At 68.1% G+C, this 114,490-nt stretch carries 113 protein-coding genes, 5 tRNA genes, 1 other RNA gene and 1 pseudogene (1 of these 120 cut by a window edge); 57 read left to right on the top strand and 63 right to left on the bottom strand.

Annotation, left to right across the window (positions count from 1 at the left end; translation table 11 throughout):
* Together QE449_RS00005 and QE449_RS00010 are read left to right on the top strand one after the other, a co-directional pair.
* Positions 1-734, top strand: a 734-nt coding sequence (locus QE449_RS00005) for a sensor histidine kinase (RefSeq protein WP_307107963.1), incomplete at its 5' end; no start/stop codon positions are given.
* Positions 731-1,399: a response regulator gene (locus tag QE449_RS00010; protein WP_222638977.1), complete on the top strand. Its 669-nt coding sequence runs from the start codon at positions 731-733 to the stop codon at positions 1,397-1,399. The genes QE449_RS00005 and QE449_RS00010, both read left to right, overlap by 4 nt.
* Here QE449_RS00010 and QE449_RS00015 read toward each other — a convergent pair.
* The 4 genes from QE449_RS00015 to QE449_RS00030 form a co-directional block, all read right to left on the bottom strand.
* A complete protein-coding gene (locus QE449_RS00015; RefSeq protein WP_307107964.1) occupies positions 1,396-2,370 on the bottom strand; it encodes an IS481 family transposase in 975 nt (324 codons plus the stop codon). The two genes, QE449_RS00010 and QE449_RS00015, sit on opposite strands and share 4 nt — an antisense overlap.
* A 104-nt stretch (positions 2,371-2,474) precedes the next feature.
* Positions 2,475-3,086, bottom strand: coding sequence for a recombination mediator RecR (gene recR / locus QE449_RS00020; protein WP_027506637.1), 612 nt, complete (start codon positions 3,084-3,086; stop codon positions 2,475-2,477).
* A 16-nt stretch (positions 3,087-3,102) separates the two neighbouring features.
* The gene (locus QE449_RS00025) at positions 3,103-3,441 is read right to left on the bottom strand and encodes a YbaB/EbfC family nucleoid-associated protein (RefSeq protein ID WP_204869622.1); all 339 of its coding nucleotides are present in this window, start codon (positions 3,439-3,441) and stop codon (positions 3,103-3,105) included.
* A gap of 58 nt (positions 3,442-3,499) precedes the next feature.
* Positions 3,500-3,934: an SRPBCC family protein gene (locus tag QE449_RS00030; protein ID WP_027506635.1), complete on the bottom strand. Its 435-nt coding sequence runs from the start codon at positions 3,932-3,934 to the stop codon at positions 3,500-3,502.
* Positions 3,935-4,162: 228 nt separating this feature from the next.
* Between QE449_RS00030 and QE449_RS00035 the strand changes: the two genes are divergently transcribed.
* The 3 genes from QE449_RS00035 to fadD5 all read left to right on the top strand — a co-directional run bounded on the left by QE449_RS00035 (position 4,163) and on the right by fadD5 (position 8,514).
* Positions 4,163-5,575, top strand: a complete 1,413-nt coding sequence (locus QE449_RS00035; protein WP_222633435.1) for an FAD-binding oxidoreductase — start codon at positions 4,163-4,165, stop codon at positions 5,573-5,575.
* Positions 5,572-6,891 carry a class I SAM-dependent methyltransferase gene (locus QE449_RS00040; RefSeq protein WP_307107965.1) on the top strand — a complete coding sequence of 440 codons (1,320 nt, stop codon included), beginning with the start codon at positions 5,572-5,574 and terminating at the stop codon, positions 6,889-6,891. Before QE449_RS00035 ends, QE449_RS00040 begins: the two co-directional genes overlap by 4 nt.
* Before the next feature lie 87 nt (positions 6,892-6,978).
* Positions 6,979-8,514: a fatty-acid--CoA ligase FadD5 gene (gene fadD5 / locus QE449_RS00045; RefSeq protein WP_307107966.1), complete on the top strand. Its 1,536-nt coding sequence runs from the start codon at positions 6,979-6,981 to the stop codon at positions 8,512-8,514.
* On the opposite strand, the gene QE449_RS00050 is transcribed toward fadD5, so the two are convergent.
* On the bottom strand, positions 8,511-8,699 hold the full coding sequence (locus QE449_RS00050) for a hypothetical protein (protein ID WP_027506631.1): 189 nt from the start codon (positions 8,697-8,699) through the stop codon (positions 8,511-8,513). The genes fadD5 and QE449_RS00050 overlap by 4 nt on opposite strands.
* Before the next feature lie 108 nt (positions 8,700-8,807).
* On the opposite strand from QE449_RS00050, the gene QE449_RS00055 reads away from it, so the two are divergent.
* Positions 8,808-9,947, top strand: a complete 1,140-nt coding sequence (locus tag QE449_RS00055) for a lipase family protein (RefSeq protein ID WP_307107967.1) — start codon at positions 8,808-8,810, stop codon at positions 9,945-9,947.
* Between the two features lie 50 nt (positions 9,948-9,997).
* On the opposite strand, the gene QE449_RS00060 is transcribed toward QE449_RS00055, so the two are convergent.
* The 7 genes from QE449_RS00060 to ffs all read right to left on the bottom strand — a co-directional run bounded on the left by QE449_RS00060 (position 9,998) and on the right by ffs (position 18,893).
* Positions 9,998-12,148 (bottom strand): 3-hydroxyacyl-CoA dehydrogenase NAD-binding domain-containing protein, encoded by a 2,151-nt coding sequence (locus QE449_RS00060; RefSeq protein WP_027506629.1) that lies wholly within the window; start codon positions 12,146-12,148, stop codon positions 9,998-10,000.
* 8 nt (positions 12,149-12,156) lie between these two features.
* Complete coding sequence (locus tag QE449_RS00065; RefSeq protein ID WP_027506628.1) at positions 12,157-13,368, bottom strand: acetyl-CoA C-acetyltransferase; 1,212 nt, start codon at positions 13,366-13,368, stop codon at positions 12,157-12,159.
* Between the two features lie 176 nt (positions 13,369-13,544).
* Positions 13,545-15,788 (bottom strand): DNA polymerase III subunit gamma and tau, encoded by a 2,244-nt coding sequence (locus QE449_RS00070; protein WP_307107968.1) that lies wholly within the window; start codon positions 15,786-15,788, stop codon positions 13,545-13,547.
* Between the two features lie 46 nt (positions 15,789-15,834).
* Positions 15,835-16,419 carry an HhH-GPD-type base excision DNA repair protein gene (locus QE449_RS00075; RefSeq protein WP_027506627.1) on the bottom strand — a complete coding sequence of 195 codons (585 nt, stop codon included), beginning with the start codon at positions 16,417-16,419 and terminating at the stop codon, positions 15,835-15,837.
* Positions 16,420-16,431: 12 nt separating this feature from the next.
* Complete coding sequence (locus QE449_RS00080) at positions 16,432-17,337, bottom strand: hypothetical protein (RefSeq protein WP_307107969.1); 906 nt, start codon at positions 17,335-17,337, stop codon at positions 16,432-16,434.
* A 133-nt stretch (positions 17,338-17,470) separates the two neighbouring features.
* Positions 17,471-18,757, bottom strand: a complete 1,287-nt coding sequence (locus QE449_RS00085; protein WP_307107970.1) for an aminotransferase class I/II-fold pyridoxal phosphate-dependent enzyme — start codon at positions 18,755-18,757, stop codon at positions 17,471-17,473.
* A 41-nt stretch (positions 18,758-18,798) separates the two neighbouring features.
* An RNA gene (gene ffs / locus QE449_RS00090) (signal recognition particle sRNA small type) lies at positions 18,799-18,893 on the bottom strand.
* Positions 18,894-18,975: 82 nt separating this feature from the next.
* Between ffs and QE449_RS00095 the strand changes: the two genes are divergently transcribed.
* A tRNA-Ser gene (locus tag QE449_RS00095) sits at positions 18,976-19,060 on the top strand.
* Between the two features lie 43 nt (positions 19,061-19,103).
* On the opposite strand, the gene QE449_RS00100 is transcribed toward QE449_RS00095, so the two are convergent.
* Together QE449_RS00100 and QE449_RS00105 are read right to left on the bottom strand one after the other, a co-directional pair.
* A complete protein-coding gene (locus QE449_RS00100) occupies positions 19,104-19,238 on the bottom strand; it encodes a hypothetical protein (protein WP_268788599.1) in 135 nt (44 codons plus the stop codon).
* A gap of 50 nt (positions 19,239-19,288) precedes the next feature.
* Positions 19,289-20,197 (bottom strand): DUF2797 domain-containing protein, encoded by a 909-nt coding sequence (locus QE449_RS00105; protein WP_261770338.1) that lies wholly within the window; start codon positions 20,195-20,197, stop codon positions 19,289-19,291.
* Positions 20,198-20,230: 33 nt separating this feature from the next.
* On the opposite strand from QE449_RS00105, the gene QE449_RS00110 reads away from it, so the two are divergent.
* Together QE449_RS00110 and QE449_RS00115 are read left to right on the top strand one after the other, a co-directional pair.
* Positions 20,231-20,770 carry a hypothetical protein gene (locus QE449_RS00110; protein WP_307107971.1) on the top strand — a complete coding sequence of 180 codons (540 nt, stop codon included), beginning with the start codon at positions 20,231-20,233 and terminating at the stop codon, positions 20,768-20,770.
* A gap of 140 nt (positions 20,771-20,910) precedes the next feature.
* On the top strand, positions 20,911-21,813 hold the full coding sequence (locus QE449_RS00115) for an alpha/beta fold hydrolase (protein ID WP_027506623.1): 903 nt from the start codon (positions 20,911-20,913) through the stop codon (positions 21,811-21,813).
* A 60-nt stretch (positions 21,814-21,873) separates the two neighbouring features.
* On the opposite strand, the gene QE449_RS00120 is transcribed toward QE449_RS00115, so the two are convergent.
* Positions 21,874-23,259: an MFS transporter gene (locus QE449_RS00120; protein WP_027506622.1), complete on the bottom strand. Its 1,386-nt coding sequence runs from the start codon at positions 23,257-23,259 to the stop codon at positions 21,874-21,876.
* A gap of 128 nt (positions 23,260-23,387) precedes the next feature.
* On the opposite strand from QE449_RS00120, the gene QE449_RS00125 reads away from it, so the two are divergent.
* From QE449_RS00125 to QE449_RS00140, 4 genes are all read left to right on the top strand, one after another.
* Positions 23,388-24,341: a LysR family transcriptional regulator gene (locus tag QE449_RS00125; protein ID WP_307107972.1), complete on the top strand. Its 954-nt coding sequence runs from the start codon at positions 23,388-23,390 to the stop codon at positions 24,339-24,341.
* A complete protein-coding gene (gene gluQRS / locus QE449_RS00130; protein WP_307107973.1) occupies positions 24,338-25,228 on the top strand; it encodes a tRNA glutamyl-Q(34) synthetase GluQRS in 891 nt (296 codons plus the stop codon). The genes QE449_RS00125 and gluQRS overlap by 4 nt, the downstream gene beginning before the upstream one ends.
* 104 nt (positions 25,229-25,332) lie before the next feature.
* A complete protein-coding gene (locus tag QE449_RS00135) occupies positions 25,333-26,073 on the top strand; it encodes an RDD family protein (protein ID WP_307107974.1) in 741 nt (246 codons plus the stop codon).
* Between the two features lie 78 nt (positions 26,074-26,151).
* Positions 26,152-26,895: a queuosine precursor transporter gene (locus QE449_RS00140; RefSeq protein WP_027506618.1), complete on the top strand. Its 744-nt coding sequence runs from the start codon at positions 26,152-26,154 to the stop codon at positions 26,893-26,895.
* Between the two features lie 88 nt (positions 26,896-26,983).
* On the opposite strand, the gene tgt is transcribed toward QE449_RS00140, so the two are convergent.
* From tgt to QE449_RS00175, 7 genes are all read right to left on the bottom strand, one after another.
* A complete protein-coding gene (tgt, locus tag QE449_RS00145; protein ID WP_056443237.1) occupies positions 26,984-28,201 on the bottom strand; it encodes a tRNA guanosine(34) transglycosylase Tgt in 1,218 nt (405 codons plus the stop codon).
* Positions 28,198-30,132, bottom strand: coding sequence for an ABC transporter ATP-binding protein (locus QE449_RS00150; protein ID WP_222647538.1), 1,935 nt, complete (start codon positions 30,130-30,132; stop codon positions 28,198-28,200). Before QE449_RS00150 ends, tgt begins: the two co-directional genes overlap by 4 nt.
* Complete coding sequence (locus QE449_RS00155) at positions 30,129-31,862, bottom strand: ABC transporter ATP-binding protein (RefSeq protein ID WP_222641266.1); 1,734 nt, start codon at positions 31,860-31,862, stop codon at positions 30,129-30,131. The genes QE449_RS00150 and QE449_RS00155 overlap by 4 nt, the downstream gene beginning before the upstream one ends.
* A gap of 66 nt (positions 31,863-31,928) precedes the next feature.
* A complete protein-coding gene (locus QE449_RS00160) occupies positions 31,929-34,259 on the bottom strand; it encodes an MMPL family transporter (protein ID WP_307107975.1) in 2,331 nt (776 codons plus the stop codon).
* 56 nt (positions 34,260-34,315) lie between these two features.
* Positions 34,316-34,954 (bottom strand): TetR/AcrR family transcriptional regulator, encoded by a 639-nt coding sequence (locus QE449_RS00165; protein WP_051613574.1) that lies wholly within the window; start codon positions 34,952-34,954, stop codon positions 34,316-34,318.
* 93 nt (positions 34,955-35,047) lie between these two features.
* Positions 35,048-35,629, bottom strand: a complete 582-nt coding sequence (locus QE449_RS00170) for an antibiotic biosynthesis monooxygenase (RefSeq protein WP_027506614.1) — start codon at positions 35,627-35,629, stop codon at positions 35,048-35,050.
* A gap of 19 nt (positions 35,630-35,648) precedes the next feature.
* A complete protein-coding gene (locus tag QE449_RS00175; RefSeq protein ID WP_155957101.1) occupies positions 35,649-35,786 on the bottom strand; it encodes a hypothetical protein in 138 nt (45 codons plus the stop codon).
* Between the two features lie 351 nt (positions 35,787-36,137).
* Between QE449_RS00175 and QE449_RS00180 the strand changes: the two genes are divergently transcribed.
* Positions 36,138-37,199 carry an acyl-CoA desaturase gene (locus tag QE449_RS00180; RefSeq protein ID WP_027506613.1) on the top strand — a complete coding sequence of 354 codons (1,062 nt, stop codon included), beginning with the start codon at positions 36,138-36,140 and terminating at the stop codon, positions 37,197-37,199.
* A 35-nt stretch (positions 37,200-37,234) separates the two neighbouring features.
* Positions 37,235-38,218 carry a sterol desaturase family protein gene (locus QE449_RS00185; RefSeq protein WP_307107976.1) on the top strand — a complete coding sequence of 328 codons (984 nt, stop codon included), beginning with the start codon at positions 37,235-37,237 and terminating at the stop codon, positions 38,216-38,218.
* Here QE449_RS00185 and QE449_RS00190 read toward each other — a convergent pair.
* The 6 genes from QE449_RS00190 to QE449_RS00215 form a co-directional block, all read right to left on the bottom strand.
* On the bottom strand, positions 38,131-38,814 hold the full coding sequence (locus tag QE449_RS00190; RefSeq protein ID WP_222641258.1) for a YceI family protein: 684 nt from the start codon (positions 38,812-38,814) through the stop codon (positions 38,131-38,133). The genes QE449_RS00185 and QE449_RS00190 overlap by 88 nt on opposite strands.
* 72 nt (positions 38,815-38,886) lie before the next feature.
* Positions 38,887-39,903, bottom strand: coding sequence for an aldo/keto reductase (locus QE449_RS00195; RefSeq protein ID WP_307107977.1), 1,017 nt, complete (start codon positions 39,901-39,903; stop codon positions 38,887-38,889).
* A gap of 67 nt (positions 39,904-39,970) precedes the next feature.
* A tRNA-Ser gene (locus QE449_RS00200) sits at positions 39,971-40,061 on the bottom strand.
* Positions 40,062-40,130: 69 nt separating this feature from the next.
* The gene (locus QE449_RS00205) at positions 40,131-40,328 is read right to left on the bottom strand and encodes a CsbD family protein (RefSeq protein ID WP_222633433.1); all 198 of its coding nucleotides are present in this window, start codon (positions 40,326-40,328) and stop codon (positions 40,131-40,133) included.
* Between the two features lie 117 nt (positions 40,329-40,445).
* Positions 40,446-40,883, bottom strand: coding sequence for a nucleoside deaminase (locus tag QE449_RS00210; protein WP_027506609.1), 438 nt, complete (start codon positions 40,881-40,883; stop codon positions 40,446-40,448).
* A 32-nt stretch (positions 40,884-40,915) separates the two neighbouring features.
* A complete protein-coding gene (locus QE449_RS00215; protein ID WP_204869600.1) occupies positions 40,916-41,473 on the bottom strand; it encodes a tRNA adenosine deaminase-associated protein in 558 nt (185 codons plus the stop codon).
* A 121-nt stretch (positions 41,474-41,594) separates the two neighbouring features.
* Between QE449_RS00215 and QE449_RS00220 the strand changes: the two genes are divergently transcribed.
* On the top strand, positions 41,595-42,554 hold the full coding sequence (locus QE449_RS00220) for a prephenate dehydrogenase (RefSeq protein WP_307096718.1): 960 nt from the start codon (positions 41,595-41,597) through the stop codon (positions 42,552-42,554).
* Positions 42,555-42,566: 12 nt separating this feature from the next.
* Here QE449_RS00220 and QE449_RS00225 read toward each other — a convergent pair whose 3' ends face one another.
* Positions 42,567-43,175 carry a putative glycolipid-binding domain-containing protein gene (locus QE449_RS00225; RefSeq protein ID WP_269320107.1) on the bottom strand — a complete coding sequence of 203 codons (609 nt, stop codon included), beginning with the start codon at positions 43,173-43,175 and terminating at the stop codon, positions 42,567-42,569.
* A gap of 313 nt (positions 43,176-43,488) precedes the next feature.
* On the opposite strand from QE449_RS00225, the gene QE449_RS00230 reads away from it, so the two are divergent.
* Genes QE449_RS00230 through QE449_RS00240 form a run of 3 tightly spaced genes read left to right on the top strand, consistent with a single transcriptional unit; the run spans position 43,489 to position 45,883 of the window.
* The gene (locus tag QE449_RS00230) at positions 43,489-44,649 is read left to right on the top strand and encodes a DNA (cytosine-5-)-methyltransferase (protein ID WP_222633431.1); all 1,161 of its coding nucleotides are present in this window, start codon (positions 43,489-43,491) and stop codon (positions 44,647-44,649) included.
* Complete coding sequence (locus tag QE449_RS00235) at positions 44,649-45,458, top strand: hypothetical protein (RefSeq protein WP_222647533.1); 810 nt, start codon at positions 44,649-44,651, stop codon at positions 45,456-45,458. Before QE449_RS00230 ends, QE449_RS00235 begins: the two co-directional genes overlap by 1 nt.
* Positions 45,455-45,883, top strand: coding sequence for a very short patch repair endonuclease (locus QE449_RS00240; RefSeq protein WP_307107978.1), 429 nt, complete (start codon positions 45,455-45,457; stop codon positions 45,881-45,883). The genes QE449_RS00235 and QE449_RS00240 overlap by 4 nt, the downstream gene beginning before the upstream one ends.
* A gap of 2 nt (positions 45,884-45,885) precedes the next feature.
* On the opposite strand, the gene QE449_RS00245 is transcribed toward QE449_RS00240, so the two are convergent.
* The gene (locus tag QE449_RS00245) at positions 45,886-46,395 is read right to left on the bottom strand and encodes a hypothetical protein (protein WP_051613553.1); all 510 of its coding nucleotides are present in this window, start codon (positions 46,393-46,395) and stop codon (positions 45,886-45,888) included.
* 95 nt (positions 46,396-46,490) lie between these two features.
* Between QE449_RS00245 and QE449_RS00250 the strand changes: the two genes are divergently transcribed.
* The gene (locus tag QE449_RS00250; protein WP_307107979.1) at positions 46,491-47,633 is read left to right on the top strand and encodes an FAD-binding oxidoreductase; all 1,143 of its coding nucleotides are present in this window, start codon (positions 46,491-46,493) and stop codon (positions 47,631-47,633) included.
* An 11-nt stretch (positions 47,634-47,644) separates the two neighbouring features.
* Here QE449_RS00250 and corA read toward each other — a convergent pair whose 3' ends face one another.
* A complete protein-coding gene (gene corA / locus QE449_RS00255; RefSeq protein WP_056443220.1) occupies positions 47,645-48,661 on the bottom strand; it encodes a magnesium/cobalt transporter CorA in 1,017 nt (338 codons plus the stop codon).
* Between the two features lie 178 nt (positions 48,662-48,839).
* Here corA and QE449_RS00260 point away from each other — a divergent pair, with 178 nt between their 5' ends.
* The 3 genes from QE449_RS00260 to QE449_RS00270 all read left to right on the top strand — a co-directional run bounded on the left by QE449_RS00260 (position 48,840) and on the right by QE449_RS00270 (position 53,624).
* On the top strand, positions 48,840-49,937 hold the full coding sequence (locus QE449_RS00260) for a ferredoxin reductase (RefSeq protein ID WP_027506602.1): 1,098 nt from the start codon (positions 48,840-48,842) through the stop codon (positions 49,935-49,937).
* Positions 49,938-49,975: 38 nt separating this feature from the next.
* Positions 49,976-51,391 (top strand): acyl-CoA desaturase, encoded by a 1,416-nt coding sequence (locus QE449_RS00265; RefSeq protein ID WP_037186465.1) that lies wholly within the window; start codon positions 49,976-49,978, stop codon positions 51,389-51,391.
* A gap of 121 nt (positions 51,392-51,512) precedes the next feature.
* Entirely contained in the window at positions 51,513-53,624 is a 2,112-nt protein-coding gene (locus QE449_RS00270) for a bifunctional diguanylate cyclase/phosphodiesterase (RefSeq protein WP_307107980.1), read from the top strand.
* Positions 53,625-53,628: 4 nt separating this feature from the next.
* Here the strand turns inward: QE449_RS00270 and QE449_RS00275 are convergent, their stop codons facing one another.
* From QE449_RS00275 to QE449_RS00310, 8 genes and pseudogenes are all read right to left on the bottom strand, one after another.
* The gene (locus tag QE449_RS00275) at positions 53,629-53,892 is read right to left on the bottom strand and encodes a lipopolysaccharide assembly protein LapA domain-containing protein (protein ID WP_056443214.1); all 264 of its coding nucleotides are present in this window, start codon (positions 53,890-53,892) and stop codon (positions 53,629-53,631) included.
* 211 nt (positions 53,893-54,103) lie between these two features.
* Positions 54,104-54,274: a CsbD family protein gene (locus QE449_RS00280; RefSeq protein ID WP_027506598.1), complete on the bottom strand. Its 171-nt coding sequence runs from the start codon at positions 54,272-54,274 to the stop codon at positions 54,104-54,106.
* Positions 54,275-54,382: 108 nt separating this feature from the next.
* Positions 54,383-55,072, bottom strand: coding sequence for a ZIP family metal transporter (locus tag QE449_RS00285; RefSeq protein WP_027506597.1), 690 nt, complete (start codon positions 55,070-55,072; stop codon positions 54,383-54,385).
* A 67-nt stretch (positions 55,073-55,139) separates the two neighbouring features.
* Entirely contained in the window at positions 55,140-55,439 is a 300-nt protein-coding gene (locus tag QE449_RS00290) for a DUF202 domain-containing protein (protein ID WP_307107981.1), read from the bottom strand.
* Complete coding sequence (locus tag QE449_RS00295; protein WP_231476430.1) at positions 55,436-55,789, bottom strand: YidH family protein; 354 nt, start codon at positions 55,787-55,789, stop codon at positions 55,436-55,438. The genes QE449_RS00290 and QE449_RS00295 overlap by 4 nt, the downstream gene beginning before the upstream one ends.
* Before the next feature lie 45 nt (positions 55,790-55,834).
* On the bottom strand, positions 55,835-56,212 hold the full coding sequence (locus tag QE449_RS00300; RefSeq protein WP_307107982.1) for a DUF5313 family protein: 378 nt from the start codon (positions 56,210-56,212) through the stop codon (positions 55,835-55,837).
* A pseudogene (locus tag QE449_RS00305) lies at positions 56,209-56,680 on the bottom strand (MarR family winged helix-turn-helix transcriptional regulator). Before QE449_RS00305 ends, QE449_RS00300 begins: the two are co-directional and overlap by 4 nt.
* Before the next feature lie 523 nt (positions 56,681-57,203).
* Entirely contained in the window at positions 57,204-57,821 is a 618-nt protein-coding gene (locus tag QE449_RS00310; protein ID WP_307107983.1) for a hypothetical protein, read from the bottom strand.
* Positions 57,822-57,979: 158 nt separating this feature from the next.
* Here QE449_RS00310 and QE449_RS00315 point away from each other — a divergent pair, with 158 nt between their 5' ends.
* Together QE449_RS00315 and QE449_RS00320 are read left to right on the top strand one after the other, a co-directional pair.
* A complete protein-coding gene (locus QE449_RS00315) occupies positions 57,980-58,684 on the top strand; it encodes a response regulator transcription factor (RefSeq protein ID WP_056443205.1) in 705 nt (234 codons plus the stop codon).
* Positions 58,681-60,057 carry an ATP-binding protein gene (locus QE449_RS00320; protein ID WP_027506591.1) on the top strand — a complete coding sequence of 459 codons (1,377 nt, stop codon included), beginning with the start codon at positions 58,681-58,683 and terminating at the stop codon, positions 60,055-60,057. Before QE449_RS00315 ends, QE449_RS00320 begins: the two co-directional genes overlap by 4 nt.
* Here the strand turns inward: QE449_RS00320 and QE449_RS00325 are convergent.
* Positions 60,041-61,288: a multidrug effflux MFS transporter gene (locus QE449_RS00325; RefSeq protein WP_373428231.1), complete on the bottom strand. Its 1,248-nt coding sequence runs from the start codon at positions 61,286-61,288 to the stop codon at positions 60,041-60,043. The genes QE449_RS00320 and QE449_RS00325 overlap by 17 nt on opposite strands.
* 77 nt (positions 61,289-61,365) lie before the next feature.
* On the opposite strand from QE449_RS00325, the gene QE449_RS00330 reads away from it, so the two are divergent.
* The 4 genes from QE449_RS00330 (at position 61,366) to QE449_RS00345 (ending at position 63,971) form a co-directional block, all read left to right on the top strand.
* Positions 61,366-61,806, top strand: a complete 441-nt coding sequence (locus tag QE449_RS00330; protein WP_027506590.1) for a MarR family winged helix-turn-helix transcriptional regulator — start codon at positions 61,366-61,368, stop codon at positions 61,804-61,806.
* 37 nt (positions 61,807-61,843) lie between these two features.
* Entirely contained in the window at positions 61,844-62,383 is a 540-nt protein-coding gene (locus QE449_RS00335; protein WP_051613550.1) for a thioesterase family protein, read from the top strand.
* 66 nt (positions 62,384-62,449) lie between these two features.
* The gene (gene modA / locus QE449_RS00340; protein WP_222626248.1) at positions 62,450-63,208 is read left to right on the top strand and encodes a molybdate ABC transporter substrate-binding protein; all 759 of its coding nucleotides are present in this window, start codon (positions 62,450-62,452) and stop codon (positions 63,206-63,208) included.
* A gap of 10 nt (positions 63,209-63,218) precedes the next feature.
* Positions 63,219-63,971, top strand: coding sequence for an NADPH-dependent F420 reductase (locus tag QE449_RS00345; protein ID WP_307107984.1), 753 nt, complete (start codon positions 63,219-63,221; stop codon positions 63,969-63,971).
* Between the two features lie 6 nt (positions 63,972-63,977).
* On the opposite strand, the gene QE449_RS00350 is transcribed toward QE449_RS00345, so the two are convergent.
* From QE449_RS00350 to QE449_RS00360, 3 genes are read right to left on the bottom strand one after another with little or no spacing between them, the layout of a single operon-like run.
* Complete coding sequence (locus tag QE449_RS00350) at positions 63,978-64,553, bottom strand: DUF6518 family protein (RefSeq protein ID WP_307107985.1); 576 nt, start codon at positions 64,551-64,553, stop codon at positions 63,978-63,980.
* On the bottom strand, positions 64,538-65,335 hold the full coding sequence (locus QE449_RS00355; protein ID WP_027506586.1) for an enoyl-CoA hydratase-related protein: 798 nt from the start codon (positions 65,333-65,335) through the stop codon (positions 64,538-64,540). The genes QE449_RS00350 and QE449_RS00355 overlap by 16 nt, the downstream gene beginning before the upstream one ends.
* Entirely contained in the window at positions 65,332-66,885 is a 1,554-nt protein-coding gene (locus QE449_RS00360; protein ID WP_307107986.1) for an acetyl-CoA acetyltransferase, read from the bottom strand. Before QE449_RS00360 ends, QE449_RS00355 begins: the two co-directional genes overlap by 4 nt.
* A 44-nt stretch (positions 66,886-66,929) precedes the next feature.
* Here QE449_RS00360 and QE449_RS00365 point away from each other — a divergent pair, with 44 nt between their 5' ends.
* The gene (locus QE449_RS00365) at positions 66,930-67,541 is read left to right on the top strand and encodes a TetR/AcrR family transcriptional regulator (protein WP_056443188.1); all 612 of its coding nucleotides are present in this window, start codon (positions 66,930-66,932) and stop codon (positions 67,539-67,541) included.
* Here QE449_RS00365 and QE449_RS00370 read toward each other — a convergent pair.
* Complete coding sequence (locus QE449_RS00370) at positions 67,538-68,389, bottom strand: SDR family oxidoreductase (protein WP_222626243.1); 852 nt, start codon at positions 68,387-68,389, stop codon at positions 67,538-67,540. The genes QE449_RS00365 and QE449_RS00370 overlap by 4 nt on opposite strands.
* 85 nt (positions 68,390-68,474) lie before the next feature.
* Between QE449_RS00370 and QE449_RS00375 the strand changes: the two genes are divergently transcribed.
* Positions 68,475-69,368 (top strand): amidohydrolase family protein, encoded by an 894-nt coding sequence (locus QE449_RS00375; protein WP_307107987.1) that lies wholly within the window; start codon positions 68,475-68,477, stop codon positions 69,366-69,368.
* Here the strand turns inward: QE449_RS00375 and QE449_RS00380 are convergent.
* The gene (locus QE449_RS00380) at positions 69,346-69,756 is read right to left on the bottom strand and encodes a VOC family protein (RefSeq protein WP_027506581.1); all 411 of its coding nucleotides are present in this window, start codon (positions 69,754-69,756) and stop codon (positions 69,346-69,348) included. The genes QE449_RS00375 and QE449_RS00380 overlap by 23 nt on opposite strands.
* Positions 69,757-69,866: 110 nt before the next feature.
* Between QE449_RS00380 and QE449_RS00385 the strand changes: the two genes are divergently transcribed.
* Both QE449_RS00385 and QE449_RS00390 read left to right on the top strand, forming a co-directional pair.
* On the top strand, positions 69,867-70,859 hold the full coding sequence (locus QE449_RS00385; RefSeq protein ID WP_307107988.1) for a YafY family protein: 993 nt from the start codon (positions 69,867-69,869) through the stop codon (positions 70,857-70,859).
* Positions 70,856-71,710 carry an LLM class flavin-dependent oxidoreductase gene (locus QE449_RS00390; protein WP_307107989.1) on the top strand — a complete coding sequence of 285 codons (855 nt, stop codon included), beginning with the start codon at positions 70,856-70,858 and terminating at the stop codon, positions 71,708-71,710. The genes QE449_RS00385 and QE449_RS00390 overlap by 4 nt, the downstream gene beginning before the upstream one ends.
* Here QE449_RS00390 and QE449_RS00395 read toward each other — a convergent pair.
* Both QE449_RS00395 and QE449_RS00400 read right to left on the bottom strand, forming a co-directional pair.
* Positions 71,686-72,564 (bottom strand): alpha/beta fold hydrolase, encoded by an 879-nt coding sequence (locus QE449_RS00395; protein ID WP_037186456.1) that lies wholly within the window; start codon positions 72,562-72,564, stop codon positions 71,686-71,688. The genes QE449_RS00390 and QE449_RS00395 overlap by 25 nt on opposite strands.
* Positions 72,565-72,634: 70 nt before the next feature.
* A complete protein-coding gene (locus tag QE449_RS00400) occupies positions 72,635-73,891 on the bottom strand; it encodes a CdaR family transcriptional regulator (RefSeq protein WP_307107990.1) in 1,257 nt (418 codons plus the stop codon).
* Between the two features lie 135 nt (positions 73,892-74,026).
* Between QE449_RS00400 and QE449_RS00405 the strand changes: the two genes are divergently transcribed.
* Both QE449_RS00405 and QE449_RS00410 read left to right on the top strand, forming a co-directional pair.
* Positions 74,027-74,818, top strand: a complete 792-nt coding sequence (locus tag QE449_RS00405; protein WP_027506578.1) for an SDR family NAD(P)-dependent oxidoreductase — start codon at positions 74,027-74,029, stop codon at positions 74,816-74,818.
* A 76-nt stretch (positions 74,819-74,894) separates the two neighbouring features.
* Positions 74,895-75,527 (top strand): dihydrofolate reductase family protein, encoded by a 633-nt coding sequence (locus tag QE449_RS00410; RefSeq protein ID WP_307107991.1) that lies wholly within the window; start codon positions 74,895-74,897, stop codon positions 75,525-75,527.
* Positions 75,528-75,558: 31 nt separating this feature from the next.
* Here the strand turns inward: QE449_RS00410 and QE449_RS00415 are convergent, their stop codons facing one another.
* From QE449_RS00415 to QE449_RS00445, 7 genes are all read right to left on the bottom strand, one after another.
* Positions 75,559-76,932 (bottom strand): lipase family protein, encoded by a 1,374-nt coding sequence (locus tag QE449_RS00415; protein WP_222633274.1) that lies wholly within the window; start codon positions 76,930-76,932, stop codon positions 75,559-75,561.
* 144 nt (positions 76,933-77,076) lie between these two features.
* Positions 77,077-77,715, bottom strand: coding sequence for a TetR/AcrR family transcriptional regulator (locus QE449_RS00420; RefSeq protein WP_027506576.1), 639 nt, complete (start codon positions 77,713-77,715; stop codon positions 77,077-77,079).
* Positions 77,716-77,749: 34 nt separating this feature from the next.
* Positions 77,750-78,088 carry a DUF2834 domain-containing protein gene (locus QE449_RS00425; RefSeq protein ID WP_373428233.1) on the bottom strand — a complete coding sequence of 113 codons (339 nt, stop codon included), beginning with the start codon at positions 78,086-78,088 and terminating at the stop codon, positions 77,750-77,752.
* Positions 78,089-78,122: 34 nt separating this feature from the next.
* Positions 78,123-78,911 carry a crotonase/enoyl-CoA hydratase family protein gene (locus tag QE449_RS00430; protein ID WP_027506574.1) on the bottom strand — a complete coding sequence of 263 codons (789 nt, stop codon included), beginning with the start codon at positions 78,909-78,911 and terminating at the stop codon, positions 78,123-78,125.
* Positions 78,912-79,032: 121 nt separating this feature from the next.
* Positions 79,033-79,108 (bottom strand) — tRNA-Arg (locus tag QE449_RS00435).
* Positions 79,109-79,151: 43 nt separating this feature from the next.
* Positions 79,152-79,241: transfer RNA gene (locus QE449_RS00440), tRNA-Ser, on the bottom strand.
* 94 nt (positions 79,242-79,335) lie between these two features.
* Positions 79,336-80,049, bottom strand: a complete 714-nt coding sequence (locus tag QE449_RS00445) for a dienelactone hydrolase family protein (protein WP_027506573.1) — start codon at positions 80,047-80,049, stop codon at positions 79,336-79,338.
* Between the two features lie 92 nt (positions 80,050-80,141).
* Between QE449_RS00445 and hisC the strand changes: the two genes are divergently transcribed.
* The gene (gene hisC, locus QE449_RS00450) at positions 80,142-81,215 is read left to right on the top strand and encodes a histidinol-phosphate transaminase (protein ID WP_027506572.1); all 1,074 of its coding nucleotides are present in this window, start codon (positions 80,142-80,144) and stop codon (positions 81,213-81,215) included.
* Between the two features lie 250 nt (positions 81,216-81,465).
* Here the strand turns inward: hisC and QE449_RS00455 are convergent, their stop codons facing one another.
* Positions 81,466-82,482 (bottom strand): alpha/beta hydrolase family protein, encoded by a 1,017-nt coding sequence (locus QE449_RS00455; RefSeq protein WP_027506571.1) that lies wholly within the window; start codon positions 82,480-82,482, stop codon positions 81,466-81,468.
* 544 nt (positions 82,483-83,026) lie between these two features.
* Here QE449_RS00455 and QE449_RS00460 point away from each other — a divergent pair.
* Complete coding sequence (locus QE449_RS00460) at positions 83,027-84,283, top strand: CdaR family transcriptional regulator (protein ID WP_261776324.1); 1,257 nt, start codon at positions 83,027-83,029, stop codon at positions 84,281-84,283.
* 67 nt (positions 84,284-84,350) lie between these two features.
* Here QE449_RS00460 and QE449_RS00465 read toward each other — a convergent pair.
* The 3 genes from QE449_RS00465 to QE449_RS00475 all read right to left on the bottom strand — a co-directional run bounded on the left by QE449_RS00465 (position 84,351) and on the right by QE449_RS00475 (position 86,183).
* Positions 84,351-84,440, bottom strand: a tRNA-Ser gene (locus tag QE449_RS00465).
* Between the two features lie 10 nt (positions 84,441-84,450).
* Positions 84,451-84,957 (bottom strand): MarR family winged helix-turn-helix transcriptional regulator, encoded by a 507-nt coding sequence (locus tag QE449_RS00470; RefSeq protein ID WP_051613546.1) that lies wholly within the window; start codon positions 84,955-84,957, stop codon positions 84,451-84,453.
* A gap of 50 nt (positions 84,958-85,007) precedes the next feature.
* Positions 85,008-86,183, bottom strand: a complete 1,176-nt coding sequence (locus tag QE449_RS00475; protein WP_027506568.1) for an alpha-hydroxy-acid oxidizing protein — start codon at positions 86,181-86,183, stop codon at positions 85,008-85,010.
* Positions 86,184-86,262: 79 nt separating this feature from the next.
* On the opposite strand from QE449_RS00475, the gene mgrA reads away from it, so the two are divergent.
* The 3 genes from mgrA (at position 86,263) to QE449_RS00490 (ending at position 89,165) form a co-directional block, all read left to right on the top strand.
* Positions 86,263-87,309, top strand: coding sequence for an L-glyceraldehyde 3-phosphate reductase (mgrA, locus tag QE449_RS00480; protein ID WP_027506567.1), 1,047 nt, complete (start codon positions 86,263-86,265; stop codon positions 87,307-87,309).
* 63 nt (positions 87,310-87,372) lie between these two features.
* Entirely contained in the window at positions 87,373-88,341 is a 969-nt protein-coding gene (locus QE449_RS00485) for a daunorubicin resistance protein DrrA family ABC transporter ATP-binding protein (RefSeq protein ID WP_037186508.1), read from the top strand.
* Positions 88,338-89,165: an ABC transporter permease gene (locus tag QE449_RS00490; RefSeq protein ID WP_027506565.1), complete on the top strand. Its 828-nt coding sequence runs from the start codon at positions 88,338-88,340 to the stop codon at positions 89,163-89,165. Before QE449_RS00485 ends, QE449_RS00490 begins: the two co-directional genes overlap by 4 nt.
* On the opposite strand, the gene QE449_RS00495 is transcribed toward QE449_RS00490, so the two are convergent.
* The gene (locus QE449_RS00495) at positions 89,147-92,395 is read right to left on the bottom strand and encodes a BTAD domain-containing putative transcriptional regulator (RefSeq protein ID WP_037186505.1); all 3,249 of its coding nucleotides are present in this window, start codon (positions 92,393-92,395) and stop codon (positions 89,147-89,149) included. The two genes, QE449_RS00490 and QE449_RS00495, sit on opposite strands and share 19 nt — an antisense overlap.
* Positions 92,396-92,452: 57 nt before the next feature.
* Between QE449_RS00495 and QE449_RS00500 the strand changes: the two genes are divergently transcribed.
* Positions 92,453-93,442, top strand: coding sequence for an NAD(P)H-quinone oxidoreductase (locus tag QE449_RS00500; RefSeq protein ID WP_027506563.1), 990 nt, complete (start codon positions 92,453-92,455; stop codon positions 93,440-93,442).
* A 10-nt stretch (positions 93,443-93,452) separates the two neighbouring features.
* Here the strand turns inward: QE449_RS00500 and QE449_RS00505 are convergent, their stop codons facing one another.
* A complete protein-coding gene (locus QE449_RS00505; RefSeq protein WP_307107992.1) occupies positions 93,453-94,655 on the bottom strand; it encodes a cysteine desulfurase-like protein in 1,203 nt (400 codons plus the stop codon).
* 94 nt (positions 94,656-94,749) lie between these two features.
* Between QE449_RS00505 and QE449_RS00510 the strand changes: the two genes are divergently transcribed.
* The 5 genes from QE449_RS00510 to QE449_RS00530 are packed head-to-tail and all read left to right on the top strand — an operon-like array spanning position 94,750 to position 98,830.
* Positions 94,750-95,361: a bacterial proteasome activator family protein gene (locus tag QE449_RS00510; protein ID WP_051613544.1), complete on the top strand. Its 612-nt coding sequence runs from the start codon at positions 94,750-94,752 to the stop codon at positions 95,359-95,361.
* Positions 95,362-95,388: 27 nt separating this feature from the next.
* A complete protein-coding gene (locus QE449_RS00515; RefSeq protein ID WP_027506560.1) occupies positions 95,389-96,264 on the top strand; it encodes an ABC transporter permease in 876 nt (291 codons plus the stop codon).
* Between the two features lie 15 nt (positions 96,265-96,279).
* Complete coding sequence (locus tag QE449_RS00520) at positions 96,280-97,104, top strand: ABC transporter ATP-binding protein (protein ID WP_027506559.1); 825 nt, start codon at positions 96,280-96,282, stop codon at positions 97,102-97,104.
* The gene (locus tag QE449_RS00525; RefSeq protein ID WP_027506558.1) at positions 97,097-97,984 is read left to right on the top strand and encodes a glycosyltransferase; all 888 of its coding nucleotides are present in this window, start codon (positions 97,097-97,099) and stop codon (positions 97,982-97,984) included. Before QE449_RS00520 ends, QE449_RS00525 begins: the two co-directional genes overlap by 8 nt.
* Positions 97,985-98,023: 39 nt before the next feature.
* Positions 98,024-98,830 (top strand): class I SAM-dependent methyltransferase, encoded by an 807-nt coding sequence (locus QE449_RS00530; protein ID WP_027506557.1) that lies wholly within the window; start codon positions 98,024-98,026, stop codon positions 98,828-98,830.
* Here QE449_RS00530 and QE449_RS00535 read toward each other — a convergent pair.
* A complete protein-coding gene (locus QE449_RS00535; protein ID WP_051613543.1) occupies positions 98,823-100,697 on the bottom strand; it encodes a glycosyltransferase in 1,875 nt (624 codons plus the stop codon). The genes QE449_RS00530 and QE449_RS00535 overlap by 8 nt on opposite strands.
* Positions 100,698-100,850: 153 nt before the next feature.
* On the opposite strand from QE449_RS00535, the gene QE449_RS00540 reads away from it, so the two are divergent.
* From QE449_RS00540 to QE449_RS00560, 5 genes are read left to right on the top strand one after another with little or no spacing between them, the layout of a single operon-like run.
* On the top strand, positions 100,851-103,097 hold the full coding sequence (locus QE449_RS00540; protein WP_051613542.1) for a hypothetical protein: 2,247 nt from the start codon (positions 100,851-100,853) through the stop codon (positions 103,095-103,097).
* A gap of 38 nt (positions 103,098-103,135) precedes the next feature.
* Complete coding sequence (locus tag QE449_RS00545) at positions 103,136-104,161, top strand: glycosyltransferase (protein ID WP_027506554.1); 1,026 nt, start codon at positions 103,136-103,138, stop codon at positions 104,159-104,161.
* Positions 104,158-105,099 (top strand): NAD(P)-dependent oxidoreductase, encoded by a 942-nt coding sequence (locus tag QE449_RS00550; protein WP_027506553.1) that lies wholly within the window; start codon positions 104,158-104,160, stop codon positions 105,097-105,099. The genes QE449_RS00545 and QE449_RS00550 overlap by 4 nt, the downstream gene beginning before the upstream one ends.
* Before the next feature lie 60 nt (positions 105,100-105,159).
* A complete protein-coding gene (locus tag QE449_RS00555) occupies positions 105,160-105,633 on the top strand; it encodes a GtrA family protein (RefSeq protein WP_231476428.1) in 474 nt (157 codons plus the stop codon).
* Position 105,634: 1 nt separating this feature from the next.
* Positions 105,635-106,483 (top strand): glycosyltransferase, encoded by an 849-nt coding sequence (locus tag QE449_RS00560; protein ID WP_027506551.1) that lies wholly within the window; start codon positions 105,635-105,637, stop codon positions 106,481-106,483.
* Here the strand turns inward: QE449_RS00560 and rfbB are convergent, their stop codons facing one another.
* Positions 106,484-107,488 (bottom strand): dTDP-glucose 4,6-dehydratase, encoded by a 1,005-nt coding sequence (rfbB, locus tag QE449_RS00565; protein ID WP_307107993.1) that lies wholly within the window; start codon positions 107,486-107,488, stop codon positions 106,484-106,486.
* Between the two features lie 57 nt (positions 107,489-107,545).
* Here rfbB and rfbA point away from each other — a divergent pair, with 57 nt between their 5' ends.
* Both rfbA and QE449_RS00575 read left to right on the top strand, forming a co-directional pair.
* Positions 107,546-108,421, top strand: coding sequence for a glucose-1-phosphate thymidylyltransferase RfbA (rfbA, locus tag QE449_RS00570; protein ID WP_307107994.1), 876 nt, complete (start codon positions 107,546-107,548; stop codon positions 108,419-108,421).
* Complete coding sequence (locus QE449_RS00575; protein ID WP_056443125.1) at positions 108,418-108,975, top strand: dTDP-4-dehydrorhamnose 3,5-epimerase family protein; 558 nt, start codon at positions 108,418-108,420, stop codon at positions 108,973-108,975. Before rfbA ends, QE449_RS00575 begins: the two co-directional genes overlap by 4 nt.
* A gap of 52 nt (positions 108,976-109,027) precedes the next feature.
* On the opposite strand, the gene QE449_RS00580 is transcribed toward QE449_RS00575, so the two are convergent.
* Positions 109,028-109,489 carry a GtrA family protein gene (locus tag QE449_RS00580; protein WP_082544389.1) on the bottom strand — a complete coding sequence of 154 codons (462 nt, stop codon included), beginning with the start codon at positions 109,487-109,489 and terminating at the stop codon, positions 109,028-109,030.
* Positions 109,490-109,536: 47 nt separating this feature from the next.
* On the opposite strand from QE449_RS00580, the gene QE449_RS00585 reads away from it, so the two are divergent.
* The 4 genes in view from QE449_RS00585 to QE449_RS00600 are tightly spaced (at most 8 nt apart) and all read left to right on the top strand, a layout consistent with a single transcriptional unit that may run on beyond the window.
* Positions 109,537-110,943 carry an FAD-binding oxidoreductase gene (locus tag QE449_RS00585; protein WP_056443121.1) on the top strand — a complete coding sequence of 469 codons (1,407 nt, stop codon included), beginning with the start codon at positions 109,537-109,539 and terminating at the stop codon, positions 110,941-110,943.
* Positions 110,940-111,704 (top strand): decaprenylphospho-beta-D-erythro-pentofuranosid-2-ulose 2-reductase, encoded by a 765-nt coding sequence (locus tag QE449_RS00590; protein WP_307107995.1) that lies wholly within the window; start codon positions 110,940-110,942, stop codon positions 111,702-111,704. Before QE449_RS00585 ends, QE449_RS00590 begins: the two co-directional genes overlap by 4 nt.
* Positions 111,705-111,712: 8 nt before the next feature.
* Positions 111,713-113,602, top strand: a complete 1,890-nt coding sequence (locus tag QE449_RS00595) for a galactan 5-O-arabinofuranosyltransferase (RefSeq protein WP_307107996.1) — start codon at positions 111,713-111,715, stop codon at positions 113,600-113,602.
* On the top strand, positions 113,599-114,490 hold the 5' portion of the coding sequence (locus QE449_RS00600; RefSeq protein WP_307107997.1) for a 6-pyruvoyl-tetrahydropterin synthase-related protein. The gene runs 824 nt beyond the window's last position; the window shows 892 of its 1,716 coding nt (coding positions 1-892); its start codon is at positions 113,599-113,601; its stop codon lies off the right edge, out of view. The genes QE449_RS00595 and QE449_RS00600 overlap by 4 nt, the downstream gene beginning before the upstream one ends.

Below are 114,490 nucleotides of genomic sequence, written 5' to 3' on the forward strand. Positions count from 1 at the left end.
CGATCGAGGCGTCGGGACGGAAGGTGGCCACGGTGACCACGTTCCGTGACCGCACCGAACTGAGCGAGGTCCAGAGCAAACTCGACATCAGCCGCACCAGCTCGACGGCGCTGCGGGAGCACATCCACGAGTTCGACAACCAGCTGCACACCATCTCGGGACTGGTCCAGCTCGGTGAGTACGACGAGGTGGAGCGGTACGTCGACGGCATCACCGAGCATCGTGAGCGCCTCACGTCCACCGTGACCGACCGCATCGACGATCTCGGGGTCGCGGCGCTGCTCATCGCCAAGATCGGCGCCGCCGCGGCCCGCTCGGTGACCGTGGCGCTCGACGACGTCTCACATCTCCCGCGACTCGACGACGATGCCTCCCGAGACCTCTGCACCGTCGTCGGCAACCTCGTCGACAACGCTGTGGACGCAGTCCTCGAGAATCACGCAGTGGACGCGGTGGTGCGCGTCCGGATCGTCGCGGACGCGGACGCGGACGCGATCGAGGTCGAGGTGGCCGACAACGGCCCCGGCATCGGCACGGAGGATGCGGATCGCGTGTTCGAGCAGGGGTGGAGCACCAAGGGGACGTCGCTCGACGGGCACGGTTTCGGCCTCGCCCTCGTGCGTGTCGTGTGCCGCCGACGCGGCGGTGAGGTCGGCGTGAGTGACAGAGTCGAGGACGGTACGCGGTGGACGGTCTTCCGGGCCGTCACCGGATCCGGGGGGAGGACGCGATGACACTCAGGGTGCTGGTGGTGGACGACGACTTCATGGTCGCGCGGGTGCACACCGGTTTCGTCACCAAGGTGGCCGGATTCGAGGTGTGCGGGGTGGCGCACACGGCGCAGGAAGCGCTGGAGAAGGTGGAGCACACCCGTCCCGATCTGGTGCTGCTGGACGTCCATCTGCCCGGCGTCACCGGGCTCGATCTCATCGGCCCGTTCCGGGAGATCATCCCCGACCTCGACGTCCTGGTGATCACCAGCGAGCGCGAGGCCGAATCGGTGCGCAAGGCACTGCGCGCGGGCGCCGTGCACTACCTGATCAAGCCGTTCAAGTTCCAGGCACTGCAGGAGCGCCTCGAGCACTACCGTCGCACACGGGAGTCGCTGGCCGCGATCGACGAGGCGGAGCAGGACGCCGTCGACAAGGCGTTCGGCGTGCGCGGGACCGCGACGCGGCTCCCCAAGGGCCTGAGCGCCGAGACGCTGGCCATGGTCGAGCACCAACTGCGGGAGAATCCCGGCGAGACCTCGGCGAGCACGATGGCCGAGAGGACCGGGATGTCGCGGTCGAGCGCTCGCCGCTACCTGGAATACCTCAGCGACGTCGACCGGGTGACCGTCTCGCTCGACTACGGCAACGTGGGGCGACCCGAGCGCCTCTATCGGCTCGAGCGCTAGTTGTAGTTCCCGGGGACGTTGCGTACGGGGACGCGGTCGATAGGTGACTGGCCACCGATGCCGGTGTGGGGTCGGTGGTGATTGTAGGTGTGGATCCAGTCCTGGTAGGTCGCTGCGCGGGCTTCGTCGGACAAGTAGGTGTGGGCGTAGGCCCACTCGGCGGCGAGGGTGCGGTTGAACCGTTCGACTTTGCCGTTGGTCTGCGGCCGGTACGGGCGGGTCCGTTTGTGGACCACAGTTCCGAGCGCTTCGGCGAACAGTGTTGAGCGGTAACAGGATCCGTTGTCGGTGAGCACTCGGGTGACGGTGACGCCGTGCGCTGCGAAGTACGCTTGGGCGCGGGTCCAGAACGCTGCGGCGGTCTCTTTGCGTTCATCGGTGAGGATCTCGGAGTACGCGAGCCGGGAGTGGTCGTCGACGGCGTGGTGGACGTAGGAGTATCCGAGGCTCTGCTTCTTGTTGTGCCGGTTTCCGATCGTGCGGCCGAACTTGCGGTGCCCGCCGCCGTCGGGGATGCGGCCGAGTTTCTTGATGTCGACGTGCACCAGATCGCCGGGGGTGGGGTGTTCGTAGCGTTGCGCCCGCAGTCGGCGGACGGGTAGTCCGGTGTTCTGGTCCAGGTGCGACAGCAACGGCATCGCGTATCGGCGCAGTACTGCTTCGACGGTCGAGCGGGCCAGGTGCAGGTGGTAGGCGATGCGGTGAGGTCCCCACCGCCTGGTGAAGCGCAGGTTGATGATTCGGCGTTCGGTGCGCTGGTCGGTGCGGGTGGGACTGCGGTGTGGGCGGCTGGAGGCGTCGCCCATCGCCGCGGCACCGCCGGCGGCGTAACGCCGCGCCCACTTCGATGCGGTGGCGGGTGAGCACTGGAATCGTTCGGCGGCGCGGCGGACGGTCCAGCCGGTGTCGACGATGGTGCGTGCCAGGTCCAACCGTCCCCGAGGGGTGAGGTAGGCGTTAGCGTGTGTCATGAGGGCCTCTGGTGGTCGGGGTGTGTGTGGTAACCACACCGATACCGGAGGCCCTCCCTCATCGACTCACGCCACGCCGTTCACAACCTCAACAAGAACTACAGCTAGTTCATCACGTTGCGGCCGGACAGCGCACGGCCCAACGTGAGCTCGTCCGCGAACTCGAGGTCGCCGCCCATAGGCAGTCCGGAGGCCAGCCGGGTGACGGACAGGCCGGGGAAATCACGCATCATGCGCAGCAGGTAGGTGGCCGTCGCCTCCCCCTCGGTGTTGGGGTCGGTCGCGATGATCACCTCGGAGACGTCGACGCCGTCCTCCTGATTGCCGATGCGGGTGAGCAACTCCCGGATGCGCAGCTGATCGGGACCGACCCCGCTCAGCGGATCCAACGCGCCGCCCAGCACGTGGTATCTGCCCTTGAACTCGCGGGTGCGTTCGACGGCCTGCACGTCCTTGGGTTCCTCGACGACGCAGATTTTCGTCCGATCGCGGCGCGGGTCCGCACAGATGCGGCACAGTTCCTTGTCCGAGACGGTGCCGCAGACGATGCAGAACTGCACCCCGTCGCGGACGCGCTGCAACGCCTTCTGCAGGCGGTCGATCTCGGGCGCCTCGACCCCCAACAGATGAAAGGCGATGCGCTGCGCGCTCTTCGGTCCGACACCGGGGAGTTTGCCCAGCTCGTCGATCAGATCCTGGACCGGACCTTCGTACACGCTTCTCGACCCGGTTCTAGAAGCCGGGCAGGCCGGGGAGTCCGCCGCCGCCCAGGCCGGCGAGGGGACCGAGCTTCTGCGACGCGACCTCACCCGCGGCGCGGGACGCGTCGGCGATCGCACCGATGATCAGGTCCTGCAGGGTCTCGACGTCGTCGGGATCCACGACCTTGGGGTCGATGGTCAGACCGACCACCTCGCCGCTGCCCTTCACCGTCGCCACGACGAGACCGTTGCCGGCGCGACCGGTGACCTCCGTCGCGGCGATCTCCGCCTGGGCTGCCATCAACTGCTGCTGCATCTGCTGGGCCTGCTGCAGCAGCTGGGACATGTCGGGCTGTTCACCGGGTTGCACGGCGGGTGTCCTTCCGAAGTGGTGACGAGATCGTGTCGGTCGAGCGTAGCCGCGTGCCTCACTCCACCTGGCGCGAGAGGTTCTGCAGGAGCTGCGCCTGAATCTTCTTCAGTCCGAGGGGCGCGAACGTCTTCTCGAAGAAGCCGCCGACACCGCCGGCGCCCGTCCACTCCGTGGTGGTGGTGACCGACGACCCGCTACCGCTCGGGGCGACGAGGTACGTGGTCACCATCGACGAGTTGGCGTCCTTCTCCGTGACGGTCGCGCCGGACACCGACACGGTCGCGAGCACGTTCCGCGAGCGCTTCTCGGTCGCCTGCAGGACCCAGCGAGCGACGGTGCCGTCGCCCTGCCCACCCTCGACGACCGCGAAGTCGCGGTACTGCTCGGGCAGGATGCGCGGACGCACCGTCTCGTAGTCGGACAGTGCCGCGAGGACCTTGTCGGGAGCCGCACTGATGGTGAGGGAACTGCTCGCGCTGACCTTGGCCATGACGGGGAGAACTCCTGATGTCGGGGTGGGACGGACGGTGACATTCATTGTTTCACGTCCACGCCCGGGCGAATCGAGCGCAACGATCGTGTGAAGTTTCCTCGTCGGGAGGCACCTTCCATAGCGTTGCGAACAACCTCCGTATAGCGTTCTCGCGTGGCTCAGACAGTCGATGCGGCGCTCGGGGGAGCGCGGGAACCCGGCGGGGGCGGCAACCGTCCGCACGAGATCGGACAAGCGGGACATCGGGCGGGTGTGGAACGGCTTCTGGCCAGTTACCGTGCCATTCCCCGGGACGCGACCGTCCGCCTGGCGAAGAAGACCTCCAACCTCTTCCGGGCCAGGCCGAAGAACTCCGCCCCCGGACTCGACGTCTCCGGGTTGGGAGGCGTCATCTCGGTCGACCCCGACGCCATGACCGCCGACGTGCAGGGAATGTGCACCTACGAGGACCTCGTCGACGCCACCCTGGCGTACGGGCTCGCTCCCCTGGTGGTGCCGCAGCTCAAGACGATCACGCTCGGCGGCGCGGTCACCGGCCTCGGCATCGAGTCGACGTCGTTCCGCAGCGGCCTTCCGCACGAGTCCGTCCTCGAGATCGACATTCTCGCCGGATCGGGCGACGTCGTCACGGCCACTCCCGACAACGAGTACGGCGACCTCTTCCGAGGGTTCCCGAACTCCTACGGCACCCTCGGCTACTCGACACGGTTGCGCATCGAACTCGAGCCCGTCCTTCCCTACGTCGCCCTGCGCCACGTCCGGTTCCACGACCTCGAGTCGGTGCAGACGGTCATGGCGCGCATCGTCGCGGAGCGGGAGTACGAGGGTGACCGCGTCGACTACCTCGACGGGGTGGTGTTCTCCGGGACCGAGGCCTATCTGACCCTGGGCCGGCAGACCGACGAGCCGGGACCGGTGAGCGACTACACCGACTCGGCGATCTTCTACCGGTCCATCCAGCACGACGGCACCGCGCCGCGAACGGACCGCCTGACGGTGCGCGACTACCTGTGGCGGTGGGACACCGACTGGTTCTGGTGCTCGCGCGCCTTCGGTGCGCAGAACCCGCGTATCCGACGTCTCTGGCCGAAGAAGTACCTGCGCAGCAGCTTCTACTGGAAGCTGATCGCGCTCGACCAGAAGTACGACATCGCCGACCGTCTCGAGAAGCGCAAGGGCAACCCGATCCGCGAGCGCGTCGTGCAGGACATCGAGGTGCCGATCGAGAACACGGCCGCGTTCGTCTCGTGGTTCCTCGACGAGATCCCGATCGAGCCGTTGTGGCTGTGTCCCTTGCGACTTCGCGAGCCCGACGGGTACGCCGACGCGCAGGACTCCGACGCCGGAGTACGCGGATGGCCCCTCTATCCGCTCGAACCTCACCGCACCTACGTCAACGTCGGCTTCTGGTCGTCGGTGCCCGTGGTCCCCGGTGAACCCGACGGGGCAGCCAACCGTCGGATCGAGAAGAAGGTGACCGAGTTCGACGGTCACAAGTCCCTCTACTCGGACTCGTTCTACGACAGGGACGAGTTCGATGCCCTCTACGGCGGTGACGGTTACCGCCGACTCAAAGAGAAGTACGACCCCGATTCGCGGTTGTTGGATCTGTATTCGAAGGCGGTGCATCGTCGATGACGACATTCAAGGATCAACGGAACCCCGGCCTGTCCGGCGGTTCCCCCAAACTCTCCATCGCCGAGATTCTCGAGCAGTTCACCGAAGGTGATCTGCCCGTTCGGTTCTCGGCGTACGACGGCAGTACGGCCGGTGCCGAGGATTCCGAGTACGGGCTCAGGCTCACCTCACCCCGCGGCACCACCTACCTCGCGACCGCCCCCGGCGACCTGGGCATGGCTCGCGCCTACGTCTCGGGCGATCTGGAGATCGAGGGCGCCCACCCGGGTGACCCGTACGACGTGCTCCGGATGCTGGGCGACGACCTGCACTTCAGACGTCCGTCCGCGCGCGCACTGGCGACCGTCACCCGGTCTCTCGGATGGGAGTTGCTGCGTCCCATCGCTCCCCCGCCCCAGGAGTCCCTCCCACGTTGGCGTCGTATCGCCGAGGGGTTGCGGCACAGCAAGACTCGGGACGCCGAGAGCATCCACCACCACTACGACGTGTCGAACACGTTCTACGAGTGCGTGCTCGGCCCGTCGATGACCTACACCTGCGCCGCCTACCCGACCCCCGAGGCGTCGCTCGAGGAGGCGCAGGAGAACAAGTACCGCCTGGTGTTCGAGAAGCTGAACCTGAAGGCGGGCGACCGACTGCTCGACATCGGGTGTGGCTGGGGCTCGATGGTGCGCTACGCGGCCCGTCGCGGCGTCCACGTCATCGGCGCCACGCTCTCGCGCGAGCAGGCAGAGTGGGCGCAGAATGCCATCGACGCCGACGGTCTGAGCGATCTCGCGGAGGTGCGTCACAGCGACTACCGCGACATCGTCGAGGGCGACTTCGACGCCGTGTCGTCGATCGGCCTCACCGAGCACATCGGCGTCTCGAACTACCCGGCGTACTTCGAGTTCATCAAGGGAAAGCTGCGCCCGGGTGGCCGCGTCCTGAACCACTGCATCACCCGCCCGGACAACCGCTCGTCGGCGCGGGCCGGCGGCTTCATCGACCGCTACGTCTTCCCCGACGGCGAGCTGACGGGATCCGGCCGCATCATCACCGAGATGCAGGACGTGGGCCTCGAAGTGCGTCACGAGGAGAACCTGCGCGAGCACTACGCGATGACGCTCCGGGACTGGTGCCGCAACCTCGTCGACAACTGGGACGCCTGCGTCGCGGAGGTCGGTGAGGGCACCGCGCGCGTGTGGGGCCTCTACATGGCGGGCTCACGCCTGGGCTTCGAGCGCAACGTGGTCCAGCTGCACCAGGTGCTCGCCGTCAAGCTCGACGAGAACAACGACGCGGGTCTTCCGCTGCGGCCCTGGTGGATCGGCTGATCCACTGACACGGACGCCGTCTCGGGTGTCGAATCACGGGGACTGTCGACACCCGAGTGGGTGCGACTCCACGAGAGGACACCCGAGATGGCGGATCAGTCGCAGCCCGGACGTGCACGGCGGGACAACTGGAACAACCAGGTACGACGACACGCACTGATGAATTCCGCGGGCGTGGCGCTGCGCTTCGGTGGGACGACGCACACCTGGCGCGGCCTCTGCGATCGTGTCGACGCACTCGCCGGCGGGTTGTCCCACCGTGGCGTGACGGCCGGGGACCGGGTGCTGATCCTCATGCTCAACCGGCCCGAGTACATCGAATCGGTGCTCGCCATCAATGCCGTCGGTGCGATCGCCGTGCCCGTCAACTTTCGGATGAGCGCCCCGGAGATCACCTACCTCGCGCAGAACAGCGGCGCCGGCCTCATCGTCGTGGAGGACGCTCTGGCGCCGCTCGCCGCGGCGGTGGGCGTCGCGGACTCGATCGTGGTGGGCGGAGACGGGGACACCTACGAGGCTCTGATCCGCGAGGGCGCGCCCGCGCCGGACACCGACGTCCCGGACGACGCACCGGCTCTGATCATGTACACCTCGGGAACGACCGGCCGTCCCAAAGGCGCTGTGCTGTCTCATTCCAACATGCAGGCTCAGGCGCTGACCTGCATTCGCGCCCTGCAGATGTACGGAGTCGACGAGATCAACTTCTGTGCGTCACCGATGTTCCACATCGCCGCCCTGGGCAGCATCGCCCCCAGCCTCAAGCTCGGCATCCCGACCGTCGTCCACCCCGTCGGTGCGTTCGATCCGGCCGCGTTGCTCGACGTCCTCGAGGCCGAGGCGGTGACCACCCTGTTCCTCGTGCCGGTGCAGTGGCAGGCGGTCTGCGCGGAACAGGCGCGCCGCCCCAGGACGTTGTCGCTGCGAGTGATCTCGTGGGGTGCGGCGCCGGCGTCGGACACCGTCCTGCGGGCGATGTCGCAGACCTTCCCCGACGCCCTCACCGTGGCCGTCTTCGGTCAGACCGAGATGTCGCCGATCACCTGCGTCCTCGACGGCGGCGACGCACTCCGCAAACTCGGGTCCGTGGGACGCGTCGTCGCCACGGTGGAGGCTCGGGTCGTCGACGACGACATGGTCGACGTCCCGCGAGGTGACATCGGCGAGATCGTCTATCGCGGGCCGACGCTGATGCACGGGTACTGGGAGAACCCTGCCGCCACGTCGGACGCGTTCCACGGTGGCTGGTTCCATTCCGGCGACCTGGTGCGTCAGGACGAGGAGGGCTTCGTCTTCGTCGTCGACCGCAAGAAGGACATGATCATCTCCGGCGGCGAGAACATCTACTGCGCCGAGGTCGAGAACGTGCTGTTCTCCCACCCCCGAATCCTCGAGGCAGCAGTGATAGGCCGCCCGGACGACCGGTGGGGTGAGGTGCCCGTCGCCGTCGTCGCGCAGCGCGGCACCGACGAGCCGGACCTCACGCTTTCCGACCTCGTCGGCTGGCTGGACGGACGCCTCGCGCACTACAAGCACCCGCGCCACCTGGTGCTGGTGGAGGCGCTCCCCCGCAACGCCGGCGGCAAGGTCGTGAAGGTCGACCTGCGCCGGCGTTTCTCCGACTAGACCCCTCGGCGCCTGCTCACCACCACGATCGCCACTCCGACGATCAGGATGACGGGGCCGAGGATCGACCAGGTGGTCGTGTTGCTCATCGCACTGCCACCGATCACCCCGAATCCCTGGAGGCTGAACAGCAGGCCCATGACGGCGATCACGGCACCGATGACGGTGACAACGGGAGTCTTCACCTGTCGAACCTAGTCCCCTGATGCCGCGTCGGGCGGGTTCTCGTGACGAGACACATCGTCGCGACGGGACACACCACGGACGCCGCTCGACATGATGGACTGCTGTCCGTGACTTCTCTTCCCCGACGATTCTGTCCACCGGTCCTCGTCGCGTGCGTCGCACTCGCGTCGTCCGTCCTTCTCGTCCCTGCTCCCGCGTCCGCCGAGACGGCCGCGGGCACGGTGCTCTCCAGCACCGCGCTCGATCCCGCGCTGGCACCCGCCGGCGCCGCGGAGAGCTATGTGGTGCGCTACTCCACGCTGCGGACGGCCGAGCAGGCCGGGGAGTCGACGGGCACGGTGTTCGTGCCGACAGGCGATGCTCCCGCCGACGGATGGCCGGTCGTGTCCTACGCCCACGGCACCACCGGTGTCGCCGACTCGTGTGCACCGTCGGCGACGGGCACCGCGCAGTACGAGCGTCCGGCGATCGAGGCGTGGCTGGCCGCCGGCCACGCCGTGGTGGCCACCGACTATGCGGGCATGGGGACTCCGGGTGTGCACGCCTATCTGGACGGACCCGCCGCCGGTGCCAACGCGATCGACATCGTCCGCGCAGCACACACGATGCTCGGCGATCGGCTCTCGCCGGAATGGATCACCACCGGCCTGTCCCAGGGCGGCAACACGTCCTTCTTCACCGCCGCAGCGGCATCCACCCGCGCACCGGACCTCGACTTCCGCGGCGCCGTGTCCGTGGCCGGCCCGACGGGGCTCGACACCGTGCTCCCGCTGGTCGGTCCGGTTCTCCCGCCGGTCGTCCCCAGCGGCTTTCTCGGCTACGTCTTCTACACTCTCGCCGGACTGGCGGACCAGCGTCCAGAACTCGACGTCCGGCAGTACCTGACGCCGAAGGGCGTCGAGTATCTCGACGCTGCGACCACGCTGTGCGGCAGCGAGTTCCGCGATTATCGGTCGGCGCACCCGGCCCAGTTCGGGGAGCTTCTCACGCGCCCGTTGACGCCGCTGGCCCCCGTGCTCGAGCAGATGCAGGCCGTCCCCGTCAGTGGCTACGACCGGCCGCTCCTCGTGACTCAGAGCCTCTCCGATCAGACAGTTCCGGCTCCGCTCACGTTCGTCCACACGGCCCGGATGACCGCTGCCGGTACGGACTTCCAGCTGGTCACCTTTCCGACGCCCGATCACATCGGCACCCTGATGGCCTCCATGCCCGCATCACTCGACTTCGCCGCGCGCGTCCTGAGCTGAGACGACGACAGCCCCACACCAGGAGGTGCGGGGCTGTCGTGTACTCGTGACTAGCGCAGAGACGCAGGCGGAGTGAACCGCTCGCCGTACTGCTTGGCCAGCTCCTCGGCACGGGCGACGAACGCCTCCTTGCCGATCGAGCCGTCCGCGGCCTCGTAGCCGACGACGTACTGGTGCACGCCACCGGTCCACGCCGGGAAGCCGATACCGAAGATCGAGCCGATGTTGGCGTCGGCCGTCGTGTTCAGCACGCCCTCGTCGAAGCACTTCTGCGTCTCGATCGCCTCGATGAAGAGCATGCGCTCCTTGAGGTCCTCGAACGACGACTCCGAGGTACCCGACTTGAAGGCGTCGCGCAGACCCGACCAGAGGCCGGTGCGCTTGCCGTCGACGTACTCGTAGAAGCCGGCACCCTTGGCCTTCGACGGACGCTCGAACTCGTCGACCATCTTGTCGATGACCGCGCCCGCGGCATCCTCGGGAGGAGTTCCGCCGGCTGCGACGATCGCGTCGTAGGTCTCCTTGCGGATCTTCTGCATCAACGTCAGCGTCAGCTCGTCGGAGAGCTGCAACGGCGGCGCCGGGTAGCCCGCCTGCAGACCGGCCTGCTCGATGGTCGCGGGCTCGACGCCCTCGCCCAGCATGGCGATGGCCTCGTTGATGAAGGTGCCGATCACGCGGGAGGTGAAGAAGCCACGGCTGTCGTTGACGACGATCGGAGTCTTCTTGATGGCCTGCACGAGGTCGAATGCCTTGGCCAGAGCGGCATCCGAGGTCTTGTCACCGCGGATGATCTCGACCAGCGGCATTTTGTCGACGGGCGAGAAGAAGTGGATTCCGATGAAGTCTTCCTGGCGCTTGACACCCGTCGCGAGACCGGTGATGGGCAGCGTCGAGGTGTTCGAGCCGAGCAGCGAATCGGGTGCGACGAGGTCCTCGATCTCCTGGAAGACCTTGTGCTTGAGGTCCTGCGACTCGAAGACCGCCTCGATGACGAGGTCTGCACCCTCGACGTCCTTCGGATCGGCCGTCGGGTGGATACGCGCCAGCAGCGCGTCCGACTTCTCCTGCGTGGTCTTGCCGCGTGAGAGCGCCTTGGCCTCGATGGCCTCGGAGTACGCCTTGCCCTTGTCTGCGGACGCCTGCTCGACGTCCTTGAGCACCACATCGATTCCGGCCTTGGCACAGACGTAGGCGATGCCCGCGCCCATCATGCCGGCGCCGAGCACGGCGACCTTGGTGAACTGCGTCTTCTCGTAGCCGTCCGGGCGGGACTTGCCGGCATTGATCGCCTGCAGGTCGAAGAAGAATGCCTGGATCATGTTCTTCGACACCTGGCCGGTGACGAGGGACGTGAAGTAGCGCGACTCGATGGTGGACGCGTTGTCGAAGTCGACCTGCGCACCCTCCACCGCGGCGGACAGGATCGCGAGCGGTGCCGGCATCGGCGCGCCCTTGATCTGCTTGCGCAGGTTCGACGGGAACGCCGGAAGGATCTGAGCGAGCTTGGGATTGGAGGGTGTGCCGCCGGGGATCTTGTAGCCCTTGACGTCCCACGGGGCGACGCCGCCCTCGGGGTTGGCCTTGATCCATGCCTTCGCAGCGGGAACGAGTTCCTCGACGCTGCCGACGACCTCGTGCACCAGACCGAGCTCGAGCGCCTTGGCCGGGCGGAATCGCGTGCCCTGGGACAGCACCGACATGAAGCCGTTCTGGATACCCATCATGCGGGTGATGCGGGTCACGCCGCCGCCGCCGGGCAGCAGGCCCAGCGACACCTCGGGCAGGCCGAGCTGGACACCGGGAACGTCCGCGACGATGCGGTGGTGCGTCGCCAGCGTGATCTCCAGGCCGCCACCGAGTGCGGCGCCGTTGATCGCGGACACGACAGGCTTGCCGAGCGTCTCGAGCCGACGCAGCTGCGACTTGACCGTCTGCACCTCGTCGAAGATCTGCTGGGCGTCGGCGGGGCCGGCCTTGATCATGTTCTTGAGATCGCCACCGGCGAAGAAGGTCTTCTTCGCCGAGGTGACGACGACACCGGTGATGGAGTCCTTCTCGGCCTCGAGGCGGTCGACCGTGGCGCCCATCGAGGTCTTGTAGAGCTCGTTCATCGTGTTGGCGCCCTGGTTCGGGTCGTCCATCGTCAGGGTGACGATGCCGTCGGCATCCTGGTCCCACTGAATCATGTTGTCACTCATGCTGTTCCTCAGACTCGCTCGATGATGGTGGCCACGCCCATGCCGCCGCCGATGCACAGGGTGATCAGTGCGTAGCGGCCGTTCCGACGCTCGAGCTCGTCGAGCACGGTGCCGGTGATCATGGCGCCCGTGGCACCGAGGGGGTGGCCCATCGCGATGGCGCCACCGTTGACGTTGAGCTTCTCGCCCGGGATCTTCAGGTCGCGCTGGAAGCGCAGGACCACGGAGGCGAAGGCCTCGTTCAGCTCGAACAGGTCGATGTCGTCGACCGTCAGGCCGGCCGCGGCCAGCACCTTCTTCGACGCGGGCGTCGGCCCGGTCAGCATGATGGTGGTGTCGGCGCCGCTGGTGGCGGTCGCGACGACGCGAGCGCGCGGCGTCATGCCCATCGACTTGCCGGCGTCCTCGCTGCCGACGACGACCAGGGCCGCACCGTCGACGATGCCCGACGAGTTGCCGCCGGTGTGGACGTGATCGATCTTCTCGATCCAGTGGTACTTCTGCAGCGCGACGTCGTCGAACCCGCCCATCGCGGCGATGCCCTCGAAGGCCGGCTTGAGCTTGCCGAGCGACTCGACGGTGGTGCCGGGGCGCATGTGCTCGTCACTGTCGAGGATCAGCAGACCGTTCTGGTCCGTGACCGGCACGACGGACTTTGTGAAGTAGCCACCCGACCATGCGGCTGCAGCGCGCTCCTGGGACTGCGCGGCGTACGCGTCGACGTCCTCACGGGTGAAGCCCTCGATCGTCGCGATGAGGTCGGCGCCGATGCCCTGGGGGGCGAAGTAGGTGTCGTAGTTGGTCTGCGGGTCCATGGCCCACGCGCCGCCGTCCGATCCCATGGGAACGCGGGACATCGACTCCACGCCACCGGCGATGACGAGCTCGTCCCAGCCCGACCGCACCTTCTGCGCGGCGAGGTTGACGGCTTCGAGGCCGGACGCGCAGAAACGGTTGAGCTGGAAGCCGCCGACCGTGTCGGGCATCTTCGCGGCGAGCACCGCGGTACGGGCGATGTCGGCACCCTGATCTCCCACGGGCGAGACGACGCCCAGGATCAGATCGGAGATGCGATCCTCGTCCATGTCGGGGAAACGACGGCGGAGCTCGTCGATCAACCCGGTGACCAGCGAGATCGGCTTGACCGAGTGCAGCGACCCGTTCTTACCCTTACCTCGCGGTGTTCTGATGGCTTCGTAGATGTATGCCTCTGTGGTCACTGAACACAGTTCCTTCCGACTTGAGACTCGGGCAGCACGGTGCACTGGAGACACCGGCGCCCACGAGGACAGACCTCGACGCCATTCACCCTAGGCATGGAGCCGCGCTGCCGAAAGGACCGAAACGAGCGCGCACTGTGACACTCCTGCCGGTGTTTCACACCGTCAGCAGCAGGTCAGACGTCTTTCAGCGGGGTGGCACCCAGCTCGGACTGCAGCAGCTCGAGCGCGACTTCGTCCGGATCGCGACGCGTCGACGGATCGACCGGCTCCTTCGCCTGCTTCATGAGCTCTTCCTGCTCCTCCGGGCTCTCCGGGGGAGGTGGACCGTCGTACGGCGAGGGACCCGGGTCGTCCGGATAGTCGGGCTCCTCGAGCGGCGGAGGAATGTCGTCGTCGGACGGGCGCGAGGGCGTCGACCGCGCCGGGGCGCTGCCGGACTGCGCCGGCCGTGCCGGCTCCGGGGTGGGCGCCGACCTGCTCGGGCGCGAGAACCGAGGGCCGGTGGACGCCGGGCGCTCGGCCGGGGCGGATGCCGGTGCCGGTGCCGCCGACCGAGCGGTGCCGTCGCCCGCCTCGCAGACCACGGTCCACTCGACGCCGAAGACGTCACGCAGCGCGTCCTTGATGACCTCGGCGTTGCGGGGCTCGACCAGCCTCTTGGCCAGCGGTACCGAGTCGTGAGCCAACACGATCGCCCCGTCCCCGACGGACTTCACGGTGGCGCCCGAGAGCATCACCTCGACGGTGCGGCTGCGCTCGCGCACCTTCGTCCGCACCTCGGACCAGACGGCGCGCACGTCCGCGGCATCCGGACCCTCCGCCGCGGCGGGACTCGGCGCGGCGGGCTCGGGTGCTGTCTCGGGGGCGGTCTCTGCCGGCTCGGGTGCACTCTCGGCGGGCTCGGGTGTCGTCGGTTCGGCGGCCGGGGGTTCCACGGCTACGGGGGTGGGCTCCGGGGTCGGCTCGGGTTCAGGGGTCGGCTCGGGTTCAGGGGTGGCCGGCTGCGCTGCGGGCGGCTGCGCTGCGGCCGGTTCGGGGCGCGCAGGTTCGGGGCGCGCAGGTTCGGGGCGCGCAGGGTCGGGTGTGACCGGTTCCGGTGCAGCGACTCTGGCTGCGGGGGCGTCGACGACGGGCGCGGGAGCGGCGGCCGGCTCGGCCGCCCGCTCGGACGGGCGGCGGTACGTCTGCTGCTGCGCCGCCGCCTCGAGGCGGTCGTGCTGATGTTCGGCCTCGACCGCAGCGGCCTCGCCTGCGGGCAGGGTCACGTCGAGGCGCCGTTCGAGTCGCTCCAACCGTTGCAGCACAGCACTTTCCGCATCGGACGCCGCCGGCAGCAGCATCCGCGCACACATGACCTCCAGCAACAGCCGGGGAGCCGTGGCGCCGCGCATCTCACCGAGTCCGGCGTGCACCGTCTCCGCGAATCGGGCCAGCGTGGCCGGGCCGATGCGCTCCGCCTCGTCGCGCATACGCTCGAGCATGTCGGCGGGGGCGTCGACGAGTCCGCGCTCCCCCGCATCGGGGACTGCACGCATGAGGATGAGGTCGCGCAGCCGATCGAGCAGGTCCACCGCGAACCGGCGGGGATCGTGGCCCGCGTCCATGACCTTCTCGACGGTGCCGAACAGAGCGGCACCGTCCCGGGCGGCCAGTGCGTCGACGGCCTCGTCGATCAGCGCGACGTCGGTGACGCCGAGCAGAGTGAGTGCGCGGGTGTACTGCACACCCTCGTCACCTGCACCGGCGAGCAGCTGGTCCAGCACGCTGAGAGTGTCGCGCGGGGAGCCACCACCGGCACGAATGACCAACGGGTACACCGCATCCTGCACGGTGACCTTCTCCTCCGCACAGATGCGCTCCATCAGACCGCGCATGGCGAGCGGAGGCAGCAACCGGAAGGGGTAGTGATGGGTGCGGCTGCGGATGGTCGGCAGCACCTTCTCCGGCTCCGTGGTCGCGAACACGAAGATCAGGTGCTCGGGCGGCTCCTCCACGATCTTGAGCAGCGCATTGAAGCCCGCCGTCGTGACCATGTGGGCCTCGTCCACGATGAAGACGCGGTAGCGCGATTCCGCAGGCGCGTAGAACGCGCGGTCACGCAGCTCACGGGTGTCGTCCACGCCGCCGTGGCTGGCCGCGTCGAGCTCGATGACGTCGAGGTTGCCCGGGCCGCCGGGAGCGAGCGCGACACATGAGCCGCACACTCCGCACGGCGTCGACGTCGGACCCTGGACGCAGTTGAGCGACCGCGCCAGGATGCGTGCGGACGACGTCTTGCCACACCCGCGAGGGCCGGAGAAGAGGTAGGCGTGATTGATGCGCTTCGAGTCCAGTGCGACGGACAGAGGCTCGGTGACATGCTCCTGCCCGACCACTTCCGCGAACGTCGCTGGACGGTACTTCCGGTACAGGGCCACGCGAGAGAGAGTACCGACGTCGACCGACAGAACGGTCGGCGGGAACCTAGGATCCTGCGCTCTCCTTGGCGGCCCGCTTGGCCGCCTTCTTGAACTCGCGCACCTCGCCCAGACTGGTCGCGTCGACCACGTCGGCGATGGATCGTCGGGAGCCGTCGTCGCCGTACGATCCGGCGGCGTCGCGCCACCCGGCCGGCTCCACACCCATCTGCTTGCCCAGCAGAGCCAGGAAGATGCGCGCCTTCTGATCGCCGTACCCGGGCAGCGCCTTCAGTCGCTTCAGCACTTCTCTGCCGTCCGGGTCGCCGTCCGTCCAGATTGCGTCGGCGCGGCCGTCCCACTCGTCGACGATGTACGAGCACATCGACTGGATCCGCTTGCCCATCGACCCGGGGAACCGGTGCACCGCGGGTGGAGTGGAGCAGATCGCGAGGAAGTCGTCCTCCGGCATCTCGGCGATCGCGCGGACGTCGAGCGACCCGATGCGATCCACCAGCTTCTTCGGACCGGCGAACGCCGACTCCATCGGTACCTGCTGATCGAGCAACATCCCGATCAGCAGCGCGAGCGGGTCGGAGGCGAGCAGGGCGTCGGCGTCGGGATCCCCCACCAAGTGCAGCGTCGTGGCCATGGCGTCATTCTTTCACGCGGACAGCGCAGCACGAATGCGCTGCGCCAGCCGACCGTCGACGAGGTCCGCCCACGTCCACCGCACGACGATCCACCCGGCGGCACGCAGAGCGTCCTCCCGAAGCTTCTCGCGGATCACGACTGCGTTCGCGGACTCGCCGTTGCGTGTGTACTTCGCCAGTCCGTCGAACTCGCCGAGCACGCGCTGGTCCTCCCACAGGAAGTCCGGCCGATACGTGCGCCCGTCGATCACGATCTCGATCTGCAGCTCGGGCGCGGGGAGCCCGTGCCGATCGAGGTACACCCGACTGCGCGATTCGCCGACGCTCTCGCTACGACCGTCCAAGAATGCGGCGGCACGTCGAGCGCCCGCGACGCCGCGCCGACGGCCACACCCGCGGATCGCCTCGGTGATGTCGTCGATCGATGTCGGAGTGCATGCCAGCGCCGAATCACCAACGCACACAGCGGCTTCGAAGCTCAAGGCACACGCAAGATCCGCCACGGTCCGCGCCGCGGAGGTCACTCTCGCACCGTCACGCATCACCACGTCCACATCGGCGAGTGGATGCGTGTGGAGGTGCCGTACCGCGTCGACACGTCCGCCGGTCGGCCTGTCGACCGTCAGGTGCACCAGCGGTGGCGGCCCCTGCCACAACGACATGCCCCACGCCAGCGCGGCCGACTCGTGGCTGAGCGTGAGACCCGGTCCGCCTGCGGCCAGGGCTGCCCGGGCTGCGAGAAGGTGTCGAGCCTCCGGCGTGGAGTCGGTGAAACGCCACTTGTCGACGAAACACCCCCGCCGCACGGCCACGATGGACACGGACCTGCGTGCACTGCGGATCTCGGTGTCGGACACACCTCGGCCGAGAAGATCCGCGCGCCGGATCAGTTCTGCGGCTTCGCCCTCGTCGCTCATGTGACGATCGTGGCCGAGATCCAGGAATGCTGCTCATGGCCATCCACAGGCGTCGAACCGTCGCCGGTTTCCGCAACTCACAGGGGTTGCAGCCGGTGAACCCTGCCGGAATCGGTGTGAGAACCCGACCGAACTACGACCCGAGCAGCTTCTCCGTCGCGGCCAGCAGCACGCAGGTGGCCACGCCGTCCATCGCCGCGGACAACTCGTCGGTGGACGGGAAGCTGGGGGCGAGGCGGATGTTGCGGTCGTCGGGATCGCGCTTGTACGGGAAGGCGGAGCCGGCGCCGGTGAGGGCGATGCCGGCGTCCTTCGCCAGAGAAATGGTGCGCGCTGCGGTGCCGTCGAGCACGTCGAGGCTGATGAAGTACCCGCCCGCGGGCTCGGTCCACGACGCCACCTTCGACGCGCCCAGGCGATCGTCGAGGATCTCCTGTACCCGTGCGAACTTCGGCGCGAGGATCTCGCGGTGCTTCGCCATGTGTGCGCGCACACCGTCGGCGTCGCCGAAGAACCGCAGGTGACGCAACTGGTTGAGCTTGTCGGGGCCGATGCTCTTCTTGCCGTAGTGGCCCAGGTACCAGTCGAGGTTCGCCGACGACGAACCGAGGAAGCTGACGCCGGCACCGGCGTAGGTGATCTTCGACGTGGACGCGAAGACGTACGGACGGTTCGGGTGACCGGCCTCCGCTGCCAGGCTCAGCACGTCGTACGCGGGCGGGAATTCGTCTGCCAGCGGATGCACCGCGTAGGCGTTGTCCCAGAACAGGCGATAGTCGGCGGCCGCGGTGGGCATCGTCGCGAGAGCGCGGGTGACCTCCTCCGAGTACACCGCGCCCGTGGGGTTCGCGTAGTTCGGCACGCACCACATGCCCTTGATCTGCGGATCGCCCGAGACCAGCCGCTCGACCTCGGCGATGTCGGGGCCGTCCTCGTTCATCGTCACCGGGATCATCTCGATGCCGTAGCTCTCGGTGATGGCGAAGTGCCGATCGTAACCGGGGCTCGGGCACAGGAAGCGGACGACGGGTTCGGCCGACCACGGACGCACCGAGTCGACGGTGCCGTGCAGCAGCCCCCACACCACGAGGTCGTGCATGATCTCGAGGCTCGCGTTGTTTCCCGCGATCAGGTTCGCGGCCGGGATGTTCAGTAGCTCACCGAAGATGGCGCGCAGCTCGGGCAGACCCTGCAGTCCGCCGTAGTTGCGGCAGTCGGTGCCCTTGCCGTCCCGGTAGTCCTCACCGGGCAGGGTGAGCAGGCCGGCCGCGAGATCGAGCTGCTCCGGGGACGGCTTGCCGCGGGTGAGGTCCAGCGAGAGTCCGCGTGCGACCAGTGCCTCGTACTCGGCGGTGCGCTTCTCGTGCTCCGCGGCCAGCTCGTCGGGGTTCATCAGTCCGAGTTGAGCTTGGCCGGTCATGGCGAGGAGGGCCTTTCGAGGCGACTGCGCGTGGCGGGAAGTTAAGGGGACCCCGCGCACCCGGCAGAGCCCGTTGACCCTTGCTGCCTTCCGGCCCTGGGGGAGTTCACAGGATGCGCGCCGCGCGGGATCCGTGGACGAGTCTAGCCACATCCCCCGCGCACCACCGAACCGACCCGATTCGTCTCAACGGGGGTGTCGCCGGTAAGGTAGCCGACGGAGGATTCGCCTAGTGGCCTATGGCGCTCGCCTGGAACGCGGGTTGGGTTAACGCCCTCAGGGGTTCAAATCCCCTATCCTCCGCAGAGAAAGACCCCCGTGCGCTGCACGGGGGTCTTCTTCGTTCTCACTCTCTGTCCAGCACCCAGGTCACCGGAGCCGGGTCGAGCCCTTCCACGACCACCGCGGCCCACGCCTCGGCCGTCGACACGTCCTCGTGCTCGGCCGTGGCCAGGATGGAGTCGTCGCTGGTGTCTCTCACTCGATAGGTCGGCATGGCTCACGAATGCCACGCGGCGGCCGGGGACAAACTCAGAACAGTGCTTCCTGCATGGCGGGCAGCGCGGTGTCGAACTCGCCCCACTCGATGCGGCGGCCCCGCAGTCGGGCCAGGTCGGCGACGTAGACGGCATCCGGATCCTCCGCCACCGTCGCGCCGACGGCGGAACCGATGCACCACTGGACGGTCAGGCCGTGCGCACCGACGGCAGTGTCCAGCGGATAGGCCGTGCGCCGACCCGTGAAGGCCGCCTCTCGGCCCGCGGGCGGCTCCCACTGCTCGTCGACGACACGGAAGTCGTCGTCGGAGAAGTCGGGACCGAGGTCGGCGAGCACCTCGCGCGCCAGTGTCGCCGCGTCTGCGTTCGATCGGTCGAGGCGGGCGAGGTCGATCGGGCGGGTCAACCCCGCCGCCTTGGCTGCGGCGCGCACGGCCTGGCGCAGACCGGCAGTGTCGGTCATCGCGTCCTCGAGGTGCCGCACCACGCGTCCGTCGACCGCCCGTGCGACGTAGCGTCCGACCACGGCGCCCTGCTCGGTGAGCCGTCCCCATTTCCGAGGATCCGCCGCCGTTCCCACCTTGTCCGTCCCGTCGGCGAAGGTCGCGACGTAGAGCCAGTGCGGTTGCATCACGACGCTCTCGAGCCCCTTCGACAGGAAGTCCTGCCGGTGGACGATGTGGACGAACCGGTACGGATCCGCCGCGACACAGGCGTCGCAGTGCACCCCGGAGGTGGCGCGCGCACCGTTCGGGCAGGCCACAGGACGGCCGTCCTCGGCGCGGCGACCGATGCACCACAGCACACCCGGCGCGTCGAGCGCGCGGTATCGCAGTGCGGACGACAGCACCGGCCGGGACGTCACCTCGCCGGTGTCCGTGTCGGTGACTCCGAGCAGCGGCTCCCCGCGTGGCCACCCGACACCGCGCACGACCAGGGCCATCGCGACTCCTCTCCACCTGGCAGCATTCCCGGGATGAGCACACCCGGACCCGTCGGATCCCTCTACCGCCGAGTGACGACGCGCAAGGCCGGCGTGCTGCCTCCGCACCGCGCCACCCGACGTCTCTCGGCCTACGTCTACGGAAACGTCCTGGTGATGACCGTGGTGGTCGTCGCCAGTCCGTCGTCCATCGCGAACGGTACGGCGGCGTTGTTGGTGATCGGCACCACGCTCACCACCTTCCTCGCCCACATCTTCGCGGACGCCGTCGCGGCCGGCACCGTCGACGACGACACCGTCGACTGGCGCGAGGAGTTGCGGGACTCGCTGCCGATCGCCTCCTCGGGCGTCGCGCCGTCGTTGCTGCTGGCGCTGGCGTGGCTCGATATCCTGCCCGGCGCACTCGCGCAGGGGCTCGCGGGTGGTCTGGTGACGTTGCGTATCGCGTCGATCCCGGTGGTCGCCGAGCGTCTGCGCGGCCGCGGACTGTCGTTTCGCCTGGTCCTGGCCGGTATCGCCACCGCAGTGCTGGCCGCGATCGTCGTGGCGGTGAAGGTGTATCTGACGCACTGATCGCGTCGTTCGCCACCGAAACCTCTTGTGACCGACACCGCCGCCGGGCAGTGAATGTCTGGGATCACATGCTCGCGGAACGGCTCCCCGCCGCCCACCAGCGTGCACACTGGAGCGGTAGTACAACGGAGGGATCTCCCATGGCGGCACTCGATACCGCACAGCCGGACATGCAGACACTCAGTCTGCACGGCAACGAACTGAAGTACCTGGACATCGGACACGGCCCCGCGGTCATCCTGATCCACGGACTGCTGGGCTCCCATCACAACTGGGAACCGCAGATCGACACCCTGTCGCAGCGGTACCGCGTCATCGTGCCGGACCTGTTCGGCCACGGTGAATCGGACAAGCCCGCCGGGGACTACTCCATCAGTTCCCACGCCGCGACGGTGCGCGACCTGCTGCACAGCCTGGACATCACGTCGGCGACGTTCGTGGGCCACTCGCTCGGCGGTGGCATCGCGATGCAGACGCTGTACCTGTTCCCCGAGTTGGTCGAGCGCATGGTGCTCATCGCCAGCGGCGGCCTCGGCCCCGAGGTGAGCCCCCTCCTGCGTGCGGCCACCCTGCCGGGCAGCGAATTCGTTCTCCCGCTCATGGCGAACCGCACCGTGCGAGGCCTCACCGATCTCGCGATCGATCGGCTCGACAAGCTGGGACTCCCCCTGATGAGCGCCAGTTCCTCCGAGGCGTGGCGCAGCTTCGGGTCGGTCCAGGACGCCGGCACCCGCCGCGCGTTCCTCGCGACCGCCCGCTCCGTCATCAGCTTCCGCGGTCAGACCATCAGTGCGACACCGCACTTCGCCAACTTCCCCAACATCCAGGCGATGCTGGTCTGGGGTGCGCGCGACAGCATCATCCCCAACTCGCACACCGAGAACGCTCGGGCCGAGTTGCCGCACGGCCGCGTCGAGATCTTCGAGAGGGCAGGGCATTTCCCGCATCTCGACAATCCCGACCGCTTCGACCGCATCTTCACCGAGTTCATGCGTGACTGCGAGGCCGGTGCCTCGCGTCCGCACCTCGTCGCCGAGGCCTGACACACACACGAACGCGCCCTCTCCCGTCATGCGGGAGAGGGCGCGATGCTGTGTGCGTGCCTACTTCGTCGGGATACCGGCCTTCGCGAGCTCGGCCTCGGTGGCCAGGTTCTTCGCGTCGGCGATGTCGATGCTCTCGAGCGCGATGCCCTTGGTCTCACGAGCCACCACGACGGCGATCAGCGTGATGAGCGCGGAGGCTGCGAGGTACCAGGCGATCGGCACGGACGAGCCGTAGACGTCCAGCAGCTTCACCGCGATGATCGGCGCGAGCGACCCGGCGACGATCGACGTCACCTGATAGCCCAGGGACACACCGGAATACCGCATACGCGTGGGGAACATCTCGGACATGATCGCCGGCTGCGTGGCGTACATGAAGGCGTGGAACACCAGTCCGATGATGATCGCCAGCATGATGACGACGTTGTGGCCGCTGTTCATCATGGGGAAGGCGAAGAACCCCCACGTGCCGGCGGTGACCGCACCGACGAGGTACACCGGACGGCGTCCGACGGTGTCCGCCAGGCGACCGACCAACGGGATCACCGCGAAGTGCACGGCGTGCGCGATGAGCATCCACCACAGGATGGTGCTGGTGTCGGTTCCCACCTCGACCTTGAGGTAGGTGATGGAGAAGGTGACCACCAGGTAGTACATGACGTTCTCGCCGAAGCGCAGGCCCATCGCGGTGAACACGCCACGCGGGTAACGCTTCACGACCTCGAAGACGCCGTACGACGCGGCCTTGATGACCTCGGCCTGCTTCTGCGCCTCGACGAAGATGGGTGCGTCGGTGACCTTGGTGCGGACGTAGTAGCCGACGAAGACGATGACGGCGGACAGCCAGAACGCGACACGCCAGCCCCAGCTGAGGAACGCGTCCTCCGAGAGCACGGTGGTGAGCACCAACAGGACGACCGTCGCGAGCAGGTTGCCGCCGGGGACACCGGCCTGCGGCCAACTGGCCCAGAAGCCGCGGCTCTTGTTGGGGCTGTGCTCGGCGACGAGAAGCACTGCGCCGCCCCACTCACCGCCCACCGCGAAGCCCTGGATGAAGCGCAGCGTCACCAGCAGTGCCGGCGCCCAGTACCCGATCTGGTTGAACGTCGGCAGGCAGCCCATGAGGAAGGTGGCGGCGCCGACCAGCACCAGCGAGAACTGCAGGAGCTTCTTACGTCCGTACTTGTCACCGAAATGACCGAAGACGATGCCACCGAGCGGTCGTGCGACGAAGCCGACCGCGTACGTGACGAAGGCCGCCAGGATGGCGTCGAGTTCGCTGGTTCCCTCCGCGAACATGATCTTGCTGAACACGAGCGTCGCCGCCGTGCCGTAGAGGAAGAACTCGTACCACTCGACCACGGTGCCCGCCATGGATGCGGCGACCACCTTCCGCAGACCCGACGGTTCCTCGTCGCGATCCACCCTGTCGACAACCGACATGACATTCTCCTTGCTGAGTCTCCGGTGCCGGGACAGTGATCCACGGCACACGCTGAGTCGAGTATCGACGCAGATCACCGCGCCGCACAATGGCCGCGCGCGCACGACCGAACTGCAAAGATGCACACATGACCTCGTCCGGACGCTCCTCGGCGCACACGCCGCCCAGCGCGGACGATCTTCTCGTCCTCCTCGCCGTCGGGCGCAGCGGCCGCTTCACCGCCGCCGCGGACAGCCTCGGTGTCAATCACACGACGGTGTCTCGCCGCATCGCCTCACTGGAGAAATCACTCGGTGGCCGGGTACTGGTCCGCACCTCGGGCGGCTGGGAACTCACCGACCTGGGCCGACACGCACTCGCCGCGGCCGAGACGGTCGACAGCGTGGTGCGCGGCCTGGTGGACCCGGGCGGTGCGTCGCTGCGTGGTGTCGTCCGCATCTCCGCGACGGACGGATTCAGCGCCTACATCGCGGCGCCCGCCGCCGTCAGTGTGCAGGAACGGCACCCCGAGGTGTCCGTGGAACTGGTCGCCGCGACGCGACGCGCCTCGCAACAACGATCGGGAATGGACGTCGAGATCGTCGTCGGCACGCCTCAGGTGCACCGCGCCGAGGCCGTGCACCTCGGCGAGTACTGCCTCGGTCTGTACGCCACTCCGGAGTACCTCGAGCACCACGACACCATCACCACCCGACGCGACCTCGCCGGCCATCCCCTCGTCTACTTCGTCGAGTCGATGCTCCACGTCGACGACCTGGATCTCGCGCGCTCGGTCGCCGTCGGCGACGCTCCCCCGTCGTCGGACGTCCCGGTGATGCGGAGTTCGGTGAGCTCGACCAACGTCTTCGTGCACGTCGAGGCCACGCGGGCGGGCGCCGGTATCGGCCTGCTGCCGTGCTTCATGGCCGACCGGCACCGCGATCTCGTGCGCATCCTGCGCTCGGAGGTGTCGGTCACCCTGGCCTACTGGCTGGTCGTGCGCGGCGAGACGCTGCGCCGCCCCGAGGTCGGGGTGGTGGTCGACGCGCTGCGGACGGAGGTCGCGTCCCGACGGGACGAGCTCATGGGTCGCGGCGAGTGAACGGCCGCTTCGCACCGAGCCCCTCCGGCGACCTCCACATCGGGAACCTCCGCACGGCTGTGCTCGCGTGGCTCCTCGCCCGCGGAACCGGACGCGGATTCGTCCTGCGCGTCGAGGACCTCGATCGCGTGCGACCGGGCGCCGAGCACCGTCAGCTCGACGATCTCGCCGCCGTCGGCATCACCGTCGACGGGCCGGTGGTGCGGCAATCGGATCGCCGAGAGTCCTATACCGCGGCCATCGCCTCCCTCGCCGCCGACGGCCGTGTCTACGAGTGTTTCTGCACCCGCCGCGAGATCCAGCAGGCCGCGTCCGCACCGCACGCTCCCGAGGGTGCATACCCCGGAACCTGCCGGAACCTCACCGAGGCGCAACGCGCGTCCCGCCGCGCCGAGGGCCGACGCGCCGCGCTGCGGTTGCGTTCGGACACGCGGTCGTTCACCGTGACCGACGCCCTCGTCGGCGAGTTCACGGGCGTGGTCGACGACCTCGTCCTCCAGCGCACGGACGGCGTTCCCGCCTACAACCTCGCCGTCGTCGTCGACGACGGGTTCCAGAGCGTCGACCAGGTGGTTCGCGCGGACGACCTGCTCGCGTCGGCGCCGCGTCAGGCCTACCTCGCCGGTCTGCTCGGCGTGCAGATCCCGGAGTACGTGCACGTCCCGCTCGCTCTCGGACCGACGGGCAAGCGCCTCGCCAAGCGGGACGGCGCCGTCACCCTGCGCGACCGACTCGCCGCCGGGCAGACCGTGTCCGACGTCTCCGCCGAGATCGCGTCGTCGATCGGGGTTCCGTCCGAGCGCACGCACGAATCGCTGTCCGACCTGGCCTCGTACTGGTCCCTGGACCTGCTCCCGAGGGAGCCGTGGTTCGTGCTCGGTCACTGATCGAGACCCCGTTGCAACGGAACATCGCACACCGGTCGGGGCGTATCGGACGTAAGGTGGCCGCGAGAAGACTCCGACACGTCAACCCGTACGAGAAGGACATCATGACCACAGGCGGTTTCGACCCGAGCAAGGATCCGCAGAACCCCGGCAGCTACCCGCCGCCGCAGCAGGGTTCCTACCCGCCCCCGTCGCAGGGGTCCTACCCGCCGCCCTCGCAGGGCAGTTACCCCCCGCCCTCGCAGGGCAGTTACCCCCCGCCCTCGCAGGGCAACTACCCGCCGCCGCAGGGCAACGTCCCGCCGCAGCAGGGTGGCTACCCCCAGCAGGGCGGCTACCCCCAGCAGGGTGGCTACCCGACGCCCCCGCAGTTCGACAACACCACCAACTACGGTGGCTCGAACTTCGGTGGAGTGCCCGGCGGCGGTCAGCCCGGTGGGCTCGGCATTCGACTGGGCGCGCGCATCATCGACGGGATCATCGTCGGCATCGTCGCGCTGATCCTCGCCGCGATCTTCGGTGCGACCGACAACATCCTCGTCACCGGACTCTTCTCCGGCGTCCTGACGTTCGCGTACTTCGTCGGCCTCGAGGTCAGCCAGGGCGCGACACTCGGCAAGAAGATCCTCGGACTCCAGGTGCACGGTCCCGCCGGCACGCCGCGGCCGACGCTGCAGCAGTCCGCGATACGCAACGCGTTCACGCTGCTCAACATCATCCCGTTCCTCGGTAGCCTGCTCGCGTTCATCGCCGTGATCGTCATCGCCGTCACGGTCAACTCGAGCCCCACCAAGCAGGGCAAGCACGATCAGTTCGCCGGTGGCACCCAGGTGGTCAAGAAGTAGCCTCCGCACACACCGACATCGGGCGCGGATCCCTTCGGGGATTCGCGCCCGTCGTCGTCTCGGTGCTTGGATCGACCGGTGACTGCAACCAACTCCACCGCCACCGACGGCGACACTCCGTCTGGACAGGCCTCGTTCGCCCACATCAGCCGTGGCTTCTACCCCGCCATCGTCGCGCTCTTCGTCGCGACACTGCTGATCTCGAACGTGGCCGCCAGCAAGGGTGTCGCCTTCTTCGCCGCGTCCGACGTCTCGCTCGGGCCCTTCCAGATTCTCCCCATCAACACCGACGGCGCGTTCTTCCTCTTCCCCCTCGCGTACATCCTCGGCGATGTGCTCAGCGAGGTGTACGGGCTCAAGGCGACGCGCCGCGCCATCTACCTGGGCTTCGGCTCTCTCCTGCTCACATCGGTCTGCTTCTGGATCGCCATCGAACTCCCCGCCGCGTCGTTCTACGAGAACCAGGCCGCACTCGAGACCGTCGTCGGCGTCGTGCCGCGCCTGGTCCTCGCCGGTCTCGCCGGTTACACCGTCGGACAGCTGTTGAACTCCATCGTGCTGGTGAAGATCAAGGAACGCACCAAGGAGAAGCACCTGTGGGCCCGCCTCATCGGGTCGACGGTGGTCGGCGAGTTCTTCGACACCCTGATCTTCTGCAGCATCGCGGCCGGCGTCATCGGCATCACGACGGGCGCCGACTTCGTGAACTACGTCATCGTCGGCTTCCTGTGGAAGACCCTCGTCGAGGTGCTCGTGCTCCCGATCACCTACGCCGTCATCGCGTACATCAAGAAGCGCGAGCCGACCTACTCCCCGGACTGACCCCCGCCCGCCCCCGCGAGTACGTCGATACTGTCGTTGTCGAGCACGACTTCACGACACTATGGGCGTACTCGCGGGGAGTTGCGGCTCAGGAATAGAAGCGCGCCAGGGTCTCCTTCTTGAACTCCTGGAACCGCCCGTCGCGGATGGAGGCGCGGATGTCGTCCACCAGCCGCACGGTGAACCGCTCGTTGTGAATGGTGGCGAGGGTCGAGGCCAGCATCTCCTTGGCCTTGAACAGGTGATGCATGTACGCCCGCGTGTAGTGCGCGCAGGTGTAGCAGTCGCACTCCTCGTCGATCGGCGTGAAGTCCCGACGGAACCGCGCGGTGTTGATGTTGAAGCGCCCGTCCGGTGTGTAGATCGCCGCGTTCCGGGCCACGCGTGACGGATTCACGCAGTCGAAAGTGTCGGCACCGTTCTCGATGGCGACGAAGAAGTCGTCCGGCTCGCTGATCCCGAGCATGTGGCGCGGTTTGTGTTCGGGCAGTTCCTCGTTCACCCAGCGGACGATGGTGCCGAGGTTCTGCTTCTCCAGAGCGCCGCCGATGCCGTAGCCGTCGAATCCGCGCCCGGTCTCGCCGACGATGGTCTCGAGATCGTGTGCCGCCTTCCGACGAAGGTCCTCGTACTGCGCACCCTGCACCACACCGAACAGCGCCTGGTACGGCTTGTCGGCGCGCTCGGCCGTGAGGCGCTCGTGCTCGGCGATGCACCGCACCGCCCACGCCTGCGTGCGGTCCAGCGACTGTTCCTGGTACGCACGGGTGTTCATCAACGTGGTCAGCTCGTCGAACGCGAACATGATGTCCGCGCCGAGCTGGTGCTGGATCTGCATCGACACCTCGGGAGTGAAGCGGTGCCGCGATCCGTCGAGGTGGGACTTGAACGTCACGCCGTCGTCGTCGACGTGCGCGAGGCGCTCCTTACCCTCGGCGATGACGTCGTCCGACTCCACCCGAGTGGCGTCCATCGAGATGACCTTCTTGAACCCGACGCCGAGCGACATCACCTGGAACCCGCCGCTGTCGGTGAACGTCGGGCCGTCCCAGTTCATGAACGTGCCGAGTCCCCCGGCCTCGTCCACGATGTCGGGCCCCGGCTGCAGGTACAGGTGGTAGGCGTTCGCCAGAACCGCCTGTGCGCCCAGCTCTTTCATCGACTCCGGCAGCACCGCCTTGACGGTGGCCTTGGTGCCGACGGCGATGAACGCGGGGGTCTCGATGTCGCCGTGCGGCGTCCGCAGGGTGCCGGTTCGACCGAGATGGTCCTCGATACGGGTCTCGACTGTGAAGAGGTCGGTCATGCCCCCATCGAACCAGACGCCAACTGCTGCTCCTGCAGGCCGGACGCACTGAGACGGTGGTAGGCGCCGCGCGCCGCGATGAGCTCATCGTGCGTGCCCTTCTCCACGATGGACCCGTTCTCCATCACCAGGATCAGATCGGCGTCGCGGATCGTGGAGAGGCGGTGCGCGATCACGAAACTCGTGCGATCGCTGCGCAGGGCCGCGGTGGCCTTCTGCACCAGCAGCTCGGTACGGGTGTCGACGGAGCTGGTGGCCTCGTCGAGGATCAGCACGGCCGGGTCGGCGAGGAACGCGCGCGCGATGGTGATCAACTGCTTCTCGCCCGCACTGACGTTGCTGCCCTCCTCGTCGATGACGGTGTCGTACCCGTCGGGCAGCGAGTGCACGAAACGGTCGACGTAACTCACCCGCGCCGCCTCCATGATCGACTCCTCGGTGGCGCCACTGTTGCCGTACGCGATGTTGTCGCGGATGCTGCCGCCGAACAGCCAGGTGTCCTGCAGCACCATGCCGGTGCGCGATCGCAGCGTCGCCCGCGTCATGTCACGCGTGTCCACACCGTCGAGCGTGATCGAGCCGGAATCGATGTCGTAGAACCGCATCACGAGGTTCACGAGCGTCGTCTTGCCGGCGCCGGTGGGGCCGACGATCGCAACCATCTGGCCGGGTTCCGCCACGAAGGACAGCCCGTCGATGAGCGGACGCTCCGGTTCGTAGCGGAACGACACGTCCCGGAACTCGACGCGTCCACTGCGCGTGGTGGGGGTGACGGGTGCCGACGGATCGGCGCCCTCCTCCTCGGCGTCGAGGATCTCGAAGATGCGCTCCGCGGAGGCGACACCCGACTGGAGCAGGTTGACCATCGAACCGATCTGCGTGAGCGGCTGCGTGAACTGGCGGGAGTACTGGATGAAAGCCTGCACCTCGCCCAGGCTCAGCGTGCCGGACGCGACGCGCAGTCCGCCCACCACGGCGATGGCGACGTAGTTGAGGTTGCCCAGGAACATGATGGCGGGCATGACGATTCCGGAGATGAACTGTGCCCGGAAGCTCGCCTGGTACAGCTCCTCGTTGCTCTCGTGGAACACCCGCGCCGTCTCGTGCTGGCGGCCGTAGGCCTTGACCAGCTCGTGCCCGGTGTAGGCCTCCTCGACCTGTGCGTTGAGCGCGCCGGTCTGCTTCCACTGCGCGATGAAGTGCGGCTGCGAGCGCTTGGCGATCATCGCCGTCACCACGATCGACAGCGGCACCGTCAGGATCGCGACCAGTGCGAGCAGCGGCGAGATCCACAGCATCATGCCCAGGATGCCGAAGACCGTGAGCACCGAGACCACGAGCTGGCTGAGTGTCTGTTGCAGGCTCTGCGAGACGTTGTCGATGTCGTTGGTGACTCGCGAGAGCACGTCGCCGCGCTTGTGGGAGTCGAAGTAGCGCAACGGCAACCGGTGGATCTTGTTCTCGACGTCGGTACGCAGACGCTTGATGACGCGTTGCAGCGCGATGTTGAGAATGTAGCCCTGCACCCAGGACAGCAGTGCGGACCCGATGTAGAGGATGAGGACGAGGACCAGCACCTTGCCGACGGCGTCGAAGTCGACTCCCCGACCGGGGACGACGTCCATGCTCGACACCATGTCGGCGCGTGTGCCCTCACCCGAGGCGCGGAGACCGTCGACGACCTGCTCCTTGGTCAGCGAGGGGTCGAGCGAACGGCCGACGATGCCGTCGAAGATGAGGTTGGTGGCTCTGCCCAGGATGTTCGGGGCGAGAACGGTGAGAACGACGCTGGCGACGGCGAACACGAGTACCACCGTGAGCAGCATGCGCTGCGGAAGGAGCCGGCGCAGCAGCCGCCTGACGGACGGTCCGAAGCTCATCGCCTTCGTGCCGGGAGCACCGGGACCGGGAGGACCGCCGGGCCGCGTCATGCGACACCCGCTGCGGTGCGCTGCGAGTCGACGATCTCGGCATAGGTGGGACACGTCTCGAGCAGCTCGTCGTGCGTACCGAGGCCGACCATCCTGCCGTCGTCGAGCACCACGATGCTGTCCGCGTCGCGGATGGTGGACACCCGCTGCGCGACGACGATGACGCAGGCGTCACGTGTGATGGGGCGCAGGGCCGCTCGGAGATTCGCGTCCGTCGTCAGGTCGAGAGCGGAGAACGCGTCGTCGAAGACGTAGATGCTCGGCCGCCGGATGATGGCGCGGGCGATGGCCAGTCGCTGACGCTGCCCACCGGAGACGGTGGTGCCGCCCTGGGCGACGGGGGTCTCGAGACCCTCGGGCATCTCGCGGACGAAGTCGGCGGCCTGCGCCACCTCGAGTGCGTCCCACATCTCGGCCTCCGTGGCGTCCTCCTTGCCGTAGCGAAGATTGGAGGCGATGGTGCCGGAGAACAGGAAGGGCCGCTGGGGGATCAGTCCGATCTCCGCTCGCAGCGCCTCCGGATCGAGTTCTCGCACATCGGTTCCGCCCACGCGCACCACTCCGTCGGTCGTGTCGATGAGACGCGGGATCAGGTTGATCAGCGTCGTCTTGCCCGAGCCGGTGCTCCCGATCACGGCCGTGGTGGTTCCGGCTGTCGCCCGGAACGACACGTCGCAGAGCACCGGGTGATCGGCCGCGGGATACGCGAAGCCGGCCTTGTCGAATTCCACCGTCGACGGCGCCGAGGCGAAGACGACGGGCTTCGCGGAGGGCACGACGGACGAATTCGTGTCGAGCACCTCGGTGATGCGCTCGGCACACACGCTGGCGCGCGGGATCATCATCGCGATGAACGACGCCATGATCACCGACATCAGGATCTGCATGATGTAGCTGAGCAGGGCCGTCAGCGATCCGATCTCCATGCGTCCCTCGTCGACGGCGTGACCGCCGAACCAGATCACCGCGACGCTGGTGACGTTGCTGATGAGCATGACCACCGGGAACATGAGCGCCATCAGACGACCGACCTGCAGTGCGGTGGCGGTGAGGGCGGTGTTCGCGTCGTCGAAACGCTCCACCTCGTACGGCTCGCGCACGAAGGCGCGCACCACGCGGATGCCCGTGATCTGCTCGCGCAGAACGCGGTTGACCGTGTCGATGCGCTTCTGCATGACCTTGAACGCCGGAACCATGCGGACCACGACGAAGCCCATGCTCAGCGCCAGCGCAGGAACGGCGATACCGAGGAGCCACGACAGTCCGAAGTCCTCGCGCAGAGCCATGACGATGCCGCCGACGCACATGATGGGCGCCATCACCAGGATGGTGCAGCCCATCAGGACCACCATCTGCACCTGCTGAACGTCGTTCGTGTTGCGGGTGATGAGCGACGGAGCGCCGAACGTCCCGACTTCGCGCGCCGAGAAAGTGCCGACGCGGTCGAGGAGCGCCCCGCGGATGTCGCGGCCGGCCGCCATGGCGGCGCGTGCTCCGAAGTAGACGCCGCCGATCGAGCACGCGATCTGCACGGCGGAGACGGCCAGCATGATCGAGCCGGTCGACAGGATGTAGCCGGTGTCGCCGGTCGTCACGCCGTTGTCGATGATGTCGGCGTTGAGGCTGGGCAGGTACAGCGAGGCCACGGTGGCCACGAACTGCAGCACCACCACGCCTGTCAGCGCGCCGCGGTACGGCGCCAGATACCGGCGGAGAAGTGAGATCAACACGTCGTGCATCCTTCCTTCTCGACAGGACCCGTCGGACGACAGGCGTGGTGGGTGCAGTTCATCGACTCAGCTCCGGTTCGCCGGCTGCTGGGTCGCCGGTGCGGTCTCGTCCGTCCTGCGGACGAGTTTCTCACCTTCGATGTCCACGTTCGGCAGAATCTTGTCCAGCCACTTCGGCAGGTACCAGGCCTTGTCGCCGAGCAGCGCCATGACCGCGGGGATCAGGATCATGCGGACGATGAAGGCGTCGAAGAACACGGCGGCCGCGAGAGCGAAACCGATGGACTTGATGAACGAGTCCGGTTCCAGCATGAACGCTGCGAACACCGAGATCATGATGACCGCCGCGGCAGCGACGACGCGGGCGCCGTACTTGAAGCCCGTGACGATGGCATCGCTCGCGGTCGCGCCGTGGACGTACGCCTCCCGCATGCGGGACACCAGGAAGACCTGGTAGTCCATCGCGAGTCCGAAGACCACACCGATCAGGAAGATCGGCATGAAGCTCACGATGGGCTGCGGGTTGGAGATCAGTCCCAGTCCACCTTCCTGGAAGATGAAGACGGTGGCACCGAAGGTGGCGAGCACGCTGAGCAGGAAGCCGAGCGTCGCCGTCAGCGGCACCAGGATCGATCGGAACACCACCATGAGCAGCAGGAATGCCAATCCGACGACGACTGCGAGGTACGGGATCAGGGCCTTCTGGAGCCGATCCGACACATCGATCTCGAGCGCCGTCTGGCCGGTGACGCCGTAGGTGACGCCGTACTCGGATTCCAGACCACCCCGGGCGTCGCGCAGCGCGGTCACCAGGTTCTGCGTGTCCTCGCTGATCGGTGAGCTCTTGGGAGTCACCGACACCAGGGCGGTGTCGCCCGCCGGGTTGAGCCCGGCCTGCTGTGCGTTGGTCACGTCGGGTTCCGCCGCCGCCTTGTCGACGACGGCCTGGAAGGCCGCCGTCCGATCGGCCTCGGGGACGTTGCTCGCGTCCACGACCATCAGCAGCTGACCGTTGCGTCCCGGGCCGAAGCCCTGGTCGACCAGGTCGTACGCCTCACGAGCGGGGGTACCGGGTTCAGCGGTGGCCACCGACGGAAGCGCCAGACGCAGCGACGTCATGGGACCGGCGATGACACCGAGGATCACGACACCGACGATGAGGACCAGTGCGGGACGCTTGATCACCATGCGCACCCACCGCAGGCCGTTGGTCGGCTTGTCGTCGTGCTCCGGGTCCGGGACGGTGCGGATCTTGCCGGCGAACGCCTTCGCGCCGAAGAGTCCGAGGACGGCGGGCAGCATGGTCAGCGCGACGAGGACGGCGACGAAGACACCGAAGCCGGCGGCCAGACCCATCTGGGACAGGAACGGGATGCCGACGACGCGCAGTGCCACGAGCGCGATGAGCACCGTGGTGCCGGCGAAGACGACGGCGCTGCCGGCGGTTCCCACGGCGCGTGCCGCGGCTTCCTCACGGTCGTCCGTCTCGCTCAGCTCGTTACGGAACCGGGCGACGATGAACAGCGAGTAGTCGATGGCGACGGCCAGGCCGATCATGATGGCGAGAATCGGCGTGAACTGGGTGAGCTCGGCGAAGCCCGACGCGGTGGTGATGGTCAGACTGGTGACGCCGATGCCGACGATGGCCGTGATGAGCGGCAGTCCGGCGGCGACGAGCGATCCGAACATGACGACGAGGACGACGGCGGCGACGGCCAGGCCGATCAGCTCGGCGGTGCCGCCGGGCGGCTCGGCGGCCTGCATGGCGCTGCCACCGATCTCGACGGTGAGCCCTGCGTCACGGGCGGGCTGGGCGGCGTCGGTCAGCTCGGTGCGGATCTCGGCCGTGACATCGGTGACGGTGCCGGTGATGGGCACGTCGAGGATGCCGATGGTCTTGTCCGGTGAGAGCGGCGACACGGCCGCGGCGTTCGCGGCCGCGACGTCCGGCGCGAGACCGGCCTCCGCGTACTGATCGACGATCGCCTGGTTGCCGGCGATCGGATCGAGGAGCGGCATGGCACCCTCGGGCACCGGTCCGGCCGCGGGATCGGCCTTGGCCGTGTCCTTCACGGCGGCGATGCCGCGAATGTTCGCGATGACGCCGTCGATGGCCGCCGTGTTCTCGGGCGAGTCGAGCGTGGTGCCCGCGGGTGCCTGGAACACGTACTGCGCGGACGCCGACGTGAGCGGATCATCGCCGCCTCCGAAGCGCTCCTTCTGCAGATCCAGCGCAGCCTGGGCGGGGGTTCCCGGGATGGAGAACGACGTGCTCGTCGGGCCGGACAACGTGGCCGCGCCGATACCGGCCAACACCAGGATGGCGAGCCAGATCGGCAGCACGATGCCTTTCCGACGGTACGAGAACCGTCCTATGCGATACAGGAAGGTGGCCATGAGAGTTCTCCTCGTTCGGGGGGGTGTCGTGCTGCGGGTGACGGACGGACGCGCGATCAGTCGGGCGGGAGCGGGGTGGAACCGGTGAGCGGCGCTCGGAAGCCCCGTTCGAGTTGTTGCATGGCGAGGCGGACCACCTCGCCGGCGGATTCTGCTGTGGTGGAGCCCTTCTCGGATGCCTCGGCGAAGAATCCGAGTGCGGCGCTGACGGTGGCGCCCACCGCGGCCTGGACCAACGAGGGGTACAGGTCCCGATCGGGATCGAGCCCGGTGCGCCGGGCCACGGCCTTCTTGAACGCCGCGGAGAGCGAGCGGTCGAACTCGAGCTTCTTCGCCAGCAGAGCCGGCGACTCCTCGACGAACCGCGCGACCGCGACGGTCTCGGTCAACTCGCGCTCGGGATCGTCGACGATCTCGAAGACGATGGCGCGCACCGTGTCCCAGAAGTCCTCGTCCTGCGGCCGGTGTTCGATCAGGTCCACCCACTCGAACGCTGCCTGCTCGAGGTAGTACAGCGCCGCTTCTTCCTTGCTGGAGAAGTAGTTGTGGAACGTGCGCGTCGACACCCCCGCGTCGCGGGCGATCGCCTCGGCGGTCACGGTGTCGAAACCCTGTTGCCGCCCGAGACGGATCGCGGCAGCACTGAGTGCTGCACGGGTCTCCGCCTTCTTGCGGTCGCGTAGTCCGGAACTCACGGATCCCACAGTACGGAACTTGCACGGCTCGGCAAGTTTGCAGTGGTGTGCACTTTTGTGACGCTCACCACGCTCGCGCGGTGTTTCGAACCGTCAGGGAGTGAGCCAGCGCTTCACACGGGCGGTGATGAACGGCAGCAGGACGTACACCATGAGGGGTGTGCTCACGAGGGTGACGAGCAGGGTCCGGAGTACAAGACCCAGCGAGAGGTACTCGGAGACAAGGGTGTTGAGCAGAAGAGACAGGGGGAAGAACGCCGACCAGATGACGATGGCCTGCTTCCACCGAGGCGGCGGAGCGCCCACGACGCGGACCGCGTCGGTGAGCGTCGACTGTGGCTCGAACCACCCTTCGACCCCGGTGAGGCGATGCGTCACATGGTCGTCCGCCACACCCACACCACGCGCGACCCAGGCACGCCGGAAGGGCGACGAGAGCCACTCCTGCAGATGAGCGTCCGAATCGAATCGGTAGAGCACGTAGTACTCGTACGGATCGGTCGAGGAGCGCAGCCACCCGCCGCCCAGAAACCCGTCGAACGTGCGCAGCACACTGATTCCGGCATCGGTCCAGGCGACGAAGTCCTGCTCACGGCCGGGCGTGATGCGCCGCGCCACCGAGGTCGTGACCGCGGTACTCGTGGACGTGGACCGATCGTCCCGGGGTTCAGTCATGTCAGGCGTTCGAGAGGAGTCAGTTCTTCTCGGAGAACAGCTGGGTGTAGACGGGCGGCGCCGCGTTGACGACGTCCCTGGCAGCGGACGTCGCGGGAGCCTCGACGGGCTCCGCGTCGGCGGTGACGGGTGCGAGAAAGATCAGTTCGGGTTCCATGGAAACCCCTTCATCAGTAGTTCGGTGGTGAGGAGAACGAGTCGTCCGTCACGAGGGGGAGAACGAGGCGCCGGTGAGAACCGCGGCGTGCTCGTGATCCGAACACTACGCCACGGCGCCGACCTGGCGCGGTACGACCACGTCCGGCCACGTCGACCGTCGTCTGTGGATGCACTGAGAGAAGACGACCGACACTCTCGGACTGTCGACGCCGTGCCCTGCCTGTGTCACACTTGTGACAGAGGCGTGACCTGAGCACTTCCCGCCCTCTCCGCGGTTCTCACCACTGCATCGACTGCCAGAACGACCGACAGCCACCGTGGCCAGACCGTCCACAGAACAGAGGCACCAGTGTCCGTCACCGCCGAACGCCCCAGAGATCGATTCGTCAGTTCGTACACCGAGCTGTCCGTCGCCGTGCGCGCCTCGGGGCTGATGTCCCGCCGCCGCGGTTTCTACTGGTCCCGCATCATCGGCACCGTGGCGGCCTTCGTCGCCGTCTGGGTCGGTGCGTTCCTCCTGGGCGACTCGTGGTGGCAGCTCGCGCTCGCCGTCGCCCTCGCCGTCGTGAGCACGCAGTTCGGCTTCCTCGGTCACGACGGCGCCCACCGCCAGATGTTCGACTCGGCGAAGTGGAACGAGTGGACGGCCCGCATCCTGTCCGGCACCTTCGCAGGACTCTCGCTGCACTGGTGGCAGGGCAAGCACAGCAAGCACCACAACGCGCCGAACCAGATCGGCAAGGATCCCGACATCGGGAACGGGCCCATCGCCTTCGTCCCCGAGTACGTCGCGCAGCGCACCGGCTTCTACGGTGCGTTCACCCGCCGCCAGGGCTGGCTCTTCTTCCCGCTGCTCACCCTCGAAGGCGCCGCACTCCACGTCGCCAGCGTGCGCACGCTGATCGGCTCCAAGGAGATCAAGCACCGCAAGCTGGAGCTGTCGCTCATCGCGCTGAGGCTCACCATCGGGTTCGCACTGCCGTTCCTCGCGATGCCGGCGGGGCTCGCGGTCGGCTTCATCCTCGTGCACTTCGCCGTCTTCGGCGTTCTGCTGGGCGGCTCGTTCGCGCCCAACCACAAGGGGATGCCGCTGGTTCCGGCCAATGCGAAGATCGACTTCCTCCGCCGCCAGGTCCTCATGTCGCGCAACGTCGACGGCGGCCCCGTCACCGACTTCATGATGGGCGGCCTCAACTATCAGATCGAGCATCACCTGTTCCCCAGCATGCCGCGGCCGAACCTCAAGAAGGTGCGGCCCATGGTGCGCGAGCACTGCGCCAAGCACGGGGTGACCTACACCGAGACGTCGCTCGTGAAGTCCTACGGCATCGTCGTCCGCTACCTCAACCAGGTGGGACTGTCGAAGCGCAACCCCTTCGACTGCCCGCTGGTACGCGAGTACCGCGCCTGAACTCGGTGTGACCGCGGTCACGTAGACTGCGGCGGGTGATCGCCGATCTCTGGAACAGTCTGCCGACCGCGCTCCGCGACCCGGTCGCCCTCGCGGTGCCGGCATTCCTCGTTCTGCTCGCGCTCGAGTGGACCGCAGCGATCGTCCTCGAGAGCCACGGCGACGAGACCGAGGACGAACCCGGCCGACCGGCCCGTGGAAGCTACCTCCGCGCCGACGCCCGGGCCAGCATCGCGATGGGGCTGGTGTCCATCGCCACCACCACCGCATGGAAAACCCTGGCGCTGCTGGGCTATTCGCTGATCTTCGCGTATGTCGCACCGTGGCAGCTGCCCTCGGACCAGTGGTACACGTGGGTGATCCTGCTGCTCGGCGTCGACGTCCTCTTCTACTGGTATCACCGCATCGCGCACCGCACGCGCATCGTGTGGGCCACGCATCAGGCGCACCACTCGAGCGAGTACTTCAATTTCAGCACCGCACTACGGCAGAAGTGGAACAACAGCGGCGAGATCCTGATGTGGTTGCCGCTGCCCCTGCTCGGCGTCCCGCCCTGGATGGTGTTCACCGGGTTCGCGATCAACCTGGTCTACCAGTTCTGGGTGCACACCGAGCGCATCGACCGGATGCCGCGCTGGTTCGAGTTCGTCTTCAACACGCCGTCGCACCACCGCGTGCATCACGGCCGCGACAAGGAGTACCTGGACAAGAACTACGCCGGCATCCTCATCGTGTGGGACCGCCTGTTCTGGACCTACGCCGACGAGACGTTCCGACCGCACTACGGGCTGACGACTCCGGTGCAGACGTTCGACATCCTGAAGCTCCAGACACACGAGTACGCCGCCATCGCACGGGACGTGCGGACGGCGGCGACTCTGCGTCAAAAACTCGGCTACGTCTTCGGACCACCCGGCTGGACGCCCGAGGGTCAGGCCTTCCCGAGCGTCACCAGGAAATCGACGGACCCGGTCGGATCCACGGTCACGAAGCCCAGCGACGGCGGCTCGATGCCGTAGTCGGTCCACGTCGCGGGAATGTTGCCCGAGGCGACGATGGTCTCGCCCGACCGGAGCACCTGCGTCTCGACGCTCACGTCTCGCGTCTGGCCCTTGAGGGTCAGCGTGCCGTCGAGGGTGACGGTCGCCGTGGTGCCGTCGGTGGGCACGGTGGACAGGTCCACCGGCGACGTCACCGTGAACGTGGCGGTGGGGTTGTTCGCGACATCGAAGATGTTGCCGCGGAACTGGTTGTCGCGCCGATCGCTGTCGGTGGTGATGGTCTCGGTGCGCACCACGATCTCACCGGCGGTGAGCTGCTGGTTCGCGATCGTGGCGCTTCCCGAGACGTCCGGCGTGGTGCCGACGACCGTGACGTCGGTGCCGTTGAGCACCTCCGCGACGGTGTACCCGGCCGACGTCGGATTCGCTGCGTCACCGGGCGTGACGGTCCACTCACCGTCCAGATCGCCCGTCGCCGCCTCGGCACCGGAGGTGGACACCGACGCCGCCGGATCGCTGCTCTCGATCGACGAGTAGATGCGCGGTCCGACGACGAGCGCCACGATCGCCAGGACGACGACCACGGCTCCGGTGATCCACCATTTCTTCTTCATGGGACGAACTTTAGTTGTCGCTTCAACGTGCGGCCACCGCTGCGGCCTGGGAATCCCCTGTGAAAGCGTCCGTCACCACGTCGAGTGAACGACGTCCCGGAGGTAGCGGTCGTAGATGCTCTGCACGCCGGCATCGAACTCGGCGCCGAGAAGCGCGACGCGCCCCGCCCCGGCGTTGGCACGAGCCTGGTCCACGTTGCGGGCTCCCGGGATGACCGTCGAGATCTGCGGGTGCTGCCACAACCACGCGATGGCGGCGGCGGCGGGCGTCGTACCCTCCGGAGCCGCGTCCGCGACCAGGGCGGAGAAGTCACGAGCCGCCGCAAGACCCGTCTCGAACGGAACACCCGAGAACGTCTCGCCGACGTCGAAGGCCTCACCGTTGCGGTTGAAGTTGCGGTGATCGTTCTCGGGGAACGTCGTCGACTCGTCGTACTTCCCCGAGAGCAGGCCCGAGGCCAGCGGCACCCGCGCGATGATGCCGACTCCGGCATCGGCGGCGACGGACAGCACCTCGTCGACGGGCTTGAGCCGGAAGGCGTTGACGATGATCTGCACGGTGGCCACGTTCGGTCGGCGGATCGCCTCGAGCGCCTCCGCGACCGTCTCCACGCTGACGCCGTAATGCGCGATCGCCTGCTCCTCGACGAGGGTGTCGAGAGCATCGAACACCTGGTCGTCGCCGTACACGGCGGAGGGCGGGCAGTGCAGCTGCACCAGTTCCAGGGTGTCGACACCGAGGTTGCCACGCGACCGGTCCACCCACGTGCGGAAGTTCGCGAGCGTGTAGTTCTCCGGCACCTGGTCGACGCGTCGACCCATCTTGGTCGCCACGGTGACGGTGTCCCGCAGGCCACGATCGGCCAGGAATCCGCCGATCACCCGCTCACTGCGCCCGTCCCCGTACACGTCGGCCGTGTCGAAGAAGGTGATGCCGCTGTACACGGCGGCGTCGAGCACCGCCACGGCGTCCTGCTCGGACACGTCGCCCCAGTCGGCTCCCAACTGCCAGGTGCCGAGTCCGACGCAAGACACCTGCAGTCCGGTGCGTCCCAGGGTGCGGTTCTCCATCGCGTTCATGTTTCTCATCTCGTCGGTGTACCCGAAGTTGGTGAACGACAAAGCCCCCCAGCTGCCGAGGCAGGTGGGGGGCTCATGGCGGTGGCGGAGGGATTTGAACCCTCGGACGGGGGTTACCCGTCACACGCTTTCGAGGCGTGCTCCTTAGGCCGCTCGGACACGCCACCGGCGGATACGTTACCGGATGGGTGGCGCGGATCCGAAATCGCGACGTCAGGAGTCACGCTCGGGGTAGCTCAGTGGCCGGTGAGCTTGTCCTTGATGTTGGACGCTGCATCCTTGACCTTCTCCGCGCCGTCCTTGAACGCGGCGGAAGTCTGATCGCCCTGCCCTTCGGCCTTCAGGTCCTGGTCGCCGGTGGCATCGCCCGCAGCTTCCTTGCCCTTGCCCTTGAGGTCTTCTGCCTTGTTGCCGATCTTGTCGTCGAGACCCATGTGGTGCTCCTTCGAAGCGGAAGAACATGTCATCCACCCCTCCGTTTCGGCGGGGCGGGCGACGCAACGTCGCGCCTGGTGTTCTACCGGGCAGTAATACCCCGTCGACGGATCGCGTCAAACGTCGTTCGCGGTTCGAAAGAAGTCCCGAACCAGACCGGCCGCGTCGCTCTCGAGGACGCCGCCGACCACCTCCGGTCGATGCGTCAGACGCCGATCCCGCACCACGTCCCACAGCGAGCCGACGGCGCCCGTCTTCGGTTCCCAGGCCCCGAACAGCAGCCCGTCGACTCGCGAGAGCACCGCCGCGCCCGCACACATCGTGCAGGGCTCCAGCGTGACGACGAGAGTGCATCCGGTGAGTCGCCAGCCGTCCCCGTGCCGTTCGGCGGCGGCGCGGAGCGCGAGCACCTCCGCGTGGGCGGTCGGGTCCCCGCGGCGTTCGCGTTCGTTGACCGCGGACGCGATCTCGTCACCGTCGGCGTTCACGACGACGGCACCCACGGGAACGTCGCCCGCCGGCGTGGTGCGGGCGACCTCCAGGGCGCGACGCATCCAGACGTCACGCAGGTGGAGAGGCACCACGGTCAGCGGGGCAGCTTGTCGAGCACCGCGGCGAACTCCGCGGCGAATCCCAGTCGCGCGGCGATCATGCCGAGCTGCTCGTCGGGGTAGAGGTCGGACTCGGCCAGGATGACGCCGAGGACCGGCTCGGGAAGACCCATGTCGCTCAGCAGATCCAGATCGCCCTCGTCCCAGGGCTCGACGTCGTCGAGCTCGTCCGGATCCAGATCGGGCACATCGATGTTCAGTCGGTCCAGGACGTCGGCCGCGATGTCGTAGTCGATCGCCGCGGTGGCGTCCGACAGCAGGACCCGCGTGCCCGACGGTGCCGGACGCAGCACGACGAAGAACTCGTCGTCGACATCGAGGAGCCCGAACACCGCACCGGCACTGCGGAGTTCACGAAGTTCGGTCTCGGCGGCACTGAGACTCGTCAGGGCGTCCGCGGACAACGGCCGGCACGTCCACGTGCCCTCCTCGCGGACGACCGCGATGGCGAACCCCTCGAGATCGTCGTAGTCGTCGGAGCGGTTGTCACCTCGACCCTGGGACGAGGTACTGCCTCCGCGCTGTGCAGCCATGCGCGCAACCGTAGTCCCACACCGTCGCCCCGGCGTGCAGACCTCCCTGTTCAGGGGAAACAGCGGGAGATTTCGGTGTCGTGCACCCGGCGGACGGTGCCGATGTGGAAATCTTCCCCCGGTGAACACACCCGACCGTCCCGTCTGCGTCCTGGGCCTCGGCCTCATCGGGGGCTCGTTACTGCGCGCCGTGGTCGACTCGGGTCGCCCGGCATGGGGTTGGAACCGATCGACCGGTGCCGTGGACGCCGCTCGCGCCGACGGGTACGACGTCACGGCGGACATCGCCTCCGCCCTCCAGCGCGCCGCCGAGGAGGACGCTCTCGTCGTCGTTGCGGTGCCCATGCCGGCGGTCGACACCGTCCTGGAATCGGTGGCCGCGCACGCGCCGCACTGCGTGCTCACGGACGTCGTCAGTGTGAAGGCGGAGATGGCGGCCGCGGTCGCACGTGCCGGACTCGGCGCTCGGTTCGTCGGCGGACATCCCATGGCCGGCACATCCGCCTCGGGGTGGCTCGCGGCCGACGTCGATCTCTTCCGCAACGCGGTCTGGGTCGTCACCGTGGACGACGACACCGATCCCGACGCCTGGCTCGCGGTCGCCGATCTCGCACTGTCCTCCGGATCCGTCGTCGTCCCGGCCCGAGCCGACGACCACGATCGCGCCGTCGCCCGCGTGTCCCATCTCCCGCATCTGCTGGCGGAAGCACTCGCCGCGGTGGGCGCGCAGGGCGGGGAGCTCACGTTGCGGCTGGCAGCCGGCTCGTTCCGCGACGGCACCCGTGTGGCAGGAACAGCTCCAGCCCTGGTCAGCGCGATGTGTGATGCCAACGCGCCCGCCCTGGTCGACGCGCTCGACGAGGCGCTCGCCGCGTTGCACAGCGCCAGGGACGCTCTCGTCGCCGACGCCTCGACCGAGACACTGGTGTCCGCGGGCCATGCGGCGCGGTCGCGCTACGACGAGCAGTTGCAGTGGTGGGAGATCACCGACGTCGTCGTCGGCTCGCCGTCCTGGCAGGGCGACCTCGTCGACGCCGGTCGCCGCGGCGGTGTGGTGCAGCGGCTGCCCCGGCGGGCGTGACGGTCCGACCCGTCAGATGCGCTCGGCGAGTCCCCGGTAGTCGGCGACGAACCCGTCCGAGTCGACGCTCACGGCCGACGTCCCGACGGGCGAGACCACCTCGAACTCGTGCGGCCCGCGGCTGTAGGACAGTGTCTCCGCGCGGGCGGTGAGGACCGGCAGACCGACGTACACGACGGGCACCTGATGATCGGCCGGGTTCGTCTGCAGGCCGAGACGACGGATGGCGAGCGTGTTGAAGAAGGGGCTCCACACCAGCTCGACGTCGAGTGCACCGCCGAACGAGCTTCGGGTCGGTGACCCGTCGTCGACGAGCCAATAGCCCTCGGAGTCGCGACTGATGGAGACCTGCTTCTCCCCCGACGCGACGGCCGCGCGCACGGACAACCGCTTGGTCACTCCCGATTCGTCCGTGACCAGGTCGTACGACGCGGAGAACGCCGGGTGTTCGTCGCACTCGCCGCCGATGATCCGGCCGGCGGCCTTGATCCGCTTGCCGTTGAGCTGGACGCGCACCGACTCCATACGCGGGGCGCTGTGCGCGCGCCACGTCAGGATGGCCGGCCACGACGAGCCCGTCACGTCGGCGGACGACAGGGAATCGGCGGTGGGTGTGGTCACGCGTTCACGGTAGATCACACGAGCACGACAAGTACCGGAGCCGGGCGAATTGCCTGTGAATCCCCGTCCCCGTCAGCGACCGAGTGCCCCGTTCTCGCGAGATGAAACGGTCACGAGCAGGGTTTTCGTCGACGGTGGGCGTGAGTCGGCGCACCACGCCCCCGTCTGCGGGCGCTGCTCACAGCGGTGTCGCCCTCTCGGTCGGACGCCGTGTCGGTGTTCTCGAGTAGCCTCACTCGAGATCGACGTCGGTGGCCGGAGCCGCCGTCGCACACGACGGTGAGCGGGGGTACGCGTGTCCAGCCAGGGTGCCATGGTCGGCCTGTTCGCCGGCATCGGCGGTCTGGAGCTGGGCCTGGCGCGCAGCGGATGGTCCACAACTCAGCTCTGCGAGATCGACGCCGGCGCGGGGGCGGTGCTGCGCTCGCGCTTTCCCGACGTGCCGCTGCACACCGACGTCGCGACGCTGCGGGCGCTCCCCGCCGGAACAGAGCTGGTCGCAGCCGGTTTCCCGTGCCAGGACCTCTCGCAGGCCGGTCGCACGGCGGGCATCACGGGCGCGCGGTCGGGTCTGGTCGACGAGGTCTTCCGACTCGTCGCACGCAAGCGTGGTCCCCGGTGGCTGCTGATCGAGAACGTGCCCTTCATGTTGCAGCTCGGCCGCGGCGCGGCGATGCGGCACATCACGCACGCGCTCGAGGATCTCGGTTACATGTGGGCGTATCGCGTCGTCGACGCTCGCTCGTTCGGCCTGCCCCAGCGGCGTCAGCGCGTCGTCATGCTCGCCTCGCGTACGGACGACCCGCGTGAGGTGCTCTTCGGACCCGACGCGGGCATCCCCGAGGCCGGCGACGCCGACGTCCTCCCGTGCGGCTTCTACTGGACCGAGGGGGTGCGCGGCCTGGGCTGGGCGATCAACGCGGTGCCGACGCTCAAGGGCGGATCGACTCTCGGTATCGCCAGTCCCCCGGCCGTCCGGCTCCCGTCCGGCGAGCTGGTCACCCCGGGCATCTCGGACGCCGAGCGGCTGCAGGGTTTCGACGCCGGGTGGACCGCCCCCGCCGTCGAGTCCCCGGGTGTTCGGGCAGGGCATCGGTGGAAGCTGGTCGGCAATGCCGTGAGCGTGCGCATGGCGACCTGGGTCGGTGAGCAGCTGGCCACCCGCACTCCCTACGACGAGGGGTCCGACACCGAGCTCGTACCCGGCCAGAGCTGGCCGTCGGCCGCGTGGGGCCGTGACCGTCGCGCGTTCCGGGTACCCGCGAGCACCTGGCCGGTCCAGCACCCCTACGAGGATCTGAGCGGATTCCTGGAGGAGTCGAAGTTGTTGTCCGCCAGGGCCACTGCCGGGTTCCTCAAGCGCGCACGCTCGGGTCGGCTGCGCTTCGCCCCCGGCTTCCTCGACACGGTCGAGTCGCACCTGCACCGGATGACCGACGATCCCGTCGTCCCCGAACCCGTTCGCGTGGCCTGATGTTCCCGTTGACGTTCGCACTCGACTTCGCCGGCGACCGTCCCGCGCCCGATGCCGACCGCGGGGAGAAGAAGAACTACGCGCAGCGCCTGTCCAACAACCTCGCGCAGGTGGTCGCCGATGCGTTGAGGCCTCGGTATCCGTCCATCACGCCCGACGCGCACGGCATGGGCCAGGAAGCGCAGGTGGACGTCGCGAAGGGACGCAAGCGGCTCGACGTCAAGGCACTCGATCCGACGCTCGGCCTCATCCTCTGCGTGTCCGTGAAGACCTACAGCTTCCAGGACTACAGCCCCACGTCCGGTCGGCTCGGCCGCTGGACGAAGAACATCGTGCGCAACGACCACGAACTGCGGGGTGAGGCGATGGTGCTGCACCAGCGCCAGCCGTACAGTGTGCTCGTCGCCGTGATGTTCGAGCCCTGGTCGACGTGCGAGGACGGCGATCCCGCGAAGAGCAGTGACATCGGCAAGAGTTCGTTCGCGCACCACGTCACGACGCTGTCCAAGCGGTCGGGCCGCGGCAAGCGCCCCGTCGTCGGCATGCCGGGCCGGGCGTGGGTCGACCTCGGGGCCGAGGACACGCGCTACGACCTGTTCGAGAAGGTGTTCATCGGTCTCTACGAGCCGGACGGCCCGTACCGGGGTGAGGTGCGCTTCTTCGACGTTGACGAGGCGCCGCCGCGCAACGGCCGTCCATCGGACCGCACCACACTCTCGTTCGAGGAGTTCGTCGAGGTGGTGCACTCGGAAGTGGAGCGGCGCAACAGGTTCGCCCCCAGCTGGTCCGAGATCGACGACGACGAATGACGCCCGACGCTCGGGCGACGCCGCCGACGGACGCCGCGACCAGTGCCCGGTTCAAGAAACAGAAGCGGCGTGACACCAAGCCCGAGGTGGCCTTGCGGAAGGAACTGCACCGAGCGGGACTGCGGTACTTCGTCGACAAGGCCCCACTGAAGGGCATGCGACGACGGGCCGACGTGGTGTTCCCGCGTCGCCGAGTCGCGGTGTACGTCGACGGATGCTTCTGGCACAGCTGCCCGGAGCACGCCACCCACCCGCGCAACAACGCCCAGTGGTGGGCGGACAAGTTGGCTGCCAACGTCGCTCGGGATCGCGACACGGATCGTCGACTGGTCGAGGCCGGCTGGACCGTCGTGCGTATCTGGGAGCACGAGGATCCAGCCGTGGCAGCGGAGCGGGTCACCGAGGCAGTGCGCCCCGGCGACTGACGTCAGCGCTCGTGGCGTCCCGGAGTGTCGTGCGGGCCGACGACAGGCGCATCGGCGTGTCCGAGACCGGTGGTGCGGTCCGTGACGTTCCGGTCCGTGACGTTCCGGTCTGCGGGATTCTGGTTCTGCTGTGCCGCGTTCGCGTCCTGTCGACGCGGGGTGCCGTCGTCGTGGACGGTCGGGTCCAGCTTGTTCGCCCGCTCCCACTCACGGTCCAGTTCGTCACGCCCGGTGGCGGCAGTGCCCTGGTGCTCCTGCGCGCGCTGCTGCGCGATGCGGGCCTCCGCTGCCGCGGCGTCCGCCTCGGCCTGCGCACGACGGGCGTCGGCCTCGGACTTCTGCGCGAGCGCCTCCGACCGCTCCACCTCCGCGCTGCGCTCGGCGGCCCGCTCCCGGATCTCACCGGCCTGCTCGACGCGCTTCTGCTTCGCCTTCTTCGACAGTGCGACGCCGACGGCGACGAGCAGCAACACCACCACGACCGCGATGACGATCCAGACAGCTGTGTTCATGACGGCTCCCGATGTTCGAGTGCGCGCACGGTTGCGCGCGGGACGGGGTACCCCTGGCGCCCGATTTCCACACGGGCCGCCTACCCTCGACCGCCATGACCACCGATGCCGCCTCTCGAGCCCTCGACGTACTGGTGATCGGCGGCGGAATCGCGGGTGCCTCGCTCGCCTGGGAACTGTCGTCCGATCGGACCGTGTGTCTCCTCGAAGGGGAGTCGACCCTGGCGATGCACTCGACCGGACGGTCGGCCGCCATGTTCCTCGAGACCTACGGCAACCACGTCATCCGTGGCCTGACGACGGCGAGCAGAGCCTTCCTCGTGGACCCGCCGGACATGGTGCGCGGAACGGTCATGACTCCACGCCCCTTCGTGCAGTTCGCACGTCCGGGCCGGGGCGACGCTCTCGCGGAGATGTTCACGACTCTGCGGACGCTGTCTCCCGATGCCCGCCTGCTCGAGACCGCCGAGGCGGTGGACCGGGCGCCCCTCCTGCGGCCTGCGGCAGTCGAGGCGGCCATCGTCGAACCGGGCGCACTCGACATGGACGTCGACGCGCTGCACCAGGGCTTCCTGCGCGGAGCACGCCGACGCGGATGCACCGTTCGCACCGGGGCACGGGTCGTCGCGATCGACCGAGTCGGCGAGCAGTGGCGGGTCGATCTCTCGACCGGCGACACTCTCGTCGCCACGGTGGTGGTGAACGCGGCGGGTGCCTGGGCGGACGACCTGGCCGACCTCGCAGTCGTACCGAGGATCGGCCTGCAGCCGCGACGACGCACCATCGCCGTGATGGACGCGCCGTCCGAGATCGCCGACACCCACCACCCGCTGATCAGCGACATGGACGAGTCGTTCTACATCAAGCCGGAGGGTGTCCGTCTGCTCTGTTCCCCTGCCGACGAGACACCGTGCCCGCCCGGTGACGCGAAGCCCGACGATCTCGAGATCGCCCGCGCCCTGGACGAGATCACGGAGGCGACCGTGGTGACGAGCCGCCGTGTCCGGTCGTCGTGGGCCGGTCTGCGCTCTTTCGTCGCCGACCGCACACCGGTGGTGGGGTTCGACCCGAGCGTGGAGGGCTTCTTCTGGTGCGCGGGTCAGGGTGGGTACGGCATCCAGACGTGCGCGGCACTGGCGCGCGTCGGTGCGGCGCTGGTCCGCGGCGAGCCGCTACCGGCCGATGTGACCGACCGGGGCGTCACCGCGGAGGACCTGGCGCCGGGCCGGCTGCGCTGAGCCGCACGGGGCTAGAGCCACTTCTGTCTCCGGAACACGATGTACAGCACGCACGACGCGGCCAGCATCGCGCTGACAGCCGCCGGATAGCCGAACGTCCAGCTCAGCTCCGGCATGTGCTCGAAGTTCATGCCGTAGATGCCGGCGATGAGAGTCGGCGCGAAGAGGATGGCGCCCCAGGACGAGATCCGCTTGACCTGCTCGTTCTGTTCCAGACTCACCTGGGTCATCGCACGCATCTCGTCGTTCTGCCGCTGACCCACCAGGGTGGTGTGCACCGACAGGGCGTTCTGCAGGTTGGCGCGGAACGAGTCGACGCGCTCGGTGATGCGGATCGCGTGGTCGAGCACGTCGCGCAGGTTGCGCCGCAGCTCGATGTCCACGTTGTACTTCTCCGAGCCGCGGCCGAGGGCCTCGATCATCGACACCAGCGGGTGGGTCGCGCGCTGGAACTCGATCACCTCGCGGGAGAGCTCGTAGATGCGACGGGAGACGTCCGGGTCGCCGGTGAACAGCTGGTCGTCGATCTCGTCGATGTCGTTCTCCAGACCGGCGACGACCGGTTCGTACTCGTCGACCACCTGGTCGAGGATCGCGTACAGCACGGCCTCGGTTCCCAGTTCGAGCAGCTTCGGCGCACCTTCGAGCCGTTTACGGACCACGCCCAGGTCGGGTGACTCGGCATGGCGGATGGTGACGACGAAATCGGGACCGCAGAACACGTGGAGCTCGCCGAACTCCACCTTCTCGGTCTCGTCGATGTAGCGCGCGGGGTGCAGGACGACGAACAACTGATCGCCGTAGCGTTCGAGCTTGGGCCGCTGGTGCGCTTGGACGGCATCCTCGACCGCCAATCGGTGCAGCCCGAATTCGGTTGCCACCGAGTCGATCTCGGTTTTGTCGGGACGATACAGCCCGATCCACGCCATGCCGCCGCACGCCCGCAGGAGCTCGTACGTGCGATCCAGACTCTCCGGCTCGTCGGTACGCGCCCCGTGCACGTACACGGCGTTGTCCACGATCGGCACAGTTCACCCCTCGTCGTCGCACGTCCGCCGCCCGTCGGGCGGCTACCAGGACGCTCGCATCCAAACCTCGGACACGAATCTTCGTCCACCGAGACGACGGAAGCGAAACGGACTCGTTTGTGTCCACAATCGTCCGTTTACGGACGCGGATCCGCGCCGTGACGATAGCGTGTGACCTGTGGCAGAACGCGGCGCACGACCCCAGGTTTCGGTACTCCGCCGAACCATGCTCAAGGCATTCAAACATCTGTCGAACCCGCTGAGGCCGGACGACTACTTCGAGATGATCAATCCGTTGTGGACCACCCAGGAGCTCCGCGGGAAGGTCGACCGGGTCGAGAGGGAAGGCACCGACGCGGTGTCGGTGTTCATCAGGCCCGGGTACGACTGGGGTGGGCACCAGCCCGGCCAGTACCTCCGACTGGGCGTGGTCATCGACGGCCGCTATCACTGGCGCGCCTACTCGATCACCTCCGACCCGCACGGCGACCACGGCCTGATCTCCGTCAGCCCCAAGCTGGTTCCCGAGGGCACGGTGTCCCCGTACCTGGTGCAGGGCATCAAGCCGGGCGACATCGTGCGACTGAGCGAGATCGAGGGAGTCTTCACCCTCCCCGATCCCGTGCCCGCCAAACTGCTCTACATCAGCGCGGGCAGTGGCATCACGCCGATCATGAGCATGTTGCGCGAACTCGACCACCTCGACGCCATGCACGACGTCGTGGTCATCCACTCCGTGCACAGTCGCGACCAGACGATGTTCTCCGAGACCCTCGAGCGCCTCGATCGCAAGCACTCGTCGCTGCGTCTCGACCTTCGGGTGACCGAGGAGCGAGGTCGGATGAAAGCCACCGATCTGGACGAGTTGTGCCCCGACTGGCGTGAGCGCGAGGCATTCTGCTCCGGTCCAGGCGACCTGTTGGACGATCTGCGCGACTACTGGAAATCCGAGGGTGACCCGGAGAAATTCCACTACGAAAGTTTCCAACCCGTCATCGGTGGCGGTGACGAAGAAGGAGAAGGCGGCACTGTCCGCTTCATCCGTAGCGACACCGACGTCGAATGCGACGGAGGCACACCCATTCTCGCGGCCGGGGAGGAAGCGGGGCTGGATCTCAAGTTCGGTTGCAGGATCGGCATCTGCCACACCTGCACCGGAACCCTGAAGAAGGGACGTTTGAGAGATCTACGTAATGGGGAAGTCTCCGAGCCTACGGGGCAGGCGGTACGCATCTGCGTGAACACCGCCGAGGGAGATATCGAAATCGATCTCTGACGAGACCGATTCACATGCGGTAACAGGGAGGGTTCGTCATGAGTATCGACACCGGGAAAAAGACCGAAGTGTCCATCGAGAGTCCGCTCGCACATCTCAGCGAAGAGACCATCGAACAGCTTGCCAAGGAATTCGACGCCATTCACGACGAGGTCTACGCCGACCTCGGTGAGCGCGATCGCAACTACATCACCACGGTCATCGCGGCGCAGCGCCAGCTCGCTGTCGCGGGGCGCGTGATCCTCTTCGGCTCCAAGAGCCGCACCGCCTGGGTGGCCGGAACGGCCTGCCTGGGTGTGGCCAAGATTCTCGAGAACATGGAGATCGGCCACAACGTCATGCACGGCCAGTGGGACTGGATGAACGATCCGGACATCCACTCGTCGGTGTGGGACTGGGACACCGCGTCCACCGCCGAGGCCTGGAAGCACTCGCACAACTACGTGCACCACACGTACACCAACATCCGCGGCAAGGACAAGGATCTCGGCTACGAGATCATGCGGATCGACCCGAACCAGCCGTGGTCGCCCGTCTACCTCGCGCAGCCGTTCTACAACCTGCTGCTGATGGCCTTCTTCGAGTGGGGCGTCGCGCTCCACGACCTCGACATCGAGGCCATCCGCAAGGGCGAGAAGCCCATGAAGGACCTGCTCACCGATCTGCGCGGTATCGGGACCAAGGCGCGCCGTCAGATCGTCAAGGACTACATCGGCTGGCCCGCGGTCAGTGCGCTCGCCTACGGCGCGGTGCAGGTCGTCTCGGGTGGACGCGTCTCGGGCGCCGGCAAGTCGAAGCTGGGTGCGCGGTTGCGCTCGCTGAGCTCGTCGAAGGCGACCAACTCCGTGGCCAAGGTTCTGGACAAGCACGGTGCCGGCATCGAACGCACCTTCGTCGCCACGGTGACGGCGGACTTCGTCGCCAACATCATCCGCAACCTGTGGTCGCACGGCATCATCTTCTGCGGTCACTTCCCGGACCAGGCGTACACGTTCAGCAAGGAAGAGACCGAGAACGAGACCCGCGGCGGCTGGTACGTCCGCCAGCTCGTCGGAGCGGCCAACATCGAGGGCTCGTCGCTGTTCCACCTGATGAGTGGCAACCTCAGCTACCAGGTCGAGCACCACCTGTACCCGGACATGCCCAGCACCCGGTACAAGGAAGTCGCGCCGAAGATCAAGGACATCTGCGAGCGCTACCAGCTTCCGTACAACTCGGGCCCCTTGATGAAGCAGTGGGGATCGGTGCAGCGCACCATCATTCGGCTCGCCTTCCCCGGCGGCAAGATGGCCCCGAAGCCCGGACCGTACCGCGGCGAGCGCGTCGGGGGTTCCTCGTCGAAGCCCAGCGAGGCGGCTCGTTTCCGCAACCGCGTGCCGGCGGGTCACCCCGACTCGGGCCCCGAGCACAACGGTGGCGGCGTCGAGGCGAAGCTCCCTCCGCGCGGGGAGTGACGACGCGCTGCCGGTGACGGCAGCACTGATCTGACAAACGAGTGGTGTCGACCGGCGTTCTCTGGATACCCGAGTGAATCGGGCCGGAGACGCCGGTCGTTTCCCATTTCGGAGGTCATTCGTGGCGCTCGACGGCCTGGACCCCGCCCTTCTGACGGGTGTGTTCGAGAACGCGCCCGAGCTGGTGTCCCTGTCCGCACTGGACGGCCGCATCCTCCACCTGAACCCGGCGGGCCTCGCGCTCGTCGGAGCACCGTCACTCGACGCCGTGCTCCGCCTGACCACGGCGAACTTCTTCTCCGACGTCGGTCTGCTCGCTGCGCCCGACGTGGAACGATCGCTGCACACCACCGGCCACTGGCAGGGTGTCGGCGAACTCCGGCGGCTCGACACCGGAGAACCCGTACCGGTCTCCATCTCGACGTTCCTGGTTCCCGCGGGTGAGCGCGACGAGCCGGTGATCGCGTCGATCATGCGTGATCGACGGCTGCGAACCAGTCACGAGAGCGCCCTCACCGACGTCCTGGAATCGGCCGCCCACCGGGCTCGCGAGCAGAGTGCTGTCGGCCTGTTGGGGCGGCTCGCGGTCGACGGTGATCTGACGACCATTCTGGACGCGACGACCAGCGCCGCCTCGTCGTTGATGGGTACGGAGTGCGCGTCGATCGCACGCCTCGACGACACCCACACCGCGTTGCGCGTCGTCGCCTACAGCGGGGTGAGCGAGCGGACCGAGTCGCGATTCGACACCACGACGATGCGCTCGCGCGGACTGCTCAGCACCGTCTGCGTCCCGTTCGACTCCACGCCTCGGCCCGGGGTGCTGGCCGTGCACAGTGCGGCTCCGCGGGAGTACACGGATCGGGACGTGACGTTCCTGCGGACGGCCACGGACATCCTGGTCGCGGCGATCCGGCGTATCGAGCTCGAGAACGAACTGCGGTACCGATCACTCCACGATCCGCTCACCGGTCTGGCCAATCGAGCGCTCGCGTACCGACGTATCGACGAGGCCGTGGCTCGCGCCGCGGACAGCGAGACCACCGTCGCGGTCCTGCTGGCCGACCTGGACGACTTCACGACCGTCAACGACAGCCTCGGACACGTGAGTGGAGACGCGGCGCTGATCACCTTGGCGCGCAAGCTCGAGCGCACGGTGGCGGTCGGCGACACGGTGGCGAGGCTGGGCGGCGACGAATTTCTCGTCGTGTGCGACCACGTGGTGGACGAGGCCGACGCGCGGAGCCGGGCGGTGCGCATCTCGACAGCGCTGGCCACGGTCGATCCGCAGAGCGATCAGCCCATCCCGTTCAGTGCGAGCATCGGATTCGCCGTGGCCGGTGACGATGCGCCCTCCGCGCAGGAGATGGTGCGCCGCGCGGATCTGGCCATGTACCGCGCCAAGGGCACGGCTCCCGGGACCACGGACGTGTACGACGTGCGCGATCGCTACGAGGCCGATCGCGTGTTCCGACTCGCCGCGGACCTCCGACGATCTCTCGTGGACGGCGAACTGCGGCTCGTCTACCAGCCGATCGTCGACCTCGTGACGGGCGCCGTCGTCGCCGCCGAGGCCTTGGCTCGCTGGGATCATCCGACACTCGGCAGCGTCTCGCCTCGTGAGTTCGTCGCGGTGGCGGAGCGCACCGGCGTGGTCGGACACCTCGGCCTGTGGGCACTGCAGACCGCGTGCACGGATGCGGTGCGCTGGCCCGAGGACGTCTCGGTACGCGTGAACGTGAGCGCCCACCAGCTCAACGATCCGGACTTCGTGCAGTCGGTCCGACGCACTCTCGACGCGACCGGCCTGCCGGCGACGCGTCTCGGGTTGGAGATCACCGAGACCGTGTGGGTGAAGGAGAACGCCCGCGTGGCCACCACTCTCGAGGCGCTGCACGCGATGGGGGTGTCGTTCGCACTCGACGATCTGGGAACCGGCCACAGCAGCATCGCGTATCTGGACCGTTATCCGATCTTCGACTGTCTCGAAATCGACGGGTCGTACGTCAACGCGCTACCCGGTGCGAGACCACACGCCATCGTGGCCGCGATCGTGTTGTTGGGCACTGCATTCGGAGTGGACGTGGTAGGTGAAGGCATCGAGACCGCCGAGCAGGCCGAGGCGTATCGCGCATGCGGCGGTCGCCTCGCACAGGGCTTCCATCTGGCGCGCCCGATGCCCGCTGCGGCGATCGAACAACTCCTACGAGAGGGTGTCCGATCGCCGCGGTGACGCGCTACTTGACGGCGCGTCGGACCCGGACCGCGCCCGAGATGGTCCAGGCGATGACGGCACCGACGACGGCGGCACCGAGGAGTGCGACACCCTGTGCCAGATCGAAGTTCCACCCGATGAAGTTGATGGTCGTATGCACGGTGTTCTGCAGGATGAAGATCACCAGTGCGATCGTGAGGAGCAGCGCGATCAGGAGAGACAGCTTCGAGACGAAGCCTCCGGCACGGCGACGTCCGGTGTGTGCGTGGGTGGTGGTGTCGGTCATGGTGGTGCCTTTCGCGATGTCGCCGGTCCTGGCCGGCGATCGAGTGAGCGGATGCTCGAAGGAGTGATGGTCCGCGGACCCGCGGAAGAAACATGTCCGTTCGGTCGGTTCGAGCGAGGTGTGCGTCGAACCCGACAGTGTCCGGACACACCACGGGCGGCGATGGACCCGCTGAGGGTCCGGCGCCGCCCGGGTGTGGAGTGGTGCAGTCTTACTTGAAGGTGTCCTTGACGTTCTCGCCGACCTTCTTCACGCCGGCCGAACCCTGGTCCTTCTTGCCCTCGGCCTCGAGGTCCTTGTTGTTGGTGGCGTCACCGACAACTTCCTTGGCCTTGCCGATGGCGTCTTCTGCTGCGTTCTTTGCCTTGTCGACGATTCCCATGATGAAACCTTTCGTTCGGAGCGACGGCGGGTGACCATCGCGTTCTGAAAGGTGAGTCGAGGCCCGGCGCGGAAAGCGCACGTCCATGCAGAGTGATCCCGGTCACAGCTATCCGCCGAGTGCGAACGCCACGAGAAAGCCGAGCGCGGTGGACATACCCACCCACCATCCGCCGTCCTTGTAGGCCTCGGGCATCAGGGAGTCCGCGAGCACGGCGAGAGTGGCACCGCCCGCGAACGCCTGGACCGTCGAGATGCCGACCTCCGGGACGGCGTCGGACAACTGGTGGCCCAGTACGGTGACCACCACGAGCACGACCGCCGTGGCCGTCCACAGGGTCATCGCCCGAGCCGCGGAGAAGTCGTGTCGGTCCCGCATCAACGATGCACCACCGACAGCCTCCGGAACGTTGCCCACCGCGACCGCCACCAGCAGCACCAGCCCGCCACCGGACGTCAGGGAGACACCCAGCGCGGTGTTCTCCGGGACTCCGTCGAGGATCGTGCCGAGCATCAGTGCCCACCCGATCGCTGCGGGCCCGAGCTTGTTCTCGATCAGATGGCTGGCCACGACGTACACACCCGCGCCCAGGAACAGCGCCGCGCCCGCGACGAGGATGCCGGCCTGACGGAACGCCGGCTCGAACAGTTCCGACGACACGGCGGCGATCATCGTCCCGGCACCGAAGGCCATGAGACCGGCCAACACCCGCTTCGGCAGTGTCCACCGCAGCCCGATCGCCGCACCGATCACCAGGGGAAGCGCCGTGCCGATTCCGTACAGGGCGGCGGTCAGCATCTCGATCGTCTCGTCACCGGCGGGGAGTACCCCCGTCCGCGTCGTCGAGTCATCCGACGACCTGCTCTCACAGACCCAGCGCGGTGACCACTGCCAGCAGGACGACGACGACGGGCAGGACGACGAGCCGGCCTGCGGCACCGGGAAGCACGTCCCGGTTCATCCCGTCGACGAGTCGGGAATGGGCCCTAGTCGAGAAGGCGACGGTCGTCACGGGGAGCACGGCACACAGCACTGCGAGTGCCACCAGCGGTGGATGATCTCGCACCGCACGCGCGACGATCAGGGCCGTGACCGCCATGGCCAGTGCGGTCCGCACCCGCGCGAGCGTGGTGCGCTCGGCCTGCAGGCCCGGTGCCTCCGTCACAGGTACAGCCCCACCGCGAACGCCACCACGGCGATCACCAGACCCCCCGCGAGCAGCGCCGCCGCAGCGGGGAGAGGCAGTGACGCCCGCCGGCGCATGGCCGTCTCGATACGGATCCAGCGCACGAACGACCCGACGGCCAGAACCGCCGCGAGAGTGAGCAGCCCCAGCACGAGGGTGGTTCTCAGCCATGGAGGCAGCAGATCCCCACCGAACGCCTCGAGTGCCGCGGCCGTGGCCACGAGGCCGAGTGACGTCCTGATCCACGCCAGGAACGTCCGCTCGTTCGCGAGCGTGAATCTCGGATCGGGGTCACTGCCGTCGCGCAGTCCGGTCGGCCACAGTCGCACGGCACCCACTCTCGTCGGCGACGGCCCCCAGGGCCACAGCGGGTGTCAGCGGTTGGGGTGCCAGCGCTCGTAGGCGCGGCGTTCCGCCTCGTCCCGCGCGACCTTCTTCGGGTTCTGCAGGTCCGGCGACAACCCGTGCGCTTTGAGACGACGGCGACGGTTGGGTTCCATGTACGCGGCGGCGTAGAACAGCGCGAGCAGTACCGCCAGCAGTATCATCGCGCCGCGCAGCCACAACTCACCGGGGAACAGCAGGAACGCCGCGAAGATGGGGAGAAACGGCACCATGCTGCGCAGCAGATGACGCGGAACCGCACGATCACCGATCAGGTCCTCACGCACCCAGGCCTGCATGGACAGGGGCAACGTGCGGCCGAACGAATAGCCGATCCACTGCAGCGGCCCCGGGTGAGTCCTGCTCATCGTGTGCTCCTCCGCTCGGTCGACAGTGCACCGGCCGCGATGGCCGCGGTGTTGATCCGGGTGAGCACCGCGTGAAGTTGTTCGAGCTCGCTCACGTCGACACCCAGAGATTCGATGACGGTGCCCGGTATGGACTCCGCCGAACCTCGCAACTGTCGCCCCTCGTCGGTCAGGTCGATCACCAGCCTGCGCTCGTCGGTGTCGCTCCGGCGCCGGGTCAGCAGACCGTCGGCGTCGAGCCGCTTGAGCAGCGGCGTCAGCGAGGCGGGTTCGAGTTGCAGAGCGCGACGCGATCTCCCCCGCCGACATCGGTGCCCGCTCCCAGAGGGCGAGCATGACGAGGTACTGCGGGTGCGTCAGTCCGAGCGGTTCGAGAATCGGCCGATAGACCGAGAGCACCGCGCGGTTGGTGACGGCCAGGGCGAAACACACCTGACGGTCGAGCGCGAGGGGGTCGGTGATGGTCACGGTTCCATCGTACGCTGATAGTGAGAGTGCGTACTGTTCGATGGCTCACGGTTGGCTGGGCGGGGTGCTGTCGGTCGGGGGGTCGGCGCTGTGGGCGATGCGGTAGGCGATGCGCACCCCTTACTGCAGGTGAACATCCACTGCGGGGTGCACGGCGCTGGGGCCTGTGCGGGTGCGGCGCTGATAGCGGACGCGCGGCCCCCGAGAGGGAGGCCACGATTCGGGCGGATGGGTCGGGCACCTGCGATGTGCGCACCTTCCTGCAGGCGAACACCCACTGCGGCCGGTTGGACGGGGTGCATGGCGCTGGAACCCGTGCGGGTCGAACGACGGCGGTGATCGTGGACGGTCACCCCCGCAGAGCGGTGGCAGAAGTCCACGATTCGGGCGAACGGGTTGGGCACCGGGCGATGCGCACCCCTTCCTGCAGGTGAACACCCATTTCAGCCAGCTGAACGGGGTGCACGGCGCTGGAACCCGTGCGCGTGGTGCCGACAACGCGTGCCGACACCACGCGAGATGATCAGGGTGTGGGGGCCTCGCACTCGGCCGGTGCGGGAGCACCCTCGGGCGCCGGAGCGCCCGGCGCTGCGCCCGGACCCTTACCTGCAGGCCCGTGACCGGCCGGACCACCATGGCCGGGGCCCGCCGGGCCACTGTCAGGACCGCAACCGGGCGCAGGCGGAGCCGGCGCGCCCTCGGGGGCAGCCGGTGCACCCTCAGGCGGGGTCGGGGCGCCCTCGGGCGGAGTCGGAGCATCCTCACCCGCAGCAGGCGGAGTGGGAGCACCCTCGGGCGGAGTCGGAGCATCCTCACCCGCAGCAGGCGGGGTCGGAGCACCCTCGGGCGGAGTCGGAGCACCCTCGGGCGGGGTCGGAGCACCCTCGGGCGGGGTTGGCGCACCCTCGGGCGGAGTCGGTGCACCCTCCGCCGGAGCCGGAGGCGTCGCGCACGTCGCACCGGCGTCGGGTGCCGCAGCGTCGGGTGCGGGTGTTGCGGGCGCCGAGGCGTCGGGCGCCGCGCTCTCGGAGACCGGGGGCGTCTCGCCCGGGCCGTCGGCGGACGCGGTTCCCACCGCTCCGAGCAGCAGCCCACCGGCGAGCACTGCTCCGGCGATCAGTCGGCCTGTCCTGACACGCATGACTCTTGTCGACATTGTCGTCCTCATCTCTCGTCGGCACCGGGCGGCGCCGTTCGTGAGGTCGACACTCGATCGTGGACCTGAAGCCTGCCTGAAGTCGCGGCGATCAGGGCCTCGTCTTCAGCAAGTCTTCAGCTCGGGACCCGCATAGTGGTGTCGTGACCGAACGGCGAGCAGCAGCGACCCCGAGAATCCTCGTGATCGAGGACAACGAGACGTTGCGGCTGTCCGTGTCCACCGCGATCGCCGACCTGGGTGCCGACGTCCGGTCCGACGCGGACGGTTCCGCGTTCGAGGCCGCGCTCGCGAACCACCGACCCCACCTCGTGGTCCTGGACATCATGCTTCCCGGCCGGGACGGACTCGAGCTCCTGCGGGTCGCGCGCCGCAGCAGCGACGCGGCGGTGCTGATGCTCACGGCGCGCGACTCGGTGTCCGACCGCGTCACCGGGCTCACCGCCGGTGCAGACGACTATCTGGTGAAACCGTTCGCGATGGCGGAGCTCCTCGCCCGCGTCACCGCGGTGCTCCGTCGACACGGCGCGGTCGCCACCTCGATCGAGTGCGGAGACGTGTCGGTGGACACCGAATCGGGTGACGCCAGTCGGGGCGGCAACGCCCTCAACCTGACGGCCACGGAGTGGAAGCTGTTGTCCTACCTCGCCGCTCAGCGCGGGCGAACGGTGTCCAAGACCCAGATCCTGACGCAGGTGTGGGGGTACGACGCATACGACGAGAACCTCGTCGAGGTCCACATCAGCGCGCTGCGTCGCAAGCTCGAGGAGTTCGGCCCCCGCATCCTCCACACCCGGCGCGGCATCGGCTACGTGTTGGCCGCCGACACCGTGAGTCCGACGGCATGACGACCCCACCCCGTCGCGGTCTCCGCACCGGATCTCTGCGCCTGCGATTGCTGGTGTCGGTGATGTCGGTGGTGCTCGTCCTGCTCGTCGGCATCGTCGTGGCGACGACGGTGTTGCTGCAACGCCAGCTCGAGGCCTCGGCGGGAGACAGCCTCGCCGGCCGCACCGCCACCGCGCAGCAACTGCTGGACAACGGTGCCGATCCCACCGAGATCGTCTCCGCCACACAGGGAGAGAACGTGGCGGCGCAACTGGTGACGACGGACGGCCGTATCGTCGGCGACCTCGCGCTCCGAGCGACGACACCGCCGCCCGCACTACGCCCCCCGACGACGCCGGGAGACGGTCCCCCGCCGGGACCCCCACCGGGCCCGGAGGAGACGAGGCCGACGCGGGTCTCGACGACGACCCTGACCGACGGATCGGTTCTCACGGTCGCCGTCGACACGTCCTCGATCGACGCGGTGCAGCGGCAGCTGCTCGTGGTGCTGATTCCGTTGGTGCTCGTCGCGTCGGCGGTGGCGGCACTGCTCATGGCGGTGGTCGTCGGCGCATCGCTCCGACCGTTGCGCAGCATGACGGCACTGGCCCGTTCGATCACCCGGGGTAATCGCGGTGACCGACTCGCTCCCACCCGGTCGGACACCGAGCTGGGTGAGACCGCAACGGCATTCGACGAGATGCTCGACGAGCTCGAAGGAGCCGAGGCGCGCGAGCGTGCCACCGCCGATCGCACACGGCAGTTCGTCGACGATGCTGCTCACGATCTGAGAACGCCGGTCGCCGGGATCTCCGCCGCCGCCGAGACGCTGCTGCGGGGCGGCGTCGACACCGAGCGCGACGTGCGGGAACGACTGCTGGCGTCGATGATTCGTGAATCACGCCGCGCATCCCGGCTGATCGACGATCTGCTGATGTCGGCGCGCACCGACGACGACGTGGAGTTGGATCGGCATGACCACGACCTTCTCGCTCTGGCCCGTGCCGACGCCGACCGGGCGCGGCTGCTCGCACCGGACTCGACCGTCGTGGTGACCGGCGAGAGCGTGGTCGCGCCGGTCGACGCCGCACGACTCGCTCGAATCCTGGCCAACCTCACCGACAACGCGTTGCGCCACGGACCGCCGGACGGCGTCGTCACCGTCGACGTGCGCGACGCCGGTACCACCGCGACGATCCGGGTGTCCGACGAAGGACCGGGCATCGGCGCTCAGGATCGCGAGCGGATCTTCGACCGGATGGTGCGGCTGGACAGCGCTCGCACCTCGGAGGGATCGGGACTCGGCCTCACCATCGCCCGAACCTACGCGCGGGCCCACGGCGGCGACGTCGTGTACGACGGCACCGCCTTCGTCCTCAGTGTGCCTCGGTGACCGACTGCTCTGTGGGGGAACGGGTTCCGAACACCACCCCGCCGAGGCCGATGATCGCGCTGACGAGCATGGTGACGGCCATCGGCACCGCGGTGCCTTCGCCGCCGAGTCCCACCAGCGGCGAGATGACCGCGGCGAGGCCGAACTGGGCCGCGCCCATGACGGCCGATCCCGTGCCCGCGGCCCGGCGCGCCTCTCCCAGTGCGAGAGTCGTCGCGTTGGCGATCACCAGACCCAGGCTGGCGACGGCGAACCACAGCAGTACCAGGGTCGCCCACAGGTAGGGCCCGACCACCGCGTCGACGACGAGCAGCGCCGAGAACGCGACCATCGAGACGAGACCGATGCGCAACAGCGCTTCCGGACGGACGCGGTCGACGAGCTTGGCGTTGGCACCACTGGTGACGACGATGCCGAGTGCGTTGGCCGTGAAGGCGATGGAGTACCACGTCGTCGAAAGCCCGTGCACCTCCTGCAGCACGAAGGGCGATGCGGAGATGTAGGCGAACATGACGCCGAAGCCGAAGGCGAACGCGCCCGCATAGCCCAGGAATCGCTTGTTGGACATGACCTCCCGTGCGTCCGCGATCATGGTGGAGAGTCCGCCCGCGCTGCGGAGCTCGGCGGGATGACTCTCCGGCAGGAGTGCGAGCACACCCACGAACATCAGGACGGACACACCGGCGAGCACCCAGAAGACGCCGCGCCACCCTGTCAGACCGATGACCGCACCGCCGAGCAGCGGGGCGATGACGGGAGCGACTCCGTTGACGAGCACGAGGAGGCTGAACAGTTTGGCGGCCGCCGCGCCGCGTGCACGGTCACTGATGACGGCGCGGGAGAGAACGACGCCGGCGGCGCCGGTGAAGCCCTGGAAGAACCGGAACACGGTGAGCCACTCGACGGTCGGAGACCACGCGCACAGGATGGTCGCGATGATGGACACGAAAGTGCCCACGAGGAGCAAGGGGCGTCGACCGAAGCGGTCGGACAGCGGCCCGATCACCAGGTTGCCGATCGCGAGACCGACGAGAAACGTCGTGAGGGTCAGCTGGATCGCCGTGGCGCTGACACCGAACTCCTCGGCCATGCGGGGGAATGCCGGCAGATACATGTCGATGGACAGGGGCGCGACGGCGGCAAGGAGCGCCAGCATCGCGATCACGCCGGACGCCACCGGCCGCGCGGCGGTCGAGTCGCCGGTGTCGCCGGACCGAGTGTCGACGCTCATCGGGTGGCCTCCGTATTGGATATAACTTTATACATACTCACATGAGTAGAATGTCAGTCATGGCGTCTGGAAGTCCAGTGAGCGAGTCCGATGTGATCGACATCGCCCGCGAGGTGCGGGCTCTCGTGTGGTCGCTGCGCCGATTCGGCGAACGACAGTCCGGACTGCCCGCCCTCCCCCATTCCGAACTCGAGGTTCTGCGTGTGGTGGTCAGCCACGAAGGGACCACCGTCTCGGACGTCGCCCGCATGCTGGGCCTGCACAGCAGCAACGTCAGCACGACGGTGCGACGTCTGATCGACAAGGGGCTGCTCGCGCGGGACACCGATCCCGGTGACAGACGGTCGAGTCGGCTGCATTCCACCGCCACGGCACGTCGACACGGTGAGATGATCGACGACGTGTGGATCGACGCCGTCGGACGCCGACTCGCGGCCATGTCAGCGGAGGATGCGGCTCTGCTCACCCGTGCCGCGCCGCTCCTCGCGCACCTCACGTCCATGCCGACCGAACCCTGACGACTCCGCGGGGCGACCGAACCGTCATAGTGACGCCATGCTGATGTCGCTCCGCCTGCTCCGACAGATGGCGCCGTGGCGCACGGGACGCGGGCCGGTACGGGTCGACCCGACCCGTACGTGGTTCCGCGTCGCACCGTCCGATCTGGACGTGCTGATGCACATGAACAACGGTCGATACCTGTCCGTACTCGACGCGGGTCGAGTCGACATGTTCGTGCGCGGTGGCCTGTGGCGAGCCCTGCGTGGACGCGGGTGGCATCCCGTCGTCGCGTCACAGACCATCACGTACGTCCGCTCCCTCACCCTGTGGACGAAGTTCTCGGTGTCCACCCGCTTCCTCGGTGTCGACGCGAAGAACGCCTATCTCGAACAGATCTTCGACGTCGACGGACGTGTCCACGCGACCGCGATCGTCGCCCTCAGGTTTCTCGACGACAGCGGATCCTCGGTACCGACCGACGACATCGTCGCCCTGTTCGACGGCGATGCAGCCCCACTTCGCCGCCCGGACGCAGAGATTCCGCTCGGCCGACGCACTCAGCATCTCGTGGTCGCCGCATTCGAGGACGTCTGACCCTTCCGGGCGCGCATGCTCCTATATGGTCTCCTTCGAACCGCATCTGCGGCGAAAGGAGCCGACATGGTGACGACGAGGATCGCAGTGCTGGGGTGCGCGGCGGTGGTGGCACTGTCGCTCACGGGGTGCTCCTCGCCCGGACCGGCCGAAGACGGCATCACCGTGTTCGCTGCCGCGTCGCTGAAGGCGTCGTTCACCGAGCTGGGTGAGCAGTTCGAGCAGACCCGCCCGGGTACCACCGTGACGTTCACGTTCGCGGGGTCGTCCGATCTGGTGTCCCAGTTGTCGCAGGGTGCGCCCGGGGACGTTCTGGCCTCGGCGGACACGATCACCATGGACAAGGCACGGGACGCCGAGTTGATCGACGGTGACCCGGTCACGTTCGCGACCAACACTCTGACGATCGTCACTCCGCCGGGCAACCCCGCCGGGATCGGCTCGTTCTCGGACCTGGCGACGTCCGGGGCCACGGTCGTCGTGTGCGCGCCGCAGGTTCCGTGCGGTGCCGCCACCGAGAAGATCGAGACGGCCGCCGGGGTGAGCCTCACCCCTGCCAGCGAGGAATCGTCCGTGACGGACGTTCTGGGCAAGGTCACGTCCGGTCAGGCCGATGCCGGCCTGGTCTACGTCACCGACGCGGCCGGCGCCGGTGACGCCGTCGTCACCGTGCCGTTCCCGGAGGCGTCGGGCGCGGTGAACTCCTATCCAATCGCCGCACTGGCCGACTCCGGCGCACCGGACATCGCGAGCGCCTTCGTCGACTTCGTCTCCGGTCCCGACGGACGGAAGGTGCTGGCCGACGCCGGGTTCGGCGCGCCCTGAGAGACCGCCGGTGCGCCGAGGATCCGCCGCCACGGGGGAATCATTCCCGCGCGGACGGGGTTGGCCGAACGAGACGTTCGTTGCACGACCGAAGGAGAAGCACGTGAAGATCGGCATCATCGGAGCAGGCGACATCGGCGGAACCCTGACCCGACGGCTGCGCGCCGTGGGCCACGAGGTTGCCGTCGCCAACTCTCGGGATCCGGAGACCCTCGCGGATCTGGCGTCCGAGACCGGCGCCACCGCGGTCTGGGCGAAGGACGCCGCGACCGACGCGGATCTCGTCATCGTCAGCATCCCGCAGAAGAACACGCCGGACCTCGCGTCCGGCATCCTCTCGGCCCGCAAGCCCGGTGCTCCGGTGATCGAGACGAACAACTACTACCCGCAGCAGCGGGACGGCAAGATCGACGCGATCGAGGACGGCACACCGGAGAGCGTGTGGGTCTCGGAACTGCTGGGCGAGCCGGTCGTGAAGGCATTCAACGGAATCTGGTGGAAGCACCTCCTGAGCAAGGGCGTCCCGGCCGGCACCGAGGGCCGCATCGCGCTGCCGATCGCCGGCGACGATGCCGACGCCAAGAAGATCGTGTCCGCCGTCATCGACGAGATCGGCTTCGACGTCGTCGACGCCGGATCGTTGGCCGACTCCTGGCGCCAGCAGCCGGGTACACCCGTGTACGGCAGGGACTTCGGAGTCGACGCGACGGTCGATGCGCTGGCGCAGGCGACCCCGGAACGCACCGCGGAGTGGAAGGCCTGACACCCCTCAGGTGGTGAGCACCGCGTCGTAGGCCCAGTAGGCGCCGAACAGCGCACCCGCCACCGCGGCGGCACCGAGTCCCGCACGGACTCGTGTCGCCGCGGTGCGGCAACACGCCGGCACGAGGATGCCCGCCAGCGCGGCTTCCACGAACCAGTGCGGACCGCCGACCACGACGGCCCCGTACACCGCCTCACCGAGCACGATCCCCGCCATGACCACCGTCCCGCTCACACGGCGGCCACGCCCGACAGCAGCACCGGCTGCGCCGCACACCGCCCCCGCACCGAGTCCGACGAGGCCGAAGACAAGCGCTTCCCGCACGGTGATCACGTTCGGCGACAGCAGGATCCACACGAGGACGAGCGCGAGCATCGACGCGACTCCGACTGCCACACCGCGTCCGTGCGGGGACCGGGCCGCCACCGCGAAGGGCACCATGCCCCACAGCGCACTCGTGTTCACGAGCGCATCCCACGGCGGCGGCACGATGGTGAACAGAACCACGAGGGCCACACCCGCAGCGGACCCGAGCGCGGCCGCCGCGACGAGACGTCGTGCGCCGATCAGCGCCCCGTCCACCGGGGTTCGCGCTTCTCCATGAACGCCATGATCCCCTCGACCGTGTCGGAGGACGTGGACAACTGCGCGAGCGCGCGGTCGGTCTCCTCCCATGCGGCCGCTTCGGACGGGATGCGCCCGTCGACGATGCCCCGGGCGATGACCTTGCTGGCGCGAATCGCGAGAGGCGCTCCCGCCGCGATGGTCTCCGCCAACCGAAGCGCCGTGTCGAGAACGGCGTCCGGTTCCACCACACGATTGACGAGTCCCCACCGCGCCGCGTCGTCCGCACTCATGGGCTCACCGGTGAGGATCAGTTCCATCGCGATCGCTCGCGGGATCGCGTCGACCAGCCGGAAGAGTCCGCCCGCTCCCGCGATCAGCCCGCGACGCACCTCGGGAAGCCCGAATCGTGCAGTGGTGGAAGCGATCACGACATCACCGGACAGCGCGATCTCGGTCCCACCCCCGAGCGCGTTCCCGGTGACCGCGACGACGATCGGCGTGGAGATCGGGTGCCTGGTGACGCCGGCGAAGCCCCAGTGTGCCGTCTCCGGAGGGGTCACGCCGTCGGGACCCCGCGTGCCGAGTGCCTTCAGATCGGCTCCGCCGCAGAAGGTGCCGGAGCCTGCCGCCGTGAGCACGACGGCACGGATCGACTCGTCGCCGTCCGCCAGTTCCCACGCCTCGCCCAGCAGGGTGTGCACCTCTGCGTTCACGCTGTTGGCCGCGGCGGGGCGGTTCAACGTCACCAGCAGCACGTGTCCGCGCCGTTCCGTGAGAACCACGTCCTGATCGCTCATGCCCGCACTCCCCTGCCGTTCGCCGTGATCGAGTCGAGGGTGATGTCCAGGTTCCCGCCCTCGTCCACCACGTCGATCGTGAGGCCGACCGGTGAGACGTCGCGGTCGGTGACCACTCGATGAAGCGCCGCCGCGGCGTCCGCCCCGGTACGACCGGCGATGCGGTCACCCTCGGGTGTGCGGGCGATGACGAGCGCCTGTTCCGGTTCCCCGCCGCGCCCGAACATGACAGTCGCCGTCTCGACGATCGCGCGACGGCTGTGGCCGTGCGTCACGGGTACCGCTGTCGCCGACACGCTCACCGCATCGGGGTTCCCGACGTATCCGGCCTCGTGCGGATCGGTCGACAACAGGATGGTGTGCTGGTGGGTGAGGTAGCCGCCGTTCGCATGCACCATCGCGATCGCCGGAGCGCGTCCGCCGCGGGACTGTCGCAGCAGCCGGGTCGATTCCGCGACCGCGTGCAACGAGTAGCTGCTGAGCGGCCCACCGAAGAACGAGTGGCCGCCCAGGACCGTGGGAGTGGCATCCGACGACAGTCCCAGCTCGTCCATCAACAGGAGAGGGACGACGGGAAAGCAGCTGTAGGCATCGACGAAGGTGAGATCGGCACCCGCGACACCCGCCGCGGCGAGGGTGGTGCGCACCGCCGCTCGGAGCGCCGGTGAATGATCAAAGGTGCTGCGCGCCATGATTTCCGGGGCATCGGACGCACCGGCGCCGCCCCACAGGTACACGATGCGGTCCTCGTCCACCCCGGCCGCGCGCGCTGCCGCCAGCGAACACACCAGCACCGCAGCGGCCTGGTCGACGAACGGCATGGCGTTCATGGCGAGGGGATAGCAGTCGGACACCGCGCGGTTCGACGCGTCCACGCCGGCGATGTCGTCGGGCGACCGCTCGACCGGACTCCACGCGACCGGATGTCGCGCCGCGACAGCGGAGAACCGCGAGTACAGCTCTGCCGACGCCGTCAGTGACTCGCTGGGTCGCAGACCGAGACGGTCGGCCCGAGCGCGGTCGAACAGCGGATAGATCTGGACGGGGGCGAGGATGCCCGCTCGCTGCATCTCGGCGCTGCCGAGGTCGTCCGGTGCGAAGGTCGGCGGGCCGCCCGGTGCGACGGCCCAGCCGAGCTCGACGGGATCCGTTCCGGCTTTCGTCAGTGCTCGCACGGATGCCTGCGTCTCGCCGCCGACGACGAGTGCCACGGAGCTGCGACCGGCGGCGATGTCGTGCCCCACTCGGTCCATCAGGCGCGCGGGGTGGTGACCGCCGATGGTGCTGGTGGACCGCGTCGGCGCGGATGCCCCCAGCCGTGCTGCGATCAGAGCCGGGAGATCGTCGTAGTTCCAGCTCGTCGTGCGCACGGCGTGGATCGCGTCCACCGCGGCGCCGAGCGCCGACGTTCCGCTGTCGTCGAGCGCAGCACGGACCGCGCGCAGCACGAGCTCCATCGGCTCCACGGGGTCGGCCGCAGCGCCGGCGCTGCCGGACACGACATCGCCCACGCCCACGACGACCGGGATGCGGTCTGCTTCCTGTGACATGGGATCACCTTATTACAGACACCAGTTGTCTGTAATCTGATGGCATGGAGTCGACCGACGGCACGGCGCGACGGGGGCGGCCACGCGACCCCGCCATGGAATCGCGGGTGTACGACGCCGTCGTGGACGTGTACTGGCGCACCGGGTGGGCGGGATTCACCATCGATGCCGTCGCCAAGAGCGGTGGCGTGGGCCGCGCGGCGATCTACCGTCGGTGGCCCACCAAGGAGGCACTCCTCACCGGGGCTCTGGAGACCGTGCTCCCCCTCGTCGACCCCATCGACACCGGCACCCTGACAGGCGATCTCACGGAACTGGCTCGTCAACTCCTGCGGGGCTACCGAGACTCCTCGGGGCTCATCGCCGTGCGCGTGGCCCTCGACGCCCGCGTGTATCCCGATCTGCTCGAGGCGCTGACCGCCACCATCAGCACGAGCAGATTCGTCGCGACCCGAGACATCGTCCGCCGCGCCGTGTCCCGCGGCGAGTTACCGGAACACGTGCGGACCACACTGCTGCTCGAGATGCTCACGGGCGCCGTTCTGAGCCGAGTGTTGTTCGCACACGATGCGACCGAGGCGCCGTCCGCCGCCACCGCGGACGACGCGTACATCGACGGACTGGTCGACGCGGTGCTGGCGAGCGTGCGCCGCTAGCGCGTCGACTCGGGAGCGGACGACTGCCCGCGCGCCCTGTCCTCGTACGCGCGACGCCGTTCCGCGTCCACGTCGCCGAGGAAGATCTGCTCGGATCCGAAACGGCGACTGACGAACTCACCGAGTCGGCGCGGCATGAAGCGCTGGCTGACGACGATCGCGCCGGCCGAGGCCGGGATGCGCACCTTGGGTCGCGGCTTCTCGACGAGCCGGACCACCGCCTGCGCGATGTCCTCGGGTTCGGCCTTCTTCATGAAGGGCACGTCTCTCGTTCCCGCCGTGAGTTCGGTGTTGACGAACCACGGCAGGACCAGGGAGAACTCGACGCCCGAGGATCGGTACTCCACCCTCGCCGCCTCGGTGAACGCGATGACCGCAGACTTGCTGGCGCAGTAGGTGGCCAGGCCTGGCGCCACCGTCTCACCCGCCATCGAGGCGATGGAGACGACGTGTCCGCGCCGTCTCGGCACCATGCGGTGCAGCGCCGACTTGGTGCCGATGATGACGCCGTGCACGTTCACGTCCATGATCCGGCGTGCCACCGCGTCCGGCTCGTCCGTCAGCGCCCCGACCGGCATGATTCCGGCGTTGTTGACCAGGACGTCGACCGGGCCCAGCTCACGCTCGACGCGGTCGAGGAAGGCGTCGAAGGACGCCGGGTCCGTGACGTCCAGTGCTCCGTGCAGGTGCACCCGCGCGGACTCGGCCCCGGCGGCGAGGGCGTCCGCGTCCACGTCCCCGATCGCCACCCTGGCGCCGGCGGCGACGAGCGCGCGCGCCGTCGCGAGGCCGATTCCCCGTGCGCCACCGGTGATGGCGATGACTCGTCCCTGCAGTGATCCCGTCATCGTCTTATTACAGACACGCAGTGTCCGCAAAGTCAAGGGTCCGGAGTGCCGTCGCGGCCGCCCCGGCGATGCGAGGATCGATCCCGTGCAGAACCGTGACGACGACATCCGCCGGGTCCACCGAGTGCTCGACGACCTCCGCCTCGAGTCACTGGTGGACGTGCACACGCATTTCATGCCGCACAGCGTTCTGGCCAAGGTGTGGAACTACTTCGACTCCGTGGACGACCGCCTCGGTACCGCGTGGCCGATCGAGTACCGCGTGGACGAGGACGAACGCACCGACCTGCTGCGCAGGTACCGGGTAGGGACGTTCACGTCCCTGCTGTACCCGCACAAGCCCGGCATGGCGGAGTGGTTGAACGGGTGGGCCGCGGAGTTCGCGGGCCGGACACCCGACTGTGTACGCACCGCCACCTTTCACCCCGAACCGGACGCTCCTCGGTACGTCCGTGCCGCCGTCGAGGACGGGGTCGGAGTGATGAAATGCCATGTGCAGGTGGGGAACATCGACGTCCACGATCCGTACCTGGACGACGTGTGGGCGGTTCTCGACGACGCCGCCGTACCCGTCGTCATCCACTGCGGATCGGGACCCGAACCCGGTCGCCACACCGGACCGGACCCGATCCGCGCACTACTGCGCCGCTTTCCGACACTCACCCTGCTGATCGCGCACATGGGCATGCCCGAGTACGAGGACTTCCTCACCCTGGCCGAGACGTTCGACAACGTCGGGCTCGACACCACGATGGTGTTCACCGATTTCACCGAACAGCTCGCGCCCTACCCGCGATCGGCGTTGCCGCGCCTGCGCGACCTGCAGGACAAGATCGTGTTCGGCAGCGACTTCCCCAACATCCCCTACTCGTACGCGCACGCGGTCGAGAGCGTGGTCGGCCTCGGACTCGGTGACGACTGGTCCCGCGCTGTGCTGCACGACAACTGGGCCCGGTTCAGCCGCCGTACGGCACCATGACGTCGATGATCCAGACGACACCGAAGCGGTCGGTGAGTTTGCCGTACAGCGGGGAGAACACCGACGGACCGAGTTCCACCTCGACGGTCGACCCCGCAGCGAGCGCCGTCCAGTAGCCGGTGATCGCGTCGGCGTCGGTGCTGCGCAACGAGAAGTAGAAGGCGTTGCGGCCCGCGTCCCGCACGAGGTCGTGCTGCACGTCGTAGGCCATCACGTGGAAGCCGTCCGGCGAGGAGACCTGGCCCCACACCACCTGGTCGGCCTGATCTGGGCTCGTGTCGCCGTACGGCACCACGACGAGATCGCCGCCGAACACCGAGTGGTAGTACTCGAGCGCGGCGCGCGCGTGGCCGTCGAAGTTCAGATGCAGGGTGCTGGTCACGGTCATGGGGTTCTCCTCGTGGGTGGTCTCTCGCGGGCGGCGATCACCGCCTGCAGACCCACTGTGTCGGTCGAAGCGGCCAGTTTCTGTCCGCTACTTCGGGCAGTATCGGCGGCATGCCCGCACCCTCGTCACGCATGCTCACGCTGCTGTCGTTGCTGCAGCACCGACGGGACTGGCCGGGCGAAGAACTGGCTCGGCGACTCGAGGTGAGTCCGCGCACCGTCCGGAGGGACGTCGACCGGCTCCGCGAGCTGGGGTACGCGGTGTCGTCCGCGAAGGGGCCTGACGGGGGCTATCGCCTGGACGCGGGCGCCGACCTTCCGCCTCTGCTCTTCGACGACGACCAGGCGGTGGCACTCGCCGTCGCCCTCGGCGGTGCCACGTCACTCGGCGTGGACGTGGCCGAGCCTGCCGCCCGAGCTCTCGCCACCGTGCGTCAGGTGCTCCCGAGCAGGTTGCGCCACAGACTCGACCGCGTGGCGACGACGCCTCCGCCCGAGTCCGCGCCCCTGGTCGACAGCCGAACACTGCTGGCGGTCGCCGGTGCGGTCGGCACCGAGGCACTGCGGTTCGCGTACACGTCCCCCTCGTCCGAACCCTCGTCGCGACACGTCGAGCCCTACGGCGTCGTGACCGCGCGGGCGCGGTGGTACCTGGTGGCATGGGATCTGGCGCGCGACGACTGGCGCATCTTCCGACTCGATCGCATGGAGCTGCGCCCACCGACCGGCCGACGCTTCACACCGCGGCCCGTCCCGGGCGGCTCCGCCGGTCGCCTGCTCCAGGCGCGACTCCGCGGATCGGAGACGGGTACCTGGCCCTGCGTCGGCGAGGCGGTCGTCCGTCTGCCGGACGAGGCGCTGCGGCCGTTCCTCGCCGAGTCGGACGAGTCCGTGGAACACGTCGACGCAGAGCGGTGCCGCGTGACGGTCGGCTCGTGGTCGTGGGTCGCCGTGGCCGCGTCCCTCGCACGGTTCGACGCAGACCTCGAGGACGTCTCCCCGCCCGATCTCGTGACGGCGATGGCCACGGTCGCGGCACGTCTCCGCCCAGAACGACGCGACGCGCCCCCGGCGGGCGCTCGATCTGCTACGACTGACTCGTGACGAGACTCGGCATCGTGTTCACCCCCGCCCACGACCCTGCCCGGCTGATCACGGCCGCACGCGCCGCGGAAGAGGCGGGACTCCACGAGTTCTGGCTGTGGGAGGACTGTTTCAGCCACGGTGGGCTGACGACCGCGGCCACAGTGCTGGTGAGCACCGAGCGCATCCAGGTCGGCCTGGGACTCATGCCCGTGCCGCTGCGCAACGTCGCCCTGTGCGCCATGGAGGTCGCGTCGCTGCATCGACTGTTCCCCGGCCGGTTCCTCGCCGGTGCCGGACACGGCGTGCAGCACTGGATGGGGCAGGTCGGCGCCCGCGTCGCGTCTCCGATGACATTGCTGGACGAGTACTCGACCGCTCTGCAGGCGCTGCTGCGCGGGGAGGAGGTCACCGTCGACGGCCGGTACGTCTCCCTCGATGCCGTGCAGCTGCAGTGGCCGGCGCCCGACGAACCGTTCTTTCTCGGCGGTACCGGTCCGAAGACGCTGCGCTACGCGGCATCCCACTCGGACGGCACCTTGTTCGCGTCCGCGATGTCGGACGACGAACTGGCAGCCTCGTGTGCCGAGGTGGTCGCAGCGCGGCGCTCCGCCGACCATCGCATCATCGCCCCTCGACTGGTGGCGGTGGGCGCCGGCGCGGACGACCGCATTCGCGACGAGGTCGCGCGCTGGGGCAAGTCCGATACGAGCGGGCTCGCGGTCACCGGCGGCGCGGCGGAGGTGGCGGACGAGGTCGCCCGCCTGGGGCACCTCGGCATCACGACGGTCGTCGCCCACCCCACCGACGACGAGCCCGATCTCGAGGGGTTGATCGAGGTGCTCGGTCAGACGGCTGCGGCGGTGCGCTGAGCACCCGACGGAACACTGTGTGCGGCGAGGAAGTCGAGGAGCACGGGGGCGAAGGATGCGGCATTCTCGAAGAACGGAAAGTGGCTGCCCCCTTCGGCTCTGGTGAAAACGCGAAGTTCGGCGCCGGGGATGCGGTCGGCAGTCCAGGCCTGAGACGCGGTCGACACGTGGCTGACCGCGCCGCCGATCACGAGGGTGGGAACGTCGATGCCGGGCAACACGTCTCGCCAGTCCTGCATGATGTGATCGAACAGGAGCCGCGCACCCCACGCGGCCGGCATCCGAAGGTTCTCCCGGTAGAGCCACTCCACGTCGTCGGCTCCGATGTCCGGGGAGAGCATCGACACCAGGAACGCGTGGCGGATCGCGTCGCTCTCGGGAGACGTCAGCGATGCCACGAAAGCGTCGGCACCGGCGACGTCCAGGATCGCACCCGCATCCCTGCCGTCCTCGGCCGTCATCCACGGCAGGACGGCGCAGGCGCTCGGCTGGTCCACGACGACGAGGGAGTCGACGCGGGACGATCCGTGAGTGTCCAGGTAGCTCCAGGCGACCGAGGCCCCCAACGAGTGTCCGACCAGGCACGCTCGATCCACCGCGAGGGCGTCGAGAACCTCGTGCAGATCGGCTGCCAGCCGCGCGACGCGCGCGCCCGTCGCCGGCTTGCCCGACAGTCCGTGACCACGGAGGTCGAAAGACACCACCCGATGCGTGGGTGCGAGCAGAGGGATCACGCGGTCGAACATCGCCCGTGACTGCGACCATCCGTGCATCAACACCAGGGTGTCACCGGTTGATCCGGGACCGCTGTCTCTGACGTCGAGCGCACACCCGTCGCTGGTGGTGACCATCATGGTTGCGGCTCCTCGGGTCGGTGCCGGCGGAGACACCGACTGAACGAGTGTCGCGCCATGGTGACCTGTGTCACCACCTCTGTCCGTCGGGATGCGCGGTGCCACGATCCTCGTTATGTCGGAACTGCGAGGTCAGGTCATGTAGGTGCAGCCCCAGATGCAGCTGCAGCCGATCCCGTCCCGAGTCGAGATCGAGCGACGTGATCTCCCGTATCCGGTCCAACCGGTAGTAGAGCGACGTCCGATGCATGTGGAGTTCGGCGGCCGTCCTCGCGACGGAACCACCGTGGTCGAGAAACGACCGCAGCGTCGACGTCAGCCGTCCCGACGGGTCCTTCTCCATGAGGCGGCGCAGCGGTGCGGGGACGGATTCCGGAACCATCACCTCCGCGGGAAGCTCGAGCAGCACCGCGTCCACCCCGAGGTCGTCCCAGAAGACGGCGCCGGCGGACGGTGCTCGTGACGCGACGTCCGCGCGGTGGCGAGCACGCCACGCGCCTGCGCGTCCCTCGGTCGAGATGCCGACGCCGACGGCGCAGCGATAGGAGCCGGCGCCGAGCACCCGATCGAGGCCCTCCGTCACCCGGCGAACGTGCTCGAACGTTCCCGCGCGCGTCGGAACCGCTTCCGACGCGAGTAACAGGATCGCGCGGTCGTCGTCGACGAGGTGCTGCGCCGCGACACCGCGCGTCCGCGCCGCCATGTCGACGGCCACCTGCAGCGCCGTCGCGACCGAGGCGTCCGGCGTGCCCAGCGTGGTGACGACGAACGACACCACGGTCACGCACGCCGACCCCGTCGGCCCCCCGTTCCTCACGAACCACGCCTCGGCGGCGCGCCGGGCGGCCTCGTCGTCGCCGAGGAGATCGCGCAACGCTGCCGTCTGTTCGACGGAGTCCTCGCCGGATGCGATGACGCCTGCATGCATCACGGATGCGACGTCCCGGCTCACCTTCTCGATGTGCCGGATCTCGTCCGGAGTGAGAGAACCGTCGGCATCGATGACCATGAGGAAACCAAGTAACCATCCCGGCCCGTGCAGCGGCACACACAGCCGCGCGTTCAGCCCCAGGTCCTGGCTCGCCTCGAGGACGTGCGCTCCGTGCCACCGTCCGGCGCCTCGGGACAGAACGTACCGGCCGACGTCGGCACCGGCGTCGCGTTGCAACACCGCGCGGACGCGCACGGCATCCTCGTCACCGAAATGCCTGCTCGCACAGATCAACCGGATTGCCGGGTCGTCGACCACGACCGACCGGCCGAGATGTTCGGCCAGAGCATCGATCAGCTCCAGGAGGCGAGCATCGACGCTCGGGGTGCCCGTCATGAATGTCACCCTCCCAGTTCTTCCTACAGATGGTGGAAGTTTCGCGCTGTCGCTCGACGCGGCGCGCTGGTTCTGGGCCCCACCCGTCGACGACCATCGAGAGGTCACATTCGCCCTCGGAATCCGGAGCCCGCCATGCCACCGTCACTGTCCGGCCGTGTCGTGCTCGTGTTCGGCGCAGGGTCGAGCGGAACAGCCATGAGCAACGGCCGCGCCGCCGCACTCGCCTATGCCAGGGCCGGGGCGACGGTGGTGGCGATCGACCGGGACCGCGCCGAGGCCGAACTGACGACGAAGGAGATCGTGAACGACGGCGGACGAGCGATGGCGATCGCGGCGGACATCACGGACGAGGACGGCGTTCGCGACGCTGTCGACGCCGCCGCACACGCCGTCGGGCCGCCCACGATCCTGCATAACAACGTCGGGTCGGTGACCACCGGACACGTCACCGAGCTGAGCCTCGACCGGTGGAACGCCGCGCTGTCGCTCAATCTCACCGGGGTGTTCCTCACCTGCAAGTACACGATTCCGTGGATGCTCTCGGAGGGGGGCGGCGCGATTGTGAACGTCTCCTCGCTGGCGAGCATCCGGTACACCGGGTACTCCTATCCCGCCTACGCCGCCGGGAAGGCCGGAGTGAATCAGCTGACCGTGGCATTGGCGCTGGAGTACGCCGCGTTCGGCGTCCGGGTCAACGCGATCCTGCCGGGGCTGATAGACACACCCCTGGTCTCGCACACCCTGGTGGACGACGCGTCCCGCGAGACCGCACTGGCCGCCCGCCATGCCGCGAGTCCGACCGGACGGATGGGCACGCCACAGGACGTGGCCAATGCGGCTGTCTTTCTCGCCTCGGACGACGCGGCCTACATCAACGGGGTCTGCCTCCCCGTCGACGGCGGCCTGGCGGCGCGGAGCGTGTGAATCGCGACAGCCCTCCGCGATGACTTCCGAACCGCTCGGTGGTCCATCTCGTCACACGCAACCGAGGAGTGACGCCATGGGAACGATCACCATCGAGATGTTCGCGACGCTCGACCTCGTCGGGCAAGCTCCCGGCGGACCCGACGAGGACCCGGACGGGTTCCCGTTCGGCGGCTGGCAGGCGCCGCTGATCGACGACGTCACCGGCGCGCAGATCAATGCGGCCTACCGCGGCACCGATGCGCTACTGCTCGGGCGACGGACGTACGACATCTTCGCGTCGTACTGGCCGCACCAGCAGGGCGGACCGGACGACGGCATCGCGAGTCTCTTCAACGGGATTCCCAAGTACGTCGCCTCGCGCGATCCGCGCACGCTCGACTGGGCCGGATCCTCGGTACTGGGCCCGGATCTACCAACCGCAGTGCGCGAGATCCGAGAGCGGCATCAGGACATCAAGGTCGTGGGCAGTCTGGACCTGGTGCAGACGCTGCTGCGGGAGCGGTTGTTCGACCGCCTCGACCTGTGGCTGCACCCCATCGTGCTGGGTGTCGGAAAGACGGTGTTCGACACCGGCGCTCTGCCGACGAGCCTCGCCCTCGTGGCCCCACCGCAGGCGAGCCCCGGTGGCACCGTGTTCCTGCAGTACGCGCTGGCGGACGGCACGCCGACGACCGGTGACATGGGCGCTCCGGACCGGGGACTCTGACCGGCCCGTCGCGGGCGTCACACGAGGTGCCTCATCCCCCGATCGGCTTCCCGAACAGACCCGCGACGATCTCGCCCACAGCATCGACCCAGACGGGATAGGTGCGCTCGTCCAGTGCCATGGACCCGACGTCGGCGGTACGGCAACCGGGCTCCACAGGTACACCGGCGAACCGATCACGCATCCACAGAACGGCACTCGGGAACGCGATCACCTCCAGCGACAGGTGTTCGCTGAAGTGGTCGCGGGTGTAGGTGACGTTCGCTCCGGGCCGACTGCAGTACGCGTCGACCATCCCGTTCACCGGCCCGACGGGAACCAACCAGTCCGGGTTCGAGTGGTAGACGTAGACCGGCATGGTCGGCGTCGTGCCACCGAGGTTCAGCGCGTCCAGGGACTTCTTCACCACCGGCTGCTCCAACGGATCCCCCTCGGTCCGCAGGAAACCCTTCAGGTTCAGGAACGGCAGGAGGGCAGAGGTGTACCCCACGCACAGGTTGTCCTTGGCCGCGAAGAGGGCCCGACCCGCGGGATCGATGTGTTCGTCCACGAATCGCGCCAAGTCGGGGTCCTCACGGCTGGCGCCGATGATGCCGGCCGCAACGATGCCGGATCCGAGCGCGTTGTTCGCGTTGTTCACCAGGGCGGCGAGCTCGGCGGGGGTGCCACCCTCCGTGGCGCCGACGATGCTCAGCTCCGGGGCGTAGGTCCCGGCGAGTTCGGCGGCGTGTCCGGTGGCGATCGCTCCGCCCGAGTAGCCGCTCATCCCGACCTTCGTGTCCACCCCGGACAGTCCCATCGGAGCGAAACTCTCCGCCGCCCGGATGCCGTCGAGCGTGATGCGTCCGGCGACCGGACCGGCGGCGAACGCGTTGTTCGGCCCCTGATGGTCCGGAACCGACACCGCCCAGCCCTGGGCCAGCGCTGCCTGCACTTCGAGGAACTGCACGCCGGACGTCACGGCACCCGTCAGAGGCCACGGGATCGCACCCTGGCGCATGACGTACGACGGCGCGCAGTACGCGGCCAGTGAGTCCTCGGCCATCTGCACCGAGAGCAGCGGACGCGGAGCCGAGGCGGCGCCGCGCGGGGTGATGACGGTGGTCACCGCCGGGATCGGCTCGCCCCGGCCGTTGTTCGACCGGTACGACAACTGCCAGGCGTCGACCTGCGTCGGGATCAGATTCAGCGTGGCCAGGTCCACGGGACGCGCGGCGATGATCTCTCCCGGTGCGGCGGCGGCGACCACGGCGTCGGGCGGCAGGTAGAAGTCGGTGTCGAACTCAGGGATCGCGGGGAAGGTGACGGGCGCCGCGGACACGGGCGTGACCACCGTCGCGGACACCGCCACGGCGGCCACCACCACCGCAAGTGCGTACGAAGGACGGAACCGACGAGCGGACATCGATCTCACTCTTTCTGCGCCGAGCCTCGACAGCAGTCGTATGTGCGCCCGGCAACAGTGTTCAGCACATCCAACATGTTGGACACGCGTGTCCATGATTGTGATCAGGACTGTAGAGCGTTGTGGGCTGGATAACAATCCCCGCTATCGATCGAGGTCAGGAACGAACGCGCCGAGGACGGCGATCATCGTCTGGACGATCCCGTCCACGCGTGGCCGGGGCGGCGGGGTGCGCGACCAGTCCGACACCAACTCGGTGAGCGCCCCGAGGAAGGCCGTGGCGGCGAGCCGGTGACCGCCCGGCGGGACGAAGTCGGCGCCGATCTCGGCACGGAGCGTCGCCTCGATGAACTCGGCCCAGGTCGCGCGGCGCCTGCTGCGGTGCTGCTCGACGTCGTCACTCACCCCGACCATCTCGAGGTACGAGATGCGTGCCCGACGTGGGTCCCGTCCCAACGACTCGATCAGCGCGGTCATCGCGGCGACGACGAGCGCTCGTCGGGTGCGGTCCGTCGCGTCGGCGAGCGCGGCGACGACCGCGGCGAGGGCATCGTCCTGCACGAGGTCGTACACGGCGACGAGCAGCGTCTCGCGATTGGCGAACTCGCTGTAGAACTGGCTGCGTGCCAGACCCGCGGCCGAGCAGATGTCGGCGACGGACGTCGCGGCGTACCCCTTGTCGCCGATCACCTCGATGCCGGCCTGCAGGAACCGTCGTCGCCGGTCGGCACGTCGATCCGTCATCGACCGTCCGCCGTAGACGCGATCCACGTCCTCTGCCACGCGAGAACCCTATCGAAGCGGCTCTCGTCGATCGTCAGCCCGCGAGGCGGACCGTCCGCGCGCGCACGGCGAGGAAGAACGGGATCGCAGATCCGATGCCCACGCCGAAGGTGAGGAGCACCGTGACCAGCCACCACCGGACGATGCCGAGACGCCGCGCCTCCGGCAACGCCCAGACGTGGAAGGCGATCACCACGAGGATGAGGTCCACCATCGCGAACCGTCCGGGCACAGTGGACCAGATCTTCCCGACGAAGAAGTCGGCGGCGGATCGTGTCCCGTGCTTCCGGACGTAGGGCTGGGCGATCGCGTTCTGCGCGACACCCGCCACTGCCGCGAGGGCCATGAGTCTGCGTTCGTCCGACGTCTTCACCGATGCTCCGTTCGTGGTGTGGATCTGATGAGTATCACCTGCCGGTGAAGGTGGCCTGCCGTCTCTCGACGAACGACAGCATCCCCTCGGCCGCATCGGACGTCGAGAACAGTGCCCGGATGTCGGGGAGCAGCTGCGCAGCCGCGGCCGCGTCCCCCTCGATCAGGCTGCGATGCGCGGACTCGAGCGTGGCCCGCACACCGAGTGGCGCAGCGGTCTCCGCGATGCGGTGAGCGAGCTCGATCGCGCGCTCGATCGTCGCCGCGGGATCCGCGCAGACCTCCTGCACGAGCCCGATGCGATGAGCCTCCTCGGCGTCGAACTCGTCGCCGGTGAGCATCCACCGCATCGCGTTCCCCCAGCCGGTCTCGCGAGGGAAGCGCAGGGTCGCCCCGCCGAAGGGATAGATACCGCGCTGAACTTCCATCTGGGAGAAACGAGTTCCGGCTGCGGCGACCCGGATGTCGGACGCCAGCAGCAATTCGATGCCGAGCGTCATGCACCAGCCGTGCACCGCCGTCACCACCGGAGTGGTCCACGTCCCGTCGAGGCGCCACGGATCTCGCCCACCCTCGGCGAACGGCAGGCGATCGCCCGTCAGGTGCTGGGCGACGTCCACGAGATCGAGACCGGCGGTGAAGTGCTCACCGTGGGCGAACAGCACGCCGGCACGGAGGTCGTCGTCCTCCTCCACCATTCCGTAGGCCGTCGACAGCTCGCGGATCATGTCGGTGGTGAAGGAGTTCCGCTTCGACGGCCTGTTCAGCCCGATGTGCAGGACGTGCCCACGCGGTTCGACAGTGATGGTCTGAAACTCGGTCACGACACACTCCCCCTGTGGCGGGCCGGAACCCGGTTATATGTTCCATCGCATAGTACACAGAGGTGCCGGACCCGCACATGCAGAAAGCCGGCACCAGGATGATCCTGGTACCGGCTCTCTGTGGTGCGCCCGAAGGGATTCGAACCCCTAACCTCCTGATCCGTAGTCAGGTGCTCTATCCGTTGAGCTACGGGCGCATGCTGTGGTGCTGTTCAGTTGTCCTCCGACCGAAGTCGAAAGTGGCGGAGGCGAGAGGATTTGAACCTCCGGACCCGGTGAAGGGTCAAGTCATTAGCAGTGACTCCCATTCGGCCGCTCTGGCACGCCTCCTGGACCTCTTTCGAGGGCACCGGTCCTTGCGAACCGCCGAGAAGGAAGATTACACACGCGCCGGAGTAGACGCAAAACGGCTGGTGGGGCGGTCTTATCGGAGATGACTGTCGAACCAGTCGAAGATGCGACGTTGGGCGTCGACGATCGCCTCCTCGCCGGCCGACTCCTCCGACACGGCGGATTCCTCGTCCGCACGATGCTCGACACCGGCGTAACTGACGACGAGCGTGGCGACGGACGCCTTCGACACGGCCTCCTGCAACTGCTCCACGTGCTCCACGGGAGTGCGGACGTCGTCGCGTCCGTAGAGACCGAGCCAGGGCGCCTTGAGGGATGCCGCCGCGTCGACGAGAGCGAGCGCATCCGTGGTCAGCGCCTCGACGATGCCGGGAGCAGCGACACTCACCGCCGCACCGATGGCTCGATCGGTGGCCACCAGGGCGGCTGCGGTTCCGGCGTCGTCGAATCCGATGACGCCGATGCAGTCCGTCGGGACGCCCCGGCTCTGCAGCCAGTCGACGGTGGCGTCGAAGTCCTCGAACAACGGCGTGCCGAACACCTCGTCGTCGCCCGCTGCCCGGTGGAACAGGTGCGGCGCCGCAACCAACCAGCCGTCGGCGGCGAGGGACCGCATGAACTCGAGCAGGGCCTGCGGGAGCTCGCGCGCCTCGTGCAACACCACGATGCCGCCGCGAGCCCTGCTATCCGGCTCGAACGCGGTGAGCGGCACGCGATCGAGCGTGGCTGTGTCCGCACCCTCGTCGCGGGGGCGGATGGGCGCAGTGTCCTCGATGAGACCCGACATGGCTCCACGGTAATGGCACACAATGGCGAAAGCGAGGGTCGAGCGAGAGCCGCGACCACACTGTGTCCGACCGCCGCGCATAATCGGTGATCGTGACCCCACGCACGCGCCCCGACCTCGATGCCATCCCCGGTTACCTGCCCGGCCGCTCGTTCCCGGGCGCGATCAAACTCGCCAGCAACGAGACCACGGCCGGCCCGCTGCCCAGCGTTCGCGAGGCCATCGCCGAGGCGGCGGCCGGAGTGAACCGCTATCCCGACAACCAGTCGACAGTCCTGGTCGAGGCGCTCGCGGACTTCCTCGACGTCCCGGCCACCACCGTCGCCGTCGGCTGCGGATCGGTCGCGCTGTGCCAGGAACTGGTCCAGGTCACCTGCAACGCCGGGGACGAGGTCGTCTTCGGCTGGCGCTCGTTCGAGGCCTACCCCATCGTCACGCTCGTCGCCGGCGCCACCGCCGTGCGTGTGCCGCTCACTCACGACGACGTGCACGACCTCGACGCGATGGCCGCAGCGGTGACGGACAAGACCCGTCTCATGTTCGTGTGCAACCCGAACAACCCGACGGGCACCGTGGTGGACCCCGCCGACCTCGAACGGTTCCTCGACGCGATCCCCGACCACATCGTCGTGGTGCTGGACGAGGCCTACTTCGAGTACACCGACCGCGCGATCGACGGCGTGGAGATCGGACGAACCCGGCCCAACGTCGTGGTGCTGCGGACGTTCTCGAAGGCCTACGGCCTCGCCGGACTGCGGGTGGGGTACGCCGTCGGAGCACCGTCGATCATCACGTCGATGAAGAAGGTGCACACCGCGTTCAGCGTGAGCAGTGTCGCGCAGAGTGGCGCCGTCGCATCTCTCGCGGCCTCGGACGAACTGCTGGCACGCACGGCCACCGTGACGGCCGAGCGGTCGCGGTTACGGGACTCGTTGCGCGGCATGGGATTCCACGTACCCGAGTCGTCGGCGAACTTCGTCTGGATCCCGCTGGGGGCGGAGTCGGGAGACTTCTCCGCAGCGTCCACCGAGGCCGGTGTCATCGTGCGGGCGTACGGGGACGACGGCGTGCGCGTGACCGTGGGCGACCCACACGAGAACGATGCGTTCCTCGCGTTCGCCGCGTCGGCTGCCGAGCAGTTCGCCGGGGCCACGGCCTCGCGATAGGACCCGTGTGCGCACGCGGTGCGTGAGGCGCACACCCTCTGCAGCCGGCGGGAGAGGGTGTGCGGTCGACGGAGCGGGTGTGCACACCCCCGACAACCGGGCGGGTCGACGCGCACCACTCGGGCACACGCCGAAAGATCTTTACGGCGGAGCACCAGAGACTGTGCACACCCCTTGCGTGAGGCGCACACCCTCTGCAGCCGGCGGGAGAGGGTGTGCGGTCGCCGGAGACTGCGTACGCCCCTGACAGCTACAGGCCGAGCGCCCTGGCCACGACGGGCCACGAGTTGTGCATCTCGTCCTGCCAGTAGCGCCAGGAGTGCGTGCCGTACGGCTTGAACACGATGGTCGCCGGGACACCCGCCGCGCGCAGCGTGTCGGCGAAGCCGGTGGTGCAGATGTTCGCGGCGGCCTCGAGGGGGCCGCCGACGGTCAGCGCGTCGATGATCTCCTCACCGAAACCGCCACCCGCCTCGTACGGTCCGGGGAATCCGTTGCCCGTCGACAGGTACACCTGCTTGCCGCGGAGCGTCTCGACGCGGGTACTCGGATCGTTCTCGGCCCACAGCGGATCCGCGTTCGTGCCCCACATGTTGGTGGCGTCGCCTCCGGTGGACCCGACGGTGGCACGCACCGCGTTCTTCGTCTCGTTGGAGCGGTTGTCGTAGCAACCGCTGAATCCGGCGATGCCCGTGTACAGATCGGGATGCTTGGTCAGCAGGTTCATCGCGCCCTGTGCGCCCATCGACAGACCCATCAGCGCGTTGACGCCGTTGCCGTCGAAGCGGGCATCGATCAACGGGGGCAGTTCCGACGTCAGGAACGTCTCCCACTTGTTGACGCCGAGCACGGGATCGGGCTGGGCCCAGTCGGCGTAGTAGGCACCGCGTCCCCCGACGGGAAGGACGATGTTGGCGGCCTTGTCCGAGAAGAACGAGATCGCGTCCGTCTTCTGCGTCCACGTGCTCTCCGTGTAGCCGGACTCCTCGCCCGCACTGACCCCGTCCAGCATGTACAGCGACGGACGCGGTACCGATCGATCGGCGGGCAGCAACACCTGCACCTGGATCTCGCGGTTCATCGACGAGGAGAACACCGACATGACGGCCCGGCGATCGGTCGCCATGGTCACCGAGACGACGCGAGTGGGTGACGACGCGTCCACGGCCGGCGTCGGAACGCCCGGCTGCGCACCCGCCACCGGCGCGGAGCCGAGAAGCGTCAGCGCGGTGAGGCACCCCGCGGCGAGCAGAGCGGGACGTCGCATCGACAGACCTTTCGTCCGATGTGGCTCGCGTGGAGCCACCGGTGAACAGAGAGACACGACGCGCGGAACGTCCCGCGCGCCCGGGGGAACGCGTACCAACTTACTTGCCGGTAGGTACGCCGCCTTCAGGTCCAAAGGACTGCTCGACGTCCTGTCTGCGGTCACAAGAACCGGCGACGAGGACACCGAGACCGGGAACCGTGCCGAAAGCGTACCGCGAGACGGTGGACGACACGTGAACCGGACTTCGAGGCATCACCCACGTGTGTGACATTTCATGAAGTGGGTCACCGTCAATTGTGTGAAAGCAAGATGTAACTAGGTGAAAACGCGACTTGTTTTGCCTCAACAGGCGTCATGCAGGGGTGTCATCGCAGGTCACAGCGGTTGGCCTGACAACGGGAACAGACACCGCAGTGGGCCTGAGCGCATACCGTGGCTCTCGAATAGGTATCTCGAAACAATCTCGGGACCCGTTAATGATTGTTACGGTACCCCGAGAACATGCACGACTGACATGAACTACACAGTCATGGGGGGATCGATGACCACACCGAAGACAGCTCCGAAGCCGCTTCCGGGACACATGGAAGCGGGCCTGATCGCCGGCACCCGCACGAACTCTCTGGCGATGAGCGATCTGCGAGGGGTGGCGCGTCATCTGGTCGATCACTTCCAGGCCAACACCCCCTGCGGAACGCTCCCCGGCGAGCTCCTGCACGGCGACGTCACCGAGGTCACCGTCAAGTGCCTGGGTCTCGCCGTCCGCATGCTCGAATCGGGCAAGACGCCGTCGGACAAGGACCTCGCCAACGTCCACGACGCGGCCGCTCGCTGGGCTCGCGAGGGGGTGCCGCTGCGCTCGATCCTGCGCGCCTATCACGACGGCTTCCGCTTCGGTCTCACTCTCGTCAGCCGTGACGCCAAGGCTCAGAACATCGAGAACGTCACCGACAACTCGCTCGTCCTGGTGAGCCTCCTCGAGGCCGTCACCACCGAGGTGTCCATGGCGTACGTGGAGGAGTACCGCTCCGTCGCGTCCGAGCACCACACCGCCACGCACACACTGGTGACCACGTTGCTCAGCGGCGGTCAGAACGCCCTGTCCACCGCGCAGCAGTGCGGCATCGACCTCGCCGACGAGTACCTCGTCATCGCGCTGCACTTCCCGCAGCATCCCGACGAGGCGAACCCCGTCGTCGATCGCACCGTGTCCGCACGGCGCAAGCTGCGCCGCATCCAGGCGGAACTCGCGACCATGTGCGGGAAGTCGCCGCTGGCCCTGCTCAGCACCGACGGCGGCACCGTGCTCCTGCCCGCACCGCGCGAACGCGAGTGGGTGGACACCCTCGTCGAGCGACTCTCCCGCGCCGGCGAGATCCCGATCACCGCCACGATGACGTCGGCCGAGCGCGAGGACATCCCCGGTGCTGCCGAGCACGTCTACGAACTGCTCTCGCTCACACGGCAACTCGGCCGACCGGCCGGGATGTACCGCACCGAGGACCTGGTGCTCGAGTACCAGCTCACCCGTCCGGGCCGCGGCCGGGAGCAGCTGCTCCGCGCTCTGAAGCCCCTCGACGACGCGCCCGAGCTGCTCGACACGCTGACGTCGTACATCGGTCACGAACTCAACCGCCAGCGCACCGCGCGGCACCTGTTCGTGCACGCCAACACCGTCGACTACCGCCTCAAGCGCATCGGCCAGCTCACCGGCATCGATCCCAGCGTGCCCTCGGGACTGCGCTACCTGCAGGCCGCCATCGTGGCCCGCGGACTCGCCGCCGCGAAGCAGAAGTAACGCGGCACCGACCGACACGAACGCCCCCTCCGGACGGAGGGGGCGTTCGTCGTCGATCACATCGCACTGGCGGAAGCGGAGGGATTTGAACCCCCGGACGCTTTCACACGTCTCTCGCTTTCAAGGCGAGTGCATTGGGCCGCTCTGCCACGCTTCCGCGATCGATACTAGTGGTCTCCCGCGAGCAGTCGTCGATCGACCTTCTCGAACACCTCGGCCATCGTCGCGAGTTCGTCGGCCGTGAGCAGATCGATCAGGCATCGCCGTACCGCAGCGACGTGCGACGGTGCCGCTGCCGCCAGGCGGGCGCGTCCGTCGTCCGTGATGACGGCCAGGACACCACGCCCGTCCTCGTCGCAGGTGTCTCGAACGACCAAGCCCTGCTCCTGCATTCGGCGGATCTGGTGCGTGAGCCGGCTCCTCGACGAGAGCACGCCGTCGGCGAGCAGACTCATCCGCAGCGAACCGTCGGGAGCCTCGCTCAGTCGCACCAGGATGCGGTACTCGGCCAGGGTCAGACCTTCTCGCGTGTGCAGGTCGCGGTTCAGGGTGTCCATGAGGCGGTAGTCGGCATCGATGAACGCGCGCCACGCGCGGGCCTCCGCCTCGTTCAACCAGGCCACCGGCGGGGCCGCGGTCTGTGACTCCTCGGGACGCGCACTGTGAACGACCATGACGGAAGGCTAGACCGAGGTGACCCCCGCGCGTGCCGACCTGCGCATCTTCAGGACCGGTACAGAATCGACCCGTCCACCTCGGTGACCGACGACAGCCCGGCCAGTCCCATGGTGATGTCGAGGTCGCCCAGCAGGCACCGCAGCGCATGGACGACACCCTCCCGACCCGCGAGTCCCAGGCCGTACACCCACGGCCGCCCGTAGAACACCGCGTCGGCGCCGAGGGCCAGCGCGACCACCACGTCGGCGCCGGAGCGGACACCGGAATCGAGCAGCACGGTCGCGTGATCCCCGACGGCCGCGGCGACGGGTTCGAGCGCGTCGAGCGCGGCGATCGAGTTGTCCACCTGTCGCCCACCGTGATTGGAGACGACGACGCCGTCGGCACCCGCGTCGACGACGGCACGGGCATCGTCGGGGTGCAGTATCCCCTTGACCACGACGGGCAGATGCGTCCACTCACGCACCCGCGCGACGTCGGACGGGCGGAGCGTGTGGTTGCCGAACATGCCGACCCAGGTGAGCACCGCGATCTGCAGCGCCTCGGCACTCTCCTCGGGAGGCGACGCCAGGCGTGAGCGAAAGACCGGATCGGACAGGTAGTTCGCGATGCCCTCGGCGCGGAGGAAGGGCAGATGACCGAGCGTGAGATCGCGCGGACGCCACCCGATGCCGGGGGTGTCCGCCGTGACGACGATGACCTTCGCTCCCGCCGCGGTGGCACGACGCACCAGTGACTCCGCGACGCCGTCGTCCGACGGCCAGTACAGCTGGTACCACCAGCTCTCGCCGGACTCCGCCGCGACGTCCTCGAGCGGAGTGGACGACGCGGTGGACAGCACCGAGCCGATCCCCAGCTCGGCGGCGGCCGACCCGACGGCGGGTTCCGCCGCGGGGTGCACCATGCCGAGGACGCCGATCGGCGCGGTGAGCACCGGTGCGGCGAGGGTGGTCCCCAGCACGGTCACCGACAGGTCGCGGGCGTCCGGTGCGCTGGCCCCGCGCCACATCCGGGGAACGATCCTGCGGGAGCCGAACGCGTCGACGTTTCCACGCGCCGTGCGTTCCGTGGACGCACTCCCGGCGATGTACGCGAACGCGGCCGCGGACAGCGTCTCGCGCGCCCGCTCCTCGAGACCGTCGGCCGTCATCGGCAGGTCGGGGGTCGTGCCGCCGAGCCCGGTCAGGTAGATCTCGTTCTGGAAGTTGCCGAAAGTGCTCACACGCAAACGCTAGCGAACGCGCACGCCCGGCAACACGATTTCACGCTGGTGAGCGTCACATGTCCGGCAGGATGGCGCCATGCCGGATCCCTATGTCGCCTCCCCCGACCGCTACGACACCGACCGCCCGACAGCGATGCCCTACCGCCGTACCGGTGAGAGCGGACTGAAGCTGCCCGCCATCTCGCTGGGGCTGTGGCACAACTTCGGTGACGACGTGCCGCTCGCCACCCAGCGCGCCGTCCTCCGCCGGGCGTTCGACCTCGGCATCACCCACTTCGATCTCGCCAACAACTACGGGCCGCCGTACGGCAGCGCGGAGATCAACTTCGGCCGCATCCTGCGGGAGGACTTCGGGCCGTACCGCGACGAGCTGGTCATCTCGACGAAGGCGGGGTGGGACATGTGGCCGGGCCCGTACGGCTTCGGCGGGTCGCGCAAGTACCTGCTGAGCTCACTGGACCGCTCACTCGAGCGCATGGGGCTCGACAGCGTCGACATCTTCTACAGCCACCGCCCCGACAAGGACACACCCGTCGAGGAGACCGCGGGCGCGCTGGTCAGTGCCGTCGAGCAGGGCAAGGCGCGCTACGTGGGCATCAGCTCGTACTCGGCGGCGCGCACCCGCCAGATGGCGGCACTGCTGTCCGATGCGGGAGTGCCACTGCTGATCCACCAGCCGAGTTACTCGATGCTCAATCGCTGGATCGAGTCCGATCTGCTGCCGGCCGTCGACGAGCTGGGAGTCGGAGTGATCGCGTTCTCCCCTCTCGCGCAGGGCATGCTGACCGACAAGTACCTCGGCGGAATCCCCGACGAGTCGCGCGCGGCACAGGGGAAGTCGTTCGATCCCGAGTGGCTGACCGAGGACATGCGCGGGCATCTGAACGCGCTGAACGACATCGCCGCGGCGCGGGGGCAGTCGCTCGCCCAGATGTCGTTGGCCTGGGCGCTGCGCGACCCGCGGGTCACGACGGTGCTGATCGGCGCCTCGTCCGTCGAGCAGCTCGACGACAACGTGGGTGCACTCGCGCGACTCCGCTTCGACGACGACGAACTGAGCCGCATCGACGAGCACGCCAAGGAGTCCGGCATCAACCTGTGGGAAGAGCCGTCACGGATCTGATCCGACACCGGCACGACACCGGCACGACAGTGCCGTGACAGCGGGGCGGTGCACGCTGAGCGCATGCAACCAGCCATCGAAGCAGACAACCTCGTCAAGAACTTCGGCCGACAGCGCGCGGTGGACGGCGTCAGCCTGACCGTTCCCCGCGGCGCGGTCTACGGAGTTCTCGGACCCAACGGAGCGGGAAAGACCACCACGGTCCGCATGCTCGCCACCCTGCTGCGCCCGGACGGCGGCAGCGCACGGGTGTTCGGCCACGACGTCGTCGCGGAGCCCACGGCCGTGCGTTCCCTGGTCGGCGTGACGGGCCAGTACGCGTCGGTCGACGAAGACCTCACCGCAACGGAGAATCTCGTCGTGTTCTCCCGACTGCTCGGCCTCGGCCGTGCCGAGAGCCGACGACGTGCGAACGACCTTCTCGAGGAGTTCGCCCTCACCGAGGCCGCGTCGAAGCCGTTGAAGAATTTCTCCGGAGGAATGCGGCGGCGACTCGACCTGGCCGCGAGCCTCATCTCGACACCTCCGCTGCTGTTCCTGGACGAACCCACCACCGGCCTCGACCCTCGCACGCGCGTACAGATGTGGGACACCATCCGCCGACTCGTGTCCGAGGGCACGACGGTCCTGCTGACCACCCAGTACCTCGACGAGGCCGATCAGCTGTGCGACCGCATCGCCGTCATCGACCGGGGACGCGTCATCGCCGACGGCACGGCCGACAGTCTGAAGGCGTCGGTGGGAACGTCCACGATGACTCTGGTGATCGCCGACCCCGGACGCACCGAGGAGGCACGTGTCCTGGTCAGCACCCGCCTCGGTCTCGACGCGTCCGCGGCCACCGGATCGGGCCGCGTCACGGCGCCAATGAAGGATGCCTCGGCGACACCGGACATTCTGATCTCGTTGCGGGACATCGGGATCGACGTCGCCGAGATCACCGTCGCCAAACCCAGCCTCGACGAGGTCTTCATGTCCATCACCGGTCGGCCCGACTCCGCGGCCGCCACATCCGAGGAGAACGCCGCATGACCACCACCCTGACCAGCCCCACCTCGGCGCCCAGCTTCGTCGACGCCCCGGTCGAGCGGATCTCCGTCTCGATGTCCGCTCGCCACACCGTCACGATGGCGTATCGAGGTCTGCTCAAGCTGAAGCACAACCCGGAGCAACTGTTCGACGTCGTCTTCGTTCCGGTCGTCTTCACCTTGATGTTCACCTACATCTTCGGCGGTGCCATCTCCGGCGACATCGCGAGCTACCTGCCGGTCATCATTCCCGGAATCCTGGTCCAGACGGTCATCACCACGTCGATCGTCACCGGCACGCAACTCCGTGAGGACATGGACAAGGGCGTCTTCGACCGGTTCAAAGCCCTTCCGATCGCACGTATCTCACCGCTGGCGGGCGCACTGCTCGCCGACGTCGTCCGGTACGTCATCGCCACCGTCATCACGTTCTCCACAGGTTTCGCCATGGGCTACCGACCCGAGGGCGGTGCGGTAGGAGTTGCGCTCGCCGGCGGCCTGGTGATCGTGTGCGCATGGTCGATCAGCTGGATCTTCGCCTTGATGGGTGTCCTGATGAGCAAGGCGTCCGCCGTGCAGGGCGTGTCGATGTTGATCCTCTTCCCGTTGACCTTCCTGTCGAACGCCTTCGTCCCGGTGGACACCATGCCCGGATGGCTTCAGGCCTTCGTGAACGTGAACCCGGTTTCCCAGGTGGTCACCGCGGTGCGCGAACTCGCCGGAACCGGCCACGCCGGAATCCATGTGGTGTGGTCGCTGCTGGGCGCGGCGATCATCGTTCTGGTCGTCGCTCCACTCACCGTGCGCACCTACATGCGTAAGGCCTGATCCGTCAGCGCGGCCAGGATCGACTCCGCTGCGGCGGCCCGGGTGCGGGGCCGCCGCAGCAGGGCCGTCTCCACCGCGTCGATGCCGAGCACCCGGCGCGCCAGACCCAGATGCAGGTCGATCGTCATCGACGGGAAGTCCTGTCGCGCCGCGACGGACGTCGCAGCGGCCAGAAGAATCGGTCCTTCGGGCGATCGCCCGCGGGCGATCAGATACGACCCCACGGCGCAGGCCACGGCACCGAGCTGAGGAAGATCCCCTCGCGCCAGAGCACTGCGGGGAGCGCAGACGCGGGTGCGGATCCACCGAACCAGATCCTCCACCCTGCCATGATCGCCGTGCAGCACATGCGCATCCACGCAGGCGCAGGCCAACATCACGGCGTACGGATCTCCGATGTCGTCCCACCCCGACCGGCACTGCTCAGCGGCGTCCCGATACAGCGCCAGACCGGTGGACACATCTCCTCCACGCAGCATCGCCTCCGCCCGAGTTCCGAAAACCGTGGCTCGCGTCTGATGCCTCATCGCCTCGTCGGACGCGACCACCGCAAGCCCCGTGGTGATGCGATCGCCGTGCCCGAACTCCGACAGCAGAGCCAACCCGTCACCGACGCGGTCCGCGGCGACGAGAGACGCAGCGGCGAAGGTCCGCGTCTGAACACTCTCCTCGTACGCGTGGAGGCGCCAGAGCAACTGCGCCCCGTGGAGATAGAACTCGGCGGCCTGCTCGTGCCTCCCGGTCTGTCCGTGGATACTCCCCAGTGACTGAGCAGCCTGAGCCATGCCCCACAGATCGTCGGCATCGTGCGAGATGGACGCCGCGGCGCGAAGATCGCGTTCCGCGCCGTACAGGTCACCGCGGTTCTCCCGCAGCGATCCGCGCAACATCAGCGCGGTACCTCGAATCTCCGGGTCTGCGGATCTGACCGCCTCCGCGAGCACCCTCGCCAGCCCTGTGCCGTCGGCGCGGTGCAGGAGCAGCATCGCTGGGAACCGCAGGGCCGGAGATGTTCCCGGTCTGGCCCGCAGAACGCGTCGCAACGCGGTGCGCGCGCGGGCCGCCTGCCGGGGCGAGCCTCCGTATCCCAGGTGCGACGCCATGAAGACGTAGGCGAACACGACGATGTCGTCGGGGACACCGCGGGGATCGACATCGGTCGCATCGAGAAGGCGCACCGACCAATTGACGACTTCCGAGTGCGCACCCCGCACAGACCACAGGTAGGCAAGAGCGGGGAAGATCGTGAAGACGTCGGACCAGCGCTGTTCGACCGCCGCGATACGGAGCACTGCCAGCAGATTGTCGTGCTCGGCGTCGATCGCCGGAACGACCGCGTTGCGGTTGCCGTTCCGATGCAGTTCGAGGGCCTGCCGTGCGACGGACGAGGCCCACGCGACCATCGCGTCGGTGACCGCGTCGCGCTCGGCGGGGTCGCGTGCCAGGTGCTCCTCGCCGAATTCGCGGACGGTCTCGAGCATGTGGAATCTCATCCCGTCCGACTCGGCCACCGTGAGCAACGAGTGCTCCACCAGACCGTCCACCGCGTCGTCGATGCGGTCACCCGGCTCGAACTCGGCTACCGCCCGCGCAGCATGCGAGGTGATGCCGGCAGGAAAGCGGCACAACCGTCGGAGCGCACGGCGCTGACCGTCGTCGAGCAGTTGCCAACTCCAGTCGATGACGGCATGCAGCGTCCGATGCCGCTCCGGTCGAGTCCGATCCTTGCTGCGCAACAACGAGAATCGATCGGCCACCGCGTTGTCGATCTCCTCGATGCTCATCGACCGAGCACGCGCCGCGGCCAATTCGATGGCCAACGGCAGACCGTCGAGACGGGTGCACAACCGTGCGATCCTGTCCGGGTCGATCACGACGGTCGGTCGTACCGCCCGCGCACGGGCGATGAACAGATCGGTGGCCGGTGAACCGCCCGCATCGACGACCAACGGCGGAAGGGGGTAGATCGACTCAGCAGCGACACCCAGCGGCGTTCGAGACGTCGTCAGGATGCGCACCAGATCGCTCGCCCCGATCACTTCGTCCACCACGCCGGCCACATCGGTCGACACGTGTTCGCAGTTGTCCAGGATCATCAGCAGAGGACGCGATGCCAGCGCGTCCCGAAGCCGGTCACGCGCGGAATGGACAGGACCGATGGGCAAGGACCCCATCACGACGTCCGCCTCGTTCAGTCCCAGGGTTCCACTGATGGCGGCGACCACGTCGTCTCCACTCCGCAGAGGTGCCAACTCGACGACGACAACCGGAACCCGTTGTGTCGCACGACGACCGATCTCGTGAGCCAGGCGCGTCTTGCCACTTCCGCCGGGACCGGTGACGGTCACCAGTCGCGCCCTCGACAGCAGGCTCTCCACCGCCGCGATGTCGTCCGTCCGGCCCACGAGCTCGGTGGAGGCGTGACGGACTCCCACCACCGGGTAGCCCGACAGCGCGACCGGCTCGACCGGAACTGTCGCGCCGAGCAGATCGGCATGCAGTGCCGCGACGACCGGCGACGGATCTATGCCCCACCGATCTGCCAGCAGCTCACGGAGTTCGGCGAACACGGCGATCGCATCGGCCGTGCGACCCGCGGCGTGCAGCGCACTCATCATCGACGACGCCGCGGTCTCGTCGGCACGGTCGCGGTGCCAGCGTCGGCGTGCGATCTCGATCGCGGACGCGTGGTCACCGACATCCGACGACGCAGCCACGGCGATCGAGTCCAGCGTGTCGCGGATGTCTGCCGCAGCCTTCGCGACGTCGGCCGCCACGGTGCTGTCGCCCAGATCACCTCCGGGCTCGCCTCGCCACAGCGCGACCGCGTCGGCAACCGTGTCGAGTGCTTCCGCAGGTTCCAGGGACGATGCCGACGCGGCGAGCAGCTGGGCTCGCCACAGGTCGACGTCGTTCGAATCGAGTGAGAGGCGGTACCCGGCCGGTCCTGTCTCGATCATCGGTGCCACCGACCGCAGACGCGAGACCTGGGTCTGCACGGCGGACTTCGGCGACTCCGGTCCGCCGTCGGGCCAGAGTTCGTCGATGATCGTCGACACCGAGACGAACTTGCCGGGAGTCATCGCGAGAAGCGCCAGCAGTGTCCGCGCTCGCAGACCCGGCACACCCGAGAACTGCGTACCGACGCGGATGCGGACGTCACCCAGCAGGCCCACCACCGGTTGTCCGATGCCGGGCCGCACGTCGTTCGCATCGTCTCGTCCGGTCACCGAGTCGAATGGTATGACCTCGTCGCAACTCACGCCCCGCGGCATACCATCGACCCTGTGCATGCGATCACACTGACCGAATACGGCGACCCCGATGTCATGGTCTGGAGCGAGGTACCCGATCCCGTACCGGGGCCGGGAGAAGTCCTGATCTCCATCGCGGCGTCCGCCGTCAACCGCGCCGATCTGCAGCAACGGCAGGGCAACTACCCGCCGCCCGCCGGCGCCTCCGAGGTGCTCGGTCTCGAGTGCTCCGGTGTGATCGCCGACGTCGGTGCGGACGTCACCTCGTGGAACGTCGGCGATCGGGTCTGCGCGCTGCTCGCGGGTGGCGGCTACGCCGAGCAGGTGGTGGTGCCGGCCGGACAGGTGCTGCCCGTTCCCGACGGGCTCGACCTGCACGTGGCCGCATCGCTGCCCGAGGTCGCGTGCACGGTGTGGTCCAACGTCGTCATGTATGCCGGCTTGTCCGCCGGGGACACGTTGTTGATCCACGGCGGTGGCAGCGGCATCGGCACGCACGCCATCCAGGTGGCGAAGGCCCTCGGCGCGCGCGTCGCGGTGACCGCCGGCTCGGCAGAGAAGCTCGAGATCTGCCGATCGTTCGGCGCGGACATCCTCATCGACTACAAGACCTCGGACTTCACCGAGGAGTTACGGTCCGCGACGGACGGGCACGGTGCCGACGTCATTCTCGACAACATGGGCGCGAAGTACCTGTCCCCCAACATCTCTGCGCTCGCCATGGACGGCCGACTGGTCACGATCGGCATGCAGGGCGGCCGGGTGGCCGAGTTCGACTTCGGCGCGCTGATGGCCAAGCGCGGCAGTGTGCACTGCGCCGGGTTGCGGGCGCGCCCCCTCACCGGCCCGGGCGGCAAGGCCGACATCGTGCGCCAGGTGCGCGAGCACGTGTGGCCGATGATCGCCGACGGTGCGGTCGTGCCCGTCGTGCACGCGGAGGTGCCGGTGTCGGACGCACCGCAGGCTCATCGCATGCTGGACGACCACGCCACGGTGGGCAAGGTGATCCTGCGCGTCCGCTGACGGGCGCGGATCAGGTCAGCGTCTCGAGAACCGTGACGAGCTGGTCGATCTCGTGCCGCGTCGTGTACGGGGCCAGCCCCACCGTGATCGCGCCACCGGCATCGGCGACACCCAGCGACTCGAGCAGGCGGCTGCCGCCGTGCAGGCCACCGACCACGTCGATCCTGTTGTCCGCCAGTCGCACCGCCACCTTGTCGGAGTCGACGCCGTCCACGCTGATGCTCAGGCACGGGATGCGGCTGGACGCCTGACCGATGGCCATGACGTGCGGCAGTGCCGCCACGCGCTCCTGCAGGTACGCGAAGAGCCGATCCTGGTAGTCCTGCAGCGAGCCGATGGACATCTCTAGGCGCTGTCGACGCGTCCCGCTCGCGTTCTCGTCGAGGGCGGCGAGACAGTCGACGGACGCGGTCATGCCCGCGAGCAGTGAGTAGTGCAGACCGGCGACCTCGAGCCGCGCCGGACCCTTCGCATCGGTGTCGAGCGCCTGCGACGGCAACCGGTCGAGCAGCTCGGGGTCCCGGAACACCAGCGCTCCGACGCGAGGCCCACCCCAGGCCGCGGCGTTGACGGCGACGACGTCCGCCCGGAGTTCCTCGATGTCGAGCACCGCGTAGGGGGCCGCACCCACCGCGTCGACGACCAGCAGCCCACCGGCGTCGTGCACGAGGTCGGCGGCGACACGGACGTCGGGGGCCGACCCCACCACCGTCGACGCCGCGGTCAGCGCGACGAGCCGAGTGTTCGCCGCGATGAGTTCCCCGAACTGCCAACTGGGGAGCTCGCACGTCTCGATGTCCACCTCGGCCCACTGCACCTGGGCGCCGTACCGATTGGCGATGCGCAGCCACGGTGCCACGTTCGCCTCGTCGTCCAGCCGGGACAGGACGATGCCCGTACCGAGGCCGAGACGCGTGCTGAGGGCTTCCGCGAGAGCGGTCAGGAGGATGCCGTGGTCCGGACCGAGGACCACGCCCTCGGGGGTTCCACCGACCAGATCTGCGACGGCCTGCCGAGCGTCGTCGGCGACCTTCGCGCTGCGCTGCGCGTAGGGGTGCCGACCGATGTGCGTCGATGCGGTCCCACGGAAGGTGGTGGACACGGCCGTGGCCACCCGGTCGGGGATCTGCATGCCCAGCTGCGGATCGAGGTGGATCCAGCCGTCGCCGAGCGAGGGAAACAGCCCTCGTACGCGGGCGACGTCGTAGGTCATGCCGCACACTCTAGGCGCCGACGGCGACAGGGCGGGCACGCACGGGCACGCCCCGGACCCCACCCTGGTGAGCGACCCGGGTCAAGATGGAGACATGACGTCTTCACACGAGCAGAACTCGGACGGCGGCCGCGCGGACGACAGCGCCGACCACGTCGTCGTCATCGGTCCGGACGGGCAGCCGATCGCGCTCAGTCCCCGCGAGGCGGCGGCCGCCGCGGCCCGCGCGAACGTCACCGGGGCCGGCGACTCGTCGGACGGCGACGACCAGGAATCGCTGGCGGACATGGTCGAGCAACCCGCCAAGGTCATGCGCATCGGCACCATGATCAAGCAGCTCCTCGAGGAGGTGCGCGCGGCACCGCTGGACGACGCCAGCCGCACCCGCCTCAAGGAGATCCACACCTCCTCCATCCGTGAGCTCGAGCAGGGACTCGCGCCGGAGTTGCGCGACGAGCTCCAGCGCCTGGCGTTACCCTTCGGCGAGGACGCGGTGCCGTCCGACGCCGAGCTCCGCATCGCCCAGGCACAACTGGTGGGCTGGCTGGAGGGACTGTTCCACGGCATCCAGACGGCACTCTTCGCTCAGCAGATGGCGGCGCGAGCCCAGCTCGAGCAGATGCGCCAGGGTGCACTTCCGCCCGGTGTGTCCATCGGCGGCGGCGGTCAGGGCCAGCACGGGCAGGGCACCGGCCAGTACCTCTGACGGTTCTCGTCTGTAGGGTCGTCGGTCGTGGCAGCACCAGCGATCGACTCGAACACCGGGGATTCGAACTCCGGGGATGCACCCGCGTCCGATTCGCAGACGTTCCGCCGGGCCGTCCGCGATCTCCGGCAGGGCTACGCCCAGCGTGAGCTGTGGCTGAGCCTCGGGTGGCAGGACATCAAGCAGCGGTACCGGCGTTCCGTCATCGGCCCGTTCTGGATCACCATCGCCACGGGTGTGCAGGCCGTCGCGATGGGTCTGCTGTACTCGGTCCTCCTCGACATCGACCTGAAGTCGTTCCTGCCCCACGTCACCGTCGGGCTCATCATCTGGAACCTCATCAGCGCGTCGATCCTCGAGGGCGCCGACGTCTTCGTGGCCAACGAGGGCCTGATCAAGCAGCTGCCGTCGGCACTGAGCGTGCACATCTATCGGCTCGTGTGGCGCCAGGTGCTGCTCCTCGGCCACAACATGCTGATCTACCTGATCATGCTCGCGGTGTTCCGTCCCGAGCTGCACTGGACCATCGTCATGGCGATCCCGGCGTTCGGTCTGATCGTCGTCAACATGGTGTGGGTGTCACTGCTCTTCGGCATCATCGCCACCCGCTATCGCGACCTGGCCCCGATCCTCGGCAGCGTCGTCACGCTGCTGTTCTTCATGACGCCGATCGTGTGGACCACGGCGAATCTGCAGAAGATGGGCGGGGCCGCGGCGGACCGCGCGCGGCTGGTGGAGATCAATCCGCTGTTCCACTACCTCGACATCCTGCGCGCGCCCCTGATCGGCGAGGACCAGCAGGCGTACCACTGGTACATCGTGCTGGCGTTCACCGTGGTCGGCCTGGCCGTCACCATGGTGGCGATGCGTACGTTCCGGGCCCGCGTGCCCTACTGGGTCTGATCGGACGAGACACACATGACAGTCAGCATCGAGACGCACGGCGCGTGCGTCGACTTCCCCATCTTCGACGCCAAGACCCGGTCGCTGAAGAAGGCGTTCCTCGGCAAGGCCGGCGGCACCATCGGACGCAACAGCAGTGACGTCGTCGTCGTGGAGGCGCTGCGCGACATCACGCTCTCACTGAAGGAGGGCGACCGCGTCGGACTGGTCGGCCACAACGGTGCGGGCAAGTCGACGCTCCTGCGCCTGCTGGCGGGCATCTACGAACCCACCCGCGGCAGTGCCGTCGTGCGGGGTCGCGTCGCGCCGGTCTTCGACCTGGGCGTCGGCATGGACCCGGAGATCTCCGGTTACGAGAACATCATCATCCGCGGCCTGTTCCTCGGCCAGACACGCAAGCAGATGATGTCGAAGATCGACGAGATCGCCGACTTCACCGAGCTCGGCGAGTACCTCGACATGCCGCTGCGCACCTACTCGACGGGCATGCGCGTGCGCATCGCCATGGGCGTCGTCACGAGCATCGACCCCGAGATCCTGCTGCTCGACGAGGGCATCGGCGCTGTCGACGCCGAGTTCATGAAGAAGGCGCGCACTCGTCTGCAGAAGCTCGTGCAGCGCTCGGGCATCCTCGTCTTCGCCTCGCACTCCAACGAGTTCCTCGCCCAGCTCTGCGATTCGGCGATGTGGATCGATCACGGCCACGTGCGGCAGCAGGGCGGCATCGAGGAGGTCGTGCGGTCGTACGAGGGCGACGACGCGGGAGACCACGTCGCGCACGTCATTCGTGAGCTGGAGGCCGCGGATCGTGACCAGGCCGATCACGACCCGCATGCCTGAGTTCATCGTCGGCGTGGTGGTCACCCACCGGCGCCGCGAGCTGCTGGCCCAGTCCCTCGCCGTCCTGACGTCGCAGACCCGTCCGCTCGACCATCTGATCGTGGTGGACAACGCGAACGAGACCGCGGTCCGCGAGCTCGTCGAGAGCGCAGACGTGCCGACCACCTACCTCGGGAGCAAGCACAACCTCGGTGGAGCCGGCGGCTTCGCGCTGGGGATGCTGCACGCGCTGTCCCTCGGTGCCGAGCGGGTGTGGCTCGCCGACGACGACGGCAGGCCGGAGGGGCCGGACGTCCTCGCCGCGCTCCTCGACTGCGCGGTGCGCCACGGCCTCGACGAGGTCTCCCCCGTCGTGTGCGACATCGACGATCCCGATCACCTCGCGTTCCCGCTGCGACGCGGCACCGCGTGGCGACGGTGGCGGTCCGAACTCGGTGACGAGGAGTTGTTGCCGTCCTACGCGTCGTTGTTCAACGGTGCGTTGTTCTCGGCCGCTGCGATCGACGCCGTCGGTGTCCCCGACCTCCGGCTCTTCGTCCGCGGCGACGAGGTCGAGATCCACCGTCGCCTCACACGCTCGGGGCTGGCTTTCGGCACGTGCCTGCAGACCGCGTACCTGCATCCGAACGGCGCCGACGAGTTCAAGCCGATCCTCGGCGGCCGGATGCACACGCAGTATCCGGACGACGCCACCAAGCGCTACTTCACCTACCGCAACCGCGGATACCTGATGGCTCAACCCGGCATGCGCAAGCTTCTCCCGCAGGAATGGGTGCGCTTCGGGTGGTACTTCGTGGTCACACGACGGGACCTCCGCGGCCTGCGCGAGTGGTTGCGTCTGCGCAAGCTCGGCCGGGATGAGTACTTCCGCAAACCCTGAACTACGGTATGTCCCCATGACGAGTGGACGGTGCGGGTGATGCGGTGGAGCCGACGCGTCAGAGCCTCGGCGCGGGGCAAGGTCGTGCAGGCAGTCCAGGACGCCGTGGCACCCGAGGCCGACCGTCGTCACAGTGAGTTGATAGACCTGATCACGGGTCAGGCGAAGACGATCGCCGACCTCCAGGAATCCATCACCACGCTGGAGTTCCGAATGCGCCGCGACATCCCGTTCGCCTCGGACCTCGAGGCCACCGCCTCGAGTGCCGACTTCGTGGAGGACCACCTCCCGCGGACGCCGTCGTTCACCCGTCCCGACCTCACGTTGCGGCACGCCCTGGGTGCGGTGTCCATCGACGGCATGGCACTCGAGTTCGGGGTCGCCACCGGGACCACGCTGGCGATCATCGTCGACGAGTGGCGCCGCGCCGCCAACGTCGGAGTCATCGCCGGCTTCGACACCTTCGAGGGCCTGCCGGAGGACTGGCGCACCGGCTTCGAGGCCGGGACCTTCGCTCAGGACGCTCTACCGGACGTTCCGGGAGCGCACCTGGTGAAGGGCATGTTCCAGCAGACCCTCGGGCCGTTCCTGTCGAAGAACCGCGGCCCGGTCGCGTTCCTGCACCTCGACGCCGACCTGTACTCGTCGACCGACTTCGTCCTGCGTCGTCTCGAGTCACGGCTGGTGCCGGGCACCGTCATCGTGTTCGACGAGTTCTTCAACTTCCCCGGCTGGGCCCTGCACGAGTACAAGGCGTGGACCGAGTTCGTCCACCGCACCGGGGTGACGTTCGAGTACCTCGCCTACACGTCCAACAACGAGCAGGTGGCGGTCCGGCTCACCTGACCGATTCGGTGGTCGGAGCATCGGCGTCGATCCCGTAGAGCCGGGCCCAGTTCTCGCGTGCGATGAGATCGGCACCGGCCGCACGGTACTGCTCCTGCAGAGCAGGAGCCTCCCGCCGCAGACGCCGCATCACCTTGACGGCACGCACCATCAGCGCGACCCCACGTGCTTTGTCCCGCTTGCGGATTCGAACACCGCCCTGCGATGCGTCGGTGACCACGACATGGTCGAACCTGGCGATGTGCCACCAGTGGGCGTCCTCGCGCGTGACGCCGACGAGACCGCCGATCGTGCGTCCGAGGAACTGGTCGACACCGCGCTTGGCCAACACCGCTCGCATCGCGCTCGGCTCCCCGCCCGCTCGCGACACCCGCACCTCCGCGGAGGGCACCGGCGCGGTGGCCGCCGGGTGCATGATCGTCTCCGGGTACTCCTTGCGGTCGGCTCGGATACGAGCCATCGCCGCCATGCCGCCGTCGGACAGATGGTCCGGCCCCGACAGCCAGTCCTCGATACCCTTCAAGGTGGTGTGGGCGAGGCCGTACTGCATTCCGACGACGTACTCGGCGATGTGCCGCAGGAACATTCGCGACAACACCGTCGTGTTCAGGTCGCTGTGCAGAGACCCGACGATCAGCGAGTTGCGCGTGCTGAAGTACCGCGCCCAGTCGTCGAAATCCTTCCAGTAGAAGTCGGCGTGCCACACCGCCGCGTTGGGCAGCGTGACGGTCGGGAAGCCGGCACGGCCGGCGCGCACGCCGTACTCCACGTCGTCCCACTGGAAGAACATGGGAAGCGGGAGACCGATCTCCTCGACGACCTCGGACGGGATCAGGCACGTCCACCAGGCGTTGTAGCCGGCGTCGACCCGGCGCTCCTGGTTCTTCTTGATCATGCTCTTGTTGGACAACGCCTTTCCGACGGTGCGACCGTGCTGCAGGTGCAGGAAGTCCACCTCCTCCGCGCCGACGTTGAGGTAGTCGGGATTGAGCAGGAACAGCATCTGCGCACCGACCAGGGTCGGCTGCGCCGTGACGTTGGCGAAGGCGCTCAGACGCAGCACCGTCTCCGGCTCACACAGGATGTCGTCGTCCATGAGGATGACGTCGACACCACTCCGAGACGCGGTCACCTCGTACAGTCCGCGTGTGAAGCCGCCCGCACCACCGAGATTGGGCTGCCGGAGGTACACCAGGGTGTCGCCCATCCGCGCCCGCGCATCGGCGAACTCCGGCTGATCCTGCACGAGGTCGGTGCCCTGATCCACGACGTGCACGGTGTCGATCAGCGACAACACCACGTCGTCGGACGCCAGTGCGGCCACCGTGTGCGCACAGTCCGTGGCGCGGTTGAACGTGCAGATGGCAATGGCCACCGGACGTCTCGGCACCGTGGTGGCGTGGGTCCACTCGAGGCAGTCGACGACGGCGGACTCGCCGAACGTCTCGAACTCCAGCCAGAGGGCACCCCCGTCGACGAACTTGTCGAGCGGAGCCTCGAATGTCAGCACGGCGTCGCTCCGCGTCTCCTGCACCGACACGATGCGGCGGTGACCGGCGATGTCCGAGGCCAGCAGTCGCACTCGGACACGGCCGCTCGTCGCGATGCGCAGAGACGCCGTGACCGCGCCGACCGTGGTCCACCGCTGCCAGTAGGACGCCGCGAAGCGCCCGAAGTACGTGTTGGTGTGAGCGAAAGAGTTCTTCGCGAGCGTCATGTCGTGGCGCCTGCGATCCCCGCTGCCCTTCTCGATCTGCACGTACAGATCGGGATTCACTCTGGTGGAGGGGCCGAGGAAGACGCCTCGCTGGAGGACCAACCTGTCGTGGCCGCTGTGCGGAATCGTCGCGGGCGCGGTCGACTGCATCGGTTGTCCAACTCCTGACAGTAGAGACAGGCGTGCTCGTCGCACCCCGTAACAAATGAGACCGGTCTGTGACCTACGATAACAACCGGGAGGGTTCCGTCGCGTCCATGACACTTGCGGGGAACGACGTGTCGGTCAGGAAGCGAGGACGGTGTGACGCACACGCCTGTCGTGACCTCGGTCGAGACGTCCCGTCGAGAGCGCTGGTCCTGGGGTCTCGGATCCGGTGTGGTGGTGGTGCTGGGATTCGTCGCGATCCTCGTGAGCGACCATCGCTTCTTCTACCTCGACGACACCGAGTCGGGCGCGGTGGGCAACTGGCTGGCTCTAGGCCGACTGCTGCGTGAAGGGCAGTTCCTCCCCCTCGTCACCACCCAGTGGATGGCCGGCAACTACCCGGTCGAGGGCCAGGGTGGACTCTGGAATCCCGTGCAGATGATCGTCAACCTCATCTCACCGTCGGTGGACGACCTGGCACTGCTCGCTGCCGTCGTCAAGATCTTCTTCGCCGTGGTGCTGGCGATCGGCGTCTACCGCGTGGCTCTCGAGTACGGATCCAGGCCCTCCTGGGCGGCGGTCGCTGCGACTGCCACGCCGTTCGCGGGATTCACCCTCTTCTTCGAGCAGCCGTCCTGGGTGACGTCGCTGATCGGCATGGCCTGGGTGATCAATGCCTGGGCGAGTGCCGTGCGCTATGCCCGCGGCACCTCCGGTCCGCTACCGGTCTTCGCGTTTCTCTACCTCGCCATCAGCGTGGGGTACGTCCACGCGGCCCTCATGGCCGGAGTCGCCGCGGGCGCGGTGATGATCGGCGAGTACCTGCGTGCGCGCGTCCTGATGCCGGTGATCCGACTCGGGGCCGTATCGATCGCCGCCGCCCTGTGCGGCGCCGTCACGTTCCTCCCCGGCGTCCTCACCTCGGGCGTCACCTGGCGCTCGGGCGCCGAGGGAACCCTCAACGACAACTTCCTCGTGGTCCCCTGGTCGGAGACCTTCAGCGCGAGCCTGCCGTCGGCGGTGACCAGCATGGAGTCGTGGAGTGGCGAGACCACCATGGCCCCGGTCACCTACATCGCCTGGTTCCTCGTCCCGGCTGTGGCATTCGTCGACTGGCGCCGTGTGCCGACGGTCGTGCGCGAACTGTCCGGTCCCCTCATCGTTCTCGGCGCCCTGCTCCTGTACACCGCGGGGCCGTCCGACATCGGGCCGATCCGTTGGCCCGGACGACTGCTGCCCTTCGTCGCTGCCGCCCTGCTCATCATCGCCGCAGTTCTGCTGAGCCGTTTCGGAACCCTGCGCTCTCTGCGCGGCCGACTGACCGCCGCCGGCGTCATCACGGGCGTCCTGCTGATCCGCGCGCTGTCGTCCGGACCGCAACTGGCCGGCCGACACCTGCTGTCCGTCCTCTTCGTCGTCGTTCTCGGCGGGCTCGTCGTCGCCGTCTTCCGCGCGCGCAGGACGACCGCCGCCACCGCGCTGCTCATGGTGTCTGTCATTCCCGTGGCGCTGTACCAGATCCACAACTACCGGCCCGTTCTGAGCGAGTGGAACTTTCCGTCGTCTCAGCAGGAGGCGCGTGCGGAGTTCCCGGACTGGACCGGGACCACGCTGCAACTGGGCGATCGGGCCTTGTCCGACAGATCGCCCGAGGACGCCACGGATCGCTGGCGTGCGCAGGTGTACGGCAACTACGCCAAGGTGCTCGACCTGAACTACGTCAGCGCCTACACGCCGGTCGGCCACCAGGCGTTCTCGGAACTGTTGTGCGTCGCCTACGAGGGCACCACCTGCCCCGATGCGTACCGCAACGTGTTCCGTCCCGACGTCTACACCGGGCGGACCACGGCGGATCTGATGTTGCTCGACCGCGTCGTCGTCCAGAAGGCGCAGTACCCGATGTGGCGGCAGCTGCCGGTTCCTCCCGGATGGCGCTGGGTCGACGTCCCACGACCGCAGTCCGACCAGGTCGCCGTCCTCGAACGGGTCGACGGGCCGGTGTCGACGCAGGAGGGCACCGTGTCCGCGACGGTGAACGCCGACGTCGAGCCGGTGCGCTCGAGCGACGTCGACGAGAGCCTGCGGGTGAGCTCCGCCGCCGGCGGCAGCGTGGTCTTCGCCAGGCTCGCCTGGCCCGGATACACGGCCACTCTGAACGGACAGCCGTTGCAGACCAAGGGGCTGGGCGACACCTTCCTCTACGTCGACCTGCCCCCGGGTACCACCGACGCCGATCTCGAGCTGACTTTCCGCCCGCCCGGGTTTCGGCTCGGACTGGCTGCCATGGGCGCTGGAATCGTCGTTCTGCTGGGCCTCGTCGTGCTCGACGTCCGACGACGGTTCTCCGCGCGACCGCAGTCGTCGGCCGCTCGCTCGTCGGCAACCGGCCCCTCTGCGTTATAGGGTCGGCTCTCGTGACTGACGATCAGCTTCCGCACCGGATCTCGGTCATCGTTCCCGTCTACCAGGGTGAGAGGACCCTCGGCCCGTTGACCGACGAGCTCGAGACCCTCACCCGGCCCTTTCTGACCCCCGGTCGCCGACTCGCGGTGGTCGAGGAGGTCCTGTTGGTGTTCGACCACGGCCCGGACGGATCCGCGGCCGTCATCCGAGACCTGGCGGACCGTCACTCGTTCGTCCGCGGAATCTGGCTCAGTCGCAACTTCGGGCAGCACCCCGCGACGCTCGCGGGCATGGCCTCGAGTGGCGGCGAGTGGATCGTCACGATGGACGAGGACGGGCAGCACGATCCCGCCGACATCGGCGGACTTCTCGACACCGCACTCGACGAGCAGGCCTCGGTCGTCTACGCCCGCGGTACCAACCCCGCCCCGCACGGACTGTGGCGCAACGCGACGAGCAAGGGTTCGAAGTGGCTCATCGCCAAGGCGTTGGCCGGTGAGAACACCGTGCAGTACAGCAGCTTCCGCATGGTCGTGGGCGAGGTCGGACGGTCGGTGGCCGCCTACGCCGGATCCGAGGCGTACCTCGACGTCGCACTCGGGTGGATCGCCGGCAGTGTGACCACCAGCCCGGTGACGCTGCGCGAGGAACAGGGACGGCGTTCCGGCTACAACCTGCGGACCCTGCTGTCCCACTTCTGGCGCATGGTTCTCTCCAGCGGCACCAAGGGTTTGCGTCTGGTCAGCGTGCTGGGGGTGGTGTTCGCCGTTCTCGGTCTCGTCCTGGTCGCCTATCTCCTCGTCGTGTACACGTTCTTCGACCCGGACACCGAGGTCCGCGGCTGGGCGTCCACCATGGTCGTCCTGCTGTTCGGATTCGGGGCCACCCTGTTCTCTCTCGGCGTCGTCGCCGAGTACGTCGGCGTCAACGTGAAGACCGCGATGGGAAAGCCTCCCTATCTGATCGTGGGCGATCCGGCTGCCGGGCCACTGGGTCGGGCCGACCGGGTGTCCCCGAGCCCGGACGCCGAGAACCGGGACGCCGAGAACCCCGACCTCTCGTGACGACGTTGTCCTGGGTCGTCGGGAGTGGTGGACTTCTCGGCTCGGCCGTCTCCGCCGAACTCGCCCGTCGTGGGCACCGGGTGGTGACCGAGATGATCCCGTGGCTCGACGAGGACGCGGCGCGCACCGTGATCACCTCTCGCGCGCGAGCGGTGGCCACCTCCGACGCACGTCGCGTCAATGTCGTGTGGTGTGCGGGCGCAGGCGTCAACGGCACGCCGCGCGCAGCCTTCGACCGGGAGAACGACCTGTTCGCGCACGCCTTGGCACAGCTCGAGTCGTATGCGGTCCCGAGGCCGGAGCCTGTCACCGTCTTCCATGCGTCGTCCGCCGGTGGGGTCTACGCGGGCACGCCCGACGCACCGCACGACGAGTCGAGCGCGGTCGCGCCGCTGGGCGAGTACGGCCACGCGAAGCTACGCGCCGAGCAGAGAGCGGTGGACTTCGGTCGACGCACCGATGCGTCGGTGGTGGTCGGCCGCTTCGCCAACCTGTACGGACCGGGACAGAACCTGTCGAAGCCGCAGGGACTCATCTCCCACCTGTGCCGCGGGTACCTGCTGGCATCACCCATCTCGATCTATGTGCCCATCGACACCCTGCGCGACTACCTCTACATCTCCGATGCGGCAGAGATGGTGGCGGACGCCCTGGACGTCGCCGCGCGGGAGCGCACGGAGCCCGTCACCAAGATCTTCGCCTCGGGGAATGCCGTCACCATCGGCGCCATTCTCGGCGCGTGCAGGTCCGTCTTCCGTCGGCGGCCGCTCGTCGTCCAGGCCGCCTCCCCGTTGTCCTCGCTCCAGGGCCGTGACCTGCGTCTTCGATCCACCGTCTGGCCCGAGATCGATCGCAGGACTCACCGCACGCTGCCCGCCGGCATCGCCTCGACGCTGGAGTCCATCCGGTCCTCGCTCCTCGCCGGCCACCGCGGGTGACGAGCCCGGAGCGGGTCCGCGAGTTTGTGCCACGGTGAACGCTGCTGAGACACTGCCGTGGTGACCGCCGATCAACCTGCCGACGACGACCGTGTCGTCGTGGACGCGCAGCCGGTCGGCCCGCTCCTCCGCCTGATGGGCAACCAAGGACTCGTCTTTCTCCTGGTGGGCGGCTTCAACACGGTGCTCGGCACCGTCTGGTTCATCGTCTGGCAGCTCGCGATCGGTGACACGCTCGGCTATCACGCCGCGATCGTGCTCGGCTACCTGTGCAATGTGCTGACTGCCTTCTGCACGAATCGCTACCTGGTCTTCCGGGTGCGGGGACACGTGCTTCGCGACTTCTGGCGGTTCGTCGTGGTCAACTCCGGGGCCTTCGCGGTGAACCTCGCCGCGATGACCGTGGCCGTCTCGGTACTCGGATTCGCACCCATCCCGTCACAGCTGGTCATCACACTGCTCACCGCCTGCATCAGCTTCTTCGGCTACCGCGACTTCTCGTTCAAGCGCTCGTCCTCGGTGAAAGGTTCCTGACATGGCACCCCGCGTGTCGATCGTGGTCCCGGCGTACAACAACGCCGACTTCATCGGCGAGACCATCGAGTCGATCCTGAGTCAGACCTACCGAGACTTCGAGCTGGTGATCGCCGATCACGCGTCGACCGACTCCACCCTCGACGTCATCGCCCGCTACGACGACGATCGCATCCGGGTCGAGCACACGGAGGCAGGCGGCGGTGCGAAACGCAACTGGGACAGAGTGAGTCGACTGGCCACGGGCGAGCTCATCAAACTCGTGTGCGGCGACGACACGATCACAGAGACGTCGATCGCCGACCAGGTCGCCGCGTTCGACGCGCACCCGTCGGCCGTCCTGGTGGCGTCGCAACGCACGCTCGTCGACGCCGCCGGCAAGACCATCATCGCCACGCGTGGACTGGGAAAGTTGTCCGGCCTCGTCGACGGACGCACGGCCGCACGCACCGCGGTGCTCGCCGGCTCCAACATCTTCGGTGAGCCGGGATGCGTCCTGATGCGACGAGACGCCCTCGCCGACATCGGCTGGTGGGACAACGACCACCCGTTCCTCATCGATCAGGCGACCTTCACGGAGGTCGCACTCAAGGGTGACGTGGTGGCCATCCGCTCGTCGCTCGCGGCGTTCCGCATCAATGCCGGGCAGTGGAGCGTGCGCCTGGCGCGGGAACAGGCGGGGCAGGCCGCGGGATTCCATCGGAAACTGCGCGCGGCCTACCCGGACCTGCTGTCCGAGAACGACGTTCGTATCGGTAATGCTCGCGCGCTCGTGACGTCGTTCCTGCGCCGCGCGGTGTACGTGCTGCTGCGGCGGCGCATCACGCACCAGCCGCCGGAACCCGTCTGATCAGAGCGTCCGTTCGCCGGCCGATGCGTAGGCCGCTTCGGTCGCGGCTTTCTGCGGCGCCCACCAGGATTCGTTGTCGCGGTACCAGTCGATGGTGGCGGCGAGTCCGCTGCGGAAGTCGGAGTAGCGGGGTGTCCAGCCGAGTTCGGTGCGCAGGCGGGTGCTGTCGATGGCGTAGCGCAGGTCGTGGCCGGGGCGGTCGGTGACGAAGTCGAAGTCGGCCTTGTCGTGGCCGCAGAGTTCGAGGATGGTCTCGACGACGGTGCGGTTGTCGACCTCGCCGTCGGCGCCGATGAGGTAGGTCTGGCCGAGGGCGCCCTTGTCGATGATGGTCCAGACGGCGGTGTTGTGGTCCTCGACGTGGATCCAGTCGCGGACGTTGAGTCCGGCGCCGTAGAGCTTGGGGCGGATGCCGGTGAGGACGCCGGTGATCTGGCGGGGGATGAACTTCTCGACGTGCTGGTAGGGCCCGTAGTTGTTGGAGCAGTTGGAGATGGTGGCGCGGACGCCGAAGGATCGGGTCCAGGCTCGCACCAGCAGGTCGCTGGAGGCCTTGGTGGAGGAGTACGGCGAGGAGGGGTTGTAGGGGGTGTTCTCGGTGAACCGGGCGGGGTCGTCCAGCTCGAGGTCGCCGTAGACCTCGTCGGTGGAGATGTGGTGGTAGCGGACGTCGTGGGTGCGGACCGCTTGGAGGAGGGTGGTGGTGCCGACGATGTTGGTGTGCACGAACGGCCAGGGGTCGCCGAGAGAGTTGTCGTTGTGGGATTCGGCGGCGAAGTGGACGACGAGGTCGGTGTCGGCGACGAGGCGGTCGACGAGGGCGGTGTCGGTGATGTCGCCGTGGACGAAGGTGATGCGGTCGGCGACAGGCTGGAGGGAGGCTTTGTTGCCGGCGTAGGTGAGGGCGTCGAGGACGGTGATCTCGATGTCGGGGCGGGTGCGAGCGGTCAGGTGCACGAAGTTCGCGCCGATGAACCCGGCGCCGCCGGTCACGAGCATTCTCATGGGCGGCACTTTACGTGGGAGAGCGGCGCGAAGCGCAGTCTGAAAGACTCGACCATCATGCGAGGAATCATTCTGGCCGGTGGCACGGGGTCGCGGCTGCATCCGATCACTCAGGGCGTGAGCAAGCAGTTGGTGCCCGTCTACGACAAGCCGATGATCTACTACCCGCTGACCACGCTGATGCTCGCCGGGATCCGCGACATCCTGATCATCACCACCGCGCAGGACGCCGAGCAGTTCCAGCGGCTGCTCGGTGACGGCTCCCAGTTCGGCATCTCGCTGACCTACAAGGTGCAACACGAACCCAACGGCCTCGCGCAGGCGTTCGTGCTGGGTGCCGAGCACATCGGCACCGAGGGCGCCGCGTTGGTATTGGGGGACAACATCTTCTACGGCCCCGGCCTCGGCACGCAGTTGAGCCGGTTCGCCGACGTCGACGGCGGCGCGGTGTTCGCCTACGAGGTCTCCGATCCCAGCGCATACGGAGTCATCGAGTTCGACGAGCGCGGCACCGCCCTCTCCTTGGAGGAGAAACCGGCGCACCCGCGGTCGAACTACGCGGTGCCGGGGCTGTACTTCTACGACAACGACGTCATCGCCATCGCCCGCGACCTCGCCCCCTCCGCTCGCGGGGAGTACGAGATCACCGACGTCAACCGCCACTACCTCGAGGCGGGGACCCTGCAGGTGCAGGTGCTGCCGCGTGGGACCGCGTGGCTCGACACCGGCACCTTCGAATCACTCCTCGACGCCTCCAACTACGTGCGCACCATCGAACAACGCCAGGGACTCAAGATCGGCGCCCCCGAGGAGGTGGCGTGGCGACGCGGGTTCATCACCGACGACGACCTGCGCGCCCGCGCGCAGACACTGCTCAAGTCCGGATACGGGGCATACCTGCTGGACCTGCTCGAGAGAGGACACCGACCGTGAGCTTCCGCGAACTGCGCGTCCCCGGGGCGTTCGAATTCACTCCCCGCCAGTTCGGCGACGACCGCGGGGTGTTCTTCGAATGGCACAAGGACTCCGCCTTCACCGCCGCCGTCGGGCACCCCCTGGAACTGCTGCAGGCCAACTGCTCGGTCTCCGCCGCAGGCGTGCTTCGCGGGATCCACGTCACCGTCGACCCACCCGGGCAGGCCAAGTACGTCACCTGCACCCGCGGCGCATTCCTCGACGTCGTGGTCGACCTCCGCAAGGACTCACCGACGTACGGCACCTGGGACTCGGTGCTCATCGACGACGTCGACCGCCGCGCGGTGTACCTGCCCGTCGGGCTCGGGCACGCGATCCTCTCCCTCGAGGACCACTCCACGGTGATGTACCTGTGCAGCCTCGAGTACACCCCCGGAGCGGACCGCGACATCCACCCGCTCGACCCCGACCTCGCCATCGACTGGCCCACCCACGGCCGCGACGGCACACCCCTGACCTACCAACTCTCCGACAAGGACGCCGCAGCACCCGCGTTCGCAGACTGGGCGTAGCCCCCGTGCGCCTTTCGCGTATCCCTGGATGCGCACAAGGCGCACGGGCGCGTCAGCGCAGCTTGAAGATCACCGCTCGCTGGACCACGAAGTTGATCACCGTCGCGGTGCCCTGCGCGATGACGAACGCCGCGGCGCTGTAGAGGATCGTTTCGGGCCACAGGTGCCCGAACAGCGTGTACAGCACGTTCTGGACACCGAACGTCGCCGCGTACAGGACGACGACGGCCACGAACCGCGCCCGCGACGGCGGTGCCGCGAACGTCCAGCGCCGGTTGATCAGGTAAGCGACGGTGGTGCCCACGACGAATCCCGCGGCCTTGGCCAGCGAGAGCTGCACGTCCAGGCCGTACTGCAGCGCGATGGTGATGGAGAAGTCGACGACGGCCGACAGCACCCCGGTGACGAGGAACCGGACGATCTGGGTCCGCAGATCCAGCGCGTCGTCGGCGGTGTTCTCCGTGACGGGGATCTCGACGGGCAGAGGAAGGCGCTGGTGATCGTCTGATGACACAGAGCGTCAGCGTACTGGCCCTCTCACTGCCTGTAACCTGACGAACGATGTCCATCACCGAATTGCCACCCACCAGTGCGCGCACCCTCACCGGGTGGGCACGTACCTCGCCCACCACGGCGCAGGTGCTGACCACATCCGATCCCGAGATCGTGGCCGCCGCCGTCCTCCGGGTCGCGGAGCAGAACGAGAGCAAGCCGTCCCATCTGCGGCGCGGCGTCATCGCCCGCGGACTCGGCCGTTCGTACGGTGACAACGCGCAGAACGGCGGCGGGCTCGTCGTCGACATGAGCGCACTGAACCGCATCCACTCGATGGACGCGGAGACGCACATCGTCGATGTGGACGGTGGAGTGAGCCTGGACCAGCTGATGCGTGCGGCACTGCCGTTCGGGTTGTGGGTCCCCGTGCTCCCCGGCACTCGTCAGGTGACCATCGGCGGCGCCATCGGGTGTGACATCCACGGCAAGAACCATCACAGCGCCGGCAGCTTCGGCAATCACGTGCGCTCGATGGAGCTGCTGCTCGCGGACGGCACAGTCCGCCACATCACGCCCGACGGCGACGACGCGCCGCTGTTCTGGGCCACGGTGGGCGGAAACGGCCTGACCGGCATCATCCTGCGGGCGACCATCGAGATGACGCCGACCGAGACCGCGTACTTCATCGCCGACGGCGACGTGACGGCGAGCCTCGACGAGACCATCGCGATCCACAGCGACGGCAGCGAGAGCCGATACGACTACTCGAGCGCCTGGTTCGACGCCATCTCGGGTCCGCCGAAGCTGGGACGTGCGGCGCTGTCGCGCGGATCGCTCGCGACCCTGGACCAGCTGCCGGCGAAGCTGCAGAAGGATCCGCTGCGCTTCAGCGCGAAGCCGCTGCTGACCTTCCCCGACGTGTTCCCCAACGGCCTCGCGAACAAGTACACGTTCGGACCCATCGGCGAGCTCTGGTACCGCAAGTCGGGTACCTACCGCGGCAAGGTGCAGAACTTGACGCAGTTCTATCACCCGCTCGACATGTTCGGGGAGTGGAACAGGGCCTACGGCCCGGCCGGATTCCTGCAGTACCAGTTCGTGGTGCCGCCGCAGGCCGTCGGCGAGTTCAAGAAGATCATTCACGACATCCAGCGCTCGGGGCACTACTCGTTCCTCAACGTCTTCAAGCTCTTCGGGCCGGGAAACCAAGCGCCATTGAGCTTTCCGATCGAGGGCTGGAACGTCTGCGTCGACTTCCCGATCAAGGAGGGTCTCGGCGCGTTCGTCGCGGACCTCGACCGGCGGGTGCTCGAGTTCGGCGGACGGCTCTACACAGCCAAGGACTCCCGGACGTCCGCGGACACGTTCCACGCGATGTACCCGCGCATCGACGAGTGGATCGCCGTTCGGCGATCCGTCGACCCCACAGGCGTCTTCGCCTCGGATATGGCCAGAAGGTTGGAACTGCTGTGACGATCGATGCTGTGGGCGACCCGCAGACCATTCTCGTACTGGGTGGCACGAGCGAGATCGGCCTCGCGATCACCGAGGAGTACCTCTCGACATCCTCGGCTCGCGTGATTCTCGCGGCGCTGCCCAACGATCCCCTGCGTGACGCGGCCGTCGCTCAGCTGACGGCCAAGGGCGCCAAGTCCGTCGAGGTCATCGACTTCGACGCGCTCGACACCGCGTCGCACCCGAAGGTCATCGACGAGGCCTGGTCCAAGGGTGACGTCGACGTCGCGATCGTGGCCTTCGCGGTGGACTTCGATCCGGAACTGCTGTGGCAGGACCAGAACAAGGCCGTGCTCACGGCCAACATCAACTACACCGCGTCGGTGTCGGTGGGTGTGCTCCTCGGCGAGAAGATGAAGGCGCAGGCCTTCGGCCGCATCATCGTCATGTCCTCCGTTGCGGGCGAGCGCGTGCGCCGCTCCAACTTCGTCTACGGCTCCACCAAGGCCGGACTCGACGGGTTCTACCTCGGCCTCGGGGAAGCCCTGCGCGAGTTCGGACCTCGCGTCACCGTCATCCGTCCGGGCATGGTGCGCACCAAGTTCAGCGAGCACGTCAAGGAAGCACCGCTGACGGTGGACAAGGAGGACATCGCCAAACTGGCCGTGTCCGCGTCCCGCAAGGGCAAGGATCTGGTGTGGGCTCCGGGGCCCTTCCGCTTCGTCATGATGGCGCTGCGGCACGTCCCGCGTCCGATCTTCCGCAAACTCCCCATCTGAGCAGGGCCATGCCGAACAGAGTCATGCGGACGGCTCTGAGTACCAGCGCAGAGGCCGTCGCCGCGGCAGTCGTCGCGGCCGCGGTGGCGGCGGTCGGTCTGTACGCCTTCTCCCTGGTGCAGTGGCCGGCGTTCAACTCCTCCAACGTGACTCGCGCGGTCGCGACGGTCGGGCAGGTGGCTGCTCTCGCCGTGCTGGCCGCGTCGGTGGTGATGCTCCGGCTGCGCCGCTCCCCCCGTGTCGCGACCCTGCTGTCGTGGATCGGCCTCTCCGGATTCGTCACCGTCACACTCGGCATGCCGCTGGCCGCCACGAAGCTGTACCTGTTCGGCATCTCGGTGGATCAGGAGTTCCGCACCGAGTACCTCACTCGCCTCACCGACTCGCCGGCACTGGCCGACATGACCTACGCCGACCTCCCGCCGTACTACCCCGCGGGGTGGTTCTGGGTCGGTGGCCGGGTCGCGGACGCGCTCGGTACGGCCGGGTGGGAGGCCTACAAGCCCTACGCCATCGCGTCCCTCGCCGTCGCCGCCGTGGTCTCGCTCGTGCTGTGGCGCAGTCTTGTTCGGGCGGACCTGGCAGTACTGGCCGCGCTCGGCGTGACGGCCCTGATGCTGGCCTACGGTTCACCCGAGGCCTACGGCGCCACGATCGCAGTCATGATCCCGCCCGTGCTGATCCTGGCGTGGGGTGCACTCCATCGCCCGGGGTCGACGCGCAGCGCAGGATGGGGAGCCGTCGTCGGCACCGGCCTGTTCCTCGGTGTCGCCGCGACGGTCTACACCCTCTATCTCGGTATCGCGGCCTTCACCGTCGTGCTCATGGCGGTGGTCGCGGCGGTGTTGCGCTATCGGGAGAACCGTTCCCTCGCAGTGCTGCTCGACCCGGCACTTCGCCTCGTCGTCATCGCAGGCATCTCCGGGCTGCTCGCGCTCACCGTCTGGGCGCCGTACCTGCTCGCGTCGCTGACGGGCAGCACGGCGGAGAGCGGTACCGCTCTGCACTACCTGCCGGAGTCCGGGTCCGAGCTGCCCTTCCCGATGGCGCAGTTCACCCTCACGGGCGCCCTGTGCCTCGTCGGCACTCTGTGGATCGTGGTGCGCGTCCGTGATTCTCGCCGTGCGCAAGCCCTGGGTCTCGGCGTCGTCGCCGTCTACGGGTGGTGCCTGCTGTCGATGCTCGCCACCGTCGCGGGTACCACCCTGCTCGGCTTCCGACTCGAGGCGGTGCTGGTGCTGATCCTCGGCGCCGCGGGCGTGTTCGGCTTCGTGGAGGGCGCTCGGGCGCTGTACCTGGTGGCGAGTGAGTCGCCCCGGGTCCGAACCGTCTCCGTCGCGGTCGGGATCGTCGGCGCCGTCGCCTTCGCCCAGGACATCCCCCACGTCCTGCAGAACGAGATCACGGTGGCGTACACGGACACCGACGGCGACGGAGTCCGTGCCGATCAGAGACCACCGAGCGCCGTGTCGTACTACGGCGAGGTCGACGCGGCACTCCAGGAGGCGCGGCCCGGTCCGCGGACCGACACGGTGTTGCTCACCTCGGACACGACGTTCCTCGCGTACCACCCGTATTTCGGGTTCCAGGGGCTGACGTCGCACTACGCGAACCCGCTCGCCGAGTTCGCCGCCCGCGCCGACGCCATCGAGTCGTGGAGCGATCTGCGCAGCAGCGACGAGTTGATCGCCGCCCTCGATGCCCTGCCGTGGCGCGCCCCCGACGCGTTCCTCTTCCGCCGCGGCGCCGACGGTTACACGTTGCGTCTCGCGGAGGACGTGTACCCCAACGATCCGAACGTGCGCCGCTACACCGTCTCCTACCCCGAGTCGCTGTTCGACGACCCTCGGTTCGAGATCCGCGAGATCGGTCCGTTCGTCCTCGTCGTGCGCACGTGACCGCCCGCCGGGCGGACCTCCTCGCTGCCACCGTCTACACGCTGCTGTCCGTGCTGGTGCTGCACAACCAGTGGCAGCACCTGCAGTCGCAGTACCTCCGTTTCAGCGGCCAGGACCAGACCATGTGGGAGTGGTTCTTCGCCGTGACCGCCCGTTCGGTCACCCATCTCGACAACCCGTTCTTCTCCGACCTGCAGAACGCGCCCGACGGCGTGAACATGATGGCCAACACCGCGATGCTCGGCCTGTCGGTACCTCTGACACCGATCACTCTGGCCTTCGGACCGGCGGCCACGTTCACCCTCGCCCTGACGCTCGGGCTGGCGACCACCGCTTACGGGTGGTACTTCCTGTTCTCTCGCACCGTGATCCGGTCACGTGCGGCCGCGGGTCTCGGCGGGCTCCTCTGCGGGTTCGCGCCGGGCATGATCTCGCACGCCAACGCCCACCCCAACTTCGTCGTGCTCGGAGTGCTGCCGTTCATCCTGTATCTGCTCGTCCGAATGGCCGACGCGGAGAACACTCGCCGTCGCCGTCACGCCGTCGTCCTGGGTCTCCTGGTGGCGTGGCAGGTGATGCTCGGCGAAGAGCCGCTCCTCGTCTTCGCGGTCGCCGTCGCCCTGTTCACGGTGCTGTACTGGGTGTTCCGGCCGCGCCGGATCGTCCCCATGATCCGGCACGCGGCCCTGCCCGTGCTGGGTGCCGCACTGCTGACAGCGGTGCTCGTCGCGGTACCCCTGTGGTGGCAGTTCCGCGGGCGACAGCACTACAGCTACCTCGACCACAATCTGCCCGGGAACGATCTGGTGTCACTCGTCCGGTTCCCGCCCCAGTCGCTCTGGGGTGCAGCGTTTCCGATGGACGACGTCGCCCTGAACCCCACCGAGC

The sequence above is a fragment of the Rhodococcus sp. SORGH_AS_0303 genome (assembly GCF_030819335.1).
In the GTDB taxonomy this organism is placed as follows: domain Bacteria; phylum Actinomycetota; class Actinomycetes; order Mycobacteriales; family Mycobacteriaceae; genus Rhodococcoides.

Coding starts and splice junctions, on each gene's coding strand:
- rfbB (WP_307107993.1), bottom strand. CDS start 107,488: ATGAGAATGCTCGTGACCGGCGGCGCCGGGTTCATCGGCGCGAACTTC.
- QE449_RS00535 (WP_051613543.1), bottom strand. CDS start 100,697: ATGCAGTCGACCGCGCCCGCGACGATTCCGCACAGCGGCCACGACAGG.
- QE449_RS00040 (WP_307107965.1), top strand. CDS start 5,572: ATGACGACATTCAAGGATCAACGGAACCCCGGCCTGTCCGGCGGTTCC.
- QE449_RS00360 (WP_307107986.1), bottom strand. CDS start 66,885: ATGTCACAGGAAGCAGACCGCATCCCGGTCGTCGTGGGCGTGGGCGAT.
- QE449_RS00265 (WP_037186465.1), top strand. CDS start 49,976: ATGAGTATCGACACCGGGAAAAAGACCGAAGTGTCCATCGAGAGTCCG.
- QE449_RS00485 (WP_037186508.1), top strand. CDS start 87,373: ATGCAACCAGCCATCGAAGCAGACAACCTCGTCAAGAACTTCGGCCGA.
- QE449_RS00455 (WP_027506571.1), bottom strand. CDS start 82,482: ATGCGACGTCCCGCTCTGCTCGCCGCGGGGTGCCTCACCGCGCTGACG.
- QE449_RS00585 (WP_056443121.1), top strand. CDS start 109,537: ATGTCCATCACCGAATTGCCACCCACCAGTGCGCGCACCCTCACCGGG.
- QE449_RS00285 (WP_027506597.1), bottom strand. CDS start 55,072: ATGCTGACCGCCGCCCTGTACGGAATCGGCACGGCGCTTCCCCTGGTG.
- QE449_RS00170 (WP_027506614.1), bottom strand. CDS start 35,629: ATGACTGAACCCCGGGACGATCGGTCCACGTCCACGAGTACCGCGGTC.
- QE449_RS00205 (WP_222633433.1), bottom strand. CDS start 40,328: ATGGGTCTCGACGACAAGATCGGCAACAAGGCAGAAGACCTCAAGGGC.
- QE449_RS00320 (WP_027506591.1), top strand. CDS start 58,681: ATGACGACCCCACCCCGTCGCGGTCTCCGCACCGGATCTCTGCGCCTG.
- QE449_RS00235 (WP_222647533.1), top strand. CDS start 44,649: ATGTTCCCGTTGACGTTCGCACTCGACTTCGCCGGCGACCGTCCCGCG.
- QE449_RS00275 (WP_056443214.1), bottom strand. CDS start 53,892: ATGACCGACACCACCACCCACGCACACACCGGACGTCGCCGTGCCGGA.
- QE449_RS00490 (WP_027506565.1), top strand. CDS start 88,338: ATGACCACCACCCTGACCAGCCCCACCTCGGCGCCCAGCTTCGTCGAC.
- mgrA (WP_027506567.1), top strand. CDS start 86,263: ATGCCGGATCCCTATGTCGCCTCCCCCGACCGCTACGACACCGACCGC.
- QE449_RS00370 (WP_222626243.1), bottom strand. CDS start 68,389: ATGACGGGATCACTGCAGGGACGAGTCATCGCCATCACCGGTGGCGCA.
- QE449_RS00365 (WP_056443188.1), top strand. CDS start 66,930: ATGGAGTCGACCGACGGCACGGCGCGACGGGGGCGGCCACGCGACCCC.
- QE449_RS00240 (WP_307107978.1), top strand. CDS start 45,455: ATGACGCCCGACGCTCGGGCGACGCCGCCGACGGACGCCGCGACCAGT.
- QE449_RS00150 (WP_222647538.1), bottom strand. CDS start 30,132: ATGACGCGGCCCGGCGGTCCTCCCGGTCCCGGTGCTCCCGGCACGAAG.
- modA (WP_222626248.1), top strand. CDS start 62,450: ATGGTGACGACGAGGATCGCAGTGCTGGGGTGCGCGGCGGTGGTGGCA.
- QE449_RS00385 (WP_307107988.1), top strand. CDS start 69,867: ATGCCCGCACCCTCGTCACGCATGCTCACGCTGCTGTCGTTGCTGCAG.
- QE449_RS00310 (WP_307107983.1), bottom strand. CDS start 57,821: ATGCGTGTCAGGACAGGCCGACTGATCGCCGGAGCAGTGCTCGCCGGT.
- QE449_RS00415 (WP_222633274.1), bottom strand. CDS start 76,932: ATGTCCGCTCGTCGGTTCCGTCCTTCGTACGCACTTGCGGTGGTGGTG.
- QE449_RS00105 (WP_261770338.1), bottom strand. CDS start 20,197: ATGGCCCTGGTCGTGCGCGGTGTCGGGTGGCCACGCGGGGAGCCGCTG.
- QE449_RS00110 (WP_307107971.1), top strand. CDS start 20,231: ATGAGCACACCCGGACCCGTCGGATCCCTCTACCGCCGAGTGACGACG.
- QE449_RS00120 (WP_027506622.1), bottom strand. CDS start 23,259: ATGTCGGTTGTCGACAGGGTGGATCGCGACGAGGAACCGTCGGGTCTG.
- QE449_RS00325 (WP_373428231.1), bottom strand. CDS start 61,288: ATGAGCGTCGACACTCGGTCCGGCGACACCGGCGACTCGACCGCCGCG.
- QE449_RS00395 (WP_037186456.1), bottom strand. CDS start 72,564: ATGATGGTCACCACCAGCGACGGGTGTGCGCTCGACGTCAGAGACAGC.
- QE449_RS00030 (WP_027506635.1), bottom strand. CDS start 3,934: ATGGCCAAGGTCAGCGCGAGCAGTTCCCTCACCATCAGTGCGGCTCCC.
- QE449_RS00510 (WP_051613544.1), top strand. CDS start 94,750: ATGACGTCTTCACACGAGCAGAACTCGGACGGCGGCCGCGCGGACGAC.
- QE449_RS00060 (WP_027506629.1), bottom strand. CDS start 12,148: ATGAGTGACAACATGATTCAGTGGGACCAGGATGCCGACGGCATCGTC.
- QE449_RS00300 (WP_307107982.1), bottom strand. CDS start 56,212: ATGAGCAGGACTCACCCGGGGCCGCTGCAGTGGATCGGCTATTCGTTC.
- QE449_RS00380 (WP_027506581.1), bottom strand. CDS start 69,756: ATGACCGTGACCAGCACCCTGCATCTGAACTTCGACGGCCACGCGCGC.
- QE449_RS00410 (WP_307107991.1), top strand. CDS start 74,895: ATGGGAACGATCACCATCGAGATGTTCGCGACGCTCGACCTCGTCGGG.
- QE449_RS00250 (WP_307107979.1), top strand. CDS start 46,491: ATGACCACCGATGCCGCCTCTCGAGCCCTCGACGTACTGGTGATCGGC.
- QE449_RS00015 (WP_307107964.1), bottom strand. CDS start 2,370: ATGACACACGCTAACGCCTACCTCACCCCTCGGGGACGGTTGGACCTG.
- rfbA (WP_307107994.1), top strand. CDS start 107,546: ATGCGAGGAATCATTCTGGCCGGTGGCACGGGGTCGCGGCTGCATCCG.
- QE449_RS00135 (WP_307107974.1), top strand. CDS start 25,333: ATGACCACAGGCGGTTTCGACCCGAGCAAGGATCCGCAGAACCCCGGC.
- QE449_RS00160 (WP_307107975.1), bottom strand. CDS start 34,259: ATGGCCACCTTCCTGTATCGCATAGGACGGTTCTCGTACCGTCGGAAA.
- QE449_RS00560 (WP_027506551.1), top strand. CDS start 105,635: ATGGCACCCCGCGTGTCGATCGTGGTCCCGGCGTACAACAACGCCGAC.
- QE449_RS00520 (WP_027506559.1), top strand. CDS start 96,280: ATGACAGTCAGCATCGAGACGCACGGCGCGTGCGTCGACTTCCCCATC.
- QE449_RS00195 (WP_307107977.1), bottom strand. CDS start 39,903: ATGAGAAACATGAACGCGATGGAGAACCGCACCCTGGGACGCACCGGA.
- QE449_RS00525 (WP_027506558.1), top strand. CDS start 97,097: ATGCCTGAGTTCATCGTCGGCGTGGTGGTCACCCACCGGCGCCGCGAG.
- QE449_RS00280 (WP_027506598.1), bottom strand. CDS start 54,274: ATGGGAATCGTCGACAAGGCAAAGAACGCAGCAGAAGACGCCATCGGC.
- QE449_RS00460 (WP_261776324.1), top strand. CDS start 83,027: ATGACCACACCGAAGACAGCTCCGAAGCCGCTTCCGGGACACATGGAA.
- QE449_RS00115 (WP_027506623.1), top strand. CDS start 20,911: ATGGCGGCACTCGATACCGCACAGCCGGACATGCAGACACTCAGTCTG.
- QE449_RS00080 (WP_307107969.1), bottom strand. CDS start 17,337: ATGAGCGACGAGGGCGAAGCCGCAGAACTGATCCGGCGCGCGGATCTT.
- QE449_RS00230 (WP_222633431.1), top strand. CDS start 43,489: ATGGTCGGCCTGTTCGCCGGCATCGGCGGTCTGGAGCTGGGCCTGGCG.
- QE449_RS00405 (WP_027506578.1), top strand. CDS start 74,027: ATGCCACCGTCACTGTCCGGCCGTGTCGTGCTCGTGTTCGGCGCAGGG.
- tgt (WP_056443237.1), bottom strand. CDS start 28,201: ATGACCGACCTCTTCACAGTCGAGACCCGTATCGAGGACCATCTCGGT.
- QE449_RS00530 (WP_027506557.1), top strand. CDS start 98,024: ATGCGGTGGAGCCGACGCGTCAGAGCCTCGGCGCGGGGCAAGGTCGTG.
- QE449_RS00400 (WP_307107990.1), bottom strand. CDS start 73,891: ATGACGGGCACCCCGAGCGTCGATGCTCGCCTCCTGGAGCTGATCGAT.
- QE449_RS00085 (WP_307107970.1), bottom strand. CDS start 18,757: ATGACCGGCCAAGCTCAACTCGGACTGATGAACCCCGACGAGCTGGCC.
- QE449_RS00470 (WP_051613546.1), bottom strand. CDS start 84,957: ATGGTCGTTCACAGTGCGCGTCCCGAGGAGTCACAGACCGCGGCCCCG.
- QE449_RS00125 (WP_307107972.1), top strand. CDS start 23,388: ATGACCTCGTCCGGACGCTCCTCGGCGCACACGCCGCCCAGCGCGGAC.
- fadD5 (WP_307107966.1), top strand. CDS start 6,979: ATGGCGGATCAGTCGCAGCCCGGACGTGCACGGCGGGACAACTGGAAC.
- QE449_RS00190 (WP_222641258.1), bottom strand. CDS start 38,814: ATGAAGAAGAAATGGTGGATCACCGGAGCCGTGGTCGTCGTCCTGGCG.
- QE449_RS00335 (WP_051613550.1), top strand. CDS start 61,844: ATGCTGATGTCGCTCCGCCTGCTCCGACAGATGGCGCCGTGGCGCACG.
- QE449_RS00595 (WP_307107996.1), top strand. CDS start 111,713: ATGCCGAACAGAGTCATGCGGACGGCTCTGAGTACCAGCGCAGAGGCC.
- QE449_RS00355 (WP_027506586.1), bottom strand. CDS start 65,335: ATGAGCGATCAGGACGTGGTTCTCACGGAACGGCGCGGACACGTGCTG.
- QE449_RS00245 (WP_051613553.1), bottom strand. CDS start 46,395: ATGAACACAGCTGTCTGGATCGTCATCGCGGTCGTGGTGGTGTTGCTG.
- QE449_RS00175 (WP_155957101.1), bottom strand. CDS start 35,786: ATGGAACCCGAACTGATCTTTCTCGCACCCGTCACCGCCGACGCGGAG.
- QE449_RS00445 (WP_027506573.1), bottom strand. CDS start 80,049: ATGTCGGGTCTCATCGAGGACACTGCGCCCATCCGCCCCCGCGACGAG.
- QE449_RS00010 (WP_222638977.1), top strand. CDS start 731: ATGACACTCAGGGTGCTGGTGGTGGACGACGACTTCATGGTCGCGCGG.
- QE449_RS00505 (WP_307107992.1), bottom strand. CDS start 94,655: ATGACCTACGACGTCGCCCGCGTACGAGGGCTGTTTCCCTCGCTCGGC.
- QE449_RS00210 (WP_027506609.1), bottom strand. CDS start 40,883: ATGCGTCGCGCCCTGGAGGTCGCCCGCACCACGCCGGCGGGCGACGTT.
- QE449_RS00215 (WP_204869600.1), bottom strand. CDS start 41,473: ATGGCTGCACAGCGCGGAGGCAGTACCTCGTCCCAGGGTCGAGGTGAC.
- QE449_RS00075 (WP_027506627.1), bottom strand. CDS start 16,419: ATGGCCACGACGCTGCACTTGGTGGGGGATCCCGACGCCGACGCCCTG.